This window comes from Hymenobacter qilianensis (assembly GCF_014489555.1).
Classification (GTDB): Bacteria; Bacteroidota; Bacteroidia; order Cytophagales; family Hymenobacteraceae; genus Hymenobacter; species Hymenobacter qilianensis.
In genome coordinates, this window is record NZ_CP060784.1 from 2,524,214 (window position 1) to 2,639,556 (window position 115,343).

At 53.2% G+C, this 115,343-nt stretch carries 95 protein-coding genes and 8 pseudogenes (1 of these 103 cut by a window edge); 47 read left to right on the forward strand and 56 right to left on the reverse strand.

All coding sequences use genetic code 11. From position 1 onward, the window contains the following. Positions 1–59: 59 nt before the first annotated feature. Positions 60–980 carry a bifunctional metallophosphatase/5'-nucleotidase gene (locus tag H9L05_RS11765; protein ID WP_187731167.1) on the forward strand — a complete coding sequence of 307 codons (921 nt, stop codon included), beginning with the start codon at positions 60–62 and terminating at the stop codon, positions 978–980. Between the two features lie 140 nt (positions 981–1,120). Beyond that, complete coding sequence (dnaA, locus tag H9L05_RS11770; protein ID WP_187731168.1) at positions 1,121–2,614, forward strand: chromosomal replication initiator protein DnaA; 1,494 nt, start codon at positions 1,121–1,123, stop codon at positions 2,612–2,614. Between the two features lie 75 nt (positions 2,615–2,689). Here the strand turns inward: dnaA and H9L05_RS11775 are convergent, their stop codons facing one another. Together H9L05_RS11775 and H9L05_RS11780 are read right to left on the reverse strand one after the other, a co-directional pair. Next, positions 2,690–3,178: a hypothetical protein gene (locus H9L05_RS11775; RefSeq protein WP_187731169.1), complete on the reverse strand. Its 489-nt coding sequence runs from the start codon at positions 3,176–3,178 to the stop codon at positions 2,690–2,692. Between the two features lie 131 nt (positions 3,179–3,309). After that, a complete protein-coding gene (locus tag H9L05_RS11780) occupies positions 3,310–3,735 on the reverse strand; it encodes an OsmC family peroxiredoxin (protein WP_166073114.1) in 426 nt (141 codons plus the stop codon). A gap of 279 nt (positions 3,736–4,014) precedes the next feature. Here H9L05_RS11780 and H9L05_RS11785 point away from each other — a divergent pair. From H9L05_RS11785 to H9L05_RS11815, 11 genes and pseudogenes are all read left to right on the forward strand, one after another. Further along, positions 4,015–5,504 (forward strand): annotated as a pseudogene (locus tag H9L05_RS11785) (GH3 family domain-containing protein). Positions 5,505–5,535: 31 nt separating this feature from the next. Beyond that, positions 5,536–5,964, forward strand: coding sequence for a hypothetical protein (locus tag H9L05_RS11790; RefSeq protein WP_187731170.1), 429 nt, complete (start codon positions 5,536–5,538; stop codon positions 5,962–5,964). 68 nt (positions 5,965–6,032) lie between these two features. Next, the gene (locus H9L05_RS11795; protein ID WP_308421972.1) at positions 6,033–6,407 is read left to right on the forward strand and encodes a 3-oxoacyl-ACP synthase; all 375 of its coding nucleotides are present in this window, start codon (positions 6,033–6,035) and stop codon (positions 6,405–6,407) included. A gap of 82 nt (positions 6,408–6,489) precedes the next feature. After that, positions 6,490–7,652: pseudogene (locus H9L05_RS11800) on the forward strand (1-deoxy-D-xylulose-5-phosphate reductoisomerase). A 181-nt stretch (positions 7,653–7,833) separates the two neighbouring features. Next, a complete protein-coding gene (locus H9L05_RS24995) occupies positions 7,834–8,052 on the forward strand; it encodes a site-2 protease family protein (RefSeq protein WP_262892506.1) in 219 nt (72 codons plus the stop codon). A 106-nt stretch (positions 8,053–8,158) separates the two neighbouring features. Then, positions 8,159–8,362, forward strand: coding sequence for a site-2 protease family protein (locus H9L05_RS25000; protein WP_262892507.1), 204 nt, complete (start codon positions 8,159–8,161; stop codon positions 8,360–8,362). Continuing rightward, the gene (locus H9L05_RS25005) at positions 8,341–9,147 is read left to right on the forward strand and encodes a M50 family metallopeptidase (RefSeq protein ID WP_262892508.1); all 807 of its coding nucleotides are present in this window, start codon (positions 8,341–8,343) and stop codon (positions 9,145–9,147) included. The genes H9L05_RS25000 and H9L05_RS25005 overlap by 22 nt, the downstream gene beginning before the upstream one ends. Before the next feature lie 75 nt (positions 9,148–9,222). Beyond that, entirely contained in the window at positions 9,223–9,636 is a 414-nt protein-coding gene (locus H9L05_RS11810) for a DUF6702 family protein (protein WP_187731172.1), read from the forward strand. Beyond that, positions 9,606–9,719 (forward strand): DUF6702 family protein, encoded by a 114-nt coding sequence (locus H9L05_RS26855; protein ID WP_394368492.1) that lies wholly within the window; start codon positions 9,606–9,608, stop codon positions 9,717–9,719. Before H9L05_RS11810 ends, H9L05_RS26855 begins: the two co-directional genes overlap by 31 nt. Positions 9,720–9,813: 94 nt before the next feature. Beyond that, positions 9,814–10,305 carry a glycoside hydrolase gene (locus H9L05_RS26860; protein WP_394368421.1) on the forward strand — a complete coding sequence of 164 codons (492 nt, stop codon included), beginning with the start codon at positions 9,814–9,816 and terminating at the stop codon, positions 10,303–10,305. 5 nt (positions 10,306–10,310) lie between these two features. After that, positions 10,311–11,243: a glycoside hydrolase family 30 protein gene (locus tag H9L05_RS11815; RefSeq protein WP_394368422.1), complete on the forward strand. Its 933-nt coding sequence runs from the start codon at positions 10,311–10,313 to the stop codon at positions 11,241–11,243. Positions 11,244–11,264: 21 nt separating this feature from the next. Here the strand turns inward: H9L05_RS11815 and H9L05_RS23590 are convergent, their stop codons facing one another. The 3 genes from H9L05_RS23590 to H9L05_RS23600 are packed head-to-tail and all read right to left on the reverse strand — an operon-like array spanning position 11,265 to position 13,257. Further along, complete coding sequence (locus H9L05_RS23590) at positions 11,265–12,122, reverse strand: OmpA family protein (protein ID WP_223284380.1); 858 nt, start codon at positions 12,120–12,122, stop codon at positions 11,265–11,267. Beyond that, the gene (locus H9L05_RS23595) at positions 12,119–12,364 is read right to left on the reverse strand and encodes a TolB-like translocation protein (RefSeq protein ID WP_223284381.1); all 246 of its coding nucleotides are present in this window, start codon (positions 12,362–12,364) and stop codon (positions 12,119–12,121) included. Before H9L05_RS23595 ends, H9L05_RS23590 begins: the two co-directional genes overlap by 4 nt. Continuing rightward, a complete protein-coding gene (locus tag H9L05_RS23600; RefSeq protein WP_223284382.1) occupies positions 12,361–13,257 on the reverse strand; it encodes a hypothetical protein in 897 nt (298 codons plus the stop codon). Before H9L05_RS23600 ends, H9L05_RS23595 begins: the two co-directional genes overlap by 4 nt. 319 nt (positions 13,258–13,576) lie before the next feature. Between H9L05_RS23600 and lon the strand changes: the two are divergent. From lon to H9L05_RS11840, 5 genes and pseudogenes are all read left to right on the forward strand, one after another. Next, positions 13,577–16,035, forward strand: a pseudogene (lon, locus tag H9L05_RS11825) (endopeptidase La). Between the two features lie 179 nt (positions 16,036–16,214). Continuing rightward, on the forward strand, positions 16,215–17,126 hold the full coding sequence (locus H9L05_RS11830) for a PorV/PorQ family protein (protein ID WP_223284383.1): 912 nt from the start codon (positions 16,215–16,217) through the stop codon (positions 17,124–17,126). A gap of 11 nt (positions 17,127–17,137) precedes the next feature. After that, positions 17,138–17,263 carry a hypothetical protein gene (locus H9L05_RS25010; RefSeq protein WP_262892509.1) on the forward strand — a complete coding sequence of 42 codons (126 nt, stop codon included), beginning with the start codon at positions 17,138–17,140 and terminating at the stop codon, positions 17,261–17,263. Between the two features lie 226 nt (positions 17,264–17,489). Further along, on the forward strand, positions 17,490–18,905 hold the full coding sequence (hslU, locus tag H9L05_RS11835; RefSeq protein WP_187731173.1) for an ATP-dependent protease ATPase subunit HslU: 1,416 nt from the start codon (positions 17,490–17,492) through the stop codon (positions 18,903–18,905). Positions 18,906–19,055: 150 nt separating this feature from the next. Further along, positions 19,056–19,742: an SDR family NAD(P)-dependent oxidoreductase gene (locus H9L05_RS11840; RefSeq protein ID WP_187731174.1), complete on the forward strand. Its 687-nt coding sequence runs from the start codon at positions 19,056–19,058 to the stop codon at positions 19,740–19,742. A gap of 62 nt (positions 19,743–19,804) precedes the next feature. Here the strand turns inward: H9L05_RS11840 and H9L05_RS11845 are convergent, their stop codons facing one another. From H9L05_RS11845 to H9L05_RS11895, 12 genes are all read right to left on the reverse strand, one after another. Continuing rightward, positions 19,805–20,404, reverse strand: coding sequence for a hypothetical protein (locus H9L05_RS11845; RefSeq protein WP_187731175.1), 600 nt, complete (start codon positions 20,402–20,404; stop codon positions 19,805–19,807). Between the two features lie 31 nt (positions 20,405–20,435). Beyond that, positions 20,436–21,950: a SusD/RagB family nutrient-binding outer membrane lipoprotein gene (locus H9L05_RS11850; protein ID WP_187731176.1), complete on the reverse strand. Its 1,515-nt coding sequence runs from the start codon at positions 21,948–21,950 to the stop codon at positions 20,436–20,438. A 9-nt stretch (positions 21,951–21,959) separates the two neighbouring features. Next, positions 21,960–23,810 (reverse strand): TonB-dependent receptor domain-containing protein, encoded by a 1,851-nt coding sequence (locus H9L05_RS26100; protein ID WP_317174934.1) that lies wholly within the window; start codon positions 23,808–23,810, stop codon positions 21,960–21,962. A 341-nt stretch (positions 23,811–24,151) separates the two neighbouring features. After that, on the reverse strand, positions 24,152–25,135 hold the full coding sequence (locus H9L05_RS26105; protein WP_317174935.1) for a TonB-dependent receptor plug domain-containing protein: 984 nt from the start codon (positions 25,133–25,135) through the stop codon (positions 24,152–24,154). A 308-nt stretch (positions 25,136–25,443) separates the two neighbouring features. Further along, positions 25,444–26,805, reverse strand: coding sequence for a RagB/SusD family nutrient uptake outer membrane protein (locus H9L05_RS11860; protein WP_187731177.1), 1,362 nt, complete (start codon positions 26,803–26,805; stop codon positions 25,444–25,446). A gap of 22 nt (positions 26,806–26,827) precedes the next feature. Next, the gene (locus H9L05_RS11865; protein WP_187731178.1) at positions 26,828–29,908 is read right to left on the reverse strand and encodes a SusC/RagA family TonB-linked outer membrane protein; all 3,081 of its coding nucleotides are present in this window, start codon (positions 29,906–29,908) and stop codon (positions 26,828–26,830) included. Between the two features lie 321 nt (positions 29,909–30,229). Continuing rightward, on the reverse strand, positions 30,230–31,861 hold the full coding sequence (locus tag H9L05_RS11870) for a RagB/SusD family nutrient uptake outer membrane protein (RefSeq protein WP_223284384.1): 1,632 nt from the start codon (positions 31,859–31,861) through the stop codon (positions 30,230–30,232). A 13-nt stretch (positions 31,862–31,874) separates the two neighbouring features. Further along, positions 31,875–35,012, reverse strand: a complete 3,138-nt coding sequence (locus H9L05_RS11875) for a SusC/RagA family TonB-linked outer membrane protein (protein WP_223284385.1) — start codon at positions 35,010–35,012, stop codon at positions 31,875–31,877. 288 nt (positions 35,013–35,300) lie between these two features. Continuing rightward, positions 35,301–36,059, reverse strand: coding sequence for a hypothetical protein (locus H9L05_RS11880; protein WP_187731179.1), 759 nt, complete (start codon positions 36,057–36,059; stop codon positions 35,301–35,303). A gap of 56 nt (positions 36,060–36,115) precedes the next feature. Beyond that, positions 36,116–36,361 (reverse strand): hypothetical protein, encoded by a 246-nt coding sequence (locus H9L05_RS11885; RefSeq protein ID WP_187731180.1) that lies wholly within the window; start codon positions 36,359–36,361, stop codon positions 36,116–36,118. A gap of 368 nt (positions 36,362–36,729) precedes the next feature. Then, positions 36,730–38,184 carry a SusD/RagB family nutrient-binding outer membrane lipoprotein gene (locus H9L05_RS11890; protein ID WP_187731181.1) on the reverse strand — a complete coding sequence of 485 codons (1,455 nt, stop codon included), beginning with the start codon at positions 38,182–38,184 and terminating at the stop codon, positions 36,730–36,732. 78 nt (positions 38,185–38,262) lie between these two features. Beyond that, a complete protein-coding gene (locus H9L05_RS11895; protein ID WP_187731182.1) occupies positions 38,263–41,388 on the reverse strand; it encodes a SusC/RagA family TonB-linked outer membrane protein in 3,126 nt (1,041 codons plus the stop codon). Between the two features lie 385 nt (positions 41,389–41,773). On the opposite strand from H9L05_RS11895, the gene H9L05_RS11900 reads away from it, so the two are divergent. Continuing rightward, positions 41,774–44,773, forward strand: a complete 3,000-nt coding sequence (locus H9L05_RS11900) for a SusC/RagA family TonB-linked outer membrane protein (RefSeq protein WP_187731183.1) — start codon at positions 41,774–41,776, stop codon at positions 44,771–44,773. A gap of 23 nt (positions 44,774–44,796) precedes the next feature. Then, positions 44,797–46,218, forward strand: a complete 1,422-nt coding sequence (locus tag H9L05_RS11905) for a RagB/SusD family nutrient uptake outer membrane protein (RefSeq protein WP_187731184.1) — start codon at positions 44,797–44,799, stop codon at positions 46,216–46,218. A 70-nt stretch (positions 46,219–46,288) separates the two neighbouring features. Here H9L05_RS11905 and prfB read toward each other — a convergent pair. From prfB to H9L05_RS11945, 8 genes and pseudogenes are all read right to left on the reverse strand, one after another. After that, a pseudogene (gene prfB, locus H9L05_RS11910) lies at positions 46,289–47,365 on the reverse strand (peptide chain release factor 2). A gap of 153 nt (positions 47,366–47,518) precedes the next feature. Further along, positions 47,519–48,547 carry a branched-chain amino acid aminotransferase gene (locus H9L05_RS11915; protein ID WP_223284386.1) on the reverse strand — a complete coding sequence of 343 codons (1,029 nt, stop codon included), beginning with the start codon at positions 48,545–48,547 and terminating at the stop codon, positions 47,519–47,521. A 185-nt stretch (positions 48,548–48,732) separates the two neighbouring features. Continuing rightward, positions 48,733–49,281, reverse strand: coding sequence for a cob(I)yrinic acid a,c-diamide adenosyltransferase (locus H9L05_RS11920; RefSeq protein ID WP_187731185.1), 549 nt, complete (start codon positions 49,279–49,281; stop codon positions 48,733–48,735). Between the two features lie 91 nt (positions 49,282–49,372). Further along, a complete protein-coding gene (locus tag H9L05_RS11925; protein ID WP_187731186.1) occupies positions 49,373–50,092 on the reverse strand; it encodes an ABC transporter ATP-binding protein in 720 nt (239 codons plus the stop codon). A gap of 15 nt (positions 50,093–50,107) precedes the next feature. After that, positions 50,108–52,078, reverse strand: coding sequence for a hypothetical protein (locus H9L05_RS11930; RefSeq protein ID WP_187731187.1), 1,971 nt, complete (start codon positions 52,076–52,078; stop codon positions 50,108–50,110). A gap of 1,091 nt (positions 52,079–53,169) precedes the next feature. Beyond that, positions 53,170–53,457, reverse strand: coding sequence for an Asp-tRNA(Asn)/Glu-tRNA(Gln) amidotransferase subunit GatC (gene gatC / locus H9L05_RS11935; RefSeq protein WP_084446469.1), 288 nt, complete (start codon positions 53,455–53,457; stop codon positions 53,170–53,172). A 26-nt stretch (positions 53,458–53,483) separates the two neighbouring features. Then, positions 53,484–54,323 carry a lysophospholipid acyltransferase family protein gene (locus H9L05_RS11940; RefSeq protein WP_187731188.1) on the reverse strand — a complete coding sequence of 280 codons (840 nt, stop codon included), beginning with the start codon at positions 54,321–54,323 and terminating at the stop codon, positions 53,484–53,486. A gap of 226 nt (positions 54,324–54,549) precedes the next feature. Further along, the gene (locus tag H9L05_RS11945; RefSeq protein ID WP_187731189.1) at positions 54,550–55,143 is read right to left on the reverse strand and encodes an NUDIX domain-containing protein; all 594 of its coding nucleotides are present in this window, start codon (positions 55,141–55,143) and stop codon (positions 54,550–54,552) included. A 417-nt stretch (positions 55,144–55,560) separates the two neighbouring features. On the opposite strand from H9L05_RS11945, the gene H9L05_RS11950 reads away from it, so the two are divergent. Further along, positions 55,561–55,806, forward strand: a complete 246-nt coding sequence (locus H9L05_RS11950; RefSeq protein WP_187310123.1) for a hypothetical protein — start codon at positions 55,561–55,563, stop codon at positions 55,804–55,806. Positions 55,807–55,942: 136 nt separating this feature from the next. Beyond that, on the forward strand, positions 55,943–56,518 hold the full coding sequence (locus H9L05_RS11955) for a ribonuclease HII (protein WP_187731190.1): 576 nt from the start codon (positions 55,943–55,945) through the stop codon (positions 56,516–56,518). 83 nt (positions 56,519–56,601) lie between these two features. Here the strand turns inward: H9L05_RS11955 and H9L05_RS11960 are convergent, their stop codons facing one another. The 3 genes from H9L05_RS11960 to H9L05_RS11970 form a co-directional block, all read right to left on the reverse strand. Continuing rightward, the gene (locus H9L05_RS11960; RefSeq protein ID WP_187731191.1) at positions 56,602–57,048 is read right to left on the reverse strand and encodes a response regulator; all 447 of its coding nucleotides are present in this window, start codon (positions 57,046–57,048) and stop codon (positions 56,602–56,604) included. 64 nt (positions 57,049–57,112) lie between these two features. Then, entirely contained in the window at positions 57,113–58,645 is a 1,533-nt protein-coding gene (locus H9L05_RS11965) for a sensor histidine kinase (RefSeq protein WP_187731192.1), read from the reverse strand. Between the two features lie 21 nt (positions 58,646–58,666). Beyond that, positions 58,667–59,062: a CZB domain-containing protein gene (locus H9L05_RS11970; protein WP_187731193.1), complete on the reverse strand. Its 396-nt coding sequence runs from the start codon at positions 59,060–59,062 to the stop codon at positions 58,667–58,669. A gap of 203 nt (positions 59,063–59,265) precedes the next feature. On the opposite strand from H9L05_RS11970, the gene gcvT reads away from it, so the two are divergent. Further along, complete coding sequence (gene gcvT / locus H9L05_RS11975) at positions 59,266–60,369, forward strand: glycine cleavage system aminomethyltransferase GcvT (protein WP_187731194.1); 1,104 nt, start codon at positions 59,266–59,268, stop codon at positions 60,367–60,369. Between the two features lie 134 nt (positions 60,370–60,503). Then, positions 60,504–61,217, forward strand: coding sequence for a 2-phosphosulfolactate phosphatase (locus tag H9L05_RS11980; RefSeq protein ID WP_187731195.1), 714 nt, complete (start codon positions 60,504–60,506; stop codon positions 61,215–61,217). A gap of 158 nt (positions 61,218–61,375) precedes the next feature. Here H9L05_RS11980 and H9L05_RS11985 read toward each other — a convergent pair whose 3' ends face one another. Then, the gene (locus H9L05_RS11985) at positions 61,376–61,702 is read right to left on the reverse strand and encodes a nucleotide pyrophosphohydrolase (protein ID WP_187731196.1); all 327 of its coding nucleotides are present in this window, start codon (positions 61,700–61,702) and stop codon (positions 61,376–61,378) included. Positions 61,703–61,762: 60 nt separating this feature from the next. Continuing rightward, positions 61,763–62,211 (reverse strand): annotated as a pseudogene (gene dtd / locus H9L05_RS11990) (D-aminoacyl-tRNA deacylase). 136 nt (positions 62,212–62,347) lie between these two features. On the opposite strand from dtd, the gene H9L05_RS11995 reads away from it, so the two are divergent. Beyond that, positions 62,348–63,457 carry a hypothetical protein gene (locus H9L05_RS11995; protein WP_187731197.1) on the forward strand — a complete coding sequence of 370 codons (1,110 nt, stop codon included), beginning with the start codon at positions 62,348–62,350 and terminating at the stop codon, positions 63,455–63,457. A gap of 29 nt (positions 63,458–63,486) precedes the next feature. After that, the gene (locus H9L05_RS12000; protein WP_187731198.1) at positions 63,487–63,819 is read left to right on the forward strand and encodes a hypothetical protein; all 333 of its coding nucleotides are present in this window, start codon (positions 63,487–63,489) and stop codon (positions 63,817–63,819) included. 165 nt (positions 63,820–63,984) lie between these two features. Here H9L05_RS12000 and mltG read toward each other — a convergent pair whose 3' ends face one another. The 3 genes from mltG to H9L05_RS12015 all read right to left on the reverse strand — a co-directional run bounded on the left by mltG (position 63,985) and on the right by H9L05_RS12015 (position 67,403). After that, entirely contained in the window at positions 63,985–64,998 is a 1,014-nt protein-coding gene (gene mltG, locus H9L05_RS12005; RefSeq protein WP_187731199.1) for an endolytic transglycosylase MltG, read from the reverse strand. A gap of 98 nt (positions 64,999–65,096) precedes the next feature. After that, the gene (locus tag H9L05_RS12010) at positions 65,097–65,906 is read right to left on the reverse strand and encodes a class I SAM-dependent methyltransferase (protein WP_187731200.1); all 810 of its coding nucleotides are present in this window, start codon (positions 65,904–65,906) and stop codon (positions 65,097–65,099) included. A 9-nt stretch (positions 65,907–65,915) separates the two neighbouring features. Continuing rightward, positions 65,916–67,403, reverse strand: a complete 1,488-nt coding sequence (locus tag H9L05_RS12015) for a helix-turn-helix domain-containing protein (RefSeq protein ID WP_187731201.1) — start codon at positions 67,401–67,403, stop codon at positions 65,916–65,918. 224 nt (positions 67,404–67,627) lie between these two features. On the opposite strand from H9L05_RS12015, the gene H9L05_RS26865 reads away from it, so the two are divergent. The 4 genes from H9L05_RS26865 to aceA all read left to right on the forward strand — a co-directional run bounded on the left by H9L05_RS26865 (position 67,628) and on the right by aceA (position 70,610). Next, complete coding sequence (locus tag H9L05_RS26865) at positions 67,628–68,077, forward strand: hypothetical protein (RefSeq protein WP_394368424.1); 450 nt, start codon at positions 67,628–67,630, stop codon at positions 68,075–68,077. Next, entirely contained in the window at positions 67,987–68,937 is a 951-nt protein-coding gene (locus H9L05_RS26870) for a malate synthase (RefSeq protein WP_394368425.1), read from the forward strand. The genes H9L05_RS26865 and H9L05_RS26870 overlap by 91 nt, the downstream gene beginning before the upstream one ends. Beyond that, complete coding sequence (locus H9L05_RS26875) at positions 68,937–69,209, forward strand: hypothetical protein (RefSeq protein WP_394368426.1); 273 nt, start codon at positions 68,937–68,939, stop codon at positions 69,207–69,209. The genes H9L05_RS26870 and H9L05_RS26875 overlap by 1 nt, the downstream gene beginning before the upstream one ends. A 114-nt stretch (positions 69,210–69,323) precedes the next feature. After that, entirely contained in the window at positions 69,324–70,610 is a 1,287-nt protein-coding gene (gene aceA / locus H9L05_RS12025) for an isocitrate lyase (protein ID WP_187731202.1), read from the forward strand. A 153-nt stretch (positions 70,611–70,763) separates the two neighbouring features. On the opposite strand, the gene H9L05_RS12030 is transcribed toward aceA, so the two are convergent. From H9L05_RS12030 to argB, 5 genes are all read right to left on the reverse strand, one after another. Beyond that, the gene (locus H9L05_RS12030; RefSeq protein ID WP_187731203.1) at positions 70,764–71,957 is read right to left on the reverse strand and encodes a ribonuclease D; all 1,194 of its coding nucleotides are present in this window, start codon (positions 71,955–71,957) and stop codon (positions 70,764–70,766) included. A 106-nt stretch (positions 71,958–72,063) separates the two neighbouring features. Then, positions 72,064–72,546 carry a hypothetical protein gene (locus tag H9L05_RS23605; protein ID WP_223284387.1) on the reverse strand — a complete coding sequence of 161 codons (483 nt, stop codon included), beginning with the start codon at positions 72,544–72,546 and terminating at the stop codon, positions 72,064–72,066. Between the two features lie 67 nt (positions 72,547–72,613). Continuing rightward, entirely contained in the window at positions 72,614–73,381 is a 768-nt protein-coding gene (locus H9L05_RS23610; protein WP_223284388.1) for a lyase family protein, read from the reverse strand. Between the two features lie 122 nt (positions 73,382–73,503). Beyond that, positions 73,504–74,571: a M20 family metallo-hydrolase gene (locus H9L05_RS12040; RefSeq protein WP_187731204.1), complete on the reverse strand. Its 1,068-nt coding sequence runs from the start codon at positions 74,569–74,571 to the stop codon at positions 73,504–73,506. Then, complete coding sequence (gene argB, locus H9L05_RS12045; RefSeq protein ID WP_187731205.1) at positions 74,559–75,341, reverse strand: acetylglutamate kinase; 783 nt, start codon at positions 75,339–75,341, stop codon at positions 74,559–74,561. The genes H9L05_RS12040 and argB overlap by 13 nt, the downstream gene beginning before the upstream one ends. Positions 75,342–75,925: 584 nt before the next feature. Between argB and H9L05_RS12050 the strand changes: the two genes are divergently transcribed. The 12 genes and pseudogenes from H9L05_RS12050 to H9L05_RS12100 all read left to right on the forward strand — a co-directional run bounded on the left by H9L05_RS12050 (position 75,926) and on the right by H9L05_RS12100 (position 91,830). Further along, the gene (locus H9L05_RS12050) at positions 75,926–76,495 is read left to right on the forward strand and encodes a GNAT family N-acetyltransferase (RefSeq protein WP_187731206.1); all 570 of its coding nucleotides are present in this window, start codon (positions 75,926–75,928) and stop codon (positions 76,493–76,495) included. Between the two features lie 126 nt (positions 76,496–76,621). Next, positions 76,622–77,809, forward strand: coding sequence for an argininosuccinate synthase (gene argG / locus H9L05_RS12055; RefSeq protein ID WP_187731207.1), 1,188 nt, complete (start codon positions 76,622–76,624; stop codon positions 77,807–77,809). Beyond that, the gene (gene argC / locus H9L05_RS12060) at positions 77,796–78,779 is read left to right on the forward strand and encodes an N-acetyl-gamma-glutamyl-phosphate reductase (RefSeq protein ID WP_187731208.1); all 984 of its coding nucleotides are present in this window, start codon (positions 77,796–77,798) and stop codon (positions 78,777–78,779) included. The genes argG and argC overlap by 14 nt, the downstream gene beginning before the upstream one ends. Further along, positions 78,779–79,941: pseudogene (locus H9L05_RS12065) on the forward strand (aspartate aminotransferase family protein). Before argC ends, H9L05_RS12065 begins: the two are co-directional and overlap by 1 nt. 122 nt (positions 79,942–80,063) lie before the next feature. Further along, complete coding sequence (gene carA, locus H9L05_RS12070; RefSeq protein ID WP_223284389.1) at positions 80,064–81,110, forward strand: glutamine-hydrolyzing carbamoyl-phosphate synthase small subunit; 1,047 nt, start codon at positions 80,064–80,066, stop codon at positions 81,108–81,110. A gap of 494 nt (positions 81,111–81,604) precedes the next feature. Further along, positions 81,605–81,973: a hypothetical protein gene (locus H9L05_RS12075; protein WP_187731209.1), complete on the forward strand. Its 369-nt coding sequence runs from the start codon at positions 81,605–81,607 to the stop codon at positions 81,971–81,973. A gap of 92 nt (positions 81,974–82,065) precedes the next feature. After that, positions 82,066–82,344 carry a carbamoyl phosphate synthase preATP-grasp domain-containing protein gene (locus H9L05_RS23615; protein ID WP_223284390.1) on the forward strand — a complete coding sequence of 93 codons (279 nt, stop codon included), beginning with the start codon at positions 82,066–82,068 and terminating at the stop codon, positions 82,342–82,344. Between the two features lie 8 nt (positions 82,345–82,352). Beyond that, on the forward strand, positions 82,353–85,295 hold the full coding sequence (carB, locus tag H9L05_RS12080; RefSeq protein ID WP_262892510.1) for a carbamoyl-phosphate synthase (glutamine-hydrolyzing) large subunit: 2,943 nt from the start codon (positions 82,353–82,355) through the stop codon (positions 85,293–85,295). A gap of 40 nt (positions 85,296–85,335) precedes the next feature. Then, positions 85,336–85,794 (forward strand): Imm50 family immunity protein, encoded by a 459-nt coding sequence (locus H9L05_RS12085; RefSeq protein WP_187731210.1) that lies wholly within the window; start codon positions 85,336–85,338, stop codon positions 85,792–85,794. Positions 85,795–85,883: 89 nt separating this feature from the next. Continuing rightward, a complete protein-coding gene (locus H9L05_RS12090; RefSeq protein ID WP_187731211.1) occupies positions 85,884–86,828 on the forward strand; it encodes an N-acetylornithine carbamoyltransferase in 945 nt (314 codons plus the stop codon). Between the two features lie 633 nt (positions 86,829–87,461). Then, entirely contained in the window at positions 87,462–90,395 is a 2,934-nt protein-coding gene (locus tag H9L05_RS12095; protein WP_223284392.1) for a SusC/RagA family TonB-linked outer membrane protein, read from the forward strand. Between the two features lie 19 nt (positions 90,396–90,414). Beyond that, positions 90,415–91,830 carry a RagB/SusD family nutrient uptake outer membrane protein gene (locus H9L05_RS12100; protein WP_187731213.1) on the forward strand — a complete coding sequence of 472 codons (1,416 nt, stop codon included), beginning with the start codon at positions 90,415–90,417 and terminating at the stop codon, positions 91,828–91,830. Positions 91,831–91,907: 77 nt separating this feature from the next. Here H9L05_RS12100 and H9L05_RS12105 read toward each other — a convergent pair whose 3' ends face one another. Further along, positions 91,908–92,804: a prohibitin family protein gene (locus tag H9L05_RS12105; RefSeq protein ID WP_187731214.1), complete on the reverse strand. Its 897-nt coding sequence runs from the start codon at positions 92,802–92,804 to the stop codon at positions 91,908–91,910. A gap of 113 nt (positions 92,805–92,917) precedes the next feature. Beyond that, a complete protein-coding gene (locus tag H9L05_RS12110) occupies positions 92,918–93,421 on the reverse strand; it encodes a hypothetical protein (RefSeq protein WP_187731215.1) in 504 nt (167 codons plus the stop codon). Between the two features lie 226 nt (positions 93,422–93,647). Between H9L05_RS12110 and H9L05_RS12115 the strand changes: the two genes are divergently transcribed. After that, a complete protein-coding gene (locus tag H9L05_RS12115; RefSeq protein WP_187731216.1) occupies positions 93,648–93,911 on the forward strand; it encodes a hypothetical protein in 264 nt (87 codons plus the stop codon). 127 nt (positions 93,912–94,038) lie between these two features. Here the strand turns inward: H9L05_RS12115 and H9L05_RS12120 are convergent, their stop codons facing one another. The 4 genes from H9L05_RS12120 to H9L05_RS25025 are packed head-to-tail and all read right to left on the reverse strand — an operon-like array spanning position 94,039 to position 96,427. Further along, positions 94,039–94,488: a DUF2721 domain-containing protein gene (locus H9L05_RS12120; RefSeq protein WP_187731217.1), complete on the reverse strand. Its 450-nt coding sequence runs from the start codon at positions 94,486–94,488 to the stop codon at positions 94,039–94,041. Positions 94,489–94,530: 42 nt separating this feature from the next. After that, the gene (locus tag H9L05_RS25015) at positions 94,531–95,073 is read right to left on the reverse strand and encodes a CocE/NonD family hydrolase (RefSeq protein WP_262892511.1); all 543 of its coding nucleotides are present in this window, start codon (positions 95,071–95,073) and stop codon (positions 94,531–94,533) included. Next, entirely contained in the window at positions 95,070–95,702 is a 633-nt protein-coding gene (locus tag H9L05_RS25020; RefSeq protein WP_262892698.1) for a CocE/NonD family hydrolase, read from the reverse strand. Before H9L05_RS25020 ends, H9L05_RS25015 begins: the two co-directional genes overlap by 4 nt. Continuing rightward, a complete protein-coding gene (locus H9L05_RS25025) occupies positions 95,630–96,427 on the reverse strand; it encodes a CocE/NonD family hydrolase (RefSeq protein WP_262892512.1) in 798 nt (265 codons plus the stop codon). The genes H9L05_RS25020 and H9L05_RS25025 overlap by 73 nt, the downstream gene beginning before the upstream one ends. 172 nt (positions 96,428–96,599) lie before the next feature. Here H9L05_RS25025 and H9L05_RS12130 point away from each other — a divergent pair, with 172 nt between their 5' ends. After that, positions 96,600–99,212: a M14 family metallopeptidase gene (locus tag H9L05_RS12130; protein WP_187731218.1), complete on the forward strand. Its 2,613-nt coding sequence runs from the start codon at positions 96,600–96,602 to the stop codon at positions 99,210–99,212. A gap of 80 nt (positions 99,213–99,292) precedes the next feature. Here the strand turns inward: H9L05_RS12130 and H9L05_RS12135 are convergent, their stop codons facing one another. The 4 genes and pseudogenes from H9L05_RS12135 to H9L05_RS12150 form a co-directional block, all read right to left on the reverse strand. After that, positions 99,293–99,622 (reverse strand): hypothetical protein, encoded by a 330-nt coding sequence (locus H9L05_RS12135; protein ID WP_187731219.1) that lies wholly within the window; start codon positions 99,620–99,622, stop codon positions 99,293–99,295. A 103-nt stretch (positions 99,623–99,725) separates the two neighbouring features. Further along, a pseudogene (locus H9L05_RS12140) lies at positions 99,726–100,975 on the reverse strand (S-adenosylmethionine:tRNA ribosyltransferase-isomerase). A gap of 185 nt (positions 100,976–101,160) precedes the next feature. Continuing rightward, positions 101,161–101,748 (reverse strand): class I SAM-dependent methyltransferase, encoded by a 588-nt coding sequence (locus tag H9L05_RS12145; RefSeq protein ID WP_187731220.1) that lies wholly within the window; start codon positions 101,746–101,748, stop codon positions 101,161–101,163. After that, entirely contained in the window at positions 101,724–101,942 is a 219-nt protein-coding gene (locus tag H9L05_RS12150; RefSeq protein WP_187731221.1) for a hypothetical protein, read from the reverse strand. The genes H9L05_RS12145 and H9L05_RS12150 overlap by 25 nt, the downstream gene beginning before the upstream one ends. A 316-nt stretch (positions 101,943–102,258) precedes the next feature. Between H9L05_RS12150 and H9L05_RS12155 the strand changes: the two genes are divergently transcribed. Then, on the forward strand, positions 102,259–102,783 hold the full coding sequence (locus H9L05_RS12155; protein ID WP_187731222.1) for a hypothetical protein: 525 nt from the start codon (positions 102,259–102,261) through the stop codon (positions 102,781–102,783). 71 nt (positions 102,784–102,854) lie between these two features. Here H9L05_RS12155 and priA read toward each other — a convergent pair whose 3' ends face one another. The 8 genes from priA to rpsF form a co-directional block, all read right to left on the reverse strand. Beyond that, positions 102,855–105,392 carry a replication restart helicase PriA gene (priA, locus tag H9L05_RS12160; protein WP_187731223.1) on the reverse strand — a complete coding sequence of 846 codons (2,538 nt, stop codon included), beginning with the start codon at positions 105,390–105,392 and terminating at the stop codon, positions 102,855–102,857. A gap of 159 nt (positions 105,393–105,551) precedes the next feature. Beyond that, a complete protein-coding gene (locus H9L05_RS26115; protein WP_317174938.1) occupies positions 105,552–106,382 on the reverse strand; it encodes a thioredoxin domain-containing protein in 831 nt (276 codons plus the stop codon). Then, positions 106,331–107,590: a thioredoxin domain-containing protein gene (locus H9L05_RS26120; protein ID WP_317174939.1), complete on the reverse strand. Its 1,260-nt coding sequence runs from the start codon at positions 107,588–107,590 to the stop codon at positions 106,331–106,333. The genes H9L05_RS26115 and H9L05_RS26120 overlap by 52 nt, the downstream gene beginning before the upstream one ends. Positions 107,591–107,659: 69 nt before the next feature. Then, the gene (locus H9L05_RS12170; protein ID WP_187731224.1) at positions 107,660–108,328 is read right to left on the reverse strand and encodes a hypothetical protein; all 669 of its coding nucleotides are present in this window, start codon (positions 108,326–108,328) and stop codon (positions 107,660–107,662) included. A 62-nt stretch (positions 108,329–108,390) separates the two neighbouring features. Beyond that, positions 108,391–109,401, reverse strand: coding sequence for a GSCFA domain-containing protein (locus H9L05_RS12175; protein WP_223284393.1), 1,011 nt, complete (start codon positions 109,399–109,401; stop codon positions 108,391–108,393). Positions 109,402–109,681: 280 nt separating this feature from the next. Further along, positions 109,682–110,125: a 50S ribosomal protein L9 gene (gene rplI, locus H9L05_RS12180; protein ID WP_187731225.1), complete on the reverse strand. Its 444-nt coding sequence runs from the start codon at positions 110,123–110,125 to the stop codon at positions 109,682–109,684. 99 nt (positions 110,126–110,224) lie between these two features. Further along, positions 110,225–110,476 carry a 30S ribosomal protein S18 gene (rpsR, locus tag H9L05_RS12185; protein WP_086593116.1) on the reverse strand — a complete coding sequence of 84 codons (252 nt, stop codon included), beginning with the start codon at positions 110,474–110,476 and terminating at the stop codon, positions 110,225–110,227. Between the two features lie 7 nt (positions 110,477–110,483). Further along, the gene (gene rpsF / locus H9L05_RS12190) at positions 110,484–110,861 is read right to left on the reverse strand and encodes a 30S ribosomal protein S6 (RefSeq protein ID WP_187731226.1); all 378 of its coding nucleotides are present in this window, start codon (positions 110,859–110,861) and stop codon (positions 110,484–110,486) included. 450 nt (positions 110,862–111,311) lie between these two features. Here rpsF and H9L05_RS12195 point away from each other — a divergent pair, with 450 nt between their 5' ends. Both H9L05_RS12195 and H9L05_RS12200 read left to right on the forward strand, forming a co-directional pair. Beyond that, positions 111,312–112,658 (forward strand): c-type cytochrome, encoded by a 1,347-nt coding sequence (locus tag H9L05_RS12195; protein WP_187731227.1) that lies wholly within the window; start codon positions 111,312–111,314, stop codon positions 112,656–112,658. A 137-nt stretch (positions 112,659–112,795) separates the two neighbouring features. Beyond that, positions 112,796–115,343, forward strand: a pseudogene (locus H9L05_RS12200) (TAT-variant-translocated molybdopterin oxidoreductase) (it continues 492 nt past the right edge of the window).

Sequence of the window (115,343 nt, forward strand, 5' to 3'; positions counted from 1 at the left end):
CTTTGCACCATCCCGATCCAGTATTCGTTAGCCCAGCAACTTATTAGCACATCAGAAGCATGAATCGTCGCGACTTTCTTAAAAACTCGACCCTTGGCGCCGCTAGCTTGAGCCTGTTGGGAGTGCCAGCCTTGGCCGCCGATACCAAAGGCTCGCGCCTCACTATTCTGCACACCAACGATATGCACTCGCGAATTGAGCCGTTTCCGGAGGGCAGCGGGCAGTTCGCGGGCATGGGGGGCATGGCGCGGCGGGCTACTCTGATTCAGCAAATTCGGGCGCAGGAGCCTAACGTGCTGCTGCTCGACTCGGGCGACGTATTTCAGGGTACGCCCTATTTCAACTTCTTCGAAGGAGAGCTAGAGTTCAAGCTCATGTCGCAGATGGGCTATGATGCCGGCACGCTCGGCAACCACGATTTTGACAATGGGTTAGAGGGTCTGGCCAAGCAGCTGCCGAACGCCAACTTCCCTTTCCTGATTGCCAACTACGATTTCTCCCAAACGCTGCTGGCTGGTCGTTTTCAACCTTATAAGGTGTTCACAAAGGCTGGGCACCGCATCGGCGTGTTCGGTTTAGGCATTGAAATGGCTGGTTTGGTCGCCGATAAAAACTTTGGCAAAACCGTTTATCTCGACCCCATTGCTACGGCTCGTACCACCGTGGCCCGATTGCGCGACACGGAGCGGTGCGATTTGGTTGTCTGCCTGTCGCACTTGGGATATCAGTATAAAAACGAAAAAGTTGATGACCATAAATTAGCTGCGCAGGTAGCTGGCATCGACCTGATTTTGGGCGGTCACACCCATACCTTCCTCGATGCGCCCGTGCCAATCGACGGTCCTAACGGCCATCGGACGTTAATTAATCAGGTCGGTTGGTCCGGAATCAACCTCGGCCGTATAGACTATGAGTTCGAGCGTAAGTCGCGGCGACCTTCAGTGGCGTCCGCTTCGGTAGTACCCGTGCGAACTGCCTGACAAAAGCAAGGAGTCAAGCGTTTTTTTGTGTCCTGACTTTTCCACATTTTTGTCTCCCCCTAAAAAATCGGGGCCCGGCTGCCCCGTGCTCTGACCCCTATTTTCTACCCTGCACCCGTTGCTTTTGCCTTATATTGTTGATGCTGAAGGATTGCCAAACCGTATGGGCTAACTGTCTTCGCGTCATCAAGGCAAACATTGGTGAGCAGAGCTTCCGCACCTGGTTCGAACCCATCGTGCCGGTGCAGCTCCATCATAATGTCCTGATTATTCAGGTGCCCAGCCAGTTCTTTTATGAATGGTTGGAGGAGCATTATGTGGATGTGCTTAAGAAAAGTATCTACCAGGAGCTTGGCCACGAAGGGCGCCTGGAGTACAGCATTGTCGTTGATCAGGGCAATGGCCAGTCGAAGCCACGCACGGTAAATATTCCGACGGCGCGCAAGGCAGCTTATCCTACGCCCGGCAATAACAGCGTGGCCCAGGTAGCCGCCAGTGCGCAAACGGCATCGGCCCGCAATGTAGCTGCCGCGGCCAGCGCGCCTGCCAATCCGGACACGCTACGAAACCCATTTGAGGCCGCAAAGGGCATCGACCGTAACTACCTGAAGTCGCAGCTCAACCATACGTATTCCTTCGAGAACTACATTGAGGGCGATTGTAACCGCCTGGCCCGCTCAGCAGGTTTGGCCGTAGCCAATAAGCCGGGTACAACCAGCTTCAATCCGCTGATGATTTATGGCGGCGTGGGTTTGGGTAAAACGCACTTGGTGCAAGCCATCGGCAACCACATCAAGGCCACTACGCCCGATAAGTTCGTGCTCTACGTGTCGGCGGAAAAGTTTACAAATCAGTTTATCGAGAGCCTGCGCAACAATGGCGTGCAGGACTTTGCCAACTTCTATCTGTTGGTCGATACCCTGATTCTGGACGATGTGCAGTTTTTGTCGGGTAAGGATAAAACCCAGGAGATGTTCTTCCACATCTTCAACCACCTGCACCAAGCCGGCCGTCAGATTGTAATGACGTCCGACCGGCCTCCGCGCGACCTTAACGGTTTGGAAGATCGGCTTTTGTCTCGCTTTAAGTGGGGGCTTACGGCCGACTTGCAGAGCCCGGACTTTGAAACACGCATGGCCATTATTCAGAACAAAATGCAGCAGGATGGTATCGACATCCCGCCGCAGGTTGTGGAATATCTGGCGCACTCCGTGAATACCAACGTGCGCGAGCTAGAAGGCGTGCTCATTTCGCTGGTGGCCCAAAGTAGCCTCAATCGCCGGGAGATTGACCTGGAAATGGCCAAGCAGGCATTGCGGCACATTATTGAAGAAGTAGAAGCTGAGGTTAACCTCGATTTCATCCAGAAAACGGTAGCTGAATACTTCAGCATTCCAGTTGATTTGCTGAAAGCCAAAACCCGCAAAAAAGAAGTCGTAACAGCGCGACAGGTAGCTATGTATTTTGCCAAGGAGCACACTAGCCACTCCCTCAAAAGCATCGGCCACAACTTCGGTGGCCGCGACCATAGCACCGTTATTCACTCTGTGCAAACAGTATCGGACTTGATTGATAGCGACAAGAGCTTCCGCAGCACCATTGCGGAGCTGCGCAAGAAATTCGCTGGCAAGTAAACCTGAGCTTTAATTCCAGTCACAAAAAAGCCCCCAGATAGCGTCTGGGGGGCATTTTTGATTTATTACAAATGGCTAGGCATTTGGCTGCGTCTCGCGCAGCGGTACCTGGTGCTGCTGGGCAAAGGTGCGGACCTGGTCGCGGAGGGTGCGTCTGCGGCGCACACCTCTTACTTCGCGCATGCTCAGATTGTACTGGTCGCCGGCTTTGAGCTTGATGCGGAGTTGCTGAGCCACAAAATCCAGACTAGCAATATCTTCCGCGGCAAAAGCCTGCTTAGCCCGAAACAAACCACCCTTGTGCACAATGTAGCCGGGCGTAAATTCCAAGTAGCTCTGCGTACCGAATATGGGTGCGTTATGCACCAGCACGTAGCCCAGATACACGAAGCTAAACACCAGAAATACCCAGTGCAGGAAGTGATAATCGTTTACGCCATCATCCGACGACATAGAAAACAAGGTGTAGGCAATCCAGAAGCAGGCAATGAGCACCTGGCCCCAAAACGGAACGCGCGAGGTATTGGCTGGTTGCAGACGAATACGGGTAGAAGTAGCGGGCATATAAAGAACAGATAATTCGGCAAAAAGCAAAGTAAGCTAAAAACCGGTAAGGCTGGGGGCTTTACCGGTTTTTAGTTGCTTCATAATCGGCATCGGCTGCATTAGCCAACGGGCACTGTCGCCGCCCGATATTACTTGAGGCTGGCGCTCAACGTCATTTCGGGCACAGCTTGTAAGAGCTGCGAAATGGGGCAATTTAGCTTGGCGTCTTCGGCGTGCTTCTGAAAGTCTTCGGGCGAGATGCCGGTTACCTGCCCTTCCGTTGTGACGTGAATCTTGGTGACTTTGGGCTTACCATCCACTGTGTCCATGGTCACTTTCGATTCAGTGTTGAGCTGCTGCACCTGCGCGCCGGCCTTGCTGAGCTGAATGGCTAAGAACATGGTGTAGCAACCCGCGTGCGCCGCGCCCACCAGCTCTTCCGGATTGGTGCCCTGCTTGCCTTCGAAGCGGCTACCCACCGAATAGGGTGCGTTTAGAGCACCACTTTGGGTGGTGAGAGTGCCGCTGCCTTTTTGGTCGCCGTTCCATACGGCTTTGCCTGCATGATCTGCCATAATAAGATGAGTAAGGGATGAAAAATAGGTTGTACTATCTACCAACCCATAAAATACGTGTTGGGTTGTGGTTGCGCCGGATTTTGAATAACCGGGGGGCAATTTGCAACAACATCAACGGATACTGCCGCGTTAGGCACTGGTGTGGGTGTTTTGGGTAAATTAATCCGGTAATTTGCCCTTGCATTACTACATACGCTATAAAAACTCGTACGTATTTGTCGGTACGACGTGCTGACTTCGCTTGCGCAGTTATTTCATACTTTTTTTCATTTGTTTATGGCCCTCAAGGCCGCTTTCAGCCGTCCACTCGCTGCTCTTCTGCACCATCGCTATCAGCAGTGGCTGCGCCGTCCGGTAGCTACGCAGAAAAGCGTGTTAGCAAGCTTAATTAGCCAAGCGCACGCTACTGCATTCGGCCGCGACCACGACCTTGCCAGTATCAGCGGCCCCACTGACCTGGTTCGCCAGATACCCGTGCGCGACTACGAAGCGCTCACTCCCTACTTTAAGCGAGTGCAGGAAGGCGAGGCCAACGTGCTGTGGCCCGGCCGGCCGCTGTATCTGGCCAAAACCAGCGGCACTACTTCGGGCACCAAGTATATTCCGATTACCAGCGCCAGCATTCCCAATCATATAAACGGTGCCCGCGATGCGCTGCTTACGTATGTGCACCACACCGGCAAAGCGCAGTTTCTGGACGGAAAGCTGATGTTTCTATCCGGCAGTCCGGAGCTGAGTATTGTCAACGGAATCCGGACGGGGCGCTTATCAGGCATCGTCAATCACCATGTGCCCGCTTACCTGCGCCGCAGCCAGCTGCCCAGCTACACCACCAACTGCATTGAAGATTGGGAGCAAAAGCTCGACCGTATTGTAGACGAGACGGTCGATCAGCCGATGAGCCTGATTTCGGGGATTCCGCCGTGGGTGCAGATGTATTTTGACCGCCTTGTGCAGCGCACGGGCCGACCTGTTAAGGATATTTTCCCGGATTTCAACCTCTTTGTGTACGGTGGCGTCAACTTCGAGCCCTACCGCGCCAAGCTGTTTGAAACCATCGGCCGCCCCGTGGATAGCATCGAGCTTTTTCCGGCTTCCGAAGGGTTTTTAGCTTTTCAGGACGAGCCCGGCAACCCCGGCCTGCTGCTGCTGCTCGATGCGGGTATCTTCTTCGAGTTCATCCCCGCCGAGCGCTTCTTCGAGCCCAACCCACCTCGCCTTACCATCGCCGATGTGGAGCTGGACAAGCAGTACGCGTTGGTGCTCAACTCCAATGCCGGCCTGTGGGGCTACAGCATCGGCGATACGGTGCGCTTTGTGAGCCTTTCGCCCCACCGTGTAGTAGTGACCGGGCGCATCAAGCATTTTCTGTCGGCCTTCGGCGAACACGTCATTGGCGAAGAGGTAGAGCAAACTCTGCGCGAAGTCATGGCGCAGTTTCCGGAGGTGGAAGTGGTCGAGTTCACCGTCGCGCCTCGCGTAAGCACCACACCCACTGAGCCTTCCCAGCACGAGTGGCTGATGGAGTTTGCCCGCCCGCCCCAAGATACTGCTGCTTTCGCGGCTGCTTTAGATTCTGGCCTGCGCCGCCGCAATACATATTATGATGACCTGCTGGGGGGCAATATTCTAGCCCCGCTCCGGCTTACAAGCTTACCGCAAGGAGCATTTCAACGGTATATGAAGAGCTTAGGGAAGCTTGGGGGCAAAATAAGGTACCGCGACTGAGCAATGACCGGACGGTAGCGGATGGGTTGTTACAGTAGGTAAAATCTTTGCTATAGATGCTCATATTTAATGGGTGATGATTCAATAGTAATCTCTGCAAGTAATCATTGCGACGATTACTGCACATTTGATCTGACCGTTTCTACAAGCTGGGTTCGTCAGTCGATAAGCTTTTTGGGGTACACAGATACCTTTGAAGATTTTGGTAAGTCATTGATGAACTTCCCGAATAATACTGCGCATGAAGTATGGTTTCAAGAGGGGAAGGATGAAGGCTATGGCCCGTGGTATTTATCAGTTAAGGCTTACTGTTACAATGACCAAGGACACACCGCTCTGCATATAATTATTGATAATCAAGAACCTTTGCCCAAAAAATGCAGAGTTGAATTTTCTATTCTAGCAGAAGCGGCTTCGATAAATAATTTAGGGTGTAGCCTATTTAATTGGGAAATAAAGCAGCAACAAACCATTGAATGGAAAGCGCAAACCAGCTAATTAAACCTCGTCTCCATGCCGCCTGCCTCGTTTACGTTCAAGAGCGCATAGCTGCCGCCACTCAAGCCATGCAAGCCGCTCAGGAATCGGCTAACTCCGAAACCAAGAGCAGCGCCGGCGACAAGTACGAAACCGGCCGCGCCATGGCCCAGGAGGAGCGCAACCGTAACGCCGTGCAGCTCCGTGAAGCCCAGAACCTGCAAGCCGAACTAGCGCGTATCAACCCTGAGCAAGTCTGCGACACGGTGCGGCCCGGCGCGCTGGTCGAAACGAGTATGGGGGGCTTTTTTATCAGTATCAGTGCCGGTAAGCTTACCGTGGATTGCAAAGATTACTTTGCTGTATCGGCGGCGGCGCCAGTGGCAATGGCGCTGAGTGGGAAGCGGGCAGGGGAGGAAGCAGTGTTCAATGGCAAAGCGGTACGAATTATTAAGGTGCAGTAAGAAGCTGCCTCATGCGCTCGAAAATCTAGCGCATGAGGTTGCAGGCTTATCTTACCTTTGTTGACGCACGTCACTGCCTAGCATGTCCCACCCACCCAAACGTCTCACCTTACTCGGCTCTACTGGCTCCATCGGCACCCAAGCTTTGGACGTAGTGCGCTCCCAGCCGGGCCGGTTTACAATCTCAGCGCTTTCGGCCCATTCCAATGCCGGTTTATTGATTCAGCAGGCGCTGGAGTTTCGGCCGGCCGCCGTGGTTATTGGCGACGAGAAGCATTACGAAACCGTTAAAAGCGCGCTGGCCGGGCAGCCTACGGAAGTGCTGGCCGGAACTGCCGCCCTGGCCGACATAGCCGGCCGGCCCGATACCGACATTGTACTTACAGCGATGGTGGGCTACGCTGGATTGCTACCCACCGTGCGCGCCATTCAGGCCGGCAAAACTATTGCCTTGGCCAACAAAGAGACCCTGGTAGTAGCTGGGCAGCTCATCACGCGCTTGGTTAAGGAGCACGGTGTGGGCCTCTACCCCGTGGATTCCGAGCACTCGGCCATTTTTCAGTGCCTGGTAGGAGAGGAGCAAAACCCGATTGAGAAGATTATTCTCACGGCTTCTGGGGGGCCTTTTCGGGGCGTAGTATGCAGGAGCTGGCTACGGTAACCAAGGCCCAGGCGCTCAAGCACCCCAACTGGGACATGGGGGCCAAAATCACCATCGACTCCGCTTCGCTGATGAATAAAGGCCTTGAGGTGATTGAGGCGAAATGGCTGTTTGGCCTGCGCGACGATCAGATTGAGGTAGTTGTGCACCCACAAAGCATCATCCATTCCTTGGTGCAGTTTGAAGACGGCTCCCTAAAAGCCCAGCTTGGCCTGCCCGATATGAAATTGCCCATCCAATACGCCTTGGGCTACCCTGAGCGTTTACCGAGCAAATACCCGCGCTTTTCCTTTATCGATTATCCCCAACTTACCTTCGAGCAACCCGACCAGAGCACTTTCCGCAACCTGCCGCTGGCCTTCGAAGCCATGCGCCGGGGCGGAAATGCCCCCTGTATTCTCAACGCCGCCAACGAAGTAGCCGTAGCTGCTTTCCTGCGCGACGGCATCGGTTTTCTGCAAATGCCCGACCTCGTGGAAAGCTGCCTGTCGAAGGTTTCGTACCTTGCCGAGCCGGCGCTGGACGACTACGTGCAAACCGACCAGGAAACGCGCCGCATGGCGCAGGAATTTTTAAAACATTAACCCAAAACCTGTGTCCTTCTAAGTACAGCCGCGCGGAACGAAGCACCGCTACCGCTTCGTTGCAGTGCCACCGGATTACCGCTCGCGTTGCGATGCTGACTTGCGCTTATCTACAGTCTGTAAACCAGACGATAAGCAGCGCAGACCACCGATTTTCTTAACTCTGTAAAAACAAAAAGCTTTGGATATTCTGATAATGGCCGGGCAGCTCATCTTGGGGCTGACTATTCTGGTGGGTGTGCACGAAATGGGGCATATGCTAACGGCCAAATGGTTTGGAATGCGGGTAGAGAAATTCGCTATTGGCTTTCCACCGAAATTATTCGGCAAAAAATTTGGCGAAACTGAGTACATGATTGGCGCCGTGCCGCTGGGGGCTTTGTCAAAATCACCGGTATGATCGACGAGTCGCTCGACACAGAAGCGATGAGCCAGGAGCCACAACCGTATGAGTTTCGGGCCAAGCCAGCCTGGCAGCGCCTTATTGTGATGCTGGGGGCATTATCGTGAACGTGCTCACTGGTATTCTCATCTTCACCATTCTGACGGCCAAGTACGGGCAGAGCTATCTGCCGGCCTCGGAAGTGCGCTTCGGTGTGGTACCCAGCAAGTTGGGCGAAGAAATAGGGTTCCGCAAAGGCGACAAGATTGTAAAAATCAACGGCCGCCCTTCGAGCAGTTCGACGATGTGTATGACCCGGAGGTGGTGATGGGCAACCAGAGCTACTACACCGTGGAGCGCAACGGCCAATTACTCGACATCAAGCTGCCCGGCGACTTCATGGACCGCTTGGCTGATAACCAAAACGATCCGGCCCGCTTCGTGGAGCCCCTCAATCCGTTTGAGGTAGGTGAAGTGGTAGCAGGCCGCGCCGCCGCCAAAGCAGGCCTACAGGCCGGAGACCGTATCCTGCGCGTTGGAGACCGGGAAATCAACTTTTTCCCTGAGCTACAGCAAGCCCTAAAAGACAACGCTGGTAAGGCTACCGCCTTGCTCGTGCAGCGCAATAGCCAGCCAATCACCCTTACCGCTAACGTGGAGGAAGAAGGAACTCTCGGCTTCCTACCTAAGTCTTTGCTCCAATACTCGACCAAGGATTACAATTTCATTGAAGCCATTCCGGCCGGTGCTTCGCAGGCTTTCGGCATTGTGAGCAACCAAGTGCAGGCATTCGGTAAAATCTTCCGAGGTGAGGCATCGGCTAGTAAGTCGCTAGGTGGCCCGATGGCTATTGCCCAAACCTACGGCGGCACCTTCAACTGGATCAAGTTCTGGACCCTGACCGGCATGCTGTCCATGGTGCTGGCCTTCATGAACCTGCTCCCCATTCCGGCCCTCGACGGCGGCCACGTCATGTTCCTGACCTACGAGATGGTGTCGGGCCGCAAGCCTTCCGACAAGTTTCTGGAGAACTCGCAGAAGGTAGGTATGGCATTGCTGCTGAGCTTGATGGTGTTCGTTATCTTCAACGACCTGTTCAAAACGCTGTTTTAGAACTTATTTGTCTTGTTTTTACCTAGATAGAACGAAGGCCGCCTTCGTTCTATTTTTGTTTGCAACTTCCTGATTATGCGTCATCTGCTTGTTTTCTGCGCTTTGTGTCTGCTTAGCTTCGCTGCCATGGCGCATGCCTACCATGCCAGCATCATGGACGTGCAGTACAACCCCAAAAAGCAGCAGCTGGAAGTAGCGCTGAAAGTGTTTACCGATGATTTTGAGAAAGCCTTGAGCGCCGGCCAGCCCAACTCGGTCACGTTCGATAAGCTTACCACGGCTCAGGTTTCCAGCCTGACCACAGCGTTGCTGCAGCGTTCGGTGGCTTTCGGTACCAAGCCCGGCGAAGCCCTACCGCTCCGATTCGTTGGTATTGAAAAGGATAAGGACGCGCACTGGGTGTATTTCTCCGTAAAAATGCCCCCAGGCCTGCCACTACCATCTATCTGCGCCACCGCCTGCTACTGGATACCTTTCAGGATCAGATGAATATCGTGAACCTGGAAGGCGGTGGCAAAAAGCAAAGTGCTCTGTTTCGCGCTGGCAACGACGAGCAGCAGCTGAGTTTTTAGTCTGGGTTACTCGCTTGGAGTAGGGACAGTAGCGAACAAACGTAGTTTTTGGCTAGTAGATAGTCCAGCTAGTTATTTACTACTTTCACCGCCTATGCGTTCTTCCTTAACTCTGATTCTATTCAGTGCCAGCCTTCTGCTGACACTAGCTGTTGGCTGCGGTGCCTTGACAGGCGCGAAAGGCGGCCGCGCCACTACCAGCTCCATGCAGGTATGGCTGACCAATCCGGCCCAGCTGGAGCGATTTGCCCCCCAGCCTACTTTGCAAGCCGGAACCCCGCCCGCTCCCGACGTTCCCATCATTACTATCGATGAGCAGCAGCGCTTCCAAACCATGGACGGCTTTGGTTATACGCTCACGGGCGGGAGCGCCATGCTGTTACACAAAATGTCACCTGATGCCCGAGCTAAGCTTTTGCGCGAGTTGTTCGGCACGGAGGGCAACGCAATCGGTATAAGCTACCTGCGCCTGAGCATTGGCGCTTCCGACCTCGACGACCGGGTGTTTTCCTACAATGATTTGCCCCCCAGCGAGACGGATCCGACGCTGGCGCGCTTCAGTTTAGCCCCGATCAAGAGCACCTGATTCCGGTGCTGAAAGAGATTCTGGCTATCAGTCCTCGTATGAAGCTGCTTGGCTCGCCTTGGTCGCCGCCAACCTGGATGAAAACCAACGGCGACTCCAAGGGTGGCAGCCTCAAGCCGGAGTGGTATGATGCCTACGCGCGCTACTTTGTGAAATACGTGCAGGGCTACGCGGCGGAAGACATTCGCATTGAGGCCATTACGGTGCAGAACGAGCCGCTTCACCCTGGCAATAACCCCAGTTTGCTGATGCTGCCCGAGCAACAAGCCAGCTTCATCAAGAACCATCTGGGCCCGGCCTTTAAAGCGGCGAAGCTGGATACCAAAATCATCATCTACGACCACAACGCCGACAAGCCGGAGTACCCGATTACCGTTCTCAGCGACCCGGAAGCCCGTGCTTACATCGATGGCTCGGCATTTCACCTGTATGGGGGGCAAATTGAGGCGCTCAGCAAAGTGCACGAGGCTTTTCCCGACAAGCACGTGTATTTCACGGAGCAGTGGGTGGGCTCCAAAACCAAGTTTGCCGATAACTTCGGCTGGCACATCAAAAACCTCGTCATCGGGGCACCGCGCAACTGGGCGCGTACCGTTCTTGAGTGGAACGTAGCCGCCGACTCCCAGCAAAATCCGCACACGCCCGGTGGCTGCACGGAGTGCCGGGGGGCAATTACCATCGATGGTGATTCGGTGCGGCGCGAAGATGCGTATTACATCATTGCCCACGCCAGCAAATTCGTGCTGCCCGGTTCAGTGCGCGTCGCCTCCACTGAAGCGGCGGGCTTGCCGAATGTGGCTTTTCGCACGCCTGCTGGCCGTCTCGTCGTTATTGTATTGAACGAGAGTAGTGAGCCCAAAACCTTTGGTATCCGCCGTGGGCAGCAAACCGTGAGTCATACGCTGCCGGCCGGGGCAGCTGCCACGTATGTGTGGTAGCTCTGCTTATGAGGCAATCAGCTACCAGCCCGCTCCGGCGTCTTTATCCTCCTCAGGCTTAATCAGCCGGAATTCCACTCGGCGATTGAACCGACTGTCCTCTTCGGTTTTTTCCTCGCGCAAGGGCTGCGTGCTGCCATAACCTGTATTGTCGATGCGGTTAGGTTTCAGCTTGCCCTTCTGCTCAATATAATTCCGAATGGCCTGGGCGCGGTCCTGCGAGAGGGCCACATTCACATCAGGGTCGCCGCTGGAGTCGGTGTGGCCCGAGATGCTCAGCCGGAACGTGGGATGATCAACCATGTACAATGCAATCTGGTCCAGCGTCTTATGCATGGAGGGGAGGATAGCAGATTTGCCCTGGTCGAACTCAATATTGCGGAAAATCAGGGGCAGGCGGTAGTCAATCGAATTGGTGAGCAGGCGCATCAAGGTGTCACCTTTCAACTCAAATTGCTTTTCCACGCTGAAGAAGTCCGGGCTTTGAATTAGCATTACATAGCGCGAGCCTTCAATCAAATCGAAGTCAAACGAGCCATCGGGGCGCAGGTATTTACTGGCTACCTCAATGCCGTTATCCGTATCAATAATGCTGACAATGCCTCCCAGCGGCTTTTTAGTTACCGAATCAGCCAGCACGCCTTCTACGTGGGTGGTGGCCAGCGGCTGGGCCTCCATCGGAAGCGGGAAGGAGTAGAGGTCGAGGTTCTTGAGGTCTTTTATCTCCGAGCGGGCATAGTACAGGTTCTTGGAGTCGCCATCGATGGTGAAGTAATACTCCGAGCCTTTTCCGTTTACCAATGGGCCCACGTTGCGCGGCTCCTGCCAGCGGCCCTGCACGCGGTAGCTCTTGTAGATATCGAAGTCGCCGTAGTTCAATAATTGCCCCTGGAGCTGAAATACAGCACGTTATACATAGGATGGTAAAACGGGCTGACCTCACTTTCACGCGTGTTTACTACTGGCCCCAGGTTCTGGGCTTTGCCCCACTGCCCATTCTTTTGCCTGGCTGTAAACCAGATATCCGATAAGCCAAAGCCCCCCAGCCGGTCAGAAGCGAAGTAAAGCGTGTCCTCTCCTCTCGACAACGTAGGCTGCGAATCCCAGGCCGTTGAGTTCACATTGGCCCCAGGCTCTTGGGCACCGACCATTGCCCATCCTGAAAGGTCGACTGGAATAAGTCGCAGTTGCCGTGGCAATTCGGGCACTCGCAACGGGCAAAGTAAATGGTGCGGCCATCCTTGGTTATGCAAGCCGAGCCCTCGTTGTAAGGCGAATTGATAGGCTTTGGCAGCGGCTCGGCGTCGGTCCAATAGTCGCCTTCCTTCCGCGACGTGTATAAGTCCTCATCAACCACGGGAGTGGTAATGCCGCGGGTTTTGCGCTTGGAGGAGAAAATAAACAAGCCCGCTTCCGAGTTCAGCGTTGGGCCATAGTCTTCTACCTCCGAGTTGATCCCATCGCCCATGCTCGTGTATACACCTTTGGGCGGATGAAACGTGACGATGTTTTTACGGTATTCAACTATGTCGTAATAGGTTTTGAGGGGCACGTACAAATCCTGGGTTTTCTGTTCCAGTGAGTCGTAGTAGAGTTGAATTTTGGTGATATCCTGCCGATGATGCTTGAGAGCCAGACGGTAGTATGCTTTGGCACGCGCCTCATCGCCGGTGCGCTCGCAAAGTTGGGCCAAGCGCCAAAGCATCGGGGTGTCCTTGGTAAAGTTCTGGATGCCAAACTGATGAACGTAGGCTTCCAGCAGCTTGCGGGCCTGCGTCCAGTTCTTGCGTTTCTCCGCGCGCTGAATTTCTTTGAGCGCTTTCTTGTCCTGATAGTAGGCTACCCGATTTATGTTAGGAAAGCTGGGTGTAGCATCGGGCCGTAAGCGCAACTGGGGGGCTTTTTTGCCCGTAAGCGGCCGCACCTGCAAAGGCTTGTCCGTGGGCTGCTGCGCGTACGTAGCCGGAGCGGCTAAAAACCAAAGCAGTAAAACCAGACCCGATAAGCGATGCATACGACGTTTTTTGAACTTAAATAGCCGCTACAATTGCCGCGCCAGAGACCAAAAATAGAAGTTTTTCAATGCAAGTGCTAAGCTTATTATCTGCCTGATTGGCTCGCTGCTTACCGGTATTTATGCCGATTTGTCGGCGCGGCATTCGTGGGCTTTAGTGGCATAGCACTTGTCAAAGCCGTACCTTCGGACTACCGTTGTCCCTGGGGAGCTACGGAGCGCTGCAATTATGTCATTCTGGCGCCGCCAGCCTTTCCCCGATTGTATTATTATGAGTGAAAACCGCAATTCGCGCCGTCCCAAATCATCCGTTTTACTAATGGCTGAAGATCCCGCCGAGATGGTGTCCATCATTGCCACTGACCCCGATCAGACACTTTCGGGGCAGGACGCGCCCGAGGTGTTGCCCTTGTTGCCCGTGCGCAATACAGTGCTGTTCCCGGGCGTAGTTTTGCCCGTCACCGTGACGCGCAAAAAGAGCATACGCCTGGTGCGCAAGGCGTATCGTGGAAATAAAATTGTGGGTGTACTGGCCCAGAAGAATACCCAAAGCGACGATCCAACGCTCGCTGATCTGTATGAAGTGGGCACCATGGCCCGTATTCTAAAGCTCTTGGTGCTGCCCGATGGCAACACCACCATCATCATCCAAGGCCAAAGCCGCTTTAAAGTCGAGGAAGAGCAGCAAGACAGCCCGTATCTGACAGCGCGCGTCAGCTATTTTCCCGAAACGTTTCCCAGCAAGACTACCAAAGAGGTGAAAGGCTTGGTGGCGTCATTGAAAGATGCGGCTGCCAAAATGCTCAAACTCAACCCCGAGATTCCGCAGGAAGCTCAGGTTGCGCTGGATAACATCGAGTCCCCGGCTTTTCTGACCCATTTTCTGTCCTCGAATATCAACGTAGAGGTAGGGTTGAAGCAGAAGCTGCTGGAAATCAACGATGGGGTGGAGCGAGGCACCCGCCTGCTGGAAATGATGCTGAAAGAGATTCAGCTGCTGGAAATCAAGCACGAAATTCAGAGCAAGGTTCACACTGATATTGACCAGCAGCAGCGCGACTATTTCCTGCGTCAGCAAATCAAAGTGCTTCAGGACGAGCTTGGCTTCGATGGCCCTGACCAGGAGCTGGACAAGCTGCGTGCCCGCGCCAAGGATAAAAAATGGCCCCAGCCGTGGCCAAGCACTTCACCAAGGAAGTGGACAAGCTGAGCCGCGTGAATCCGGCGGCGGCCGAGTACCCGATGAGCGTAAACTACGTGGAGTTTCTGCTTGATTTACCCTGGTCGGAGTACACGAAGGATAACTTCAACCTGACGCGCACCCGCAAAATTCTGGACCAGGACCATTATGGCCTGGAAAAGGTAAAAGACCGCATCATCGAGTATCTGGCGGTGCTGAAGCTCAAGCAGGATATGAAGGCGCCGATTCTGTGCCTGTATGGTCCTCCCGGTGTGGGCAAAACCTCTTTGGGCCGCTCAGTAGCCAAGGCGCTCGGCCGCAAATATGTGCGAATGAGCTTGGGTGGCGTGCGCGACGAGGCCGAGATTCGCGGGCACCGCAAAACCTATGTGGGCGCCATGCCGGGCCGCCTTATCTCCCAAATCAAAAAGGCTGGCGCCTCGAATCCGGTTATTATACTGGATGAGATTGACAAGGTCGGCGCTGACTTCCGTGGCGACCCGCAGTCGGCACTGCTGGAGGTGCTCGATCCGGAGCAGAACTCAACCTTCACCGACAACTATCTGGAGGTGGAGTACGACCTGTCGAAGGTGCTGTTCATTGCTACGGCTAACGCTCTAGACACCATTCATCCGGCCCTGCGCGACCGGATGGAAATCATTGACCTGACCGGCTACACGCTGGAGGAAAAAACCCAGATTGCCAAAAAGCATCTCTGGCCGAAAGTACTCCACGAAAATGGCCTTACCCCGAAAGACGTGAGCATCACGCAACCCGCGTTGCAGCGCGTAATCGACGATTATACCCGCGAGTCGGGGGTGCGTGGCCTGGAGCGCAAGCTTGGATCGGTAGCTCGTAACATTGCCAAAAGCAAAGCCTTAAAAGAGCCGCATGTGGCGGTGCTGGAGCCGAAAGACATCAGCCGCATTCTCGGCGCCGCTACATTCGACCGGGACTTGTATCAGGATAACGAAACGGCCGGCGTCGTGACGGGCTTGGCCTGGACGTCGGTGGGGGGCGATATTCTCTTTATCGAAAGCCTGCTGAGTCGGGGGCGGGGCAAAGTGACGCTTTCCGGCCAATTGGGCGATGTGATGAAGGAATCGGCCGTTACTGCTTTGTCGTATTTGCGCAGCCGCGCCGACTCGCTGGGAATCGACCATCGGTTGTTTGATCAATATGATCTGCACATTCACTTTCCGGAAGGTGCCGTGCCGAAAGATGGCCCCAGCGCGGGTATTGCCATTTTCACCAGCATCGCCTCCGTGTTTACGCAGCGCAAAATCCGTTCGCACTTGGCCATGACGGGCGAGATTACCCTGCGCGGCAAAGTGCTGCCGGTGGGCGGAATCAAGGAAAAGATTCTGGCTGCCAAGCGCGCCGGCATCCGCGATGTAATCCTCTGCGATAAGAACCGTAAAGACATTCAGGAGATTTCGGCCGAGTATCTCAAGGACCTGACGATTCATTATGCCGCCCGCGTGGATGATGTGCTGAAAGTGGCGTTGCTGGATGAGCTGGTGGCTAATCCAATTAAACTCACCGTGCGCGACGAGCCTACGCCAGCGCTATATGGCCCGAGCGTAGAAGTATCGTAAGGAAGCAGGAAGATCAGCGCCCGCCGGGTGTAGCGTTGCAGCAGGAGGAAAAAGCCCCCCAACAGCTGTAATGATGCACACTGCGGGCGCTGCTATTTCTCCTTATACCCTATTTGAGTAGAGTAGGAGTAGCCGAAACGCTGTATCTTGGAACGATGATTTGCTCGGTACCCTCTCGTTTGTTGCCTGCCTTCGCTGGTGTAGTGCTGGGTGCCATTCTGGTAAGCCAGCCAGCGGCAGCGCAGATTGGCGGACAGCAGGCATTTACCTTCCTGAATTTGCCCCCCAGCGCTAAACTGGCCGGTTTGGGCGGCGTCAACGTCAGCTCCCGCGATGCCGATGCGACCATGATGTACGGCAACCCCGCCCTGCTCAACGCCGACATGGATAATCGGCTGGCGCTCGGCTACGTCGATTACCTCTCTGATATCAAGCAGAGTACGGCAGCCTACGTTTTCAATACCAAGTCACTGGGTCGGCTGGGCGTGGGGCTTACGTATCTGAACTACGGCCGGTTTGAGCAGTTTGATGCGGCCGGCACAAGTCTGGGCGAATTCTCGGTAAATGAATATGCGCTGGGCGTGTCGGATGCCTACACCAGCGGCAATTTTACGCTGGCCGGTACGCTCAAGCTGGCCGTGTCTGGTATTGCCGGCAATCATTCGCTGGCCGCTCTGGTCGATGTGGGGGGCATTTTTAAACACCCAACCCAGGACTTTACGGTTGGCCTTACGGTGCGCAATGTGGGCTACCAGTTCCAGCCTTACGCCGGCGCCGACCGCGAGCCGATGCCGCTCGATGTGCAGCTGGGGCTTCCTTTAAGCCTGAGCATATGCCTGTGCGCCTTTCCCTCACGGCGCACCATCTTCAGCAGTTGGATATTGTGTACCTCGACCCTAACCAGCGCGGGCAGCTCGACGAAAATGGGGTGGAAATCAAGCCAAAAAAGACATTGGGCGATAAAATTGCCCGGCACTTTGTGGTGGGGGGCGAATTGTTGTTTAGCAAGAACTTTCATCTGCGGGCGGGCTACAATCACTTGCAGCGCCGCGAGCTGCGCCTCGAAAATACCTCGGCGGGCGCTGGGCTGAGCTTCGGGGCGATGCTGCGTATCAGCGAGTTTCAGCTCGACTATACCCGCGCGTATTACCATGCGTCGGGGGCGGCCAACTACTTTACCGTGGCCCGTACTTTAGGCTCGATTTTCAACAAGTCTAGCAGCAATTGATGTCATTATCAAACACTTAAATTGCAGCCAACGCTCTTCGGAATGCCGCCTTTAGTGGGCTGACATTATCGGCTGGCGGCTCACTTTTCCCATCGTAATTTGTTTGGTAAGTGGATTCGCTTCGATAGCCTAACCGGTGAGCACGACGTATAAGAGTCCCGCTCACAAGCAGCAGCTTACTTCACCACCTGTGGGTTTCACACCGGCCCCACCTTTTGTATATCCCATGATTGAATCAGCTTCTTTCCTTACCCCGGCCCAGATAGTGGCCGAACTCGATAAGTACATCATTGGCCAGCATGATGCCAAGCGCCATGTGGCTATTGCGCTACGCAACCGCTGGCGCCGTCTGCATGCCCCCGCCGATATGCAGCGCGAAATAGTGCCTAACAATATCCTCATGATTGGCTCAACGGGCGTGGGAAAAACAGAAATTGCCCGTCGCCTGGCCAGCATCGCCGATGCGCCATTCACCAAAGTAGAAGCCTCCAAGTTTACGGAAGTCGGCTACGTGGGCCGCGACGTAGAAAGCATGGTGCGCGACCTCGTAGAGCAGTCGGTGAACATGGTGCGCATGCGCCGCAAGGAGGAAGTAAAAGTGCAGGCCGCTCAGGTGGTAGAAGATATTATTCTGGACGCGCTTATTCCGCCCATTTCCAGCGGCTCAACTACGGTAGCGAAGCCTTCCGCCGGCTTTGGCAGCGAGGGAAGCGCGATGCCCGAAAGCGACCATGAGCTAAACGAGCGTACTCGCGAGAAATTCCGCCAGAAAATTCGGGCTGGTGAGCTGGACGACCGCAAAATCGACATCAAGGTTCAGCAGAGCAACGCGCCCGGTATTGGGGTAGTAGGCGGACCCGGCGGCATGGATGAAGCCTCCATGGCCGGCCTTCAGGATATGCTCAGCAGCATGATCCCTAAGAAAACCCGCAAGCGTAAAGTCACTATTGCGGAAGCCCGCAAAATTCTGCTCGATGAGGAAGCGGCTAAGCTCATCGATATGGATGAGGTGAAAGACGAAGCCATCCGCAACGCCGAAAACGCTGGTATCATCTTCATTGATGAGATTGACAAGGTAGCCAGCCGCAACGGCAAAAGTGGGGGAGGCGGGCCCGACGTCAGTCGTGAGGGCGTGCAGCGCGATTTGCTGCCCATCGTGGAAGGCTCAGCCGTCAGCACTAAGTATGGTGTCATCAACACCGATCATATTCTGTTTATTGCCGCTGGCGCATTCCACGTAGCCAAGCCCAGCGACCTGATTCCCGAGCTACAAGGCCGCTTTCCGATTCGCGTTGAGCTGCAAAGCCTCACCAAAGCCGATTTCTACCGGATTCTCAAAGAGCCTAAGAACGCCCTTACTAAGCAGTATGAAGCGCTTCTAATGGCAGAAGAAGTAGAGCTATCCTTTGATGACGCCGCTTTGGAGCGCGTGGCCGAAATCGCCTTTGAGGTGAATGAGGAAGTCGAAAACATTGGAGCCCGCCGTCTGCACACTGTTATGAGCCGCTTGCTTAACGACATTCTGTTCGACGTACCCGACCGTATTGGCGCCAATGCGCACATCCTGATTACCCGCGAGCTGGTGGAAGAGCGCCTCCGCGACATGGTTCGCAACCGCGACTTGTCGCAGTATATTCTCTGATCAGCTGAATAGGTAAGCTATCCATCTGTTTGACTACTACTGTAAAAAAGGCGGCTTCGAGAAGTCGCTTTTTTTATTGGGTTTCCTCTACAACTGGTTTGCCCGTATAAGAACTTCCTTCGATGGTCTCACCTTCACTTTCTATACGCAATGCGTTATTACATTATTACGGGCGCCAGCCGGGGCTTGGGCAAAGCACTGGCTGAAGAAATACTGCGCCAACCCGATACGACGGTGATAGGAGTATCACGCCATGCTACCATCGAGCACCCTCGTTACCATCACCGGCCCCTCGACTTATCTGATATTCTGGCTGTTGAAGCCAACCTCTATACAGTATTTGCCCCTCACCCTGATGCATCTAGCATTACGCTGATAAATAATGCGGCGGTGTTGGGCCAGATCGGGTACGTGGGGGAGCTGCCCAATGAGCATTTCACGTTTGCCTTCGACGTGAACTTGGTAGCTCCGGCCATGCTCATGAATACTTTCCTGCGTAATTACGCCGCCATGACGTGCCCACGCACTATCCTCAACATCAGCAGCGGGGCAGCGCAGCGCGCCGTAGATGGGTGGGCTGCCTATTCAGCCTCCAAAGCTGCCCTCGATGCATTGTCGCGCGCTATTCAGAAGGAGCAGGATTTGCGCGGTACAGGGGTGCGGGTTCAAACCATCTCGCCGGGCGTACTCGATACCGGTATGCAGGAGCAGATTCGGAACACGGACAACCGGCAGTTCAGTGAGGTTGATAAGTTTGTGGCGTTTCATTCGGAGGATAAGCTCGCGGACCCGGTAGAAGTCGCCCGCAAGATTTTAGCCTCGCTACAGGCAAACTAGGTTAAAAAGCCCCCCAGATATCATCTGGGGGCTTTTTTATGACTAAGGAAATGTGCTTGTGCTTAAGGCAAGATGCGCACGCGTATTTCTGTGGTTATGATTTCTTGCCCGCTCTCCAACGTAACGAGAAACCAATAGCGAAGTGTATTAGGATCGCGCTCATTTACTGCTGGGTTTGCCCCGGTGGTCATAGTTACCGTTGGGGCGTTGCCTGCCGTATTGAGACCAGCATTATACCCCGGCACTGTAGTCAATCGGGTACGGTAAGCTGAATAGGCACTTAAGCTGGTTGAGAAAGTGATTTCATTGCTGCCATTGCCTGCAATAGGGCTCGGCGTTTGGGTTGCAGTATTATAGTTGAGCAGAAAAGCGCCCCCGGTATTCAGGTTAGCCAGCGTATTGCCGGTAGCCACCCGGCTAATTTCTCTTATTGTGCCCCTGCCAGCCGGAATCTGCAAAACAATATCAAATTGCCCCCCAGCGGCTACCGAGGTGGTAATGACGGGTACCCGCTCATGGTACTGAGCGTTTTTGACCGTCACCGGAATTTCAGCAATAGCATCATCGAGGGGCCCAAGCTTATCACCATAGTCTTTTTCGCAAGAGAAAGTGACTACCGACAGGATAAGGAGCGCTACAAAGCGGATTATGTTTTTTTTCATGACTATCTCGTTTTAGATGAAGTATCCAGCCTTAATTACTGGCCCACCAGACCGGAACCGTGATATTGGGCCGATCCGCTGGAACCTGGTTGGCATTGGCGGATATTTCTCCATTGGTGTAGAAGAAGCGCTGCGGAATAGTCGGGCTATCCGAGCTGGGATTTTCTACGGGAGCTAAGCGCGGAAAACCAGTACGCCGATAGTCATTCCAGGCTTCGTAGCCGTTCCCAAACAAGGCAATCCATTTCTGGGTAATAATCTGGTTTTGCCTTCTGGTATTCGAGCCCGATAGCGTAACCCAGCGCGCATTTGCTGGGTTGGCGAGATAAGCATCAATAGCCGCGGCGTCAACACCCGCTTTTGTCATGGAAGCCCTGATGCCTTGGGTAAACAAGGCTTGGGCATCGCCGCCGGTGCCAAGCAACAGGGCTGCCTCCGCCAGAATAAACTTAGTCTGGAAGTTTGTCAGCATCCGCACGGGCGCGTCACCACTGTTACCCAAAAGGTAGGGACCCAGCCGGGACCGGTTGGCAATGCCTGGTACGGCGTTATTGCTACCGTTCTGAAAGCCCGTAAAAGTGCCAAAGGCCGTGGTAGTAGCAGCTGCGTTGGCCGGCGACGTAGAGTAAAAGCGCGGCAAGCGCGGATCATTCCGCAGGTTCATGGTATCGATGAAGCGCTGGCTGGCTATCTGATCACCGGGGCGGTTCGTGACGTTGTAGGAGAAGAAGGGATTCTGGTTGCCTACTGTAGTGCCAAAAGCAAGCTGAAAGTCGTCGGCATTGTCTGATATGTAACTCGCCGGGCCTTTTGCCAATACTTCTCTTATGACGGAGGTCGCCAAGGCTGGCTCCTTCTTGCTTATCTGAAGCGCGAACTTGAGCAACAGCGTATTGCCAAATTTCCGCCACCTGGCAATGTTGCCTCCATAAATCAGATCATTGGCGGCAGTTGGCACAATAAGACCTGGCGGCTGATCCAAGTCATTAAGGCCCTCGCGCACCAAATCAAATAAGCTTTGAATTTCTAACTGCGCGTTGCCCTTGTAAATGTCCTCCTGCTTATCAAACCGAGGCTGAAGTTGGGCGGACCCTTTTAGCGCTTGCGAGTAAGGTACATCGCCCCATATATCCGTCGCTACGGCGAAGTTATATGCTTTCATAAGCTTCGCGATGCCCGTAAAGGCAGGCCCACTCCGGTCACCGGTGTCTATGATGTTTTGAGCATCTGCCAAAGCACCAGCATATACGTCGAATTCCCACTCGTTATTAAAGTCCCCCCGAATAGCATAGCGGTCGTAGGCAGGAGTCTGTATGCCTTCCGCACCTGCCATATGCTGCACGAATAGCTCACCCACTCGGCCAATTGTATTGCTATTGATGAAAGCCGTACTGGCCTGGAGTGAGCTAAGTACTACCCCAGCAGGCACCTCACTTGGACTATTGGGGTCCACATTATCGCCAAAAAACTCGTCTTTATCGCAGCTCGCAGCACCTAGAAACAATGCTCCTGCTACAGCATAACGGGCAAAAAAGGAATATTTCATTTTCATGGTTTACAAAGTGAAGCGAAGGTTTACACCATATGTGCGGGAGTTCGGTGGTCCCTGCAGGTCGAGGCCCCGGATGTTGCCAGCTCCCTGCGTATTCAGCTCAGGGTCAAAATTGGCATTAGGAGCGTAGTAGAAGAGGTTGCGGCCTGAAAATGAAACATTCACTTCTCCGAATGGGAGGCGCTCCAACACTGGCTTGGGCAGGCTATAGCCCAGCGTTACTTCCCGTAGGCGGTATACCGTGGCATCGTACACACCGAGGTCACTCTGTAAGCCGAACGATCTCCAATAGTCCTGGGCGCTTATCTGAATGTTATTCGGCCGGTATGACTTGCTTCCGTCGGCGTTTGTCTCCTCAATAACCCCCGGAATAACCCGGGGAAGCTCCCGGTCTCTTCCGGTTTCTTCTAAAGCGCCCCCCGATTTATAGAAGTTGTTGGTGAAGGATACGACGTCGCCTCCTTGGTTGGTATCAACCAAAAATGAAAAGGTGAGGCCCTTGTAAGAAAAGGAGTTGTTTAAGCCTGCTTGCCAATCATAATTTGGGTCAGCGATGATTTCGCCGGCTACTTCAGGGGCAAACAGGCCGGTGGTCGGATTAATCAGGTATTTGCCATCAGGAGAAGTTGCTTTCTTGTTGCCTACGATAACTCCGTAGGGCTCTCCAACCACGAAAGAAGGTGTTGTGCCAATGAAAGCATTACCCGCAATAGCCGATCGTGTTACTCCTTCAATCAGGGAGACAACCTCATTGCGGATACGCGTGTAGTTTAGAGTAGCGTTCCAGGTGAAATTGTCGCTGCTGATAGGGCTGAAAGAAACCAAGCCTTCTATCCCCTTATTATCCAGCCGGCCAGCATTGGCAATGCGGGTTCTATAGCCCGTTGAGGCTGGCGTTGCCAATGGGATGATTTGATCACGGCTGGTCTGATAGAAATACGTTGCCTCAATACTCAGACGGTTCTTGAAAAACCCGAGGTTGACTCCGCCCTCGTAAGAACGAGTGAATTCAGGCTTCAGGTCGGGGTTGCCTTGCTGATTGCCTAAAGCAAACCCGCCTGCTCCATTGAAGGGGAAGTTTAGGTTGGCAACGTTATTACCAAAAGAAGCTACCCCATATACAGTTCCCAGATTGTAGGGATCTGTATCACGGCCCACTTCAGCCGCAGCCGCCCTGATTTTACCGTAGGAGAAAATATCCGATGAGACATTAAAAGCATCGGTAAATACGAACGCAACGCTAGCTGAAGGATAAAAGAACGTATTGTTCTTCTTCGGTAATGTTGATGATTCGTCTATCCGGCCGGTTAAGGTCAGATACAAATAGTTATTGTAGGCCAGATCCAGCGAGCCATAGTAGCCTAATAGGCGACGAAGACTGGTAGTTTCGCCGGTTCCATTGGAATAGACGGAGGCAACAGAAGAGTTCTCGAAGCCACTTACGAGTAAGTTGTCAGCTTGCGATGTAATCGATTGGAAGCGACGGGAGTTGATTTGCTGACCAAGCAAAAGAGTAGCATCTAAGCCTTCCATCAGGATCCCTTGCTTCTTTAAGGTCGCAATAAAGTCACCGGTGAATTCGCTCCGGTAGAAGACTTGGTCAACTATCTGGCCCGTAGGCACGCGCGATCCACTCGGAGTAGAGACGTTTTTACGACGGTCGGTATAGGTATCTAAGCCTCCTCGGTACAATACATTCAGCCAAGGCGTAATGTCATAGCTTAAATTAGCCACGTTAATAAATCGAGTCAGCTTCGAGGTAGTTTGTATATTCTCACGATTCCAGCGAGGGTTATCGGTGCCCGCGAAAAAAACGTTTGCACCTGTAACCGGATTTCTGTAGGGCAGGCCCATTAAATCATAGCTACGTGGTATGCTTACGAGCGAGCCGAATGCACTGGCTCCGTTGCCTACTGCCGAGCCGAGCTGATCAGTACTAACGAAGTTGACAGAGGCTCCAGCTCTAAGTTTGTTAAGTAGCAAGGTGTTACCACCCACATTCACATTCAGGCGACTCAGGTCGTTAAATTCCGATATGCCTTTTTGATCGGTATTATTGATTCCGAGTACGAAGTTCTGGTCGGCAGTACCGCCACGGATATTGACACCAGTGGTGAGCAGACGCCCTGTGCGGAAAAAGTCTTTTATGTTGTCTTCGTATGCTCGGTAAGGTAGTTCACTGCCATCACCCAGAATTAGGCCGTTAGGTACTGTTTTCGGCCCATCGAAACGTGGCCCCAGGATTGAGTACTACCCGTATTAACGTCTCCGAAAGCCGGGTTAGCAGCGGAAGGAAGCGCTGTTAAATTAGTGCCATTAAGGCCTTGCCCATACTCATTTTGGAAGTCCTGAATACCATACACTTGCTGAAATGCGAGACCAGAAGTTGCAGTTATCTCTAATTTCTTGTTGGCGTTGCGGCCTGACTTGGTGGTAATGATAACTGCTCCTGCTGCTGCCCGTGAGCCGTAAAGAGCGGCGGCAGCCGGGCCTTTCAGAATGTTGATGCTCTCAATGGTCTCCGGATCAATATCCAGCGCCCGGTTTGCGGTTTGTGCACCACCCAGCGAGCCCAGCGTACCACCACCACTTGTCCGGTCCAGATTATTACTGACTGGAATGCCGTCAACAACAAACAGCGGCTGGTTACTACCCTGTAGCGATGTAATGCCCCGGATATTGATGTTTGTGGATGCTCCTGGCAATCCGCTGGAGTTGGTAATGCTAACACCCGACACTTTACCTTGCAGTGCATTCAGGACGTTGGGCTCTGACTTCTGCGAAATCTGCTCCGCCTTAATTTCCTGCGTGGCAATGCCTAGTGAGCGTGTTTCGCGTTCGATGCCAAGTGCCGTAACAACTACTTCGCTGAGTTGCTTTGTGTCGCTGGCCAGAGCCACATTTACCTCATTGCCTTGCCCGATCACCACTTCTTGCTGCGTGTAGCCGATGGAGCTGAACACCAAGCTGCCCCCAGCAGCTGGTACGCCTAATGTGAAGGTGCCATCTGCATTCGTCGAGATGCCATTGGTAGTACCCTTAAGAAGTACTGTTACTCCAGGCAGGCCTTCTCCCGTCTGTCGATCCGTGACCCGCCCTGATATGCTCCGGTCCTGAGCGCTCACCTGCCGAAACAGAGTGAGGATGAGTACCATACTCATCAATAAAATTTTTTTCATTCAGTTGATTGTTGTTAAGTGAGTGATATAGACTAAGATAACGAATGCTGAAATTATTTAACAAGCTTATAGTAAGGGTGTTATATGATTTTACGCAGCAATTATAACTATTTTTTTAACCTGTTAAATAGAGAAATGGTACACCTCGACTATGAAAATTATAAGTTATCAGGTCATTTCATTTAGTAAGTACAAATGGGTGCATTCACAATTTGTGTTTTACATGGTAGCGCTTCTGCTTACAAACTATAAATAAAAAAGCCCCCCAGCTACGTAGCTGGGGGCTTTTTTAAAGAAAACACTAAACTCTAGTAACCAGGGTTTTGAGTGATGTTCGGGTTATTAACCGTTTCGCGGAAGGGAATGGGGAAAAGTAAACGATTAGGATCCACGATACTCAATAGGGTTTGGGCCCGGCCTATACGAACCAAGTCAAACCAGCGGTGGCCTTCCATTGCTAGCTCTACTCGGCGCTCCTGCGCAATAGCATCTAATAGCGCTGCTTTAGTTAGAGTAGCTTTTGGTGCCAAACCAGCCCGTTGCCGCACTTGATTCAAGAGTAGTAGGGACGCTGGGAGATTACCCAATTGAGCTTTCGCTTCTGCACTAATCAACAGGATTTCAGCATAACGGAAAACACGGAAGTTGTCCGTTCCCGTGCCTGGATCAGTGTATTTGACACCTACGCCCGCTACTACTGCACGATTAGCTAATTGGAAAGTTCCGTTAGAGATAGAAGCATCCTTGCGTTTATCACCAGTTTCATACGCAGTTGGTAGCGTACTGCCAGATCCTGTAGGCCGAACTTCATTACGCCCACCATTCGCCCCAGGTAGGAAGAAAAAGGCAAACGAGCTCTGAGTATTCGCATCAAACTGAATCTCCCAAATAGACTCTGCGGAATTCTCGGTTGTGAAAATGCTTCTGTAGTCTGACAGAAGTTGGAAACGATTACTGGCAATAATCTGATCAGCGGCGGCAGCAGCAGCTTGCCAATTTTCGCGGTATAGCTCTACTCGAGCCCTCAGGGCCCTAGCTGTAGATTTAGTGGCACGTCCTACATTTACCTCTGGTAATGATGTCTCAGCGGCAGCTAAATCGGCAATTACTTGCTCATACACCGCAGCGCGGGGTGAGCGTGATACATTCAAAGTAGCATCAGCCTCGGAAGTGGGAGTAAGAACGATGGCCACATCACCCCAATAACGAGTAGCATCGAAATGTGCGTTAGCTCTTAGGAATAGGGCTTCAGCTACGAATACATTACGCTGCTCTTCACTAATACTTGTTATGCCCGGAACCTGTGCAATAACGTTATTAGCGCGGTTGATGGTACGGTAAATCGCGTAGTAAATGTCTTGGTTATTGACATTATCCGTAAGGATATTTTGATTGTCTACTTGGGCGTAAGTTGGAAAAGTACCTGTATGCGCTAAGTTATCTGCTGCTAAATCAGAAAAAACGGGATAAAGAAGCCCATAATAGTTGGCACTGGTTAAAGCACCGTAGATGCCAATTACTGCACCTCGCGCACCCTCTAAGTCCGTGAATACATCATTACGGTCAACCGAAGTTTGTGGGGTTGGTTCAAGGAAATCAGAGCAACTAGTTGCACTCAGGCCAAGTAGCCCAAGCATTGCTAGTGTTACAAATTTGGAACGGATAGTCATATGGTCAGAAAACAAAGACAAGTTAGAAACCCAAGTTGAGGCCTACCTGGATGGTACGGGCCTGCGGAAAAGTTAGAAAGTCAGTACCCAATGAAATATTGCTACCGCTAAAGGTGTTTATTTCGGGGTCGAGACCAGAGTAATCCGTGAATGTCAGCAGGTTCTGCCCCGAAACGTAGATACGAGCCGTCTGCAAGCGTGCCACTTTCGTGAGTGCTTCTGGGATGTTATAGCCCAGGGTCATAGTCTTCAAGCGCACATATGAGCCATCTTCCAAAAAGCGAGTTGAGGTACGACGGTTATTGTTGGGATCACCAAATGCAGCGCGGGGGAAAGTAGTGCTTGGATTATCAGCGGTCCAACGATCAAGAGTTGAAGCAAGCTGACCAAACTGGCCATTCATACCTTCAGCAAAGGAGCGAGTGTTGTTGAAAATTTCGTTGCCAGCCTGAAACTGGAAGAAGAAACCCAAGTCAAATCCTTTGAAGCTCAACTGGTTGTTAATGCCACCAAAGAAATCAGGCTGTGCTGAACCAATGATAGATTGGTCATCTTGGGTGATCAAGCCATCTTCGTTTCTGTCTTGGAAGCGAATGTCACCAGGACGGGTTCCTTGTGCTTGATAGAAGACAGTTGTACGGCCAGCCAGTTCACGGGCACGGGCGTTATCAGCATCAATCTCAGCTTGGGTTTGATATACGCGATCTACCGTATAGCCGTAGAAGCTGCCGAGAGGTGAACCAACCTGTACGCGGTTGGCGAAACCAGCTGCGAATGGAGCATTATTTACAAGACTAGTTACTTCGTTCCGGATAAAGGAAACATTGAAGTTGGTGGTCCAAGTAAATGCATCGTTCTTGACGTTTTGCGAAGTCAACTCCAATTCCAAGCCCTTATTCTGAAGGCCACCAATGTTCTGAGTTACCGAAAGGAAACCTGACGTTAAAGGGAGTTGACGGTTGAGCAGCAACGCGTCTGCCTGCTTGCGGAATACGTTAGCTGAGAATAGCAGCCGGCTATCGAAAAAGCCTAAATCCACGCCAACGTTGACTTCACTAGATTTCTCCCAAGTTAAATCCGATACGCCAATTTGAGTCGGCACAAGTCCAGCTAGCTGATTGTAGTTAGCTAAGTTATCAGATCCTACTCCGTATAGATTACGGGACGCAAAGTTGCCAATTTCGAAGTTGCCTGTTTCACCATAGCCACCGCGTAGCTTCAATTCGCTCAGGAATATTTCAGGGAAGAATGCCTCTTCCGAAATACGCCAGCTACCCGAGATAGCTGGGAAAATACCGTACTTGTTTTGCTCACCGAAGCGGGATGAGCCGTCACGGCGTAAGGAGCCGCTCAAAATATAGCGTCCCTTATAATCATAGTTGGCACGCCCAAAAAAGGAAAGCAGTGTCCAGAGAGTACCATCTGATGAAGCTTCTGTTCTGACTGACCCAGCAGCTAGGCGCGTGATCTTGTTAGTTGCAAAGCCCGACACAGTAGTAGTGATGCCTTCTTGAGTAGATTTGATAGCACTCTGACCAGCTAATAAAGTGAGATTGTGGTCACCAAAAGTCTGATTGAAGGTTAAGGTGTTTTCTGTTTGCCAAAGCAAATCATAGCGGCTGTTAGAGTTGCCTAAACCATTGCTGCCTGTAGCCTGCAATAATGTGCTTGGCAGGAAGCGGTCTTCTTTCAAGTTTAAGTAGTCAGCTCCTAGAGTAGTGCGGAAACGGAGGCTCTTTAAGATATCCGCTTCTGCGTAAATGCTGCCAATTAAGCGGTTATTACGTGCTTCTAAAATGGGCAGGGTAGCTGCTGCAATCGGGTTTTCAACTGAAGAATAAGGATCACGCCCAAAGCTGCCATCAGCATTGTAGATTGGGGTCTGACCACCCAATAATATAGCAGCGCTTAGAACACCATAGATGTTGTTGTCGTTGGCAATCCGGTTGCTTAGTGAGCGGCTGCCAGTTACGTTTACGCCTATTCGTACCCGATCGGATACCTTATTATCAAGGTTCAGACGCATACTACCACGATTGTATCCTGAACCAATGATGATTCCCTCTTGATCAAAGTAACTACCTGACACTAAGAAGCGAGTCTGCTCATTACCTCCAGATGCCGTGAGAGTGTAGTTGGCTATGCGAGCTGAGCGGAAAATCTCATCTTGCCAGTTAGTACTGGCACCCGTAAATAATGACTGCTGCGCAGTAGGGTTAGCCTCTACATAGCGTGGCGCTAATCCAACATTGGTACGGGACTCATTGATTAAATCCTGCGACTGTTGACCATCAAGCACATCTAAGCGCTTGATTGTCTGCTGAACGCCTTGATATGTATCAAACGTAATCTTGGTACGTCCTGCCTGTCCACGCTTAGTAGTAATCAGAACAACACCATTGGCAGCGCGTGAGCCGTAAATAGCGGCTGCGGCAGCATCCTTCAGGATCTCTATCGAGGCAATATCATTAGGGTTGATGTCTGCTAACGCATTCAGTTGCTGGTTACCAACACCAATGTTAGAATAACTGCCTGTGTTAATTGGAACCCCATCTACTACATACAGAGGGTCACTACTAGCTGAGATAGAGTTGTTTCCCCGAATTCGTACGGCTACACCTCCACCGGGGGTACCTGAGCTAGCATTTACTTGTACTCCCGACGCCCGGCCTTGCAGGGCTTGATCTACGCCAGCAATAGGCTGCCCCTGAAATTCCTTCGCATCTACGGATGTGATTGCACCGGTCACAAGTGCCTTAGACTGGCTGCCATAACCAACAACTACTACTTCGCTTAATGCTTTAGTATCACTGGCAAGCGCGATATTAACTTGGTTACTTGTTCCAATAGTTTGCTCTTGGGAAATGAAACCAATAGAGCTAAATGTCAGAACACCGCCAGAAGCTGGAGCTGATAACGTAAAGGTGCCATCAGAGTTAGTTGAGACACCGTTACTAGTACCTTTAAGTAAGACCGTTACTCCAGGTAGGCCTTCACCGCTTTGCCGGTCCGTGACCCGGCCAGAAATGCTTCGATCTTGGGCTGTCACCTGCTGCAACAGAGTGACAATGAGCAGAAAGCTCATTAGTAAGATTTTTTTCATGCAATAGATTGATTAATGAGAAAAGGTGAGTGTTTAGCTAAAGTAATTATAAATCAAGTGAGATAATATTATGATAACATCATTTGACACTATTTTTTATTACTAACAATCACAATATTATTATAATTATAAATTAATTGCATTTTTTTACGATGACTTAACATTTAGTTGAGAAACTATATATAGTTTAGGGATAGTTAAGTCTGCTATTAGTTGATTCTCATTTCTGGAGATACTTGCTTTAAAGGTTGTTGATCAGAACAACTAAAGCAAAAAAGCCCCCAGAATTTTCTGGGGGGCTTTTTACAGAATGCCAATCAATTAGTACCCGGGATTCTGGGCAATATTAGGATTGTTAGCAATCTCAACGGATGGAATTGGCCACAAGAAGCGTGGGTCTGTGTAAGGAATTGGAGCTACACTTCCCGTCACTGTTACTGGTGTTCCACACTTATAGTTTGCCATTACGGTTTGTGCAGCCGAGAACTTACGGGGAATACCTCCCGATTTGAAAGTAGGATCGACTATCAAGCGGTGAATGTCATCCCAACGGAAGCCTTCTGCCACAAACTCAACACGACGTTCATTGAGAATCGCCTGAATCAAACTGGTCTGATTAGCAAAAGATGCAGCCGTATACTGATCAGCAACAGTCGTCACGGCACGATTGCGGACTGCATTTAGCAAGGCAAGTGCTTCAGCTTGTTTGCCTAATCTAGCTTGCGCCTCAGCCTGATTTAGCAATACTTCAGCATAGCGAATGATAGGTGCGAAGTCACTTCCAGTAGCAACGTCCCTATACTTAAAGCTGAAATAACGGGTGGGCGCCATCTGCAATAGCTGAGTACGACGTAGGTCAGTGCAAGTCCAGAAACTAGAGTTATACAAAACCGGACTAACAGCTATAAGGCCCCGTCCCCCAATACCAACGGGAGCAGGCGAGTTTGAGCCAAAGAAGGAAGGTAAAGCGCCATTGACTCCTGGGTTATCATCTGAACTGTTTTCAATTGAGAAGATATTCTCAACGGTAGCCCCAGCAATACCAGGAAATGCTGCCAGGGGAGTAGCCGTGAGAGCGTAGCTACCAATCGGGCTAGTGAAAGCTGTCGTACCAGCAATCAGTTTTGCTCCCTCTGTTACCACACCAGCGTAGTTTCCTTGGTGAAGAAGGAGACGCTGGCGAAGTGCGATTGCCGCACCTTTCGTGGCTCGCGTTACCTTGTTGGCAATTCCGCCCGTCCGAGTGGCAGGAAGATTCTCTTCAGCAAATTTCAGGTCTTCCAGCATCAGGGTGTAACCTTCTGCTACTGTGTTACGGCCCTGTACTCGTGCCCGCTCCAACGTACTGGTGGAATTAATGGCAAAGTCACGCACTGGTACGCCCTCCGCACTACCTTGACCGTCGGCATATGGCTTGGCAAAATGCAGCAGCAATTCGTGATAAGCCAACGCCCGCAGGAAGCGTGCTTCACCTTCGAATGCCAGTGCTTCAGGTGCGGGAATCAGATTCTTGGTGCCAGCGGCGCGAACACCCTCAATAACTACATTGGATTGATTGATCAATGCATAAAGCGTTGACCACATATTTACCACGTTGGGGCTTGATGGAGTAATCGTGTTGGCGTATACGATACCAAAGAAGCCTGCTAGATCTACTACATCTTCCCCACGGATATCATCCAATTCCGTGGCAGCCGCGCCGAAAGGATAGCCTCGAACGGCGAGAGCAGTACCGTTCAGCGGGTCGTAGAAACCGGACTGAGCTGCATTATACAAACCGGCTACTGAAAGATTTACCTTCGCAGCGTCCTCAAAAGCAGTCCCTTCGGCCACGCTATCCTGAGGCTCCAGATCTGTTACTTCACAAGCACCCAAGCCCAGCGCCAGAAAAGAGGTCAACGCCAACATGCGGGCCTGACGGGGGGCAAAAAATCTTAATATTTGATTATTCATGAGTAATTAAAATTTAGAAGGATGCATTCAGACCTACCGTGAATACACGCTGCTGCGGGTTGCCATTAAAGTCAATGCCAGCCTGCGAATTGGTGTCACCATTGGCGTTTACTTCCGGATCAAGTCCTTTGTAGCCCGAAATTGTGAAGGCATTTTGTATTTGGCCATAGACGCGCAAACGGCTTAGAGCAGCAACGCCTGCCAAGTTCTGAGGAAGGGTATAGCCAATGGTAGCATTCTGTAGACGCAAGAAGTCTCCATTCTCTACAAAGCGGCTCGACGAAGCATTGTTCAGGTTGATAAAGTCCGAGTTAGCAAACTCCAAACGGGGAACATTTGTCTGCTGGCCAGGTGTAGTCCAACGGTCCAGAATCTCGGTGCCATTATTCAAAAACTCCATGCGCAGCAACTGCTGACGCGTTACGTTCATAATCTTGTTGCCGCCAGAGAAGCGGAAGAATACTGACAGGTCAAGGCCTTTGTAAGTGAACGAGTTGTTCACACCACCGAACCAAGTAGGGTTGGAGTTGCCTAAAATAAAGCGGTCCTCATCGGCACGTAGAGTCGAACGAGTAGAGGTAGTTGTTACTTCTGGGCTGCTTGGGTCATACACGTAATACGTGTTATTGGCAATATTGCCCTGCACCAATGAACCATCGCGCTTGCGGTAGATAGGGTTACCGTTAGCTGCGTTTACGCCTTGGAAATCATAGCCATAAATGGAGCCGATTGACTCTCCTACGCGGGTAACATTGTAAGTGAAGAGAAGGTCAGCATTGTTGTCCGCCTGATTCAGCTCCAATACCTCGTTTTTGTTCGTAGAGAAGTTGATGTTAGTCGTCCAGTTGAAGTCTTCATTGGCAATGTTCTGCGTGTTAAGTGCAAATTCAAAGCCTTCGTTACGCATACGACCGATGTTAGCATTGTAGCCGCTATTAGGGATACCTAACGATAGAGGCGCACGAACGAACAGGATGAGGTCGTCAATGTTGTTTTGATAGTAGTCAGCAGTCAAAGTGAAACGGTCGTCCAAGAAGCCTAAATCAACACCGAAGTCTTTTTTCTTGGATGTCTCCCACTTCAGGTTCTCGTTACCAAACTGACCATTGATATTATAACCAATACCATTTTGCGAACCGTATTTGGCAGGACCGAACAAGCTAGCATATGGGTAGTTGCCAATGTCTACGTTACCTACTTCCGCGTAGCTAGCACGTAACTTCAAATCGGATAATATGCTGCTTATGCCTGAGCTTTTGAAGAAAGGCTCCTGCGAAACGCGCCAGCCAAGAGAGGCACCGGGGAAAGTACCACGGCGGTTAGCTTCTGGCAGCGATGAAATGGCGTCATTACGAACCGTTGCGCTCAATAGGTAACGATCTTTGAAGGCATAGTTGATGCGACCAAAGTAAGAGTCGAAACCATTTTCGCCGAAGCCACCACCAACAGTAGGAGTAGCCAAAGTGCCGCTGATGATGTTGTTAGAGCCAAAGTAGCGATCTGAAATACCGGTACCCTGAGCGAAGAAGGACTGAGCACGCGTTTTCTGGTATTCAACACCTGCTATTACACCAATCTTGTGAGCATCACCAAATTGCTTGTCGTAAGCAATTGTGTTCTGCCAGTTCCAACGGAACGTAGGAGCAAACTGCTGAAATACGACACCGCGTGAGCCCAGACCATCACCATGACGGGGATCCAGAAATTGAAAGTCGTCGTTCAGGAAAAAGTCCGTGCCGTATTGGGTACGCAAACGCAAGCCTTCTAATGGCTGTACTTCAGCGAACACATTACCCAGAATACGGTAGTTAGTAGCACCGAATACGTTATTCTCTAACGCGAATAATACGTTAGGATAGTTGAAGGAAATACCCTGCGTATTGTTGCCTTGACCAATTACAGCCGGAGCAGTGGGGAGGATATAAGGAGTACCATCTTCATTGCGGGCCGGTACGTTCGGGAATACCGACAGCGCATTGAGTACGTTGCCTGACAGGCTATTACGGCCCGTATTCAAACCTTCGTTTTCAGTACGGGTCAAACCTACGTTCATACCAAGATTTAGCCACTTCGTTACTTCCTGATTCAGGTTACCCCGGAAGGTAGCGCGCTTCAAGGAGTTGGCTTTGATAACGGCATTCTGATCAGTGTAACCTGCTGAGAAATAGTAATTTGTTTTCTCAGTAGCACCACCAACAGATATTACGTGGTTTTGCTGGAAGCCAGTGCGGAAAATCAGATCCTGCCAGTCAGTGCTTACATTTTGGCCATTACGCTCAAAAGGAAAGGCTTGTGGTTTTTCGCCAACTGCAGCGTACTTCTCGTTGCTGATTTCAATGAATTGGTCTGCATTCAGTACGTCGTAGCGCTTGGTAGTTTTTGCCCAACCAAACCAGTTATCATAGCTGATAGTGGCTTTGCCCAACTTTCCTTTCTTGGTTGTGATCAGGATAACGCCGTTAGCAGCCCGTGAGCCGTAGATAGCGGTAGCCGAACCGTCCTTCAGAACTTCGTAAGAATCGATGTCAGCAGGGTTGATGTCACCCAGTGGGTTGTTAGGAGTTACACCGCTTTGGTTACCAGTAATTACCGGAACACCATCTACTACAATCAGGGGAGAAGCCCCCGAAGAGATTGAGTTCGTACCGCGAATACGGATACGGGGTGCCTGACCTAGGATACCTGAGGGGGTAGTAACTTGTACACCTGCTGCCCGGCCAGCCAATTGTTGGTCAAAGCTAGGAGTAGCTAGGTTAGCAATTTCTTCACCTTTCACGGAAGAGATAGAGCCTGTTACGTCTCTGCGCTCTTGCGTACCATAACCAGTTACGACAACTTCGCTCAACTGCTTGGTGTCGCCGGCCAAAGCCACGTTTATTTGATCATTCGTACCAATTTCACGCTCTAACTGAATATAACCGATAGAACTAAATACGAGGATACCTCCCGTAGCAGGTACTGTCAAGGTGAAGGTACCATCAGAGTTTGTCGAAATGCCATTGTTGGTGCCTTTTAACAATACTGTGACACCTGGCAATCCTTCCCCTGATTGACGGTCTGTGACCCGTCCCGATACATTTCGGTCTTGAGCCGTGACTTGCTGTAGCAAGGTGAACATGAGCAATATGCTCATGAGTAAGATTCTTTTCATGCAAAAAAGGTTTGGGTAAGAAGAATTGTGAAACTTAACTTTTGCTCCGCTAAAAATAGCGATGAATTGTTTAAAACAACATTTATAATATTTTTTCGTAGCGGTCGAATAGTTGAGGTATTGTATTTAAATGATGAAAAAAATTACATTTCTCATAAGATATCATATTGAAAATTGGCAAAGTCATACAGATGAGCCTCAGACTCTGTCAGATTCGTTTTTCTTGATCCCCTTTTTCATAAGGAAGAAAAAGCATTATCAGATTCAGCATTTCGCTTCGGCTTTCCATTAAATCCTGTGATATAATGGTTTTGGGGGTGAAAAGGGATTATTGGGGTTATTAGCCGTATTGTCATAAGTGCCCTCCACTTGAATTACTGACCCTTTAGGAATTAACGTCAAATGGCGAAATTGATAAGATTCTTGCCAGCGGAAGTCCCATTCTGGAATACTGACCAATGGAATCTGCTTTCCTTCAGGAGTTGTTGCCCACGCTTTGAATCTTTTGCCAATCAGGTGCATATGCGGCCAGACGTAGAGCAGTGATAAATCGGTGCTTGTCTTTAGCTGAACCTGAAACTTTTTGACGCTGTCAGCTGGAATGACTAGCGGTGGATCAATGGTGCCCAAGCCGCCTGAACCAATGCTGGTGGCTTGGATCTCACGTGTAATAGGCGTCTTGGTAAAGTAGAGCTTGATTTGAGACCAGTCGGTGGTATCCACGCCAGAAGGCCCGTAGTGAGCAGTCAGGAGAATAACTCCACGCTTGGGCATTGTGAAGCCTATGCCGGCCGGGAACTCCTGCTTGCTTGCTCCAGGTATCCAACCACCATAATAGGCCACATGCTGCATAAGCGGTTGGAACTCCTGCAGATTAGTCAGGAATTGATCTGATAGTACATAGTCTTGACCGGTATTGATGTCGATTTCGGGCCCTACTGACTGCACGGCGTAATTAGCATGATGCATGAGAGAGCGGTTACCCGGTACAAATTCCACCGCTTGCACATTCTGATTGGCAGGTATCTCAAATGGAATCTTGAACATGACAAAGTTCTCCGCGCCATTTCCGCGAATAGTAAAAGCCTTTTTAGGACGTAAAATCAGGTCGGGCTTACGCTGGGGGCTTTTTCTGGGGTTGGCACAGAAGCCGTACGCGCTACTTCAGGTCCACGCTTGGCCCCCGACTCGGTCCAGCGGCGAATGAGCGCTATCTGTTGGTCGGTCAGCCGCCGCTCGTTGGCAAAGGAAACGTAATGCGGATCAGCCTTCCAGGGCGGCATATACCGGCTTTGCGTCACCGACTGAATCGTGCGCGCACGGCGTGCAACATCCTGAAAGGTAAGCAACGAAAAAGGCGCAGCACCGCCGGGTTTATGGCAGGAAGTACAATTACTCTGAATAATGGGAGCAATGTGCTCCGTATACGTTACTGCCTTCTGCCCCAGGACATCTGCAATGCTTAATAAATTGAGTAGGATAAGAAGTCCTATATAGCTAGCGCATGTCCGACGCTGAGCCGCACGACTAAGAAAGGGAAGATACATAATGGTGGGTGGGGGCAATTCTATCTACAGCAACAGCACAAGGGGAAATTTACGGACAAATATTTAGGCTTCTGACTTCCGGTAATTCAAATACTGTTGAGTCTGGGTTCGAATAGCACAAAAAAAGCCCCCCAGATAGCTGGGGGACTTTTTTCAAAGAAGAGGTAAGATTAAAACTTATCCCACCAAAGTTTAGTCGTCAAGTTGTCAGCGCCTTGGTTAGCAACTGCCGCTTGATAGTTTGCCAAGTTCACCGATTGCTCGTTGCCGGGATAGCGAAGACGAGTTGGGAGCTTAGTCAAAGCAGCCTCTGGGCCGGGCTTCAAGTCATTTGGGTAATCCAAACGACGATACTCCGACCATGCCTCCAAACCTTGTTGGAACAAAGCAATCCACTTCTGATTGCCAATGCTCTGCTTATAGTTAGCTGCATTATAAGCAACAGCGGGTTGAGCTAAATAAGTCGTGATTGCAGCAGGCTCAATTCCGAACTGCTCCATCGAGGCACGGATAGCAGCGTTGTAAGTAGCAGCAGCATCACCTGTAGCGAGTCCACGGTTACGAGCAATTGCTTCAGCCTTGAAGAATAATACTTCAGCGTAGGTCATCAGTACACCAGGTGCCTCACCACGAGTGAAGTAGCGACCAAGTCTGGATGTTTTGCTCAAGCCGAGGCCGTTAGCTGTTTCTGCGTCAATACCATTTGGTACACCTACATAATCACCACCAGCCTCAGGCTTTTCTGCATAGATGGCCAGGCGAGGATCCTTCAAAGCAGTGAGCTTCGTTACCAGCGTCTTGCTTACCCGGTGATCATCACGTGTTTTGCGATTTTCATTTATCGGGTTATTGTTCGGTGCTGCGCTGCGATAAACAAGTTGAGCATTGTCAGCATTGCTCTGGAAAAGAGTAGCAGGGCTAGCTAATACCTCTTTGATGATAGGCTCAGCTGTTGCTGGGTCAGCATCAATGATGCGCATAGCTAAGCGCAGACGCAGCGAGTTGGCAAACTTCAACCAATGCGTCATATCGCCATCAAAAAGGATATCGCCAGAGATATCACTTCCTGATGGATCAATCAGCGTAGTAGCTTGCTTCAATTCACCCAAAATGCCCTTATAGACATCCTGTTGCTTATCATATTTAGGCTGCAGAACCCCCTCTTTAGCACGCAAAGCGTCAGAGTAAGGAATGTCACCGTAAATATCTGTTAGCAGTGAGAAGGTGTACGCCCGCATGATCAGACCCACAGCCTGATAGTTTGGATTCTTCTGCTCTACACCCAGTTTTGTGATGAGGTTGAAGTCCTCTAGGCCTTGCGCATAGAAACCATTCCAGATATTCTGGTAGGTAGTAGTGCGGAAGAAATAAGCATCCTCATCCGGATACTGAATCTTCGCCATGTGCTGAACGATGATATCGCCACCATCCATGCTTGCCTCTACACCAAACTGACGGTCTATCGTCGACTCAAGTGCATTGGTCAAGATAAAAGACGGGGTAGGCACCTCCGCTACGTTGGGGTTTGTATTGAGTTCTTCGAAGTCTTTTTCGCAAGCACCCAATCCCAGCATAAGTGTAAAAGGGACTATCAGAGTTAGCTTCCGATACTTAGAAATGTTCATATAATATTTGATTTTAGAAGTGATAACTGATTGTTGTGACGGATTAGTCGCATACAACAACCAGTCATGTATGATTCCTTACAGCGTGAGGTTTACGTTGAAGCCAATGCTGCGCGTTGAAGGAATCTGACCGAACTCCAAACCTTGGGCGTTGCCGCTGCTGAAAGAAGTCTCTGGGTCGATGTTGGGCGCATTAGACTGAAGGATAGCCAGGTTACGACCAACTACAGATAGTCCAATCGTGCTGAAAGGGGTCTTGCTGATCAGGCCTTTTGGCAACTGGTATCCCACTTTAATCTCACGCAGCTTAACGAATGAAGCGTCATAAATGCTAGACTCAGCTACGCTGTTGCTGTAGTAACGCTTCGTGTAGCTTTCAGCAGCTCTAGTAACGTCATTAGGACGGTACGTGCCATCAGCATTTGCAATTACACCTTCTCCAATGATACCGTTTTCACGGCCGCGGAGTGAGTTTGCAAACGTACCAGCATAGTTACCCCAAGTGTTACTTACTGAGTATACATCACCACCCTGACGGGTATCGATCAATACGCCGAGGTTGATGCCTTTAAAGCTGAACGAATTGCTGATACCACCAGTCCAGTCTGGGTTTACATTGCCCAACACCTTACGGGTCGGATCAATGATAGGACGGCCAGTAGCATCGTTGATGATTTGACCTTTGTATGGGCCTTCCTGTACGCGCTGGAAGCCGTTACCGAACAATACACCATAAGGCTCACCTACGCGAGCTTCTACGTTTGCATTCCACTGTCCACCAAGTACCAAGGTTTTCAAGTCGCCATTCAACTCTTTCACCTCATTGCGGTTCAAGGCGAAGTTGGCTGTCACATTCCACTGGAATGGGTTCTCTGGGTTCAAAGGAGCGAAGTTCAAAATAGCTTCGATGCCTTTGTTCTGGATGACACCAGCATTTACGAGTGCCGTTGCAAAGCCCGTCGAAGAAGATACCAGCTGATTAAAGATCTGGTCAATTGAGTTGGTTTTATAACCAGTCAATTCCAAGCCAATACGATTCTCGAGGAAACGCAATTCGATACCAGCTTCTAACGACTCCGTACGCTCAGGCCGCAGATCGGGATTGAGCAGGTCATTGCTGGTTGTAATAGCTGGGTTGCTGCCGAACGGAGTATTGAAAGGATAGATGTTAACCAACTGGTATGGCTCCTGACCACCGTTACCCACCTCTGCATAGCTAGCACGCAGTTTAGCAAACGACAGGAACGAGTTTTCAATACCAAGCGCCTCAGTCACAATTAAGCTACCATCAATAGAAGGATAGAACAGGCTGTTGTTCGCGTCGGCAAGCGTCGAATACCAGTCATTACGACCTGTTACTCCAAGGAATGCAAAGTTCTTAAAGCCCAGTTTAGCCGAACCGTAGACGCTATTTACACGCAGTCTGTTGTTTACGCTAGAAGGCTGAGTGGCAATAGCAGAGTTAGACAGAGTATAAACACCTGGTACAGCCAATTCAGGAGCTAGGCCGCTGATCCGCTCTACTTTGTTATCGCGACGGTTAGCACCTAAAGCGAAGTCGATGTTGAAATTTTCATTCAAGTCTTTGTTAGCAGTAGCCAGAATCTCCGAGTTACGCTCGTTCACATAGTACTCATCTTCTGCGTAGCTGCCTCTCAAATTCTCGATATCACCTACAGCAATACGACGCTGACGCTTTTCAGTGTAAAGGTCATTGCCAGTACGTGCCGTAAGATTCAGCCAGTTAGTCAGCATGTAAGTTGCTGAAAGCTGGCCATTAATACGGTCACGCCGATCATCGTTGGTGTTCTCGTTGAGCGTGAAGTATGGGTTGTTATGGTAGTTGTAATTCCAGTTATACTTCTCACCATCACGCTCGTAGTCCTTAAGCTCCGAAATGTCTACCTGACGGCCGAACCAACTGAACTGCTGCATAACGTTCTGACCACTATAGCCTAGGCCGGGACGACGACCACGGTTCTGGGTGTAAGTGATGTCAGTAGATACTTTGAATTTCTTGGTGATGTCTGTGCCACCACTTACCGAAACGGTGTTCCGCTTCAGGAAGGTGTTTTCCAGGATGCCCGTCTGATCTAGGTTGGTATAGGAAAGGCGGAAATTAGCCTTTTCAGAAGAGCCAGATAAAGAAACGTTGTTGTTCAGAGTGCGGCCGGTGCGGAAGAAGTCACGCACGTTGTCGGGGTTAGCTACCCAGGGAGTAGGAATGCGGTTGCCAGCTGCATCTACTGGTGAGTTGAATTGTGGGATCAAACGGCCGTCGAGGCGCGGGCCCCAGCTTTCGTCCGAACCGTCATTCACGCCACCACCAGCACCATCCACGAATTCGAATTCACCGCCATTACCCTGACCGTATTCGTTCTGGAAATCAGGTAGTTTGAGAACAGAGTCAAAGGTAGTCGTGCTGTTTACGCTAACCCCTAATCCCTGTTGCTTACGACCAGATTTGGTCGTGATCAATACCACGCCATTAGAAGCACGCGAGCCATAAAGAGCAGCTGCGTTAGCACCTTTCAATACAGTAATCGACTCAATGTCATCAGGGTTAATATCTGAAGCGGCATTACCGTAGTCAACACCACCGCTACCGTTGGCAGGAGAGAAGTTGGAGTTGTCGATTGGTAGACCATTTACTACGAAGAGTGGCTGGTTGTTGCCCGTTATCGAACGGTTACCACGAATAACAATACGCGAAGAGCTACCAGGTGAGCCGCCATTACTGTTGTTAATAGAAACACCAGCTACACGGCCAGCCAGTGAGTTAACCACGTTCGACTCACGAGCCTGGGTTAGAACTTCACCTTGAACATCCTGTACGGAATAGCCCAGAGACCTTTTTTCCTCTGTACGACCCAAAGCTGTTACCACTACCTCGCCTAGCTGCTTGGTGTCGGTGCCTAAGCTAACATCGATAACTGACTCAGTACCAATAGCACGCTCCACGTTTACATAGCCGATAGAGGAGAAAGTTAAGGTAGTAGCTGAGGCAGGTACACTAATAGAGAAAGCACCTTCTGAGTTGGTAGAGCTACCTACAGAAGTACCCTTCACGAGTACCGTAACGCCTGGCAAGCCTTCGCCAGTGCTGCGGTCCGTAACCCGACCAGTAACGGTTCTATCCTGCGCGATAGCCTGCTGCAACAAGCTAGTCATCAACAGAATGACCATAAATAAGAGTTTTTTCATTGGGTTAATAATTTGGTGAGAGAAAGGAAAATTGAATTAGTGAGTGAATAACTATAGCAAGTATAGGTTAAAATGATAACTCAACAAAGGTTGAAAATTAAGTATGGTGTTAACAGGACCACTTTTTAGATTAAAAACATGCAATGACATGCAGAGTATATCCATTTATTAATATTGAATATTTTGAATAATAAGCTGTGGGTTTATATAACTTTAGCGTGTTGGCATATTGGTCATTAGATCGCTTATCAATAGTCTATATAAGGGAAGTAGAATTCTTAAGAACTTTTGCTTAGCTTGTCGGGGAAAACCATACTTTTCACTAATTTATTTCCATTCCTTCCACCAAACTGCTTTTTTAAGAAACCAAACAATCTTAACTCACATGAAAAAAAATCTATTCATCATCTTCTTGATGGTCACTGCACTGTTGCAGCAGGTGGTGGCCCAGGATAGAAGTATTTCCGGAAGGGTAACCGACGCGTCAAGCGGTCAGGGCCTACCGGGGGTAACCGTTCTCGTGAAGGGCACAACAGTAGGTGTCTCAACTGATACAGATGGAAGTTTTAGCTTGAATGCGCCTGCTTCAGCCACCACGCTGACCTTCTCTTCCATTGGTTATCTGACCATTGAGCGAACTATTGGAAATGCCAGCACAATCAATGTGCAGCTGGCAACTGATACCCGCCAATTGGAAGAGGTAGTCGTTACTGGTCTGGCCACTTCTATCAAGCGCTCAAACCTAGCTAATGCCGTGACGACTATTTCGGCCAAGGAACTGGTAGGCAGCACACGGCCTGTAACAGTAGATGCTGCCCTAAACGGTAAAGTAGTGGGGGCTAATATTTCTCAGACGTCAGGCGCGCCAGGTGGCGGTGTAGCTATTCAGTTGCGTGGTATCTCCTCGCTTACTGGCGGTACCCAGCCACTCTATATTATAGATGGTGTGTATGCCGTAAATGCCGAAGTGGGCAATGGAGCTGGAGCAGCCGCTTTTTCAGCTGCTGCTTCTACCACTGCTGGCCGTAGTACACAGGATAACCCCGTAAACCGCCTTGCCGACCTAAACCCCAATGACATTGAGAGCATCGAGGTACTAAAGGGTTCCAGCGCGGCCGCTATCTATGGTACCCGCGCAAATGCTGGGGTAATCATCATCAAGACAAAGCGCGGTGTGGCTGGTCAAACCCGTGTTAGCTTCAACCAAGATTTAGGATTTGCTAAGGCATGGAATTTATTGGGTAAGGAAGACTGGACCAACGAGAAGATTGACCTTAAATACACTGGAGCCCGCGCTACCCTTGAAAAGCAACGTCTGGCAGACGCTCAAGCAAGTGGACAGGTATACGATTACGAGAAGCAGATTTTCGGTAATACTGCTTTTTTGCGTAATACTTCACTAAGCGTCTCAGGTGGTTCGGAGAAAACGAAATTCTATGTAGCTGGTACCAGCACTGACGAAGGTGGTATCGTTAACCGTACGGGTTTTAAGCGTAATTCTGTTCGCGCCAACCTTGACCAGAAAATTGGAGAGCGGATCGACATTGGCATCACATCCAGTTTCATTCGTTCGCAAAACCGCCGCGGATTCACGGGCAATGATAACCGTGGTGTAAGCCTAGGCTATACTTTGGGCTATCTGCCAAGCTATGCTCAGCTACAGCCTAATGAGGCAGGTATATTCCCAGACAATCCATATGGCGGTGATAATCCATTAGCTATCGTAGAGCGGGCGGTAAACGAGGAAAATACCAATCGCACGGTTCAAGCCGTTAACGGTACGCTTCGCATACTGGAGAATGAGTCATCATCACTTCGTCTAGCTGTGCAGGGTGGTATCGACTATTCAAATAGTGATGCGATTCTGGCATTGCCGGCTGATTTACAATCTCAGCGCAACCTGCCCAACCCAGGTGCAGTGCGTGTGCTAAAAAATCAGTTCTTTAACTATAACCTCCAAGGGTTCTTGGTATATGACTGGCGCTTGGGCGAAACCATCAACCTCACCTCGCAGGTTGGAACGGTACGCTTAGGTTTGGATCGTAACTTGAGCTTCAGCCAAGGACAAAATTTGGCTCCTGGCGAACCACTGACTCCAAACCGTAGCTCACTGGTAACCCAAGAAGTGGAGCTTGGCTCAGAGCGTGACATTGGCCACGTAGCGCAGCAGGAGGTAAACTTCAATGATCAGATCATCGCTACCGCCGGTGTGCGCTTCGACAAATCGAGCCGCAACGGTGACCCTAACAAGTACTATGCTTTCCCGAAGGCCTCTTTGGCAGTTAACATAGCTAAGTTTGGATTCTTTGATCTGCCATCGGTAAACCTGGTGAAACTCCGGGCAGCTTACGGTGAAACTGGGGCTCCTGGCTTCTTCGGTTCTACTTTCTCACCCTTGGTTAACACAAGTACTGGTGGCCGCGTAGGCTTTTTGCCTTCAACGCTGGTAGGAAACCCGGACATTGGGCCAGAGCGCGCCACAGAGTTTGAAACCGGCGTAGACCTTGCCTTTCTTGAGAGCCGCATCACTCTTGAGGCAACTTATTATAATAAGGTAGCCAAAGACCTTGTCAACTCGTTTGTATTGGCCCCTAGCACCGGTGTGACATCTATTCGGGCTTTTCCAGTAGGTGACCTGCAAAACCGAGGTCTAGAATTGTCACTGGGTATTACTCCTATACGCAGCGAAAACTTCAACTGGGTGTCAACTACCCAGTATTGGTTTAACCGCACAGAGGTAACCCGCATCGTGGTACCAGCCTTCAATACTGGTTTAGGCTTTGGTAGCGGTTTTGGCCGCAACGTATTCACATTAGGTGAGTCGCCTTCACGTTGGTACGGTACACCCACGAGTGCCGTTGACAACCCCAACAATCCTAGCTTCCTGACTCGTTATGAAGAGGCACAGCCTAGATTCCAGATGTCCTTTCTAAACAACTTTACCTTGTTTAAGAATGTGGAAGTATCATTTCTGCTCCACTGGCGCAAGGATTCCTATACAAGTAATTTGAGCCGTTTGCTGCAAGATGAAGGCGGCACGACAAAGGACTGGAGCCAGGATGATGATAATAATGGGGTAGTAAATGGTTTGCAGCGGCAAACCTTACCCGCTCGTGAGTATATTCAAAATAGCGGCTACGTACGGCTGCGCGAGGCTAGTATCTACTATTCAGTACCAGCTAGCATTCGCACTGCCATATTTAAAGACTTTGTGCGTAACATCCGGATAGGAGCATCAGGAAACAATTTGCTCACCTGGACTGATTATGTGGGCTATGATCCTGAGGTTTCCAACTTTGGCGCTACCTCTAATGGTGCTCAAGTAGATGTGAGCAGCTTCCCCAATACTCGGCGTGTGTTCTTTCACCTGAGCCTTGATTTTTAATTTTTACTTGCTTCAACCTACCCATGAATAATATATTAAAATTTCAAGCTCGGCCCTTATTGATGGCAGGTGCTCTGGCTACTTTACTTAGTGCGAGCAGTTGCAGCTTTTTTGAAATTGATGAGGTAAATGACCCTAACAATGCAAGCATTGAGAGTGTAGTTGCCAATGCCAGCCAAGCTCAGCTTAATGCGCTGGCCGTTGGGGTAGAAGCTTCACTCCGTCTGGGACACGCGAACAATAGCTCGTATAACCAAATAGTAGGTACGCTGGGCCGGGAGGTAGTCGTACTAAACCAAACCGAAAGCCGTTGGTATTTGGAACTGCAAGGTCGCCGGGGAGCTACTGGAAACGTTAGTGTGGATGTGCTTGATGATGCTGCTTTCTACAATGGTCAGTATACTGATTTTGCACGCGTAGGCCGTGCGGCCCGGATTTTCCGCGCTTCCGCTGAGGCAAGTAATGTCATTAATGTTGAGCAGAAGAGTGGTATTGCTGGTTTTACCCGTACTTATGAGGCATTAAGCAAACTGCATCTACTCAACCTGCAAGGGGAGAATGGTATCAGGGTTGATTTGGACGATATTCGGCGCCCTGGCAAATTTGTTACCCAAGCCGAAGCTCTAACTAACATCCGTCAACAGCTCGATCAGGCTGACCAAGATCTGGCTGCAGCTGGCGCTTCCTTTGCATTCCAGCTGTCAAGTGGTTATACTGGTTTCAATACGCCCGCTACCTTCCGGCGTTTCAATCGAGCACTGGCTGCTCGGGTGGCATTGTACCAAGCTGACTATGCTGGGGCCCTCACGGCTTTAAATGCTTCATTTTATGATCGGGCTGGTAGTCTTACGTTGGGCCCAAAAATTACATTTAGCCCAACTACTGCCAGCGACGTGGGTAACCCGTATTTTCAGGTGGCAAATGGTGAGCCCAATAACTTAGTAGCAGTACCTAGCAACTTTGTAACAGAGGCTGAAGCGGGCGACTTGCGCTTAGCAAAGGTTGCCCTGCGTACTACGCCCCGCACCTTGGGTGGTATAACCGGAGCCTATGAGGCTCGTGTATTTACTTCGCAAAATGCTTCCCTCGACATTATTCGCAACGAAGAGCTTATCCTAATAGCAGCTGAGGCGCGGGCTAATACAGGTGATCTGACTGGGGCTCTGGCTGACATTAATGCTATTCGGACTCGGGCTGGAGGCTTACCTGCTCTCACGGCTGGTTCGCTTACGGGGCTACCTCAGTACATTAATGAGATCTTGAAACAACGTCGGTATTCCTTGTTCTATGAAGGCCACCGCTGGATTGACCTGCGTCGTCTGAATCGGTTGAATCCGAACCCAGCGCCGGGTCAGACGCTGGCTTTAACAGAAGCTCCCTTCCGTTTGTTTAACCGCTTGGAGCGGCCTGCAGCCGAGAAGCAGTGGGATATTGCTAATCCATAACTTAATTAAGCATTCCTAAAAAAGCCCCCAGCAATTCGTTGGGGGGCTTTTTTGTGAGCAAAACTAAATTCTAACTCTGCATCAGGAAGCCCTTGATGTACTCGTCGAGGTCCCCATCCAATACGTTTTGCACATCTGTGCGCTCAATGCCGGTGCGTAGGTCTTTGATGAGCTTATAGGGGTGCAGCACGTAGTTGCGAATTTGAGAGCCAAAATCGATACGTTTCTTACCTGCTTCTACTTTATCACGCTCAGCATTACGCTTATCGATTTCAATCTGATAAAGCCGCGACTTCAACATGCGTAGAGCATGCTCCTTGTTCATGAGCTGGCTGCGCTCAATCTGGCATTCGATGATGATGCCGGACGGAGCGTGCTTTAAACGAACCGCCGTCTCCACTTTGTTTACATTTTGCCCCCAGCGCCGCCAGCCCGGTAAGTATCCCAGGTAATATCGGCCGGATTGATCTGAATGTTGATGGTATCATCTACCACAGGGTAGGCGAATACCGAAGCGAATGAAGTATGACGTCGACCGCTCGAATCGAAAGGGGAGATGCGCACCAAACGGTGTACCCCAATCTCGCTCTTGAGGTAGCCATAGGCAAAGTCGCCACTGATTTCTAGCGAAGCCGACTTGATGCCGCCGCCTTCGCCGGGCTGGTAGCTGACCTGCCGGACCTCAAACTTGTGCTTTTCGCCCCACATGATGTACATGCGCATGAGCATCTCAGCCCAGTCCTGACTTTCGGTGCCTCCGGCGCCGGGATTGATGTCGATGATGGCGGAAAGCTGGTCTTCCTCGTCGGAAAGCATGCGCTTAAACTCGAGCTCTTCCACGGCTTTCTGGGCCTTGTCGAACTCGCGCTGCATTTCCTGCTCGGTGGCTTCGCCCTCGCGGTAAAAATCGAACAGAACTTCGGTGTCGGCTACGGAGTTGGCTACGGCTTCGTAGTCATCGGTCCAGACCTTAATCGACTTGATGTCTTTCAGAATGGTCTCGGCCTTTTTAGAGTCATCCCAAAAGTCGGGAGCGGTAGTTTGCTCTTCGGCGGCTTCTATCTGGGCTTTGCGGTTATCGTAGTCAAAGATACCTCCTCAGGGCCTCAGCGCGGCCCTTCAATTCCTTAACCTGATCTTGGGTCATGTGGGAACAGAAAAATGGATACTAATTAGGAAAGCGGCAAAGGTCCGCAAAATAAAGCGGTCAGCCTTGTAGTAGGCTGACCGCTTCACGAATAAGCAGTAATTAGCTGACCAGCGCGTTATACGCTCACCATCCAGCCGTGCGTATCGGGGGCTACGCCATTACGAATGGCATCCAGGGCTTTGGAAACCCGCTTTGAAACGGACTCAGGGCCGCTGGGGGCAAATCGTAGTCGTGGTCGCGGTAGCCGATAGTAGCAATCGGGGCGATAGTTGCGGCAGTGCCTACGCCAAATGCTTCCTGCAACGTGCCTTCGGCCTGGGCTTTCAGAATCTCATCAATAGAAATCTTACGCTCCTCTACTGGCAAGCCCCAATCGCGGGCTATTTGCAACACGCTTTTGCGCGTAATGCCATCCAGAATAGAAGTGCTGAGAGCGGGCGTGATAATGCAGCCATCGATGACGAACATCACGTTCATGGTGCCCGATTCCTCTACGTAGCGATGCTCCGAGGCATCGGTCCACAGCAATTGCTGGTAGCCTTCTTGGTTGGCCTTTTTGGTGGGCAGCATAGCCGCTCCGTAGTTACCGGCCGCTTTTGCATAGCCCGCACCGCCTTCAGCCGAGCGAACAAACTTCTCTTCGAACCGAACCCGCAGTGGCTTATTATAATACAAGCCTACGGGGCAAGTAAAAATCATAAAGCGGTAGGAGTTGGAAGGACGAACCCCCACGAAACCATCGGTGGCAAACATAAAGGGACGGATGTACAGCGCACTGCCCGGTCCGTCAGGAATCCAAGCGGAATCGAGGCGAACAAGCTGGGTAAGGCCCTGCATGAATAGCTCCTCAGGAAGCGTGGGCATGCACATTCGTTCGGCTGAGGCATTGAGGCGGTGAAAGTTGTCGAGGGGGCGAAACAGCGCTACTTCGCCATCGGCGTTTTTGTATGCCTTCATGCCCTCGAATATAGCCTGACCATAGTGCAGAGCTGAGTTGGCAGGGCTGACCGCCATATCACCGTAAGGAACAATCTGAGGCTCCTGCCACTCGCCATCGTGGTAATCTGCCGCAAACATATGGTCGGAGAAAATCTTGCCGAACTCGAGCGTGCTAGCATCGAGGTTCGACAGGCGAGAGGCTGTGGTACGCTGTGTCCGAATGGTCAAGGTATCAAGCATAGGGTGAGTAATAAAAGGGTGGGTGGGTAAGGTATCAAACGGCGGACTGGGGTGGGCAGTTGTCGCCGCTTGGAGTACAAAGGTAAGCTACTGAAAGCTGGCGCTGGCGGAAGGGCTGCTTTGGGGTAGGAGTGGGCCTTTTAGAATCAATATAATAAAAATGCCCCCCAGATAAGTTCACGGCGTTACAGCCGTGCCTTCCAGGTTACTTCTTCAGCGCCAAGGTCTTGCGCCATCTGCCGGCTTAGCACAAACAGATAGTCGGAAAGCCGGTTCAGGTAGATAACAACCAGCTCGGCCACGAAAGATTCTTCGCTCAGATGAATAGCCAGCCGCTCGGCGCGGCGGCATACGCAGCGCGCTATATGAGCATACGACACCGCCACGTGGCCGCCCGGCAGGATAAAGGCGCGCAGCTCGGGGAGCTGCTCGTTCATTCGGTCCATCTCGCTTTCCAGCAAGAGCACATCTTCCGCGTGCAAATCCGGAATCTTCATTTTCGACTTCTCCGGGTCGGAGGCCAAAGAGGCGCCGATGGTAAAAAGACGGTCCTGAATTTCCTTGAGCAAGTCGCGGCGGGGGGCATTTATTTCCTGGTCACGGACCAAACCGATGTAGGAATTGAGCTCATCTACGGTGCCGTAGCTTTCAATGCGCAGACTAGCTTTTGAGACGCGGGTGCCGCCAATAAGGGAGGTAAGTCCTTTATCGCCGGTTTTAGTATAAATCTTCATGGGAAATTAAATGGCTGAACTGTTAAACGGTTAAATGGCTAATTGTTCTGGCAGCTGCTTGAACGACCAGCCTATTTAACCATTCAGCCATCTAGCCATTCACCAGGTGATGCGTGGCAATGTCGGTATTGACCATATCCGACTCTACCAGTCCGTCGCGCAGACGCACGATGCGGTGAGCGTAGCGGGCGATGTCCTCTTCGTGCGTCACCATGATAATGGTGTGTCCTTTGGCATAAAGCGCCTCAAACAGATCCATGATTTCATGGCTCGTTTTAGTGTCGAGGTTACCTGTAGGTTCGTCGGCCAGCAGAATGCTGGGGTCGTTGACCAAAGCCCGCGCAATAGCTACCCGCTGGCGCTGACCACCGGATAGCTCGTTGGGCCGGTGCTTGGCGCGAGTGTCGAGGCCGACGCTTCGCAACGATTCCATGGCTTTGGCTTCGCGGTCGCGCTTGTTGTAGCCGGCGTAGATAAGCGGCAGAGCCACATTATCCAGGGAGCTGGCGCGGGGCAGCAAGTTAAAAGTCTGGAAGACGAAGCCAATTTCCTTGTTGCGAACCTCCGCCAGCTGGTTGTCCGACATTCGGCTTACATCCTGTCCGTTAAGAATATAGGTGCCATCCGTAGGCGTGTCCAGGCAGCCCACAATGTTCATCAGCGTGGATTTGCCGGAGCCCGACGGGCCCATAAAAGCTACGTACTCGCCGCGCTGAATACTGATCGTGACAGACCGTAGCGCGTGAATGCGCTCGGCGCCCATCTGATAGATTTTGGAGATGCCAGTGGTTTCAATGACAGGAGGTTGCATGAGCAGCGAGCCAGGTTAGTTCCAGGGAGCAAGCTCAGCGGCCTGGGCGGCGCGCTGAGCTTCGTATTTACTACGAAAGGTAGCATATTCCGCCGGGGCGAGCAATGTGCGCAATTTCTCAAGCGGCGCCTCCGTATAAGCCACCAAGCCGGCGGGCACAGCCGCTAATACATAAGCCTTTAGCAGTGGCGTCGATTCAGGATTATAATCTAATCCTTTAAGCAGAACATCGTACGCCGTTGCATAATCGCGCTGACGGGTGTGGAAATTGGCGGCGGCCAGAATGCCATCTGTTACGAAAGGCGCTTCCCTCACAAGCTTCGCATAACGACGCGCAGCATCGGCGGGTTTATCGGCAAGGGTGGCCTGATAATAAAGACGGTACGGCTGATGCTGGGGGGCAAAATAAGCCGTGCTAACTAGCTGGCGCAGTTTATCGGGCTGCTTTGCTTGCACGTAAAGCTTGCCTCGCAGCAGATTCCAATCAGAGGCCGTGACATTTTTAGTAGTTGGTGAAGGTGCGTGTCGCTGCAAAGCGGCGCGCACTGACTCCGCATCACCAGCAGCTAAAACGCGCGGTAGTTGAGCCCGCAACGCTACCTGCCGTGCTGCGGGCGTCGCAATCGTCTCGGCTGCTGTCAGTAGGGCCGTAGGGTTGGCTGCCGTAGCCCCTCTGACTACGATATACTGGGCTTTTATGGAGTCGGGAGCCGATGGGTACTGGGTGGCGAAATCCAGCGCGAGAATGCTTCGTAGCCGCTGGCCCTGCCGAGCTAACGCAGGGTTTGGGTCGCGGGCAGCTACGGCAGCTTGCGCTTCAGCCGAATCAAGCTGTCCCGCTAATGCAAATGCGTAAGCGCGTGGCAGGGCGGCTTCCGTAAAGCCATTGCGGGCAGCTTCCGCGAAGTAGGCGGCTGCCGTGGCATAAAGCCCTTGGTCCAGCAGCCACATGGCCCGCACTTGCTGGTAGTACGCCGCGCTGGGCGAGTTGCCAATAACCAGTGGCAGCAGCGTTGCCTGCGCCGTTACAGGTCGGCCTCCGGAGTATTGCGTTAAAGCGCGCAAAAACGTGAGCTGCTCAGAGTAAGCACTGTTGCTGGGGCGATTGCCTGCCTGCGTGAGAGCCGGAAGCAGCGTCGTATCACGGGCGGCAAGTCGGCGAAGGCCAGCGTGGTAAAGACGGCCAAACTCGGCGGCACTCAGATCCTTGGTAGTATCAGCAAGTATTGGGTTTTCGGTAGCTTTTGTGTCGCCGGTAAGCTGGGCTAAAAGCAGGGCGTTGCTTTGCAAAGCCACATCCTGAGTCTGGGGGGCATTTTCTCGCAAAAATTCCTGTGCCGCCCTCCACTCCTGATTCTGCACCAAAAAAGCCAGCTGATTTGCCTGTACAACGGTATTATTGGGGGACAGCGTGGCGGCTCGTTGCTGATAATACAGGACGGAGTCGGTGAGGGCGGAGCGGGAGTAGAGCTGTGCCAGGTCGTTAGCCAGCTGCGCACTCTGGGGGGCATTTCTGATGCCTTCCTGCAAGGTTTTCTGGCGGTCGAAAAAGTCGGAAGGCTCATTAAACAAAGCCGCCAACCGCAGGGATATTTTCTCAGAAGGGGCGCGACTCAAGGCCCGGCGCAGGGCGTTAATTTCATTCTGCCGCTGGCTGCGAAACCGATACAGCGCCGCCCGGCCCATGCTGGCGCGGTGGTTAAACCGGTCGTACACGTCGCTCTCGGCATAGTATCGCTCCGATAAAAGCGCCAAGCCATCGTTGGTAGGATCTGCTTCGCTTTGCAGGCGGCTTAAGTCGCCGAGGTTGTTGTAGAAACCCGCCCGGACCTGGTCGAGCACAAAGAAGTTGTTGCGCATAGACACAATGCCCAAAGCTCCAATCCCGATGATATAAACGGTGTAAAATGGCAGCCGACGCGGCTCATACACCACGCGGTAAACACGCAGCCGCTGCCGGATAAGAGGGGCAAAATTGAGCAGCACGTATAGCAAAAAAGCCCCCCGCAGGTCAGCAAAGCCAAAGCCGTAAAATCGCGGCCGGCGGTAATAAGCGGATCATTGGCCGTAGCCAGTGCATAGCCTAGGCTGCCGGCTGCCAGCGCCACCAGTATCAGATAAATATGCGCCGCGCCCGGCCAGTAGCCAACCCAAGTGCCGTAAGTAGCCGCCCGCCGCCGCAGCCCTAGCCAACCCACCAGTACCGCCGGCACCAGCAGCAAGTAGGGCTCTAAGCGGACGTTGGGCAGAATCAGAACTTCGCCGTCGTTCAGATAATACAGCAGCAACGTGCCCAGGTAAAGCACGCTAGCCAGCACAAAGGGCAGCAAACCAAACCGACTGCCCGGATTTTCCGCCTGCGTATTCAGCCACAATAGCCCGTGGATGTTCTCGAAGGCTACCCACAGTACCAGCAGGACAAAAACTACTGCCCCGCTTACGGTAGCGTAGCTGGTCAGATGCAGAGCCGTGAAAGCAGGTGAGAAGTTGCTTTGTAGCAGCAGAATGGCGCTCAACGCACCCACCAATACCGCAAATGTGAGCAGCCGCTGCCCGAGCGTTGCGGCGGGCCAGAAGGCGTGAAAAGCAAAAGCCGGAAGTCCCAGCAGCGCCAGGGCCAGCACCAGAAAATACTGCTGTAACGAGTCAAATACACCGAGCAAGTCGGCATTGAGCGACATGAGCAGGAAGATAACCAGCGCCATCCCCACCACAAAAGCCGGACGGGCCAGGGTGCTTACTACCGCTAGAAAATACACCAGACAAACCGCCAGCAGCCCCAGCCAGGCTATGGCCGCCTCAGGCTGCACGTAGGGGCCAGCTACGTCATACGTTTGCGTAACGAGGTAGCCGTTGAGCCGCAGAGCCAACTCGTCGAAGCCAACTTTGAGTGGCGTGAGCGAGGTTGGGACGGGCGTGAGCTGAGGCACCGCAACTACGGGCAGAGTCCGCTCGGAGCCGGTGAAGTAATGAAACAACGCCAGCCCAACAGCTAGCAATGCCACTAAACCTAGAATAAGCAGGGTAACACGCCGGCGCGGAGCGGGCGGCAATGCAAGGGGAGTAGGCACCAACGGTTATTCCAGCACTTTTGGAACGCGGAAGTAGTCCGAATCTTTGCGCGGCGCGTTGCGCAAGCCATCCTGATGATTGATGGTGTTCTGGGCTTCGTCGGGGCGCAATACGTTGATTTCCTGCGATAAATGCACTAAAGGTTCTACGTCGGTGGTGTCGAGCTCGCGCAGCTCAGCTACCCAATCCAGAATTTTGTTCAGGTCGCCGAGCATTTCCTGCTCCTTGGTGGCGTCGAACTCGAGGCGGGCCAGATGGGCAAGTTGGCGTAGGGTGGCAAGGTCAGTACTCACTATAGTAAGAAAATTAAAAGGGATACTTAAGAATTGGGAAGGCTAAGCTCGGCGTTGCCGTTGGTTAGCGTCTGAGGGGTATTTGGTGCGGAGCCAGAAAGCTGCTGGGGGGCTTTTTTGCTGTCTTCCGTTTTGCTGGAGCGCCAAAATGGTCGGGGAGAGGGCTCTGGTAGGCCAGCCGCATCGGGGCGAAACTCGCTGGCAATAATAGCGAATGCGCGCTGCTTGAGGGCTTCCACATCATCCAGCGTCATGTTATGCGTCGGAATCGGGTCGTGGAGGACGATGCGCAGGGGCGAATAGCGCACCCGCAACTCTCCATCCAGATCAGGCAAAAAACGATGGTTGAGCGGCATCGAGACGGGCACGATAGGCACGCCGGCGCTAATAGCGAGCTGAAAAGCTCCGTCTTTAAAGGGCATCATTTCCTCGCCGGGCTTTTTGGAAATAGTGCCCTCCGGAAAAATAACCACCGAGCGGCCCTGCGCCAGCCCGTTGCGGGCGTGCACAATGGCTCTGCCCCGACTCAACGCACTTTCCCGGTTTACCGTGATGTACACGCGCCCAAATAATGGCCCCCAGAACGGCACTTTAGCCAAAGAGCTTTTACCCACGATATTCAAGAAGCCCGGAATGGCTTTGAATAGCATCGGAATGTCGATGTAAGAGCTGTGGTTGGCCACGTACACGCAAGGTTGGCTGGGGGCAATTGGTTTTTGCGCACCACCTCCACGGGCATTCCCCACATCCGAATCGAAATAATCGACCAGCTCCGATTGAACGTGTGCAGGTGGCGATACCACATTGGCCGCCGCCCCAGCACCCACTGCGCCGGATACGTGACCACGAAGGGCATCACAAACCAAAACGTACTCCAGGTGGTGTAAAGCCGATGTCCGAGAAAACGCAGCAAGTCACGCATAGCGCAAATTTAGAAGATAGGAGTTAGAAGCACGGAGATAAGCCTCTTTTTAGAAGAATAGGGACGAGCTTACTCGGTTTTGCTCACGCGAATTATTAAACGAATGAAGGGAATGAATTCCAGCCGAGGGTTGACAAGCAAAATAGCGTATCCAGCGCGTAGCCGCAAGCTCATGCTTCGGCGGCTTGCCCTCTACTTGCCAGTACTTTCTCTGCTTTGAGTAGGCCGGCTACACTGATGGCATCCGTAATGCGGTCATCCATTACCATCCGAATAGCTTCGGCTAACGGCAGCTTCCACAGGCGCAGATCTTCGGTTTCCTCGGGCTCTACATCGCCCTGTTCTAAGTCTTCGGCCAGAAAAATGAAGCCTTCCTCATCTGTAACCGAGTTGGAGGTATGAATGCGCGAAATAGTAGTCCAGCGCTGAGCCAGCAAGCCCGTTTCCTCGCGCAGCTCCCGCTGCGCCGATTCCAGCACGTCTAGCTCAATTGGTCCGCCGCCCATCGGGATTTCCCATGAGTACTCATTCAGCGTGTAGCGGTACTGGCCCACCAGCCAAGTATTGCCATCCGCATCCAGCGGTACAATGCCGATGGCCTTGTTTTTCATGCTTACCACTCCATAAATGCCCCGACCGCCGCCGGGGTTTATTACCTGGTCTTCGCGCACCGTAATCCACGGATTCTGGTATTGCAGCGCGGTGCTGATTACTTGCCAGGGGTTATGATTCGGGTCGAAATCGGAGGGTGCTGAGTGCGGCATGAGAATGTATAGCGACGAAGAATAAGAAGCGTAAAGGTAAGGCGCTGACCGAAGAGAGACCAAGCAAGGCGTCCGTCGGGAGAAAGTGCAGGTTGGGCGGGTAATAGCCGGAGTTGGTCCAAAACCTTTCGCTTAAATGGCTGACAGATAATACTTTTGTATCAATATTATAAGTACCTGCGGGGAGAGGTTGTGGAAAGGAAGAATCTTCCCGTGGGGCGCCGATCGGACCTAGGAGTAGGGTGAATAACAACAGACCGTCGACGCACAAAAAAGCCCATTGCACTATGCAGTGGGCTTTTTTGTGTTTGGGGCTAGCCAGCCGGATGGCCGTAATCGTGCACCAACCTCGGGCGGATAATGCTCGTACCAAGCTATAACCGCCCGCAAACATCCCGGGTGGTCTCTACTATTTCTATGGCTAACCAACCCAAAAAGCAAGCAGCTCAGCCCCAGCCCGGCGACCCGCTCTTCAACCTCAAGCACGCGCAGGCAGAAGCCGAGCTGGCTCAGAAAACCGGCGGCCTCGGCCCACTCACCAATGAGTACATCACCACTGAAGAAGATGAAGCCTTAGACGAAGGCCCACGCGATAGCCAAGGCTTCCGGCGTGGCGAAAATGATGCTCCCGTAATCGGTAGCAACGCCGGCGACCACAAATAACCTGCTCTGCCCTTCAGCAGATCTATAGTTCGTTACCTAAAAAGGCTTTCCCCGCGGCGCTACTGGCCGTAGGGAAAGCCTTTTCTGTTGGCACAAGTGCCGCAAGCAAAGCTGACTGCTTACTTTCGCGGCTACTATGCTCCTTATTTCTCACACGCACGAACCGCTCGAAGCAGGCCTCGACGAAGCCGGTCGGGGCTGCCTAGCCGGACCAGTGTTTGCGGCGGCGGTAATTTTGCCCCCCAGCTTCACTTCCGCCTTCCTCAACGACTCCAAGCAGATGACGGCCCGTCGGCGTGAGCTGGTGAAGGCTGAAATATGCGCAGGCGCGGTGGCATGGGCCGTAGCTGAGGCTTCACCCACCGAAATTGCCAGTATTAATATCGCGCAGGCCAGCTACTTAGCCATGCATCGGGCGGTAGCTGCGCTTCCTGTAGCGCCCACGCACCTGATTGTGGATGGCAACCGGTTTCGGGCTTATCCGGAAATTGAGCATACATGCTTCGTAGCCGGTGATGGGCGCTATGCCAGCATAGCTGCGGCGTCCGTGCTGGCCAAAACGTTTCGCGACGAGCGTATGCGGGCTTTAGCGGCGGAATTTCCGGAGTATGGCTGGGAGCAGAACGCGGGCTACCCCACCAAAACGCACCGCGACGCCATTCGAAAGCACGGCCCCACGGAGCATCACCGCATGGGCTTCCGGCTGCTGTAAAAAGGTGAAATTGTGAAATGGTGAGTTTGATATTTGGTTTGCGCCTTCAGAACAGCAAATTCAGCACTTCACAAATTCACCTTTTACCCTTTCATCTGCAGCAAATCCAGAAAAAGGCTGAAGCCGTCAACTGTCGTGGCGCCCTCCCCGAATTTGTCAAAGCTCAGGGGCTTCACGATGTAGCCGCTAACGGCCAGCTCGCTGGCTTTAAGTCGGTCGGCTTCAAGGTCGGAAGTGGTCATGATGAAGACGTTCAGACCCACGAATTCGGGGTCGGAGCGGAGGGCTTCGAGTAGTTCCAGGCCATTCATGCGCGGCATGTTAATGTCGAGCATCACCACATTGGGCTTGGCTATTTTCTCCTGGCCATTTTCGCCGCGCAGCAAATTAAGCGCCTCACGGCCGTTGCGGGCCAGATGAAGCGGCACGTCGATGTCGTGCTTACGCAGTTCGCGCTGCACGTTCATGACATCCATCTGGTCATCTTCAACGAGCAGGATACTAGGGGTAGTAGTGGTTTCGAGCGACATAGAACACAGAAACTGAAGCGGTAAAAGAACTCGTTTCTGGCTCCCTATACGACTGGGGGGCAAATTAGGCTGTCCGAACTCCCGCTTCTGTAGCACGACCGGCTTCCGCCACAGCCAGTTTGGGCCAGGTAAAGGTGAAAATTGCCCCCTGACCTTCAGCCGATTCTATCCTGATGGTGCCTCCCTGGCGCTCCACTATCTTCTTGACAATAGCCAGCCCTACGCCGGTGCTTTCCAGTGTATCACGGTCAGTAAGCGTCTGAAAAATCACGAATATCCGCTCGTGATACTCCGGATCGATGCCCGGCCCGTTATCGGCAATGGAAAAGGTGTACTGTTGGCGGTCTTCGCGGCAGCTGATCCGCACAGTGCCCGTTTCGGGGTGGTCGTGATATTTGAAAGCGTTGCTGATCAGGTTGGTAAATACCTGCTGTAGCTGTACGCGGTTAGTAATAAGAGTGGGCAGATAACTCGGCAGTTCAACTTTAAACCCATCCGGCGGAGCCAGCGAGTCGATGATTTCGGTGAGCAGCTCCCGCACGTTTACGCGCTCCTGAGCCTGGGCCGTACGACCCACCCGCGCCAGCTCCAGAATGCCGCTAATCAGGTTTTCCATGCGGTGCACACGAGTACGCATAAGCTGCAAAAATTCGCGAATGTGGTCGGGTACCTCCTGGCCCATATCTTCCTCAATCCAGCGGGAGGCGCTTTCAATGCCGCGCAGAGGCGCTTTCAAATCATGGGAAACAACGTAGGCAAATTGGTCCAGCTCATTGTTGCGCCGCTCCAGCTGCGTAATGGTCGAGCCGATGGTGCGGGCCATCGTATTCAAGGACGTCACCAGCTCGCTCAGTTCATCCTGATCGGTATCCTTCAACTGGGTTTGGTAATCGCCCCCCGCCACGCGCCGCGACAAGTCCAGCATCATAGCGATACGCTGGGCCAGCAGGCGGGTGATATACGTAGCCCACACAAGGCCCATAGCTACGGCAATGATGGTGAGGGAGATAGACAGCATACGGGTTTGCTGAATACTATCGGTGAGCTTGTCGCGCCGCTCAAGACGGGCCGCCAGCTCATCGGCCTCAAACCCATTAAACAATGCCCGAATCTGGTCCATGAGCAGTTTGCCTGTCAGACCTTCCGCCAGCAATCTATGCTCCAGGCCTTCGAGGGCCACCTGATCGGGGTTGCGGCGCAGCGCTTCGCGCTTTTCACTGATCATTAAGTGAGAGTAAGACGCCCACTGCTGAAACAAGCGCTGGGCCCGCTCCAGGCGGCCGCGTTGGGGACTATCGAGGGGCATTTGCTGGCGGAGATTCACGAAGCGGCCCAATAGGTTGCGCTCGCCTACGTGGTAAGGCTCTAGCATGGCCTCGTTGCCCACGAGCATATAGCCACGAAAGCCTGTTTCCATGTCGATGATATTGCGGAGCAGCGTGGTGGCTTCTTCCGTCCGCAGCTGCGATTCTTCCACCCGCAATGAGTTGCGCAGCACCTTGCGCGACAGCTGGTAATTGATAATTACCACTGCCGCAAACAGGACCGAGATAGCCAGAAAGCCGGCGAAGAGTTTGGTAGAAAGCTTGAGCTTCATGCGGGGCGGTAATAAACGAGACTACCGGCCCAAACCTGGACTTTCGGCGCGCAGCTTTTGCTCCATGGTGCGTAGCAGGCGCGCAATCTCGTCTACGTAGCCTTGTACGGAGCTTAGGCCGGCAATGGCTTGCTCCACCTGGCCAGTCTGGCGTAAATCAAGTAAGCGGCTGGCTTCCTTATGAATCTGCTGATGCGCTTTATCCAGCTCGCGACTTTCGGGCAGATGCGCATACGCCACCAATGCCCGCTCCCGAATCCAGACGCCGAGGGCGCATACTTGCGCATCCCGTATGGGCGCCTCAGCGGTGCCGCTGCCATAAAGGGCGGAGCGGAGCTTCGATTTGAACAACAGGTGCCTAACCTGAGCCATTTCAAACTCCTGTTTTAAATCTTCGTGCATAGAAACGTCGCCCATGAAGTGCCAAAGTCCCACTGAGCTGATGCAGACTTTCTGTACGGATTCGCCCCGAGCAACGAGAAAAACAGGCTCTTTGTTCGCGCGTTCTGGCCCTTGCGTGCGATAACTCAAAGGTCGTAAGCGCGGTTAAGTAGCCCAGCCGCTAGAAATGGCTAGTTTTGCCCCCCAGAACCCACCCACGTACCTCATTTATCTTACCGATGGCCGAAGACCTCAAAACCGTTACCCTCAACGACGTACACCAGCAGCTGGGGGCCAAAATGGTGCCCTTTGCGGGCTACAACATGCCTGTGCGCTACTCTTCCGACCTTGATGAGCACCACACCGTGCGTCGGGCCGTCGGTATTTTCGACGTGTCGCACATGGGCGAATTCCGGGTGCGCGGCCCCAAAGCCCTCGACCTGATTCAGCGCGTGACCAGCAACGACGCCAGCAAGCTCGTAGACGGCAAAGCCCAGTACGCCTGCCTGCCGAATAACGAAGGCGGCATCGTGGACGATCTGCTCGTGTATCGCTTGGCCGAAAATGATTATCTGCTGGTCGTGAATGCTTCCAATATTGAGAAAGACTGGAACTGGATCAGCCAGCATAACACGGAAGGCGTGGAGATGGAAAACATCTCGGATCAGATCAGTCTGTTTGCCGTGCAAGGCCCCAAAGCTGCCGCCGCGCTGCAAAGTCTGACGGATGTAGATCTGAGCAGTATTCCGTACTACTCTTTTGTGCAAGGCACGTTTGCTGGCGCTCCCAATGTCATTATTTCGGCCACGGGCTACACCGGCGCGGGCGGCTTTGAGCTGTATGTGCCCAATGAAAGTGCCCGCGACGTGTGGGAGAAAATTATGGCCGCCGGTGCAGCGTTTGGCATAAAGCCCATCGGACTGGGTGCCCGCGATACGCTACGCCTGGAAATGGGCTACTGCCTCTACGGCAACGACATCGACGATGCTACGTCACCCTTGGAGGCAGGCTTAGGTTGGGTAACCAAGTTTACCAAAGACTTCACCAACGCTGAAAACCTCAAAAAGCAGAAAGAGCAAGGCATAAGCCGCAAGCTGGTCGGTTTCCTGATGGACAGCGGCGGCATTCCGCGCAGCCATTACGAGCTGGTAGACGAGGCCGGAACCAAGATTGGCGAAGTAACCTCCGGCACCCAGTCGCCCTCGTTGGGCAAAGGAGTTGGATTAGGCTACGTAAAAACGGAGTTCAGCACGCCCGGCAGCAAGGTTTTCGTGCAAGTGCGCGGCAAAAACCTGCCCGCCACGGTCGTGAAGCTGCCTTTCGTGAAAGGTACCGAAGAGTAAGAAATACTATTAAAGAACGTCATGCAGAGCAAAGTGAAGCATCTCGCGTGCTGATGCGGGAGTAGTAATCCCACTACCGCGAGCGAGATGCTTCGCTTTGCTCTGCATGACGTTCTGTTTTTTGTTCATTAAAAATGCCCACTCTCGACGTTTGCTTTTCGCCTGAGCTGCTGCCGCTGTATAATCTGCGGGGGAAGGTGGCGGTGGTGGTTGATATTCTGCGCGCTACTTCTTCTATGGTTACGGCGCTGGCGGCGGGTGTTACGCATATCGTGCCGGTGGCGGAGTTGGCCGAGTGCCGCGAATTTGCCCCCCAGGGCTACCTCACCGCCGCTGAGCGCGACGGCCTGCAAGCCGAAGGCGTTGATCTGGGTAATTCGCCCTTTGGCTACCTCGATGGCAAAGTGGCCGTGCAGGAGCGCGCGGTTGCTATTACCACTACCAACGGTACGCGTGCCATTCACCTTTCCTTGAGTGCCGATGCAGTGGTGCTGGGGGCCTTTTTAAACCTGGAGGCAGTAGCCCAGTTCCTGCGCCAGCAGCAGAAAGACGTGGTAGTCGTGTGCGCCGGGTGGAAAGGCATGTTTAATCTGGAAGACACGCTCTACGGTGGCGCTTTGGCTGAACGCCTGGCTGACGGCTTCGATATCAGCAGCAGCGACGCGACGCTGGCCGCGCTGCATCTGTGGCAGCTCGCCAATCCTGACCTGGCGGGCTACTTGCTCCAATCATCCCACGTGCGCCGTCTCAACAGTCTGGAAGTAAATCAGGATATGGATTTTTGTATTCGCTTGGACGAGTATAACATTGTTCCTATCTGGCAAGATGGACGAATCGTAGCCCTGTGACAGAGCTGATGAAGTAAATTAAACGGTGGTCATGCAGAGCAAAGCGAAGCATCTCGCTCGCGCATTTATATTAGTAATCTCTCCTCAGCACGCGAGATGCTTTGCTTTGCTCTGCATGACAACCGTTTTTGCGATGCGAGCGCTACTGGAATCTCAGCTTAGCGCAACTTCTCGTTGTCGTGGTGGCGCGTGGCGTCGCGCTTGGTTTTTTTCTCCAGGTTCTTCGCCAGCGCTTCCGTCAGATTCACACCGGTTTGGTTGGCCAAACAAATCACTACGAACAGTACATCGGCCAGCTCGTCGGCCAATACCTTGCCTTTGTCAGATTCTTTAAACGACTGCTCGCCGTATTGACGCGCGATGATGCGGGCCACTTCGCCCACTTCTTCCGTGAGCATGGCCATGTTGGTCAGCTCGTTGAAATACCGCACGCCCGTAGTCTGAATCCAGGTATCGACGGTTTGTTGGGCTTCTTCAATGGTCATAGTGAAGTTGTGAAAGGTGAGATAGTGAAAGGTGAGTTCACAACTTCACCTTTCACAAGTTCATTTTTCCGGCGAATCGAGCACGAGCGTAACCGGGCCATCGTTGAGCAGGCTTACCTGCATATCGGCCCCAAACTCGCCGGTGGGCACAGGCTGGCCGAGCAATTCTTCCACTTGCCGCACGAATTGCTGGTAGAGCGCATCGGCCAATGGCGGCGCGGCGGCACCTATGTAGCTGGGGCGGTTGCCTTTGCGTGCATCGGCGAGCAGCGTAAACTGGCTGACTACCAATATTTGCCCCCCAATGTCCTGCACGCTACGATTCATCTTGCCTTCCTCGTCGGAGAAGATGCGCAGCTGCACAAGCTTGCGCGCCATCCAGTCAAGTGACTTGGCATCATCGTGGGGGCAAATCCGGCCAGCACCAGCACTCCTGGGCCTATTTCTCCTACCGCTCGGCCCTCCACTACCACGCGGGCCTCACGCACCCGCTGAACTACTACGCGCATGTTGGTAAATAAGTAAGTTGAACAGTGGTGCTACGACGAAAAAAGTCGTGGCACCACCGCAAGTAAACCCTTAATCTTGCCTTCTCAAATGAAGAGGCCTGATTTGGGCCGCTCACCATTAACGGTTTGATGCCCCTTGAATCAGCGTTCGTTGCTACTGTTTCTGGCTTTACTGGTAGTAGCGGCCGTGCGCCTGTACGGATTGGCGGGCGCCGCTTTGCCCGATTATGACTCAGTTCGTAACTGGCAAATAGTGCAGGAAGTAGCCGCCGGCAACCTCACGCATTTGTTTCATCAGGGCGCCCCGCTGTTTTATTTGATATTCGCGCCTTTTGTCTGGCTGGGGGGCAATTTTCATGTTCTCCAACACGTCAATTCCTTGGTGAGCGTGGCTGCTGTCGGCAGCCTGGCAACGTTTGTCGGGCGCGAAGCTCGGCTTTCCGCTTGGGAAACGGCAGGCTTAGCGCTGTTCATCGGCACCGCCGTATTTCTGACTTTCTCGGGCCGCGACTTTACTATGAATTCCGGCAACGTGCTGGTATTTGCGGGCCTGCTGCGGGCTTATTATCATCGTTTGCAGGCGCCCAGCCGCCAAACCTTGCTGCGCGCAGCCGTCTGGCTTATGCTGGGCATCAGCTTCAACTACCGCTTCCTGTTTACAATACCAATTCTGGTTGCTTTCGAGCTGCTAACCGCCGATGGCCTGCTTCTTCGGCGTGGTAATGCTTGGCGGGTATTCGCAATTCTGGTTGCGCCGTTCGTGGTGCTGGGCTTAGTAAGTTGGGCGGCCGGGTTGCCTTTGCAGCGCCATTGGCCCGCTGTGTATTACGGCCTCATCATGCGCGGGGAGCCTAATCTGGCCGGCAACGTCGGCATCTTCCGCTTCGATGTACTCTACTACGCCTACTTCATGCGCGACTTCGAGTCGCCGCTGGTGCTCTTGACGCTGCTGGCGGCGCCGGTGATGTGGCGGCGGGAGTTGTTTCAGCAGCTGCGGCAGCCCAATCTGGTGTGCTACCTAGCCGTATGGGGCTACTGCTTCTTGGCCGGTATGTCGCTGCTTATAAAAGCCCCCGCGGGCTTCTGCTGGCTTACGGCGTGTTCTATGCCCTGGCTTTCCTCAGCCTGCGCCAACTGGTTTCCGGTAAAATATTGGGCGTGCTGGTGGTGCTGGCTATTGGATTCAATGTGTACCGGATCGAGCGCGAAGTATATGCATATGCGCCTACCAATTACCCGCAAGTAGCGACGTGGCTTCAGGATCAACAAGTTGATATGCTGCTCAGTACGATAGGGCAGGGGGCGGCTCCGTTCGTTGAGCCGATGCCAGTCGCTGTCGTTACCGATGAAAAACAATTGCCTGCCTTGCGCCAGCAAGGCCACCGCTACGTGCTGCTCGATTCCTACTGGCGCGTGGCGGGCGTTCATCGGTTTGAAGCCCTGCGTCGTGAGCCGGTGGTGGCTGCCTGGCCTGAGTTGCAGCTTACAGCTCCTTTGCTTTTCCTCGAACACTCAGAATACACTGGCCTGACGTATCACCAAACGCTAGCCCGCCAGCAAGCCGCCGCCCGCGACTCCTTTCAACTGCGGATAATTGGCCTTGATTAAGTGTATATCAAGCAACTGATTATTTATAAGACCGTCATGCAGAGCGCAGCGAAGCATCTCGCGCGCTTCGTTGCAATGCTAACCCTGACGACTGCGCGCGAGATGCTTCGCTACCGCTCTGCATGACGGTTAAGGGAAGGATTATAATAATTAGGTCCCCAATCCTTACCGCCTAATCTTCAAACTATCCAGCGTGCGTTGGTAGCGGCGGGCGTTGCGGCGGTGTTCGGCGTAGGTGGCGGCGAAATCGGAGTAGCCGCTGAAGTCGGGGCGGGCGCAGAAGAAAAGATAGTCGTGCGTGGCAGGCTTGAGCACCGCGTTCAGACTTTGACGATTGGCGGAAGTGATGGGTCCGGGGGGCAAACCTTTGCGCTTGTAGGTGTTGTAGGGCGAATCCACCAGCTTGTCTTTATTGAGCACGCGCCGCACCCCGAAGTTGCCAATGGCCCACAGCAGCGTTGGGTCGGCTTGCAGGCGCATGCCCTGGCGCAGTCGGTTGAGATACACGCCCGCAATGATGGGCTTATCCTCCGGCTTAGCCGTTTCACGCTGCACGATGCTGGCCAGCACATGCACCTGCACGGGCGAAAGCTGCAAAGAATCGGCACGCCGCCGGCGCTCCGGCGTCCAGAACCGCCGATGCACGGCCGCGGCCGAATCGAGAAACTGCTCGGCCGACGTATTCCACAGAAAGCGGTAGGGACCGGGCAAAAACATGGTCAATACCGTCGTCGTGTCAAGCTGGTAGCGGCGGCGCAAAAAGCTGTTATCCTGGAGTAAAGCACGCAGCTTGGCCGAGTCGGCTTCTATCTGGGGGGCAATTTGACCTACCAGCTGCGGCTTGTACTTGAATGCGTTCAGCTCAAAAGCTACCGTATCCTGCTGACCATTCATCAGCTTATCGAGCAGAGCATCATTGCCCAAGCCGCCTTCCAGCCGATACCGGCCCGGCCGCACCTGCCTTGGGTACTCCCGATGCTCAGCCAGCCAAGCGAAAGCCTCCGTGTCAATGAGCAGATCCTGCCGCCGGATAGAATCGAGCACCGCCTGAAACGAAGACCCCGTCCGGATGTACAGGTACGCGGGCCCAAAAGGCGAAACAGCCACGTTGGGTTTCCACCACACGCGCCAGGCCGCATAAAGTCCCATGCCTCCCGCTACTAAAACGAAGGCCAGCAAAATGCCCCCAGCCAGCGCCAGCGCCGCGTTGAGGAGTGAGAAGAAGCTACTTTATTCAAACCGGATTCGTATCAACAAATGCATGTTAGCGTGGAAAACTAGCCAAGCTTTTCTGCCTTCGCAACGAGCCGCTGCCACACAAAAGTATAATCATCGGGCGGCGCTACCCGAATTTGAAATGCTTCTACGGCTGCGGGCGGTGCTGTGGCAAAGGCCTGGCGTACGGCTGCGGCCGGCGCATTCGTACAACCGGCTTTCTCCAGCCAATCGTTCAGCGACATAGGCGTAGTGCCGCCCGCTAAATTCATTGCCTGCACCGTAAGGCCCGCTTCGGCCATCGCCTTCCTCCACTCACTCGGGGCCAGATTGCGAGCGTGTGAAGGGTCGCGGAGGGCTTCCACGCGGTTTTGCCACTCGCCGGTTGTCGGGTCATCGTCAGGGATAGTCGTGTCGGCCAGCAAAAAACGCCCCCCAGGTGTCAGCACCCGATATACTTCAGCCAAAAAAGCCGGCACCGACTGAAAATGATGGGGCGCAATCCGACACGTAACGACAGAAAAGCTGGCCTCTGGAAAAGGCAGCGCCTCCGCCGCACCTTCCCACCAGCTCACATTCGTAATCCCACGCGCCGCCTGATTCTGCTCTGCCTGCGACAGCATCCCCGGCGATACGTCCAGTCCCACCACCGACTGCACGTGGGGGGCAAATGCTAGCGCCGTGAAGCCCGTGCCGGTAGCCACGTCCAGCGCGATATCAGTGGGCTGGCACGTGGCCTGCGCCAGCAGCCAGTCCAGTGAGGAAGCAGTCCAGGAGTTCCACTGCGCATTGTAGTGCGTGGCCTGGCGGTCAAATTGTTCTTTGGCAGAGCTGGGGGCATTTTGCTTAGGATTGAAAGTTGGAAGAGCCACTAACGCCTTTTACGCGCCGTGCACCAGCGCGGCCACTGCCTCGGCGAGTTGCTGCTGCCGCTGCTGCCGCTCAATCTCCACGGGTGGCGCCGAGCGCACTTCGCAGTCCGGAATCGGGCACCGCTCACAGGTTTCATTCACGATGCGCAGCGGAATGGCCGGATCGTCGATAAAACGAACTTTCCGCTTCAGATTTTCATCGCAGAGTAAGCCAACGGTCACGCTCACCGCTGGTTCGGTGGCCGTGGAGGCGCGCGCCAGCGTCAGGCAGATATACTCATTATCGGTGCCGTAGTAGCGCGAGCGCTGGGCACCAATGGCCACCGTAGGCGCACCCGGCTTGGCTTGCAGACGCAGCTCGGCCAATAGCCTAAGCGAAATCCAGCGTCGGCAGTAGTGCTCGTGCAGCTCGTTGCCGTGCGGATTGTGCAGGCGCGAAAGGTGCAGTTCCTTGGTCAACTCGTAGGGCGCCGTAGCATCCGTTTGATCAAAGCGCAGGAAAAACAGGCTTTGGAGGCCAAAATGCCGGGGCAGCAGGTTAGTGAGGCGCTGCATAAACATCTCCGGCGACACATTATACCTGGTCAGCAGACCCAGCCATTGGCCAGCATCCCATTTGGTGGCGTCAAACAGCTTTTGCAGGTCCCGCACCAGGGCTTCTTCCTCCATCAGGAGGGCCCCGGCGAAGTAGGAAGCCTTAAAATTATTCAGCACCTCATCGAATGAGCGCACCGGAAAGCTGGCATTCACATAAGGCCGCTCCCGCAGGTTGAGGTAGTGAAATGCCACTTCCCGGCCCAGTACAAAAGCCTCCTGCGCACTGCTCAGACCCGGCCGCAGCAGCAAGCGGCGGGTTTTGGGCTGAAATACCGACCGCAGCCGCCCCAGCGAAGCGTACTCACCAAGCAGCGTCCGGTCCAGGGAGTAGCCATATTTTTCGGTTAGTACGCGCTCCAGCTGGCTTGTATCGAAGGGCGCGGCGGCATTTAGCTTTTGCTCCACGGTGAAAGTGCGCACATCCTGCTCCAGCTCCTCGAAGTAGTTATCGTGCATTTCCTGGTAGGAGCGGAGCGCCGCCAGAAAAAAGTGCTCCTGCCGCATCTCGTAGTTGCGACCAATCTCGAACAGCGTGCTGATAAACGCATTCATCTTGGCCGGCGCATCTGCAATCAGCTCCACAATGCGCATCGGGTCCAGCCCGAACATCTCCAGCGGAAACTCCTTGAGCAGGTCCGACTGCAATAGCTCCGAAATGGGCTCCAGCTTGCGGCTCAGCGTGAGCGAGGTCAACTGGTCGTAGCTCACCCCGAGCACCTTACTTAAGCTCAGAATCTTATCCGCCTTTGGGTACTTCTTGCCTTTCTCAATCTCATTGAGGTACGAAACCGAAACGTCGCAGGCACGGGCCATCTCGGCAGGCGTGAGCCCGCGCTCCTGCCGTAGCTCCCGCAGCTTCAACCCAAAAATCAATCGTACTATCTGGCCGTGACTCAGCATATTAATATAAATGTGGCGGTCAAAATCAATGTTGCCGCCTTACTTCTTAGCGTGGCGAGGTTGACAAATCTACGCTTCTTGAGCGATTCTTAAATATTAGCGAATATTCGCTTGTTTTATAAAATTCGCTTACGTATGTTTGGTGAGTACTCTATCAAGTTCACCAAATCGCTTCAGCTATGACTTTCTCCGAGCCACACACATTAGTTTCTCCCCCGAAGTATTTGGCCCCCGAGCGTGTGAAAGTGCTGGGCGCTTATACCCCGGAGTTTGCTGAGATTCTGACGCCCTCCGCTTTGGCTTTCGTAGCCGAGCTGCATCGCCGCTTCGATCGCACGCGGCGCGATTTGCTGGCTCGCCGGGCAGCGCGTCAGCGGGCATTTGCGGCTGGCATTCTCCCCGATTTTCTGCCCGAAACCCGCCTGATCCGCGAAAAGCCCTGGACTGTAGCACCTCTGCCCGCCGATCTGCTTGATCGGCGCGTGGAAATCACGGGGCCCGTGGAGCGGAAGATGATTATCAACGCCTTGAACTCGGGAGCGAAGGTTTTCATGGCCGATCTGGAAGACTCGAACGCGCCAACGTGGGTCAACGTCATTGGGGGCAAATTAATCTGCGCGATGCCGTGCGCCGGACGATTTCGCTCAGCACGCCCACGAAAGAATACCGCCTGAATGAGGAAGTCGCCACGCTCATCGTGCGCCCTCGGGGCTGGCATCTGCTCGAAAAGCATGTGTTAGTGGATGGGGAGCCAATAAGTGCCGCGCTGTTTGATTTCGGTCTGTACTTTTTTCATAATGCCCACGAGCTGCTGGCGCGGGGCAGCGGGCCTTATTTCTACCTGCCCAAAATCGAAAGTCACCTAGAGGCCCGGCTGTGGAATGACGTGTTTGGCATTGCCCAATGGTCGCTCAAGATCCCGAAAGGCAGCATCAAAGCAACAGTTTTAATTGAGACGCTGCCCGCCAGCTTTGAACTGAACGAGATACTGTATGAGTTGCGCGAGCACTCCGCCGGCCTGAACTGCGGGCGCTGGGACTACATTTTCTCCTACATCAAACGCCTGGGTTTGAACCCCAGCTTCCGCCTTCCCGACCGCGCCCAGGTAACCATGTCGGTGCCATTTATGGCGGCTTACTCACAACTAGTAATCCAAACCTGCCACCGTCGCGGTGTGCATGCTATTGGCGGTATGGCTGCCCAAATTCCCATCAAGAACGACCCGGAAGCCAACGAAGCTGCCCTGGAAAAAGTGCGCCAGGATAAAGTGCGCGAAGCCAAAAACGGGCATGATGGTACATGGGTGGCGCATCCTGGCTTGGTGCCCGTCGCGCTGGCCGTGTTTGATGAGTTGATGCCCAATGCCAACCAGATAGAGCGCAAGCGCGAAGATGTGCACGTAACCGCCGCCGACCTAGTACAAGCGCCGGAAGGCACCATCACCGAAGCTGGTCTGCGGCTGAACATCGACGTGGCTATCCGCTACCTCGAAGCCTGGCTGGGGGCAATGGCTGCGTGCCGATTTACAATCTGATGGAAGATGCGGCCACGGCCGAAATATCGCGGGCGCAGGTGTGGCAGTGGCTGCACACGCCCGGCACCACGCTTCAGGATGGGCGCCCCGTCACGCTGGAGCTGTACCGTTCGCTTCTCACCGATCAGATTGCGCTCATGCGCAAAGCAGTAGGGGAGGAGCAATTTGCACAGGGGCATTACGAGCAGGCCGCTCGCCTCTTCGACCGCCTCGTGGTAAGCAAGGAGTTCACCGAGTTTCTGACCATGCCCGCCTACGAACAGCTGGCGTAAGCCGGCCGGCGGTATCTACCCAACCCTCTTCTAAACTACAAAAAAGCCGCTCTACTAAGTAGCCTGGGCGTGCCATGCCCAATCATATCGTCACCTCCTAAACCTTACACTGCCATGAACAAGCTCGAACGCATCGTCGCTATCAACCACGACTGGACCACCAATCCTCGCTGGAAAGGCATCACCCGTCCTTACACTGCCGAAGAGGTAGTGAAGCTGCAAAACTCCATCAAGATCGAATATTCGTTGGCCCGGCAGGGAGCCGAGCGTTTGTGGCAGTTGTTGCATTCGGAGGAGTATGTGGCCGGACTAGGTGCGCTCACCGGCAACCAAGCTGTGCAGGAAGTACAGGCCGGCCTGAACGCTATCTACCTCAGTGGCTGGCAGGTAGCCGCCGATGCCAACGGCGCCGGCCAGATGTATCCCGACCAAAGCCTATACCCCGCCGACAGCGTGCCTAACGTGGTAAAGCGCATCAACAACGCCCTGCTGCGCGCCGACCAGATTCAGAACCTGACGGGCGATGGCAACGTGCATTGGCTGGTTCCGATTGTGGCCGATGCGGAAGCTGGTTTCGGTGGCAATCTCAATGCATTTGAGCTGATGAAGATGATGATTGAAGCCGGGGCTGCCGGCGTGCATTTCGAGGATCAGTTGTCATCAGCGAAGAAATGCGGGCATCTGGGGGGCAAAGTTCTGGTGCCAACCCAGGAAGCCATCAACAAACTGGTGGCAGCCCGCCTCGCGGCCGATGTGCTGGGTGTGCCCACGCTGGTTGTAGCCCGCACCGACGCCGATGCCGCCGACCTGATTACCAGCGATGTAGATGAGCGCGACCAGCCCTTTGTGATTGCAAAGGATGGCCGCACCAATGAAGGATTTTACCGCGTACGCCCCGGTGTAGAGTCGTGTATTGCCCGCGGCCTTGCCTACGCCCCCTACGCCGACCTGCTGTGGATGGAAACCTCACACCCGGATCTTGGTCAGGCGCGGCAGTTTGCGGAGGCTATTCACGCTCAGTATCCGGGGAAGCTGCTCGCGTATAATTGCTCGCCTTCCTTCAATTGGGCCAGCAAGCTCAGCGTGGAACAAATGGAAAGCTTCCGCGAAGAGCTAGCGGCGCTGGGCTATAAGTTTCAGTTTATTACGCTGGCTGGCTTTCATGCCCTGAATACCAGCATGTTTGAGCTTGCCCAAGCGTACCGTGAGCGGGGAATGGCCGGCTACTCTGAGTTGCAGGAACGGGAGTTTGCTCTGCAAAAATCTGGTTTTAAGGCGGTTAAGCACCAGGCATTTGTAGGAACCGGCTACTTCGACGCAGTTCAAAATGTAGTGTCGGGGGGCAAAACCAGCACGGCCGCCTTGGTTGGCTCGACGGAGGAAGCTCAGTTTCACGGATAGCACCAACCCCTCTTCACAAAGCCCCCGCCCGTCATGCAGAGCGGCAGCGAAGCATCTCGCTCACGCATTTAGATTAGTATTCTTACTAAACACGCGAGATGCTTCGCTGCCGCTCTGCATGACGGGCGGGGGCTTTTTCCTAAAAGTTGCTGCCTACGCTTGGCTGGCCTGATCGAAAGGCTGGGCAATCAGGCTATAATCCAGCGAGTGGCGTTGAGCAGTTTCGCGCAGAATGGTCTGTTGCCAAGGACGTAGCACCTGTTCAGCACCCATCTCGATAATGTCCGCTACGAGCCGGTTAGAGAGTACGAGGTTGGCCACGTAGCTATTCATGTCAGCGGTAATGTGGTTTTTTAGCTGTAGCAAAAGCTGCTCGCGGGCGTCGGCGCGGGCGGTTTTTTCGCCGTTGAGGCGGCGCCGGAAAGGGAAGCGCCGCTGCTCGCCCGTGGCAGCAGGCTCGGGCACGGGCACAAATGTATCAGAAGAAAGCGCAGCCAGCTGGTCGAGGTATGGTGCGCGCTTCAGCTCGGGGTGAAGGCCGCGGGCCGCTTTCCAGTCGCTGAGGTCGCGGGGCGTGTCGCGCACCAGCTCCGACAGGCGGTCGTTGGCAAACACCATATATGGCGGTCGATCCAGCTGCTTCGCCACTTGGTCGCGTAGCATATACAGGTCGCGGAACAAGGGCAGCTCGCCCGGCAGAATCCGATATTTGCCGGCTATCCGCAGGTAGGGGCGCTCGTCGCGGGTGTAGCGTACTGCTTCCAGCGCGGCATTTTCTTCGTCGGCCCAATGTGCCCGGCCCAGCGTTTCCAGCTTGGCGGTGAGGCGGTCGGCCAGCTCAAACAGATAGATAACGTCGTTGGCGGCATACACCTTTTGTGCTTCCGTCAGCGGGCGCTTCAGCCAGTTCGACTTCTGCTCACCCTTATCTACTTCCAAGCCTAACTCACTTTGAATCAAGCGGCCCAGAGAGATATTATTGTCGGCTTCGGCTAGTAGCGTGTACTGCACGCTGGTATCGGTAATGTGGCGTACATGCACGCCATACAGCTCATCCAGCAGCAGAATATCCGACTTGCAGCTGTGGAAAACCTTCTCAATGACCGGGTCGCGCAGCAGCTCCCAAATTGGCTCCAACTCTTCAGCCGGATTGGTGAGCGGCAGCGGGTCGATCAGGTACGCGGTTGAGCCGTCAAATATTTGAATCAGAGCAAGATTGCGACCATAGCGGTGGCGCATATCATCAAACTCCAGATCCACAGCCAAGCGTGATGCTTTGCGCATGGCAGCGGCCGCGTCCTGTACGGCGCCGTGGGTTGTTAGGTATTGTATATCAGGTTGTAACATGGAAAAGCAAAACGAAAAACGAGCCGCAAGAGTCAAGCAGAAGGCCTGGGGCATTTTACCAAAGGTAGGCAGGACTGGGGGCAAAAGCAACGTTGGCAACCTGCCGCTAGGTGCCGCTTTGGAGGCGCTGCAACACGGCGCTACGCTGCTGCACTTGCTCGGCTTTCGCTCGAATTTCGGCAAGCCCCAGATTGTGCACGCTGCCCAGATGCGTGGTCGTAAACTCGCGGTGTGGCACGTAGCTGCCGTCGTTTACTGCCCGGCCCACCTGCTGATACGCCTCCCGAAAAGGCACCCCGGCCTGGATAAGCTGATTGATATTTTCTACGGAGAAAACACCGTCGTATTTGGCCTGGTTCAGCAAGTCGGGCTTGATTTTGAGCTGTGGCAAGGCAAACAGCAGCATGTCCAGAATGTCCATGAACTGCATCATTGGCTCGAATAAAAGCTCCTTTAGCAGCTGAAAGTCGCGATGGTAGCCACTGGGTAGGTTGTTGATGCTGAGCGCAATAGTATTGGGCAACGCCTGTAAGGCATTACAACGGGCCCGCACCAGCTCAAATACATCTGGGTTCTTTTTGTGCGGCATGATGCTGGAGCCCGTCGTGAAAGCGGGGGCAATTCTACAAACGCCAGATCCTGACTGTTATACAGAACTAGGTCGTAGGCCAGCTTGGAGAGCGTAGCGCCCACGCCGGCCAGCGCGAAAGCCAGCGTTTTCTCTGTTTTGCCGCGCAGCATTTGTGCCCCACAGCGCTAACGGCCAAGTGGCCGAAACCCATCTGCTGAGTCGTCAGCTTACGGTCGATGGGGAAGCTGCTGCCAAAACCGGCGCCCGAACCCAATGGGTTCTGGTCAGCAACGGTGTGGGCGGCTTCAAACAGCGCGATATCCAGCAGCAAATGCTCCGCGTAGGCCGAAAACCACAAGCCAAAGCTGCTGGGCATGGCGGCCTGGAAGTGGGTGTAGCCGGGCATCAAATCGGCTTGGTGGGTTTCGGCTTTTTGAAGTAGCACCGTCACCAAATCCATGATTTTGGCGGCAGCCTGCTCGGTATAGTCTTTTAAGAAAAGCTGAATGGCGGTCAGTACTTGGTCGTTGCGGGAGCGGGCGGTGTGGATTTTCTTGCCGGCATCGCCAAACTTTTCAGTTAGATAGAACTCAATCTTGGAGTGCACATCCTCGAAGCTATCTTCAATTACGAAGCGGCCGGCCGCTATTTCGACTTCCAACTCCCCAAGGCCCTGCACTAAGTGGTCTTTTTCCTCGGCTGAAATCAGCCCCACCTGCGCCAGCATCACGGCCTGCGCTTTGGAGGCCAGCACGTCGAAGTGAGCCAGATAAAGGTCTAGCTCCCGGTCTTTTCCGATGGTGAAGCGCTCTATTTTCTCGTCAACGGCGATGCCCTTTTCCCAGATTTTCATGTCTAAATGATTGTTTGCGAATGGTGTAGAGACACATACTTGTGTCTCCTCGCGTTGTTCAGCTGAACAACTCCTCATTAACTGTTCAGCGACAAGACACAAGTATGTGTCTCTACAGCACTTTAAAATCGAAAGCCTTCCAGCAGCTCGATGTAGCCCTTGATGCCGGCTTTTACCTCGCTAAGGTAAATGTATTCGTTCGGGGTGTGGGAGCGGGCCGAGTCGCCGGGACCTACTTTCACTGTGGCAAAGGGCATCACCGCCTGATCCGAAAGCGTGGCGGACCCAAACAGCTTGCGGCCCAAATTCGCCCCGCGCACCACCAGCGGATGCGCCGGGTCGATGCGCGAAGAGTTCAAATGCACAGAGCGCGGCGTCACGTCGGCCTGCACATGCTCGCGCACAATGCGCACAACTTCCTCATTGGAATACAACTCGTTGGTGCGCACATCCACCACAAACCGACAGATATCGGGTACTACATTATGCTGCGTGCCCGCCTGCACCTGCGTCACCGTCATTTTTACGGGTCCCAGCAGGTCCGATTCGTTTGGGAAACGGTAGCTCCGAAGCCACAGCATATCATCCAGAGCTTTGTAGAGGGCGTTTTCGCCTTCGTTGCGGGCGGCGTGACCGGTGCGACCGTGGGTTACACAGTCTAGGACCACCAAGCCCTTTTCGGCAATGGCCAAGTCCATTTGGGTTGGCTCACCTACGATCCCCAAATCAATGTTGCCGAGCTTAGGCAAAATGAGGCGAATGCCATTGGCACCCGATACTTCTTCCTCGGCCGTGATTGCACAAATGAGGTTGAAATCGGTTTTCTTCTCTTGGAAATACAGAAACGTAGCCAGCAGACTCACAGCCGACGCGCCCGCGTCGTTGCTGCCCAGTCCAATCAGCTTGTCGCCTTCCAATACAGCCCCGAATGGTTCAGCAGTCCAGCTTGCGCCGGGCTTCACGGTGTCGTGGTGGGAGTTGAGTAGGATAGTCGGCTTGTGGGGGGCAAATTCTTTCGAAACAGCCCATATATTATGCTGAACCCGCCGGGGGTGCGCGCCGTGCGCCGTCAGAAATGCAAAAATCAAATCAGCCGTCTTGTCTTCTTCCCGCGAAAAAGAAGGCGTTTGAATAAGCTGAATCAACAGCGCTATGGCGTCCTCGGAAAGCCGCTCGATTAGTCCCGGCATAGTATCGTTTTTACCGGCTTGTTGATTTTCAGCGCGTTTTCGATGATAACCTTTGCGACCCCGGCTTCCAGCGCGGCAAACGCATTTTCTAGCTTGGGCAGCATACCGGCCGCAATGGCGCCGCTGGCTTTCAAATCCGTATAAAGCGAAGGTGTGATTTGCGGAATCACGGAGCTTTCGTCGTTTACATCGGCCAATACTCCATCTTTTTCAAAACAGAAATGCAGCTCCACTTGGTAAAAATGGGCCAGCGCCCGAGCCAGCGTGCTGGCAATAGTGTCGGCGTTCGTGTTGAGCAGCTGCCCGTGGCCGTCGTGGGTGATAGCGCAGAAAACGGGCGTCAAATTGCCCTCCAGCAGCAGCTGAATCAGCTCCGTGTTGATACTTTGCTCGGGCAAGTCACCCACAAAGCCGTAATCAATCTCACCAACGGGGCGCTTGATGGCTCGAATAACGTTGCCGTCGGCGCCGGACAGGCCCAGCGCATTTACGCCCACTTGCTGGAGCAGGGCCACGATCTGCTTGTTGGTTTTGCCGGCGTAAAACATCGTTACCACGTCTAGGGTGGCGGCGTCGGTGATGCGGCGGCCGTTCACCATATTGGGCAGCATGCCCAGCGTCGTCAGCAGCTCATTGGCGCCTTTGCCACCGCCGTGTACCACGATTTTTTTGCCCCCCACTCGCGCCAGTTCGCTTAGAAAGAAGCTGAGCTGGGCGGTATCATCAATGATTCCACCGCCAATTTTAAATATTTTCAGGACTTCGCTCATTCGTGTGATAAAGGTAAAAGGCGGCACTCAGGCCTGTGAAGGCCAAGTTTGGAACTAGCTGAGCAGTCAGCTAGCCCGAAGCATAGATAAGCTTAACACTTTTTTAAAGCCGGGCCGGTAAAGTTTCCAAAAAAAAACGTCTAGTTTTGCAACGATTTAGCGGCCTATTCGATTTAAACCGCATAAACCTACTCTGTACTACGGTACTTGTCATGATTCTTCTCTCTTCTATTGCGCTTCTGCCGCGGCCCACAATGGCCGTGCGAACAATGCCAGCTTAAGAGCTGGCTGCAATAATTCGCCTGCGTTTTTAGAACGATAAAAACCGGCGCGGGGCCTCACCCAGAACCCCAGTAAAGAGAACGTTCACGAATCATCCTTTGACACGAGTGTAAGCCCTAGTGCGCCTTTTCTTGCCTAGTCGACAGTTTTTTCTGCCCTAGCGAGATCCACGCAACCACCACTTTCTTCCGGGTTTATTTTCTCGATACCGGTTTCGGTTGCCGCGTAGCCTTGTCCGTAAGCTTCGCCTTTCTTCCTCTCACATCGTATTACCTGCCATCAGGCACCCCAGTTATACTCCCATGATGATACGCGTAGCCAATGCCGACGACGCTCGGTACGTGGAAACACTTTGTCACTGGTACGAGGAATCGGCCAAACAGCGGGGCGTTGGCATTGCCAAGCGCAATCCCGATTACGTCGCCAAAAAAATGATCAAAGGCGACGCCATCATCGCCTTCATCGACGACGAGCTAGCTGGTTTCTGCTACATCGAAACCTACGAGAACAACAACTTTGTGGTCAACTCGGGCCTGATCGTGAACACCGCTTTGCGCAAGGAAGGCCTGGGCCGCGCCATTAAGCACGAGGTGTTCAAGCTCTCGCGTACCAAATACCCGGCGGCCAAGATTTTCGGAATCACCACCAGCCTGGCGGTAATGAAAATCAATACGGAGTTGGGCTATAAGCCCGTGACCTTCACGGAGCTAACGCGCAGCGACGACTTCTGGAAGGGCTGCTCCAGCTGCAAAAACTATCCTATCCTGATGGAGAACGACCGCAAAATGTGCCTCTGCACCGGCATGGTCTACGACACCCTGAACGACCAGTTCAGCCAGCAGACAATCGAGATTTTAAGTCAAGAGCAATAAAATTGGTTGTCATGCAGAGCGGAGCCGAAGCATCTCGCGTGCTGACAAGAGGTTACTAATCCCGCTAAACATGCGAGATGCTTCGGCTCCGCCTCTGCATGACGTTCTCGTACAGTTAATTGACAAATGAAAAAAGTAGTTTTAGCGTACAGTGGCGGCCTGGATACCTCGTACTGCGTGGTGTATCTGACCAAAGAGTTAGGCCTGGAAGTACACACCGTCATCGTCAACTCGGGGGGCTTTTCTGCCGAGGAATTGCAGAGCATTGAGAAGCGCGCCTACGAACTGGGCTCCTCCAAGCACGAAGTAATCGACGTGACGGAGCGCTTTTATCAGGATTGCCTGCGCTTTTTGCTGTTCGGCAACATCCTCAAAAACGACACCTATCCGCTGTCCGTTAGCGCCGAGCGCATGTTCCAGTCCTTGGCGCTGGCCGAATATGCCCGCGAGCACAAAGCCGACTACATCGCCCACGGCAGCACCGGCGCCGGCAACGACCAAGTACGTTTCGACGTGGCGTTCTCCGTAATTGCCCCCCAGACCGAAATCATCACGCCCATCCGCGACCAGAAGCTCTCCCGCCAGGCCGAGATTGAGTATCTACAAAGTCACGGCGTAGAAATGAGCTGGGAAAAGGCGAAGTATTCAATTAACAAAGGCATCTGGGGCACCAGCGTAGGCGGCGTCGAAACGCTGACTTCCCACCAGGCGCTGCCCGAAACGGCTTACCCCACCCAGCTTCAGCAAACCGAGCCAGCCTCCATCGAAGTTACCTTCGAGAAAGGCGAGCCGGTAGCGCTGAACGGCCAAAAAATGCCCCCCGTGCAGCTTATTCAGGAGTTGAACGAGCTAGCCGGCCAATACGCCATCGGCCGTGACATTCACGTAGGCGACACGATTCTGGGCATCAAGGGCCGCGTAGGCTTTGAGGCTCCGGCTCCGCTGATTCTGATTAAAGCCCACCACTTGCTGGAAAAGCACACATCGTCGCGCTGGCAGCTGCTGCACAAAGACTACATCGCCAACTGGTACGGCACGCTCCTGCACGAGGCTCAGTACCTCGACCCCGTGATGCGCGACATGGAAGCTTTCCTGGAGTCGTCGCAGGCCCGCGTGTCAGGTACGGTGTTTATCAAGCTGAAGCCGTATCAGTTTGAGTTGCAAGGCATTGAATCCAAGTATGATATGATGCGCTCTAAAGTGGCTACCTACGGTGAGGAAAACGACGCCTGGGACGCCCGCGACGCGCAAGGCTTTATCAAAATATTCAGCAATCAGCTCAAAATTCACAGCAGCTTCAATGGCGAAGGTTAAGGTAGGCATCGTGGGCGGGGCCGGCTACACGGCCGGCGAGCTGATCCGCATTCTGCTATATCATCCGCAAGTAGCTATCAGCGCCATCGTCAGTTCCTCCAATGCGGGCAACCCGGTGTACCACGTACACGACGACCTAGTAGGCGAAACCGATCTGCGCTTTCAAAGCGACCTAAACGGCGACGAAGAAGTGGTTTTCCTGTGCCTGGGTCATGGCAACTCCCGCAGTTTTCTAGAGAAGAACAGCGTACCTTCGGGGGCCAAAATCATTGACTTAAGCAATGATTTCCGCTTGAACATGGACAAAGATGTTGCTGGCCGCAGCTTCGTGTATGGCCTGCCAGAGCTGAACAAAGCCGCTATTCAGTTGGCCCAGAACATTGCCAATCCTGGCTGTTTCGCCACGGCAATTCAGCTAGCTTTGCTACCATTGGCGCAAGCTGGACAGCTCACCGATGATGTGCACGTATCGGCCATTACCGGGTCTACGGGTGCCGGACAAAGTTTGTCGGAGACGGTGCACTTCTCGTGGCGCACCAGCAATGTGTCTATCTACAAGCCCTTTACCCACCAGCATTTGGGTGAAATAGGGGAGAGCCTCACGCAGCTTCAGCCCCAGTTAGAGGGCGCTATTCACTTTATTCCTTACCGCGGCAATTTCTCGCGCGGCATCTTTGCCAGCGTCTACACGCCTTCTGAGCTAAGTCAGGACGAAGCGCGAAAGCTGTTCAAAGATTTCTACGCCGACGCGCCATTCACCACGGTTTCGGACAAGGAAATCCATCTGAAGCAGGTAGTGAACACCAATAAGTGTGTGCTGCACGTGCAGAAATTCGGTAAGCAGCTGCTCATCACTTCCGCGCTGGATAATCTGGTGAAAGGCGCTTCCGGGCAAGCCGTGCAGAACATGAATCTGCTCTTTGGGTATCCAGAAAATCAAGGACTTCAGCTTAAATCAGTTGCTTTCTAATGGATTTATTCAACGTTTACCCGCTCGTCAATATCACGCCGGTAAAGGCTTTGGGGGCAACGCTTTGGGACGAAAACGGGCAGGATTACCTGGATTTTTACGGTGGTCACGCTGTTATCTCCATCGGTCATAGCCACCCGCATTACGTGCGTCGCATCAGCGAGCAGCTGAACCAGATCGGGTTCTACTCTAACTCGGTCCAAATTCCGATTCAAACTGAGCTAGCGCAGAAGCTAGGAGACGTATCGGGCTACCCGGACTACAGCCTGTTCCTATGTAATTCTGGTGCCGAAGCCAACGAGAATGCCCTGAAGCTAGCCTCATTTCACACCGGCAAAAAGCACGTCATAGCGTTCAAAGGCGCATTTCACGGTCGCACATCGGGCGCCGTAGCTGCTACTGATAACGCCAAGATTGTAGCGCCATTCAACGCAGGCCACGGCATCTCTTTCGTCGGCTACGACCTAGCCGAAGTGGAGCGTGTTATGCAAAGCGAAGAGGTTTGTGCTGTCATTATTGAGCCAATCCAAGGCGTGGGGGGCATTATTATGCCTTCCGATGAGTTTCTGCAGGGCCTCGCGACGCTTTGCAAAACGCACGGCGTAGTGCTCATTGCCGATGAAGTGCAAAGCGGCTACGGCCGCAGCGGCCGTTTCTTTGCCCACCAGCACGCCGGCATTCAGCCCGATATTATTTCGGTGGCTAAGGGCATGGGCAACGGCTTTCCCATCGGCGGTATCCTGATTGCGCCGGAGCTAAAGGCGTCGTATGGTTTGCTAGGAACCACGTTTGGCGGTAACCACCTAGCCTGCGCCGCCGCGTTGGCCGTGTTGGAAGTCATCGAGCAGGAAAGCCTGATAGCCCACGCTGATGAGCTGGGGGCTTTTTACGGACCGAGCTAGAAGCCAACGCTGGTGCTCAGGAAATTCGCGGTCGTGGCTTAATGATCGGTATCAAGTACGATTTCCCCATCAAGGAGCTGCGGGACAAGCTGCTTCAGGAGCACCACATTTTCGTCGGCAACGCCTCCGACCCAACGGTGCTACGTCTGCTGCCGCCGCTCAATATCACGAAGGCGGAAGTAAACCGATTCCTGCAGTCGCTGTACGAATTGACAGAAAAGTCGGCCGCTGTCATTCAGCAGGCCTCCGCGCTGGATTAGAACAACGAAAAGACGCGACACTTCGCGTCTTTTCGTTGAACGGCTCGCGCCAAGATGATGCGGCACCAATATCAGTAACGATTGAGATGCAAAGTATTGCGTCTCTACAATCACAACGACAGATGTCCCAAACAGTAAAACTAGTCCTCGAAGACGGAACCGAAATCCAGGGCGAATCCTTCGGCGCATTTACGTCCGCTGCCGGTGAGGTGGTATTCAGCACGGCCATGACCGGCTACCCCGAAAACCTTACCGACCCGTCCTTCGCCGGCCAGATTCTGGTGCTGACTTACCCCATGGTGGGCAACTACGGCGTGCCCGGCGAGGAGCTGTATGAGTCGATTTCCAAGATTTTCGAGTCGGATAAGATTCACATTGCCGGCCTGGTAGTGAACTACTACTCTGAGGAGCACAGCCACTGGAATGCCGCCAAAAGCCTCGGCGACTGGCTTAAGGAGTACAACATCCCCGGCATCTTCGGTGTGGATACGCGCATGCTCACCAAAATTCTGCGTGAGAAAGGCGCCATGCTAGGTAAGGTTGTGGCTGAAGAGGACGTAGAGCTGCACGACCCTAACCAGGAAAACCTGGTAGCCCAGGTAAGCCCCACCGAGGTGAAGCATTACGGCCACGGCCAGCACAAAATCGTGCTCGTCGACTGCGGTACCAAAACCAACATCATCCGCTGCTTCTTGGAGCGCGACGTGGAACTGATCCGCGTGCCCTGGGACTACGACTTCACACAGCTCGACTACGACGGCCTGTTCCTCAGCAACGGCCCCGGCGACCCGAAGATGTGCACCGCTACCATCGGCCACCTGCAAACCGCGCTAGGTCAGGACAAGCCCATTTTCGGCATCTGCCTGGGCTCCCAGCTCATGGGCCTAGCCGCGGGCGGCGACACCTTCAAGCTGAAGTATGGCCACCGCAGCCACAACCAGCCCGTGAAGCTTACCGGCACCCAGCGCAGCTACATCACCAGCCAAAACCATGGCTTCGCGGTAGATACTGACACGCTACCCGCTGAGTGGGAAATGCTATTCGAGAACCTCAACGACGGCACCTGCGAAGGCATCAAGCACAAAACCAAGCCGTTCTTCTCCACCCAGTTCCACCCGAAGCCGCCGGCGGCCCTGAGGATACGGAGTATCTGTTCGATGACTTCCTGAAAGCAGTAGCCGAGCACAAGGCAGCGAAGTAACCGTGAGTCTTAAGATGTTTCGCTTACTATCACTCACATTGCTCCTCGCCCTTTGGAGTGTAGTTAATGGCTGTAGTGAGCAGGAAACGAAATTTGACAGGCATCAGTGGTCCACTACAGGTGATATAGGAAGTTTCCCGTACCGTGAGCAAATGATTGGTGACTTAGTCAAGCATCATCAATTAAAGGGCCTTACTTACCTGCAACTAATTGATTCGCTCGGTGAGCCATCGAACTATGGTGAACCCGACGGTACAATTCGGTACTTAATCGTTGAGGATTTCGAATCAGATATTGATCCAGTACACGGCAAAACACTCGACCTGACATTAGGGCCAGACTCAGTTGTAACCTCTTACGAAGTATCCGAATGGTAATGGACTGTGATAAATTGCATACAGAGCCCTGATTCAGCATGACGTTTTTTGCTTCACCTTCACGACTTCCCAACGCACCACTCTTATGCCAGCAAAACATAGAGGTTTTCCGAACTGGGGATATCTACTGTTGGGCGCTTTGGCTTTTGCAGGGTTCTATTTTGTCAAGAACATGGGCCAGCAAACGATTATGAAAGCAGTGCTTGGCGAACCGGGTGGGTTGATTACAAAAGCCATGAGTACGGCCCGAGTTTCCCCTCGGATAACCAATAGAACAGGACCAATAACTGCCAAAAACTTCAAGGTGGAGAAACTCGGCGCTACAAAAGATTCACTCTCCTTCCGCTTTTTCTTGGATGGTGAGCGTGCCGATGCCACTGTTAGGCTTTGGATGGCCAGGCGCCCGTCGGGTGAATGGCAAATAGTGAAAAGTGACACCGTCTTTACCGAATAGAAACCACTCACCTACACCATCGGCTGTAGCCGACTTAGCACGACTGCCTTTGAACATGACCGCACCAGCGGCCTGTTACCCTAACCCCTAGAATGGAAAAACCACAGAAAGTTCTCATCCTCGGTTCCGGCGCGCTGAAAATTGGCGAGGCCGGTGAGTTCGATTACTCCGGCTCCCAAGCCCTCAAGGCGCTGAAAGAGGAAGGCATCCGCACCATCCTCATCAACCCCAACATCGCCACCGTGCAGACGTCGGACAACATTGCCGACGACGTGTACTTCCTGCCTGTGACGCCCTACTTCGTGGAGGAAGTCATTAAGAAGGAGCAGCCCGATGGCATTCTGGTGGCCTTTGGGGGCAAACTGCCTTGAACTGCGCCGTGGCTTTGTTCCGCGCTGGGGTGTTTGACAAGTACAACGTGAAGGTGCTGGGCACGCCCGTGCAAAGCATCATCGATACTGAGGACCGGGATATTTTCAAGGAGAAGCTCGACCAGATTGGGGTACTTTCGGCTCGCAGCGTGGCCGTAACGAACATGGAGGACGCGCTGGCCGCAGCCGAGAAAATCGGTTTTCCGATTATTGTGCGGGCGGCGTTTGCGCTGGGTGGCCTGGGCAGCGGTTTCGCCAATAACATGGACGAGCTGCGCACCCTGGCTCAGAAGTCTTTCACCACTTCCGATCAGATTTTGGTGGAAGAATCCTTGAAGGGCTGGAAAGAAGTGGAGTACGAAGTGGTACGCGACCAGTACGATAACTGCATCACGGTCTGCAACATGGAGAACTTCGACCCCATCGGGATTCACACCGGGGAGAGCATCGTGGTGGCTCCGTCGCAGACCTTGAGCAATCGCGAGTACCACAAGCTGCGCAGCATCGGCATCAAAACCATTCGCCACCTCGGTATCGTGGGCGAGTGCAACATTCAGTACGCCCTCGACCCCGTGTCGGAGGACTACCGCGTGATTGAGGTGAATGCACGCTTGTCGCGCTCCTCGGCGCTGGCTTCCAAGGCTACGGGCTATCCGCTGGCCTTTGTAGCGGCCAAGCTGAGTTTGGGCTACTCGCTCTCGGAGCTGAAAAACAGCGTGACCCAAACGACTTCGGCCTTTTTCGAGCCGGCCCTGGACTACGTGGTGGTGAAGCTGCCGCGCTGGGACTTGGCTAAATTTGAGGGTGTGAACCGGCAGATTGGCTCGGCCATGAAGAGTGTGGGTGAGGTAATGGCCATCGGCAAATCGTTCGAGGAAGCTATTCAAAAGGGCCTGCGCATGCTGGATACCGGCAAGCGCGGCTTCGTGGCCAATAAGCCCGAGCAGGTGGACAACGCGACCATCGACAAGCTGCTGAGCGAGCCGAACGAGGAGCGCATCTTCGCCATCAACTTGGCGTTTGAGGCCGGCTACACCCTAGGCCAGGTGCACGACCTAACCAAGATTGACCACTGGTTTCTGCAGCGCCTCTACACCATTTTCGAGCTGAGCAACAAGCTGGCGGCATGTCGTGAAAACGGGTTGAATGGGCTGGAAACAGTTCTACTGCGCAAGGCCAAGAAAGCCGGTTTCTCAGACCAGCAAATTGCCGTGAAGCTGCTCGGCGAAGGCGACGTGAAAGCCGACGAGCTACTAGTGCGCGCCCGCCGCAAGGCCCTGGGCGTGCTGCCCGTCATCAAGCAGATTGACACGCTGGCTGCTGAATTTCCGGCCAAAACCAACTACCTCTACAGCACTTACCACGGCACCGAAAACGACCTGGAGCCGGAAACCGACAAGTCGGTGGTGGTGCTGGGCTCGGGCGTGTACCGCATTGGCTCTTCCGTGGAGTTCGACTGGTGCGGTGTGCAGGCCGTGCAAACGGCTGCCGAGGAAGGCTACAAAACCATCATCATCAACTATAACCCCGAAACCGTCAGCACCGACTACGACGTTTCGGACCGGCTGTATTTCGAGGAGCTGAGCTTTGAGCGGGTGATGGATATTCTGGAGTTTGAGCAGCCCCAAGGCGTAATCCTGAGCACTGGGGGGCAAATTCCGAACAACCTGGCTACCCGCCTGGCCGCCGCCAACGCGCCTATCCTGGGTACTTCTCCGGCCCGTATTGACGAGGCTGAGAACCGCCACAAGTTTAGCAGCATCATGGACGAGCTAGGCATTGCGCAGCCCCGCTGGAAGGAGCTGACTTCGCTGGAAGCCATGTTTGAGTTTGTGGGCGAGGTAGGCTACCCCGTGCTGATTCGGCCGAGCTACGTGCTGTCGGGCGCGTCCATGAACGTGGTTTCCAACGCTTTCGAGATGGAAGCCTTCCTGAAAGCCGCCGTGGAAGTAAGCGCCGAATACCCGGTGGTGGTGTCGGAGTTTATGCAGGAAGCCAAGGAAATTGAGCTGGACGCGGTAGCCGATAAAGGCGAAATCGTGAGCTACGCCATTTCGGAGCACGTGGAGTTTGCGGGCGTGCACTCCGGCGACGCTACCATGTACTACCCGCCCCAGCGCGTGTATGTGGGCACGGTGCGCAAACTCAAAGTCATCGCCGAGAAGATTGCCAAGCGCTACGAAATCAGCGGGCCGTTCAACATCCAGTTTCTAGAGAAAAACCGCGAAATCCGGGTGATTGAGTGCAACATCCGCGCTTCCCGGTCCTTCCCGTTCGTGTCCAAGGTCTCGGGCCACAACCTCATCCGCAAGGCCACGCAGGTGCTGCTGGGCAAGAAAGTGGAGCGCGACGCCAGCGAGCTGGTTTACGACCTGCCCTTCGTGGGCGTAAAAGCCCCCCAGTTCTCCTTCACCCGCCTGCCCGGCGCCGACCCCGTACTGCGCGTGGACATGGTGAGCACCGGCGAGGTGGGCTGCCTAGGTGATACGGCCGAGGAAGCCCTGCTGAAATCGATGCTGAGCGTGGGCTACAAGATTCCGCAGAAGTCGGTGCTGATTTCCAGCGGCCCGATTCTGTCCAAGATAGCGTTGCTGGAATCGGCGCGGCTGCTGGTGCAAAGCGGCTATACCATCTACGCCACGCAGGGCACGCATCGTTTCTTTGCCGAAAACAACGTGCCCAGCTCCCTGGTCTTTTGGCCCGACGACCACCAAGAGCCCAACGTGCTGACTTACCTCAAGGAGAAGAAAATCGACTTAGTCATCAATATTCCCAAGAACCTCTCGAAGGGCGAGCTGGACAACGACTACAAAATCCGCCGCACCGCCGTGGACTTCGGGGTTGGCTTGCTCACCAACGCCCGCCTGGCCAAGGCCTTCATCCAAGCCTTCTGCACCTTGGAAATGAAGGATTTGAAGATCAAGAGCTGGAACGAGTATAAGGCGATGTAGAGACGCATACTCGCGTCTCAATCGTTGAACGAAAAGCATCATGGAAGAAGCCCCTTATCCAGCTATAAACCGAGTTATCAACTCGGAAATCATTCATCAGTACTTTGGGTATTGGCCAAACTTCCATGATGCTGAAGTCATCAAGGTGACATTTGAAACGCATATTACCGGTCGTTATTCGGTAACGTTTGTCATAGAGGCGTTTGAAATGCTGGCTGAAGTAGACGCACAAGGATTTTACAAGCAAGCCAAGCAGTGCCTAATTGAAATCCAGTTTTCCGGGGTAGAGGAAATCGATTTCAAATATTTCAACTTCCAAAATGTGCTTTTTGAATTCTGGTTTGAAGAGCAAGGCAGCTTAATTAAAGGGATTTTCAATTCTTCAACTGGTATGGAGGCAACTGTGGTAGCTGAAGAAGCCTTGGTACTAAGTCTGGCTCCAATCAAGAGTGTTACCAAACGCGGTTCACGTGGTGGCGCACAACCCCTGGGATACTAGCGGTAAAAATTGAGCGGACCGTTGACACAAGCACCGCCTAATAAGAGGCCCTACTGATAACTCAGAGAAGCTGTTCACTGATGAGTAACATGAAAAACTTCACTTCCTTCGCTGATGCGGGCGACTATAAAGCCCTATTGCAGCAAGCCCTGGAAATCAAGGCGAATCCTTACGGCTACCAGCACATCGGCAAGAACAAAACTGTCGGTCTGATTTTCTTCAACCCCAGCCTGCGCACCCGTCTCAGCTCTATCAAAGCGGCTTACAACCTCGGCGCGCAAGCCTGGGTGCTCAATGCTGGCGCCGACTCCTGGACGCTGGAAATGGCCGATGGCGCGGTGATGAACGGCGGCACGCAGGAGCACATAAAGGAGGCCATTGCCGTGATGAGCCAGTACTGCGACGTGCTGGGCGTGCGCACCTTCCCCACGCTCAAGGACCGCGAGGCCGATTACAGCGAGGAAGTGTTCAACAAGATACTGAAGTACGCCACCGTGCCTGTTATCAGCCTGGAAAGCGCCACGCTGCACCCCTTGCAGTCGTTTGCCGACCTGATTACGGTGGCGGAGCACAAGCAGAAAGAGCGCGTGAAAGTGGTGCTGACCTGGGCCCCGCACGTGCGCGCCCTGCCTCAGTGCGTGCCCAACTCGTTCTGCGACTGGTTTTCGGAAGTAGACTGGGTAGACTTCGTCATTACCCACCCCGAAGGCTACGAATTAGCCCCCCAATTCACCAAAGGTGCCCGCATTGAGTACGACCAGAAACGCGCCCTGGAAGGCGCCGACTTCGTGCAGGCCAAGAACTGGAGCAGCTACCTCGACTATGGTCAGGTTATTAGCAATGACCCTAGCTGGATGCTCACGCCCGAGCACATGGCCGGCACCCACGACGCCAAGTTCCTGCACTGCCTGCCCGTGCGCCGCAACGTGGAAGTATCGGACGCCATTCTAGATTCGCCGAACTCCTTGGTGATTCAGGAGGCCGGCAACCGGGTGTTTTCTATGCAAACGGTGTTGCACGAGATGCTGAAGTAATTATTCGCGGTTACACAGGCTCAAAAAAGCCCCCAGCATTGATCTGGGGGCTTTTTTGAGCCTGTGTCGTAGCTAAAACATTAATTGTGCTAATGTGCGCGAATAGTAATTTAATAAGCCGACCAAGCAGCAAGTATGCATATTGCTTACGCTTTTTATAACTTGTTAAAATAATACTAGAAATGAGTAACTTTATCTAAAGTCACTCTAGCAGTTGGATAAGGCATACACGAACAAATGGGGGGCTTTTTAGGAGACTACGGACCGGAAAACCGCGCTTGTGCTTGGTGCCGTATGTGCAGGAAAGGATGAAATAGCGAAGAGGAGGTGAGGTCAGCAGTAGAGGAAGAAAGCATTCACGAGCCCAAAAAACACGAGTTGGGCCTTTCTAAGATGGCTGTCATAGCATCCAACACTAAATAAAATGCATTTATTCCTTAATTTAAGCGCCACAAGTGCTAATGCAGGCTTGCTTTAGCAAAAACGGTCATAACATTTCTTTCACTTTTTTCACACTTTCACACTTATGCTGCCGGTTTGGCAAATCGGTATTTGTTCACTCTAACTGGGCCACAAGCCAATTCCTAAATGAAACAAAAATTTTTACTCTCTCTTGTCTGGTGCTTGCTGCTGGTGACAACCGCATGGGCTCAAACCCGGACGGTGACTGGCCGCGTAACCGATGCTGACGGGTCGGGCCTGCCCGGCGTAACAGTACTGGAGCGCGGCACTACCAACGGCGTCAGCACCAGCGCCGATGGCGCCTTTTCGCTTACCGTACAGCCGAACGCTACCTTGGTAATTAGCTCAATTGGCTATAATACCCAGACTATTCCGGTAGGCGACCAATCAGTAATCAATGCTCGTTTGGGAACAAACGAGACAGTGCTTAACGAAGCTGTGGTAGTAGGTTATGGTAGCCAGGCCAAATCAGAAGTGACCGGCTCCGTAACGCAGCTCAGCAGCAAGGACGTAGAAAACGTGCCGGTAGTAAGCTTCGAGCAAGCTATTCAGGGCCGTACGCCTGGTGTTACTATCAACCAGACCTCCGGCAAGCTCGGAGCAGGTGTTCAAATCCGGGTGCGGGGTGCTTCATCGGTAACGGCATCCAACCAGCCTTTGTACGTGATTGACGGTATTCCCGTAACGTCGCAGGACGTAGGCACCGATGTAGAGCCCTTGAACCCACTGGCTGACCTGAACCCCAATGACATCGAGTCCATTACCATTCTGAAGGATGCTGCTTCGGCGGCCATCTATGGCTCGCGGGCTTCGAATGGCGTGGTGTTGGTAACCACCAAAAGCGGCCGCCAGGGACAAACCAAGGTAAATGTTGGCTACTACGTAGGTACCAGCGAAACCACCAGAAGGCAGAAATTTCTGAACGCTGCCCAGTACAATGAGCTGTTCAGAGAGTCGGCGGCCAATGCTGGCATCACCGACCCAGATGAGGTCGATGCATTATTCCTGGATTTTGGAATCGATCTTAACTCTGGCGTTGATCAGAACTGGAGCGAAGAGGCTTTCCGTACCGGTAAAGTGTCGCAGTATGATGCCAACGTTAGCGGCGGCGATGCCAAAACCCGCTTCTACTTAAGCACTACCTACAACGACCAGACCGGTATCATCATCGGCAACCGTTTCCGTCGGGGTAGTGCTCGCATCAACCTCGACCACTCGATTACAGAAAAGGTGAAAGTGGGCTTGAACTTGTCGTTGACCCGCTCAGTGAACGACCGTATTCCGAACGACAACGCCTTCACTAACCCCGTGCAGCTGAATGCTTTGCCACCGCTTCAACCAAAAATTGACCCCGAGACCGGCGAGCTGAATCAGCTGACGCTGTATACCAACAACCTGGTTGACATAGAGCGGGTAACAAACAGAGCAGGTACGTACCGCTCATTTAGCAATGCCTACCTGTCGTTCAATCCAATTAAGAACCTGACTATCCGCACCGAAGCCGGTGCTGACTTCCTGAATCTGAACGAAGATATCTATGCTCCGGCAGGTACATCGAGTGGTGGTAATACGGGGGAAGGCTTCAGCAACCAGACGCAGGTAATGAACTACACCACCAACAATACGGCGAACTACTTGCTGACGCTGAACGAAGCAAATACCATCGAAGCCCTTGCTGGTTTCTCCTTCCAGCGCTCTGATCTCAAGCAAACCTCCGCTGAAGGGCGAGGCTTCCCGAACGCTGAGTTTACCCGAATTGCTAGCGCCGCTATCAAGACGGGCGGCTCAAGCTCCTCGCGGGACGAATTCTCGTTTGTTTCGTTCTTCGGCCGCGTCAACTACGCGTACCAGGGCAAGTACTTGCTGTCCGGTAGCGTTCGTCGCGATGGTTCGTCGCGCTTCGGTGCCAACAATAAGTATGGAACATTCGGCGCTGGCTCGGTGGGCTGGGTGATTTCGGAAGAAGGCTTCCTGCAAGACAACTCTATCGTTAATTTCCTGAAGCTGCGGGCCAGCTACGGTTTGACCGGTAATGCGGAGATTGGCAACTTCCTCTCTCGTGGGTTGTTTACTGCTCTTCCCTACGCCGACCAGGCTGGTATTCGTCCTAGCACCGTTGTTGGTAACCCTGATTTATCGTGGGAGAGCACGGCTCAAACCGACATCGGCTTAGAGTTCGGTTTCCTCGATAACCGTATTTCCGGTGAAATCGACGTTTATCAGAAAAATACGGACGATTTGCTGTTAGGCCGCCAACTCCTTTATGTAAATGGCTATAACACCGTAACCGAAAACGTAGGCAAACTGGAAAACCGTGGTCTGGAGATTTCCTTAAACACACGCAACTTCGACAAGGACTTTAAGTGGAGCACTAACTTCAACATCTCCTTCAACCGTAACGAAATCACAGAGCTGACCTCGCCTATTCAAAGCGGTCAGCTGGCTAGCGTACGTGAAGGTCAGCCAATTGGTGTTTTCTGGGGACGTAAGTACGCTGGCGTAGATCCTGCTAATGGCAATGCCTTGTACTACGCCGAGGATGGCTCAACTACTGATGAAATTACCGACTCGCCTTTACAGGTTGTTGGTAATCCGAACCCCGATTACACGGGCGGTATCACGAACACCTTCTCGTATAAAGGTTTTGACCTGAGCGTTCTCGGTCAGTTTGTATACGGCAACGACATCTACAACTCGGCTGGTGTTTATCAAGCCGTCAACGGTGACTTCTTTGATAACCAGACTATCGAGCAATTAGACCGTTGGCAGAAGCCGGGCGACAGAACTAATGTTCCCCGTGCCGAGCTTTTCTCAGGCAACGGAGCGCAGGCTTCTTCGCGTTGGGTGACAAAAGGTTCTTTCCTGCGGGTGAAGAATGTAACCTTCGGCTATACGCTGCCTGCTTCGGTAGCCAAGCTAGGGTTCCTGCAAACCGCTCGCTTATATGTACAGGCCCAGAACTTAGCCACCATTACCAACTATGATGGCTATGATCCGGAAGTAAATACTGCCGCGTTTGGCCAAGGCAACTACGTGCTGGGTGTTGATTTCTACACTCCGCCGTTGGCTAAAACCTTCTTGGTTGGTATCAATTTAGGCTTTTAATCTTCTGACGTAACTTCTGATGAAAACGATATTTTCTCGGTCGGTCGCTTTGCTGGCCTTGGGCTTAAGCCTGGGTCTGAGCTCATGCGATGACAAACTCGATATTAATCCTTCCCAATCAATAGATGCCACTACGGCGCTTGGTAACCAAGCTAATGTAGGGAGCGCCGTAGTTGGTATGTACGCCCAGCTGGGTGGTCCAACGCTCTATGGTACCGATTTGATTCTGGTGCCAGAGCTAATGGCTGCCGACAACTACATTCAGTTTCAGGGCAGTTTTACCCAATACCGCGCATTAGTTAATAGAACCACAAACGCATCAACGTCGACTGCTGAAACTACTTGGCGTGATGCGTACGAGGCTATTAACACAGCTAACCTTGTTATTGATGCGCTGCCAGTAGTAACTACACCTGCCTTGAAGAGCCAGTATGAAGGGGAAGCACGGTTTGTCCGGGCTATGCTGTACTTTGAACTAGTACGCCTTTATGGCAAGCAGTATGAGCCAGGCGGAGCCAACGCACAGCTTGGGGTGCCTATCACCCTGGTGCCAGTGAAATCGTTGGAGCAGGCTACGGTTCCGCAGCAGCGGGCTACGGTAGCGCAGGTGTATACGCAGGTTATTAACGACCTGACCTCAGCCATTGCCCTGTTGCCTGAAGAAAACCCTGCCCGCGCTACCACCTTCACCGCCAAGGCACTGCTGGCCCGCGTGTATTTGCAGCAAAGCAATTTTGCGCAGGCACGCATTCTGGCCGATGATGTTATTCGCAACAGCGGTAAGGCACTTTCGCCTACGCTTTCTTCGGTTTTCACGGGTCGTAACACCTCTGAAACGTTGCTGGAAATTCAGCAAAACGACCAGAATAACGCCGGAACATCTAACAATGGCTTAGCTACATTTTTCTCCAGTATCGGTCAGCAAGGCCGGGGCGATGTGCGCGTATTGCCTGCTTTTGCTAACCTTTACGGGGCAAACGATGCCCGTGGTACTGCTTCGCTTTTGTATGAAGGCACGGGTACCAACCGGGCTGCCGGTCAGCTACGGACGGGCAAATGGATAGCTTTCGGTCAGAACATTCCACTTATTCGCCTTGCCGAAATGTACCTGATCCGGGCAGAGGCCGACTTCAGAGCCGGGAATATTCCTTCAGCTTTGGTTGACATAAACCGTGTTCGGACCCGCTCTACGGCTACCCCGCTTACGGCTCCTCAACTGTCGCTGGCTACTATTCTGCGTGAGCGGCAACTGGAACTGGCATTCGAGGGCTTCCGTCTGCACGATCTGAAGCGCACCAGAACCAACATCTTTGTGCCAGCATCTGGTAATAACCCCGCCAGAGAGGTTGACATCAACAGCGACATTCTTGTGCTTCCCATTCCGCTGCGCGAGATTAACGTAGAGCCCGGTCTGATCCAGAACCCTGGCTACTAGTTGGATAGAGTATTGCGAAAAAGCCCCCAGAACTTTCTGGGGGCTTTTTTACGTACTATTTATCCGCTATTTATCCGTCAGCAATACCTGGGGGCATTTTGGCTGTTGCCCATGATGATGACTTTGCTGTTGGCGGAAGTAGCAATGGCTTGGTTGGCCTTGATGGTTTCGTACCGCAATAGCCGGTCGCTGAGCTCGGCGCTGATGATTTTCTGGTAGTCGGCGATGCCCTGAGCTTCGAGGCGCTTGCGCTCTGCTTCCTGACGTTCTTTTTGGAGCACAAACTGCATCTTCTGGGCTTCCTGCTCGGCGGATATCTTGCTCTCGATGCTGCGCTTGACGGGCGCAGGGAGTTGAATGTTGCGAATCAGAAGCTGCTCTAGTTGCAGGCCGCGCTGTTGGAAGTCACGGTTGATGGTATTGTAGATGCGATTTTGGAATTCGTCGCGGCGGGTGGAGTAAAGCGCCACGGCATCATAGTACACAGCATTGTCGCGGATACGGGTGCGCGTAACGGGCCGCACAATGGCATCCTGATAATTGGGGCCGATGGTAGAGAGAATATGCGGCGTGCGGGCGGGCACCACGCGGTACAGCACCGTCAGGTCGATGACAACTTCCAGCCCGTCGGCCGTGAGCACCTGGATGGCATCGTCGCCGGCGCGCTGGCCTTCCTCGCGCTGCACCGACATGGTATAGTTCTGGGTGCGCGTGTCAAATTTGGTCACATTCACCAAAGGGTTCACTACGTTCAGGCCGCTGATAAGAATGCGCGGCTGCACCTTGCCAAACAATGTCTGAACGCCCACCTGTCCGGCATCAATCTGCACTACGGTGCTCAGCGCCAGCCCCAATACTACCAGCGTTGCGCCCGCAAACAGCAGCAAGCTGCGAAACCGATGCGCGGAATACGATATCTTACTCGCATTATACCCCACAATAAGTAGCACGAGGCCAACGAAAACTAGGGTCATAGCCGAGGGATTTGGGTGGAACAGGACGCGGCCAAGTCAGCGCAAATTGCCCCTCAGCCGCTACGAAAAGATAAGCTTTTGCCGGCTGTTTTGGAAGCCCGGCTTCTACTTGGCTATTTCCCCACCTCCTGCTCGTCCTCGTCGTCCTCATCGTCTTCATTCAGCGCATCGAAGTCGATTTCTTGGGCCAATTCCAAGGCTTCTTCGATAACAGCATCCATCATGGGCTTGGTATCCGCGTCGAGGGTGCGCTCGAAAAGCTGCAGAATCTGCTCGCCCTCGTCGTTCACGTACAGATTGGTGTAGAGGCGCTCAAACAGCTTGGCGTCGCGGGTAATGACGTTGTCGATGTCGGCGACGGAGCGAGCGCCCAGCGCGCGGTGCAGCACATCCAGCACACGGCGGCTTTCTTCGTGGTCGCCCAGGTCGGTGAGCAGCTTAAGCAAGGACATAGCTACGCCCAGGCGCACGCGCTCAAACCGGAAGGGAACATCGGCGCGGGTGGCGTGCTCGAAAGTGGCATACGCGGCCGTGTCGGGCTCAGTGAGGTAGTAGGCCGCATCGGCGTCGGTGCGGAAGGCAGCGCGCAGCAGTTGTTCGTAGCGAAGAGCACTCATGGTGGCAGGGAAATATGGAGAAGGAAGAAAAGGCTGAGCTTGGCCTGGGTTGGCTCCGAAAAAGCCCCCCAGCTACTAATGACGTAACCTAAAGAGCGAAAGGTACGATTGAAGAAAAGACGCGCGCGCTTTTTAGCCGTCACTTCATTGCAGCCGCTCGCTCAGCTGCCCTGAGGCGGCGACAAAATTCCTTCATTTATATCCTATCATTCCAACCTTCCTACAGATGACACATAAGAAAAAATGGCTGCTATTTGCCCCATCCGGGCTCATGATTATTGGTTTTGGCACCTGCCTGATTCAGTGGGCTACCGCTTTGCAGCGCAAACAAGTGCCTACCGGCGAGTGGGTAGCCGCCGGTACATTGGCGCTGGGCGTGTTCAATGCCGGACTATGTGTATTTGGGCGGGGCGTGGCTGAAGGCGTGCTGCACGAAATCCGGGAGAAAGGCCCGTCGGCGGTTGTAGCAGCTGAGATTCCGCAGGAGTAATCATTAAATCGCGCCGGATAAATTCGGGGTGCGATGTTGCTTCTCAACTATCAGAGAGGATGTAGAATAAAAAGCCCCCGTAGCGCGCTTCGGGGGCTTTTTTGTGGCTTTTTGAAAGCATGAATTATTATGTTCCGTCGGGGTTTTGCAGCCCAGACAGGCCCGCTGCTTCGCGGCGGCGCTCTTCATCATTCTGCATATCATTGAGCTCAATATTAAGCGCGTCGCCGGAAATCTGAATTTCGCGCAGCGACATCGCCAATGATACCAGCAGCGCCAGCAAACTCGCGCCGAAGATAAACTGACCCGCCTGCACGAAGCCCGCAAACAGCAGAAACATGCACAGCACGCAGCCAAACATGCTGGCTATCCCCACCGCCTGCATATTACGCACAATCACGAGGCGCTGGCGCAGGTTCTGAATCTGGAGCATCAGGTGCGAGCTATGCGTGGTCTGATACTGCGATTTGAGCGTGCGCACGCGGTTGGCCAAGGCCATGAAGCGGTTGGTATAAGCCAGCAGCAGCAGCGACAATGCCGGAAAGAGTAGCGCCGGGGTAGTAAGCGTAATTTCCATAGAAAGAGAGTAATACGCGGCCTGAGCAGCAGAGGTATTCTTCTACAGCACCTTCACCACCAACTGCGAAGCGTGCTCCGGCGAGTGGTAGAGGCGGTGCGTGGCTTTCTGGAAATCCTCGTCTTTGGCTTCGTAAATATTAGGCACAAAGGTCTGCGGATTGCGGTCGACGAGCGGAAACCAGGAGCTTTGCACCTGCACCATCAGGCGGTGGCCTTTCTTGAAGGTGTGACACAAGTCCTGCAAGGCAAAGGGTACGGCCGTTACTTCATTGGGTGTAAAGGCTTTGGGTTGCGAAAAGCTTTCCCGGAAACGGCCGCGCATTACTTCAGAGCGCACGAGCTGCTGGTAGCCGCCCAGCTTTACATTGGGCAGGTTGCGTGGGTTGTCGGGCGTATCGTTTGGGTACACATCAATGATTTTGACAACCCAATCCGCATCGGTTCCGGTGGTGGCTACTTGCAGCAGCGCCTGAATAGGGCCAGCAAGGGTAAGGTCTTCGGTGAGCACGTCAGTCTGGTAGGTGAGCACATCGGGGCGGCGGCTGGCGAAGCGCTGGTCGTCGGTCATGTACTCGCGCGTCATGCCGGTGGCGGTGGCTTCAGTGAAGGGAACCGGCTTGGCGGGGTCACTGATATATTCGTCAAAAAGCCCCCAGCGGCAGTAGCGGTGGGTTTACTGAACGAAATTTGCCCCCCAGGCTGGAAAAACAACGTCCGATCTTTCACTTGCTTGGGCGGCCAAGCATCAAAGGTGCGCCAGCGGTTCGTGCCACTCTCGAAGATGTAGGCTTCGGGCAGTTTTGGGTCGGTTGGCTTCTCGGCTTTCAAGTGCGCCCGGAAAAACGGCGCTTCAATGCTGTCCTGGTAGAAAAGCGACGGCGACGCGCCGTAGGCCACGTTGCCCACCATTTCGCCGGTGCCCCGCGCCCAGCCGCCGTGTACCCACGGCCCCATCACGATGCGATTGGAAAGCTTAGGGTTCTGATTTTCGATGGTTTTGTAGGTTTGCAGCGCTCCGAATAGGTTTTCGGCGTCGTTGAAGCCGCCTACGGTGAGCACGGCCGTCTTCGTGTTCAGATCTTTCAGGTGCGGACGCAGGTTGCGCGCCTGCCAGAACTCATCGTAGTTGGGGTGAGCCATCAGGTCGTTCCAGAAGGCAACATTATCCTTGAAATAACGCTCATTGGCATTTTTGAGTGGCCCAAGGCGCAGAAAGAAGTCGTAGCCATCGGGCGTGCCGTGCTGAAACGACGGGTTGCGGTTGGGAGTGGGCTGGGGCGGGGCTGCCCGAAGCTGGCCAGGAAGTTGAAAGCATGGGGCAGAAAGAAGGCTCCATTGTGGTGAAAGTCGTCCCAAAACCAGTCGGCAATTGGGGCCTGCGGTGAGGAAGCCCTGAGCGCCGGATGCCGGCTAGTCAGGCCCACCGACGTGTAGAAGCCCGGATACGAAATGCCCCACTGACCCACGCGGCCATTGTTGCGGGGGCCTTTTTTGACCAGCCACTCAATGGTATCAAACGTGTCGGTGCCTTCGTCAATGTCCTGTTTGCCACGAGGCTTATCCTTGGCCGGGCGCATGTTCACAAACTCGCCCTCCGACATATAAGCCCCCCGAACATCCTGATACACAAAAATGTAGCCCTCGCGCATTATGGTAGGTGATGGACCGAGCGCTGTTTTATACGTGTCGGGGCCATAAGGGCCGGCCGAGTACGGCGTGCGGTTCATGAGCACCGGGTAGCGCTTGGTGGCTGCGTCGGTGGGAGCGTAGATGATGGTGTGCAGCTTGCGGCCGTCGCGCATAGGCACCAGCTGCTCCGTTTTGGTGTAATGCTGGCGCACATACACCGAGTCGGCATTGATTTTCTGCCCATACGCGGTTGTGCTGGTCAGCAGCACGGCGGTGGCTAGCAGGCGAAAGAATAACGGTAGCTTCATCGGCGGAGGAAAAAGTGGATGGTCGGCAGAAAGAATACGACGAAAGTAACAGAGATTCGCGCACTGCTACCAGCGGAATAGTACCTTGCTTTAAAAGTTGCGCTGAGCTGCTCTGTCCGCTGAGTTATTTGTCCTTTTTGTTGTTCCAGCACTAGCTGGTCATTTTTAATCCATGAAGAAACCCACTACCTGGCAGACTTACCTCTCCGCCAGCTCTTTCCAAACCCTGTTTTTCCTTTTACTGCTACCGCTTTGGAGCCTGACCGCGGCCCAGGCCCAAACGACCGCGCCAGCTTCCAACGCTGGCACTCTGCTTACGCCTTCCCAATTCCTGGGCTATCCGCTGGGGGGCAATTTTACGCCCCATTCAGAGCTGCTACGCTACGTAGACCATGTAGTGCAGAACTCCGGTGGCCGGATGCGCCTGCAGCCCTACGGCCGCACCTACGAAAATCGGCCGCTGGAAGTGGTGCAAATCGCGTCGCCCGAGAACCTGAGTCGGCTAGAAGAAATCCGCCGCAACAACCTGCGTCGGGCCGGCCTGGAAAGCGGTGCGGCTAAAGCCGCTGAACCAGCCATCGTGTGGTTGAGCTACAACATTCACGGCAACGAAGCGGTATCGTCGGAGGCCATGATGCAGGTGCTTTACGACTTGGCCAACCCTCAGAATCAACAGACCCAGCAGTGGCTTCAGAATACGGTGGTGCTGCTGGACCCGTGCGTAAACCCTGATGGCCGCGAGCGGTATGCGCAGTGGTACAACCGCGTGCGCAACCGCACACCCAACGCTTCACCTTACGCCTGGGAACACCACGAACCTTGGCCTGGGGGGCGTTTTAACCATTATTACTTCGATTTGAACCGCGACTGGGCCTGGCAAACGCAGCAGGAAAGCCAGCAGCGCGTGGCACTGTATAGCCAGTGGTTGCCCCAGGTACACGCCGACTTTCATGAGATGGGCGTAGATAACCCGTATTATTTCTCGCCCGCGGCCAAGCCTTTTCACGCGGATATAACGCCTTTTCAGCGGGAATTCCAGAACACGATTGGCGAGTACAACCGTAAGGTGTTCGACCAGAACAACTGGTTGTACTTCACCCGCGAAACCTACGACCTGTTCTATCCCAGCTACGGCGACACGTATCCTTCGTTCAACGGCGCCATCGGGATGACCTATGAGCAAGGTGGATCGGGCCGGGCCGGGGTTCAGATTCTGAAATCTGATGGCGACACGCTCACGCTCAGCCAGCGGATTGCCCACCACCACGCCGCGAGCATGGCCACTATTCAAGCCACGGCCGAGCGCCACGACCCGCTGGTACGGGAGTTTGAGAAGTATTATACCACCGCTCGCACCAAGCCCGGCGGTGACTACAAAACGTACGTGCTGGCCGCCTCCAACGACCCTGGCCAACTGGAAAGCCTTCGCAAATACCTCGATCGGCAGCAGATCAGCTATGGCTATGCGCCGCGTAAAATGCGCACGAAGGGCTTCAACTACACCACTGGCAAAAATGAATCGGTGGAAATACAGCCCCGCGACCTTGTGGTGAGCATGTATCAGCCTAAGTCGACGCTGGTGAAGGTGCTGTTTGAGCCGCGCCCCGCGCTGGAAGATTCACTGACCTACGACATTACCGCCTGGGCTTTGCCGTATGCCTATGGCTTGAAGGCATATGCGCTGAAAGAACAGTTGAAAGGTAGCGATGCAGCAACTGCCAGAGCACCTTCAGCACCAATTCGTAACGCGCCCGCTACTGGTACTCCGTATGCCTATGTGGCCCGCTGGACCAATATTCAGGACTTGCGCTTTCTGAGTCAACTCTTGCAGAAAAAGGTGAAAGTGCGGGTAGCGGAGCTGCCATTTGAAGCGGAAGGACAAAAGTATCAGGCCGGTACGCTGGTTATTACCCGCACCGGCAACGAAAACATGGGCCCTCGCTTCGACCAGATTGTACGCGCCCAGGCCGACTCGATGGGGGTGATGGTGCAGGCCGTGCGCTCGGGCTTCTCCACTACGGGCGCCGATTTTGGGTCTAGCTCGGTTCGTTATGTGAAACAGCCTACGGTGGGCCTGGTGGCCGGTGAAGGCATTTCGCCGACCGCGTTTGGCGAGATATGGCACTTCTTTGAGCAGCAAATCGGCTACCCTGTTACCGTAATAGGCACGGACTACCTGAATAGCATTCCGCTGCAAAAATTCGACGTGCTCATTCTGCCCGATGGCAACTATGCCGATATCTACCCCGAAAAAAGCCTGGAAAATCTGAAGACCTGGGTGCGGGCCGGTGGTAAGCTGATTGCGATGGAAGGTGCCGCCGCTTACCTCGCCAATCGCAAGGATTTCCTGCTGAAAACGAAGCCAGCCGATACCGCTGCCGCCAAAAAAGCCAGTCCTTACGCGCCGCTGCGCCGTTACGCCGATTCCGAGCGGCGTCAGATTGAGGAGCGTGTGCAGGGCAGCGTTTACCGGGTGCAGCTCGACAATACGCACCCCCTGGCCTTCGGCTACGGCTCTACTTACTACGCTTTGGTGCGCGATACGCTCAATTACCGCTTTCTGGGCGACGGTGGCTGGAACGTGGGTATTCTCAAAAAGGAAGGCTCTGCCGCAGGCTTCACCGGCCGTCGGGCCCGCCAGAAGCTCACCGATACGTTTGTGCTCGGTACACAAGGCATGGGCCGTGGCCAGGTAGTGTATCTGGCTGATAATCCGCTGTTTCGCGGGTTCTGGCAGGGGGGCAAGCTGCTGTTTGGCAATGCGCTGTTCTTTGTCGGACAGTAGGCTCCGTGCTCCTAATAAGTGCATTAAAAAAGCCCCCAGAAGTTCTGGGGGCTTTTTTAATGCACAAAAACTAAAAAATACTAATCGACAACGTCTTCAACTTTGTTGCCGACTTTGTTAGCACCTTTCTTCACGGCTTTACCGGTTTTCTTGGCGCCTTTTTCTACGGCTTTGCCAGTTTTCTTACCAGCACGCTTTACGTCTTGGGTAGTGTTGTAACGCTTCTGGCCAACTTCAGTGCGGCCGGTGCGGGTGGTAGTTTCTGACTTTACAGTACCATTGTCACGCACGTCAACTTCCGTTTTGGTGGTGTTGCCGGTAGCTTCGTTGCCAGTAGTAGTGGTAGTAGTCTGCGCGAAGGCAGCGGAAGAAAAAGCTGTTGCGAAGAACAGCAAAAGAGCCTTTTTCATAACGAGTTTGATAAGTAAGGGAGAAGACAAATGTGTCTTACGGGGCCTTATACGGCAGGCCCGCAAATAAGTACGTCTTATTTCCTTCTTTCTTACAGTTGAGCTACAACTTGGGCTCAGTTGGCAGCAGCAACGAGCTGTCGCCGTAGCTCAAAAACCGATAATCGTGCGCTAAAGCATGGTCGTAAACGCACCGCCAATCGGGGCCGATAAGTGCCGCTACAAGCAGCAAAAGAGTGCTTTCCGGTTGGTGGAAGTTGGTTACCAAGCCATTTGCTACCCGAAACTGGTAGCCGGGCGCAATAAGCAACTGGGTGGTAGCGCGCAGAAAGGAGCTGCCCGTGCTTTCCAGGTGCTGAAGCAGCGCTTGTAAGGCCTGCGTGAAAGAAACAGCGGTTGCTTCCTCGTAAGGCTGCCACTGTCCAACGTGCAGCTCGGTAGCTGGCACGTCGGTCGGTTGGTTGGCTAGCTTGGCGCCCAGCCAGTACATACTTTCCAGGGTGCGCAGACTGGTGGTACCCACTGCAATGATGGGTAAGGGCGCATGCGCCAGCAATTGCCGGAGCACGGCCGCGTCCACCACAAAATGCTCGCCGTGCATGGCGTGACCGGCCATCATTTCGGCCTTCACCGGTTGAAAAGTGCCTGCACCCACGTGCAGCGTCACGCGAGCCGTTTGGAAGCCGTGGGCGGTTAAGTCGGTCAGGACGGCGTCGGAGAAGTGCAGGCCGGCCGTGGGAGCCGCTACGGCGCCCTCATTTGCCGCGTACACGGTTTGATAGCGCACCGCATCCACGTCGGTATCCTCACGGTTGAGGTAGGGCGGCAGCGGCAGATGCCCGGCGTAGCGCAATACTTCCGCAAAAGGCAGCGCGGCCGGTTCCCAGCTGAACTGAATAAGCGAATAGCCTTCGGCAGCCTCTACGCGTTCCGCTGTAAGCATTGCTGGTTTTTCATCAACGCTAAAAACCAGCTGAACGGACCCTGTTTTCCAGCGCTTGCCATTGCCTACCAAGCATTTCCAAATGCAGCTGCCGGTTTGCTGCATGGCTGGCTCCACGGCCCGGTGAGGCGCTACGGGTTCCAGACAAAACAGCTCCACTACGCCACCCGTGGGCTTCTGGCAAAACAGCCGCGCCCGCACCACCTTCGTGTCGTTGAAGACCAGCAGAGCGCCGGGGGCAATTCGGAAGGTAGATTGTGGAAGCGTTGATCGGAGATTTGCCCCCCACGGTACACCAGCAGGCGCGACTGGTCGCGGTTGGGCAAGGGCTCCGGCGCAATGCGGCTGGGGGGCAATTCGTAGGTGAAATCCTGAATGGAAAGCTGACGAGGATCGGAGAAGGCGGACATGGCTGCAAAGGTAAGCAGGCCGTCGGCGGCTGGCGCGCAAAAGTCAGCCGCCCATTACGGTAAGAACGTCATGCAGAGCGGTAGCGAAGCATCTCGCGTGTTTAGCGAGAGTACTAATCAAGCATCAGCACGCGAGATGCTTCGCTGCGCTCTGTATGATAGATGATTCTTGCAAATCAATGTGCTTAATCCGCCCGTTGGAAAAACATCAAATGCTGTTGCGGCAGGCTTTCCACGCTTTCAATAAACTCGAGCCCCACGGCAGCCATTTCCTTGCGGGCCTGCTCTATGCTCATCTTGTGGATACGCTTAATGGGCACATTTACGTCCTCGGCACGGTACTCCACCAACGCCAGCCGCCCCGTAGGCGTGAGGCTTTTGCGGATAGCGGTCATCATTTCGCGTGGGTAGTCAAACTCGTGGTAGGCATCCACGATGAGTACCAGATCGACACTGTTGGGGGGCAAATTGGGGTTTTGCTTGGTGCTTAGAATGGGCTCAACGTTGGATACTTTGTTGCGAGCCTTGTTCTCTTTCAAATAAGCAATCATCTCCGGCTGAATATCAACCGCAAGTACTTTGCCTTGCGGCACCAGCTGGCTCATCTGAAAGGCGAAGTACCCGGTGCCCGCGCCAATATCGGCCACCACGTCAGTGGGCTTCAGCTTGAGCTCGCGCAGCAGAATATCGGTGCCTTCCTCCTGCTGCCGATCATCGCGCTCCAGCCAGCCCGCGCCCTCATGACCCATTACGTGGGCAATCTGGCGGCCCATATAGTACTTGCCGATGCCATTGGGGTCGATGGGGGCTTAATTTGGTAACCGCTGGTATCGCGCGAGGCACTCAGGCGCTGCTCCGTTTCGAGCGGGAAACGGCTTTCGGTGGGGGGCTGCGTGCAGGAAGTGGTCTGGATAAGCAGCGCGGCTGGCAATACAATCCACGAAAAAATCAGCGAAACGATATGCATAGAAACAAACAGGGATGCTACAGATGAGCTAAACAGCCGAGAGGCCCGAAGCGTTCGGAAAATAAATCTGACCGCACTTTGGCACTCCGCCACAAGCGGAAGCGCTTTATATAACGTCGGCTAATTCAGAAAAAATATATTCAAAACGACGATTTTATCCACCCCTTTCTACCTTTGGCCCGTACAAAACATCGTTTTTGTTTCTTTTAACCACATTTTACGCCCCATGAAACACCTGTCCGGACTCTGGCACAAGCTGACACTCGTTGTAGCCGTAACTGCCGCTTTGAGTAGCTGTAATCGCGCCGAATACGCTATGCTGCCCAAAACAACATCGTATCATGGCACTGCACAGCGCGCCGTAACGGTAGCTCCGGCCACCAAGGAAACTGCCGTAACCGAAGTTGCTCCCGTTGCCGAGGCTCCTGTAGCAGTTTCAGAAGAAGTAGCTATTGCTCGGCCGGTTGAGGCTCCCACGGCCTCTGTAGCCGTAACTGAAGCTCCTGCTCAAGCTGCTACCGCAGTAGTTGCTACGCCAGCAAAGTCTGCCGTGACGGCTCCTAAGCTGAACTTGATGCAGAAGGCGTTAGTGCAAAAAATCGCTAAGAAAGCCGATAAGCTGTCAAGCAAAATGCAGATAAAACAGCGCACTGAAACAGCAGAAGCTGAAAGACTTGGAGGCAAACTGCGTCAAGGTATCATCCTAGTCATTGTTGGTCTCTTGGTAGGCTTATTAGGTTTCGTTGGTGGGCCAATCGGAACGATATTCGGTATAATATCTACCATTCTCGTTCTTGTAGGTATAGTTCTTATTGTTCTCTATTTGCTGGATGAGTTATAAGAATAATATTCCACAAAAAAGCCCCCCAGTATTACACTGGGGGGCTTTTTTGTGCTTGAATTGAATCAGAATTACATCGGGTCTACATCAGCAACGATACGGGCCTGCTTGAACTCCTTCTGGTCCTTCACCACGTTTATAGCCGCCAGCACTTCGGCCTTGGCCTGCTTGAGCACCGTATGCTCCCGGTCAATCTTAACCGTAATTTCCTGAAGGTAGAAGTTGCGGATGCGGAAGATATACGGCGCTTCCGGCCCCAAAACAGCTTCGCGCCCCAGCCTTTCCACCAGCTCCTGCGTAAGCAAAATAGCGGCCTGCTCAGCCAGCAGCTGATCTACGTGCTTCACCGTAAGCCGGATTACGCGCATGAAGGGCGGAAAACCGTACTCGCGGCGCTGCCCTATTTCGTACTCATAGAATTCGAGGTAGTCATTGCGGATCACCTTATCGAAGATAACCTGAGTCGGGTCGGCGGTCTGGATGATGACTTTGCCTTTTTTGCCTTTACGCCCGGCGCGGCCGCTTACCTGCACAAACATCTGGAAGGCCCGCTCGTGCGCCCGAAAATCGGGGTAGTGAATGATGCTGTCGGCATTGATAATGCCCACGAGGCTCACATTGGCGAAATCTAGGCCCTTGGTCACCATTTGCGTACCCACCAACACGTTCGTCACCTGATTCTCGAAGTCAGCAATGATTTGCTGGTATGAGTTTTTGGCGCGGGTCGTGTCTAGGTCCATGCGCTGCACGTTGGCGGCGGGCAGCATGATTTTGAGGTCGTCCTCAATCTTCTCGGTGCCAAAACCGACTGTTTTCAGAGCGCGAGAACCGCAGGCGGGACATTCCACGGGCATACGGTCGTTGTAGCCGCAGTAGTGGCAGCGTAGCTCGTGGCTGTGCTTGTGGTAGCTTAGGCTCACGGCGCAGTTCTTACACTTCGGAATCCAGCCGCAGTCGAGGCAATTGATAAAAGGGGAGTAGCCGCGGCGGTTTTGAAACAGAATTACCTGCTCCTTCAAGCCCAGCTTGCGCTCAATCTCACTCAGCAGCTCGGGCGTGAAGTGATTGTGCATCTTCTTCGCCTCGCGCTGCTTGCGCGTATCCACCAGCTCGATTTCAGGCAGGCCAGCTTCGCCAAAGCGCTTGGTAAGCTGTACTAAGCCCCAACGTCCAGCCCTAGTCTGGTAATAGGTTTCGACAGCCGGTGTAGCCGAGCCGAGCAGCGTTTTTGCTCCCTGGAAGTTGGCCATCATCAGCGCCACCTCGCGGGCGTTGTAGCGCGGTGCTGGCTCGTACTGCTTGTAGCTCGACTCGTGCTCCTCATCCACGATAATCAGCGCGAGGTTATCAAACGGCAGAAACACCGCCGAGCGCACACCCACCACCACCTGAAACCGGCCTGAGAGCACCCCGTTCCACACTTCCACCCGCTCGTTATCCGAGAATTTGGAGTGATATACGCCCAAACGCGTTCCAAATACCCGCATCAGCCGAGTCACGATCTGGGCGGTAAGGGCAATTTCGGGCAGCAGGTACAGCACCTGTCCACCACCATCCAAGGCATTACGGATAAGGTCGATGTAGATTTCGGTCTTGCCCGCGCCCGTCACGCCGTGCAAAAGCACAATGTCGCGCTGACTGAACTGGGTTAATACTTCGTCGCGGGCAGTGGTTTGGGCTTCGCTCAGCGTAAAGTGCAGCTTGGCTTCGGGCTCATCATCAAGCGGGAAGCGCGACACGATCACGTCGAACTGCTCCAGCACGCCGTTTTTGATGAGCGTATTCACCGCCGACGGCGAGAGGTGCGGGCTACTGGTCAGGGCGCTTTTCTCTAAGCCCCGATGATTGGCGTGGATATTCTGATACACCGGCACACGCTGCAAATAGCGCATCAGCACATCAAGCTGCTTGGGCCGGCCAGCTAGTTGGCCAAACAGCGTTTCCAGCGCACTTTCCTCAATAAAATGATGGGCCAGCCGCACTTTCTTCACCACTTTGGGCGAATACTTATCGGCCAGATGCTCAAACAGAAAGATGATATCCTTCTGCATCAAGGACTTAATTACCTTATGAAAGTTGCTGTTGCCAAGCAGCTCCCCAACTTCGGTAAACGTCATCGACTTACCATCCTCAGTGCTCAGCGCCGTCAGAATCTGCTGCTCCTGCTCCGAGATAGGGTAGGGGCTACCCTCGGCTATAAAAGCGGGGTGCAGCTGAATGCGCGACTCGGAGCTAAGCTTCAGCGCCGAGGGCAAGGCCGCGTTGATAACCTCGCCCAGCGTACACATATAATAGTCAGCCATCCAGCGAAATAGCTTCAACTGTGGCTGCGTCACGACGGGCGCGTCGTCGATGAATTCGAGAATGTACTTGGCCTGATACTGGGCTGGTGGAGTTTCGTGTACAGCCGCTACGATGCAGCTAAGCGTTTTTTTGGCTCCAAACTGCACAATTACCCGTCCCCCGATCACGACCTCGTCGTTCATCTCGTAGGGCACGCGGTAGGTGTACAGCTTGGGCAGGGGCAAGGGCAGGATTACGTCGGCAAACAGCGTGACGCGGTCGGTAGCCGCCGGCTCCGGCGAAACAAAATCAAAAGTGAGGCTCAACGGAAAGAATAGGCAAGGTCGGAAGGTAAAGATAACAGGAGATGCGGCGCGGACCTGCGCTTGCTCTCTGCTATTCTTAGGAATGCGGCAGTATACACACCCTATTTACTAAACCGTTATAAGGGTTAAATGCCCCAAAAAATCCCCTGCCAATTACTGCTACAGCTGCGCTAATGCCTCAGCCACAGTATGAACCGGCTGTTGGCAAGCCCGATTGAAACACACGTAAAGCGTGGTTTGACCACCAAGCGCCGGGCGCTGCTGCAATAAGGGAAGCTCGTCGGTAGGAGTGAGGCTACCTGCTAACACCACATTGGGCAAAAAGTGCTGACTCAGTTCTTTTCGGGCCTCTTCTGCCTCAGGTCCCACAATCGCAATTTCGGCCGTCGGCCGCAGGAAGGCCGCATACAAGCTAGCCCAATTGGTGAGGTGCTGCGGTTCTTTTATCATCAACTCCTGCACTTGCGCCAACATGATAGCGGCCAGTTCGCTCTGGGGTGCTTTTTCTAAGTGCAGGCCCAGCCGGTGCAGGTTGTGCGCCATGAGCGAGTTGGAGGCAGGAATGACATTGTCAAATAGCTCCTTTTTGCGGGCAATTAAGGCCTCGCCATTGGCATCAGTATAGAAGAAAAGATTCTCTGCTGGATCGAAGAAGTTTTCCTGTACATAATCAGTAAGTGCCGCGGCCTCACGCAGCCATTGGCTGTCAAAAGTGGCTTCGTACAGATTCATATATGCCTGAATGACCAAGGCATAATCTTCCAGGAATCCGGCAATTGTGGCCCGGCCCGCTTTGTAATTGCGCCACAAACCCGAACCATTGCGCAGGTTTGTTTGAATAAATTGTGCGTTGCGCAGGGCTAATTCCAGAAACGATTTATCACCGAAAGCGCGGTATGCGTTGATGAGGCCGTTGAGCATGAGAGCATTCCAGCCCGTCAGAATCTTGTCGTCGGTAGCGGGCCGCACGCGCTTGGCACGAGCCGCCATGATCTTTTTCTTCCAGCCCTCCACCAGCTCCGCAAGCACCTGGGGGCAATTTCGTGGGCCAGTGCGAAGTCCTCGTTCGACTGGCGGCGGTGCAGGATGTTCTGCCCGTGCTCCCAGTTGCCGGCAGCCGTGCAGTTGTAGTAGGCTGAGAACATCAGCTCTTCATCACCCAGAATATCGCGTAATTCATTCTTGGTGAAGACGTAAAACTTTCCTTCTACACCTTCACTATCGGCATCCAGCGAGGAATAGAACCCGCCTTCCGGACTTGTCAGCTCCCGGCGTACGAACTCAACTGTATCATACACCACTTTCTTGTACAACTCGTCCTTCGTCGCTTGATACGCTTCAACATACAGACTGACGAGTTGCCCGTTATCATAGAGCATCTTCTCAAAGTGAGGCGCAAGCCACTCCTCATCAACCGAGTAGCGGGCAAAACCACCGCCTGCCTGATCATAAATGCCCCCCCAGGCCATTTCACGGAGGGTTCGGTTAATCTGGTCGAAGAGGTCCTGGTTGCCTGTCAGATGGTGGGCACGCAGCAGAAAGCGCCAGACGCTGGGCATTGGAAACTTGGGCGCCCGGTTCAGGCCACCCCGTTCCCGGTCAAATTTGCCCCCCAGATTATCCAGTAGCAACTCAAATTGTTTGTCCGACACCGTAGCGGCGGCTGGCCCTAAACTGTATTTAGCCAAGTCGCTGGTTTGCAGAATATTGGCAAACTGCTCTGCCGATTCATCCAGTTCAGCCCGGTGCTCCCCCTGATATGCTTGGCCGATGCTGGTGAGCAGCTGGGTCCAGTTGCGCGGTGGGAAGTAGGTGCCGCCATAGAAAGGCTTCGCATCGGGGTTTAAAAATACATTGAGCGGCCAGCCGCCTTGTACGCCCATCGCGTGTACGGCATCCATATACACCTGATCCACGTCGGGGCGCTCTTCCCGGTCTACTTTGATGCACACGAAATACTCGTTCATTATCTGCGCAATGGGCTCATTTTCAAACGACTCACGCTCCATCACGTGGCACCAGTGACAGGCGGCGTATCCAATGCTTACCAGTATCGGCTTTTGCTCGGCTCTGGCCTTTTGCAGCGCCTCCTCACCCCACGGGTACCAGTTTACCGGATTGTGCGCGTGCTGGAGTAGGTAGGGGCTGGTTTCGCGGCTAAGAAAGTTGGTATAAGCGGGCATTTGAGGGCTAGACATAGGATAAAATAGATATGATGCTTGTTAACGAAGAAACCCGGCTAAAAAGACCGGGTTTCATTTTACGTTTCAGAAGTAGGTTGGTCGGCCGAGGGTGCCGGCTTTTTGCGCGGAGGCCTTGCCCGGCGCTTGGGGTCGTTTTAGCAGGCTTTGTTTCCGCCGTGGGGGCATTTCCTGTGCAGGCGCTATGGGAGCGTCCAAGGCTGGCGAGCTAGGCGCGACCAACGTAAGGGAAAGTTGCTCAGGAGTTGGTGTCGGCGGCTCGCTGGCTGGCTTACGTCGGGCCGGACGAGCAGCGCGTGGCTTGCTTTCAGACTTCGCCGCAGCTGCTTTAGTAGGTTTGCGGGAAGTTTTGGCTGCTTTTATCTGCGCCGCTGTACGTCGCTTAGGCCGCGCCGATGCAGGTGTGGAAGTGACCGGCGCTGTTCCGGATTCTGCTACCTCAGAAGTAGCCTGTTCTTCCACTACAGCGGACTGAGCAGAAGCCTCAACAGTTGAGTCTGTGTAGTCAGCCGTCTCGACTGGTAAGCTGGGGGGCATCTCTACCGCCGCTTCTACTATTTCTGGTTGCTGGGAAGAATCATCAGCAGTCGGAAGTTCGTCATCTGTTGAATTGGCTAACGACGCGGCCAACTGTGCGGCCTTCTTGCGGCCACTGCGCTTAGCTCCACCCCGCGACCGACGTTTCTTCTTGAATGGGGCGGCTTCTGTCACCTCAGGTGTTTCTTCGTCACTCACTGCTTCATCCAAGGCAGGAGGAATGTAGGGCGCAGGTAAAGAAGCAACCGCAGCAGGAGTTATTATACGCTGGGGGCATTTTCAGCCTCTCCTATATCAATACGCTCTTCTTCATCAACTTCAGGTACCGCAATTGGGTGGGGCTTAATGGGTGCTGGCAGCGAGTGAAGCTGTTTCTGCACCTCTCGAATTTCTGGCCGCACATCCACTTGGTTGCCAAGCCGTTGCAGACGAGTAAGCGTAGCTTCCAGAAACTGTCGGTGCTCGGGAGAAGCTGGGTACAGCGGACGGTGAGCCATTGCCTGGCGCACAGCATCCCACTCTTTTAGAAAGCGTCCAAAATTGCTGTCGAAATATTCGCGCGAGAAACGCTCCCAGACGTATTCTTCCGCCACTGCCGTCGGATGAATCATATCAGCGGCATAGAACCGATAATCCCGCAAATCATCCATTAGCAGCTCATACGCCGGGAAATACGTCACATCAGGCAACAGCTCGCTGAGGTAATGACAAGCCACCCGCAGTATCGATTTGCTGACCGCGTTCAGTGGCAGCGTATCCTTGATATGACGTACAGGACTCACCGTCAGCACAAAGCGCAGCTTCGGATTGCGCCGCCGCAGCAAAGCATGAGTCTCAGCTATGGCATTAATAATTTCGTCGGGAGTGAGAAGCTCTTTCTCAAACTGGTCAGCAGGCACCTTATGACAATTGCTTACTATTTCCTGCGTTTCACGCAATCGATACGCGTAAGCCGTTCCCAGAGTCAAAACAACTACATCAGCCGTTTCGAGAAACTGGCCAGTACGCTGCATAAGCTCCTGAATGTGCTGTAGTAGCTCCACGGGCGAGTCGGACCCTACCGTAGCATGCAAATCATAGCTCTGCCAGCGTCCCCGAGCCGGCACTAAGTGCTGTTGCCAATCCGTCTCCTCTCCGGCTGCTGCCCGTAGCAGTTTGCAGGCCGACAAGGGATTAAAAACGGTCCCAAACGGATTAGCAAGAGATCGTACTTTATAGTTGCTCAGGCGATTACCCAGTACATCTGAAAAGCAGGAGCCTATGGTCAGCACGCGGGCCGCGAGCGATAAGGGGTAGGGTGAGGCGTTAGCGGTATTTCAGTACGAAACATCAGAATAATAAATGACCAGAAATGGGTCAATGGGTAAGCAACCTACTCAACTCTCCTCTTTTAGCCAAAACAGCGGTTTTCACCTCCTGTAATGCTAGCCTTCCATTCAGCCAATAGACATGGCATTTTCAAAGTTACTGTCCTTGATCAAATGAGTAAGGATGATTAATAAAAAAGCCCCCAGCATCGCGCTGGGGGCTTTTTTATTTAAGCGAAGCAGCTTACTCAGCTACAACATTGAAACGAACCTGATGCTTTACTTCTTTGTGCAGGTTGATAGTAGCAGTGTACTCGCCAACAGAAGTTGGCTCCTGATCAAAAGAAATACGCTTGCGGTCTACGTCGATGCCCTTGGCTTTCAACGCCTCAGCAAGCTGAAGCGTAGTCACCCGGCCGAAGATCTTACCGCTCTCGCCTACTTTGGCGCGAATGTCAAAAGCAACGTCACCAATCTGGTTGGCGATGCCCTGAGCTTCAGTCTTAATCTTTTCAGCCTTGTGCGCCGCTTGGCGTACGTTTTCAGCTACAATCTTCTTGTTAGTCTTGTCGGCTAGAATAGCCAAACCCTGCGGGAGCAGGAAGTTGCGACCATATCCAGGCTTTACCGTCACGATGTCGTTCTTGTAGCCCAGATTCTTTACGTCGTCTTTCAGAATTACTTCCATGATTTCTAAATGGCTGATTGCTAAATAGTTGATTGCTGATTGTTACTGATTGTGAAGAATAACCATTTGACAACCAACAATTTAACTTTCAACAACTGTCTATTTCAAAGAGTCGGTTACGTAGGGCATAAGAGCCAGGTGACGGGCTTTAGCCACGGCCTGAGCCACTTTGCGCTGGAATTTCAGGCTAGTGCCCGTAATGCGCCGGGGCAGCACGCGGCCCTGCTCATTTACAAACTTCAGAAGGAAGTTCGGGTCTTTGTAGTCTACGTACTTAATACCGTTCTTCTTGAAGCGGCAGTACTTTTTGCGGGTATCCTGCTTGTGGATCTTTTCGTTGGCGAGGCTCATCTTCTTGTTATTGGGCAACTGCTTCCGATTGTTTCTGGGCTTTCTGCTGATTCATTTCTCCGTTGCGGCGGCGCTCGTTATAAGCTACTGCATGCTTGTCCAGCACCGTAGTCAAAAAACGAATCACACGCTCATCGCGGCGAAATGCTAGCTCCAGCTGGTCCACTATGTTACCCGCGCCAGAGAACTCTACCAAGTGATAATACCCGGTTGATTTCTTCTGAATTGGGTAAGCAAGCTTTTTGAGGCCCCAGTTTTCAGTGTTGATAATGTCGGCGCCATTTTCCTTAAGCACCTGCGAGAACTTCTCGATCGTCTCTTGCACCTGACCTTCGTTCAGAACGGGCGTCAGGAGAAAGACCGTCTCGTAATTTCTTACTTCCATTAGACGGGATGAAAAAATTAAGTGAAAAACTAAATTAGGGGGCAAAGGTAGCTAAATCGCAGGATATCTGCATTAAACACGCTACTTATTTTTCCTCAAAACCAGAAAATCAACTTCCTGCCAAACAACTATATAGAGGTGCCAAATGAGAATTTTTATTGGAACGCTACTTACTCTAAACTAAGTAAAACCTTTCACTGGAAACAGCAGTTGGATAACTAACAGCTCACGATAATTGCCAAGCGTGCTAGTATCTTGGACTTATATCTGGCGAGTTGAGCTACAACACCTTATTTAGTGCCAAGGTGCTACGAAGTGGGTTTTTGATGGGTTTTGCTGTGTTTTCCTTTCCCAAAAATTAGAAGTATCGCTTTTGTTTCCTGCGATTCCCGACCTACATTTGTGGCCTTAAGGCACCCCTGCGTTTCTTTTCCCCAGTGAATTTGTGCTATGGATAGCATCCGACTTCGTACCCTCCCCCATTTCTTTCTTGCTCTGTTTCTGACGTTTGCCTCCGTCGGCCGTGCTTCGGCACAGGACGTTGGCTCCGCTCCGGATGTGAGTAAAGAAGGAGTGGTCCCAGGGGCTGCAGCCCAAGCTGCGCCCGCTGCCGCCGCAGGCACTACTACCGGCGACGCCGCCGCAATTGCCGCTGGCGACGCTTTATACAAAGGTAATTGTGCCCAGTGCCACGCCATCAACGAGGTTGTAGTAGGCCCCGCACTGAAGGATGTTCACAAACGCCGCCCTATTTCCTGGCTGATTCCCTGGATCAAGAATTCCAGCAAGATGGTCGCCAGCGGGGATGAGTATTCGGTTAAGATCTTTAACCAGTACCAGAAGCAGCAGATGCCCAGCTTCGCACTGACTGATGCTGAAATCACCTCTATTGTATCTTACATCGCCGCCGAGAGCGAGAAGCCGTCTCAAGTAACTGCCGGTGGTGCTACTGCCGGAAATGCTGGCCAAGTTGATGGTCAGGAAGCTGCAGGAGCAGGCGCTGCTGGTACAGGCGCGGGTCAATATGTTGATTTGCTCTTAATCGTATTAGTAGTAGTTCTGATCGTACTGGTAGTAACGCTGGTTATCATTGCCAATATTATGGGCGATGTGCTGAAAGGTCGCAAAGACCTTGATGGCCGCGACGTGGAGTTGCTTGATCAGAAGTTTGATTTCAGCAAGATCTATAAGTCTAATCTAGTACGCGGCTTGGCTGTGGGGCTTTTTGTTCTCGTAGTTCTATATGAGTCAGTACAAGGTGTAATGGCTATCGGTTTGGACCAGGGCTACCAGCCTACTCAACCCATTGCCTTTTCGCATAAACTGCATGCTGGCGAGAATCAGATCAACTGCGCCTACTGCCACACTAGCGTGTACAAAAGCAAGAGCGCTAACATCCCTTCGGCTAACATCTGTATGAACTGCCACTCGCAGATCAAAACGGAATCGCCCGAAATCAAGAAGATTTACCGTGCCATTGAGCGCAAGCAGCCTATTCAGTGGGTACGTGTACACAACCTGCCAGATCTGGCTTACTTCAACCACTCACAGCACACACAGGTAGGCGGTATTGAGTGCCAGACGTGCCACGGCCCTATTCAGAATATGGAAGTAGTGTACCAGTACTCGCCTCTAACTATGGGCTGGTGCATCAACTGCCACCGCGAGCAGCCGCTTAACACAAAGGGCAACGGTTACTATGACAACCTCGTGAAATTGCACGATGCTGCCAACCAAGGTGCCGCATTCACTGTGTCATCGAATGGTGGTACTGAGTGCTCTAAGTGCCACTATTAAGTTTGCATATAGCTTAAATGTTAGCCGATTTTCTGGTAATACATTAAGCCCAGTAACTCAAAATAATACGTCTTACTTAGAGATCCAACTGAGTTGCTCTCAGGGTTTTGAATCTCCAAGAATATAAGTCAAACAAAATGCAAGAGTCGCCCAAGTACTGGAAAGGAATCGAAGAGCTAGAGAACTCACCAGAGTTTGCAAAGAATGCTTTCAGCGAATTCGCCGATTTCCTGCCGGTGAGCGAAAAAAATAGCTCTACTGACGCCACTGTTTCTCCACGGCGTGATTTTTTGAAGCTAATGGGATTCAGCTTAGCTGCAGCCACTTTGGCTAGCTGTGAAGCACCCATTCATAAAGCAATTCCATACCTGAACAAACCCGAGGAAGTTGATCCAGGCATTGCTAACTTCTATGCTTCGACTTATTTCAACGGTGCAGATTACAACAGCGTATTAGTAAAGACTCGGGACGGTCGCCCAATTAAATTGGAGGGAAATCCGGAGTCACCAATTACGCGTGGCGGTTTGTCAGCCCGTGCTCAAGCATCCGTCTTGAGCTTATATGACAGCGCTCGTCTGCAGCATTTTGCCATCAAAGGTCAACAGGCTGACAAGGATCGCGTTGACCAAGAGATTCGCAGTAAGCTGGCAGCTACGGGGGCAAAATTGCTATCGTATCACCAACCATTATTAGTCCTTCGACTAAAAGAGCTATTGCTGAATTTGCCTCACGCTATCCTGCTACGGAACACGTGATGTACGATTCTCAGTCGCAGTCGGCATTGATACAGGCTAATGGAGGTGTACTGCCTTCTTTCGACTTTAGCAAAGCTAACGTGATTGTAAGCCTGGGAGCCGACTTCTTAGGTACTTGGGTATCGCCAGTTGAGCATGCTCATCAGTATATCACCAATCGGAAAGTATCAAGCGACAAAAAAACGATGTCGCGTCACTTTCAGTTTGAGCCCAACCTTTCTTTAACGGGCTCTAATGCCGATGTGCGCGTACCACTGAAGCCGTCAGAAATGGGCCAGGCTACGCTGGCACTGTATAATGAGGTAGTAGGTGGCGGTGCTGCATCAACGTATAATAATGCACAACTGAAAAAGGCCGCATCCGAGCTGAAAGCTAATAGAGGACGTAGCTTAGTTGTAGCTGGCTCAAATGATGTAGCTATTCAAACGCTTGTAGCTGCTATTAACCAGTCATTAGGCAACGTAGGCGCGGCAATAGATACTGCAAATCCTTCCTTGGTACGTCAGGGAGACGATGCACGCATGATCCGTCTTGTAAATGAGATGAATGCGGGCAGCGTTGGCGCTGTGATATTCTATCATGCTAATCCTGTTTATGATCACCCGCTAGCTGCTAAGGTTAAAACGGGGATTGCTAAAGTGCCTTTAAGTATTTCTCTTAATGACCGGTTGGATGAGACAGGTAGCCTTTGTTATTACGCTGCTCCTGACCATCATTACCTAGAGTCGTGGAACGACTATGAGCCCAAGCGTGGCTCATTGAGTTTAGCTCAGCCTACGATTTCGCCATTATTTGCTACTCGTCAGGCTCAGGATAGTTTGCTGACGTGGGCTGGTAACGCCCAGAGCTACTATAATTTCTTGCGTGCCAACTGGAGAAGTATTCTGGGGGCAATTTCCAGCAAGGTTGGGATAAGGCTGTTCATGATGGTGTTGCTGCTGGTACTCTTTCTCCTGCATCTGCGGCCCCAGTTGCTGCTGCAATTGATATTAACCAAGCAATCAGTTCAATAACCCGCGCCCCAAAAGGTGCAGGCGTTGAATTCACGCTTTATGAGAAAGTAGGCGTTGGCAACGGCTTTGAAGCCAATAACCCTTGGTTACAAGAACTACCTGATCCAATATCTAAAGCTACTTGGGGTAACTATGTAGCCGTACCACGGGATATGGCCGTAGCGAATGAGTGGGAGCAAGGTGATGTAGTTAAAATCACCGCTAACGGCACATCTATTGAACTTCCTGTTCTCATTCAGCCCGGTCAAGCAAAAGGATCGGTTAGTATTGCTGTCGGCTATGGCCGGGAGTTGGCTGGAAAAGTAGGGAGCAAAGTGGGAGCAAACGCTTACCCACTAGCCACCGTGCGCGGCAACTCATTGCAGTATAATGGCATTGCTACGCTGGAGAAGACCGATGCAAAGTCCCCTATAGCTCAGACGCAAACGCATCATACGGTCATGGATCGTAAGCCAGTAGTACAGGAAGCTACTTTGGCTGAGTATATTAAGAACCCGAAAGAGGTCACTGAATACGACAAAATCGCCACTCCTGATGGTTTAGAGAAGCCGAATAAAGTCTCTTTATGGCAGGATTACGAGTACAAAAACCATCACTGGGGTATGGTCATCGACCTGAACTCCTGTATCGGCTGTGGGGCGTGCGTGATCGGTTGCCAAGTAGAGAACAACATAGCAGTAGTAGGCAAGCAAGAAGTAATTAATCGTCGTGAGATGCATTGGTTGCGTATTGACCGCTACTATAGCTCAGATACAACCAAAGAGGATTTTGCGGAAAAAGGTAAGCTAGACACTTATGCAGCAATGGAGGATCCATCGGAAAACCCGAGTGTGATCTTCGAGCCAATGCTATGCCAGCACTGCAATCATGCTCCTTGCGAGACGGTTTGCCCAGTGCTAGCTACAACGCACAGCAGC

Excerpts from the sequence above, each read along its gene's own strand:
- H9L05_RS23610 (WP_223284388.1), bottom strand. The coding sequence starts at position 73,381 with ATGAAAATCTGGGAAAAGGGCATCGCCGTTGACGAGAAAATAGAGCGC.
- H9L05_RS12000 (WP_187731198.1), top strand. The coding sequence starts at position 63,487 with ATGCTGCTCAGTACGATAGGGCAGGGGGCGGCTCCGTTCGTTGAGCCG.
- H9L05_RS12040 (WP_187731204.1), bottom strand. The coding sequence starts at position 74,571 with ATGCCGGGACTAATCGAGCGGCTTTCCGAGGACGCCATAGCGCTGTTG.
- H9L05_RS25015 (WP_262892511.1), bottom strand. The coding sequence starts at position 95,073 with ATGACGCGCGAGTACATGACCGACGACCAGCGCTTCGCCAGCCGCCGC.
- H9L05_RS11890 (WP_187731181.1), bottom strand. The coding sequence starts at position 38,184 with ATGAACATTTCTAAGTATCGGAAGCTAACTCTGATAGTCCCTTTTACA.
- H9L05_RS11845 (WP_187731175.1), bottom strand. The coding sequence starts at position 20,404 with ATGAAAAAAAACATAATCCGCTTTGTAGCGCTCCTTATCCTGTCGGTA.
- H9L05_RS11795 (WP_308421972.1), top strand. The coding sequence starts at position 6,033 with ATGCAAGCCGCTCAGGAATCGGCTAACTCCGAAACCAAGAGCAGCGCC.
- argG (WP_187731207.1), top strand. The coding sequence starts at position 76,622 with ATGAAAAAAGTAGTTTTAGCGTACAGTGGCGGCCTGGATACCTCGTAC.
- H9L05_RS11865 (WP_187731178.1), bottom strand. The coding sequence starts at position 29,908 with ATGAAAAAAATCTTACTAATGAGCTTTCTGCTCATTGTCACTCTGTTG.
- H9L05_RS12085 (WP_187731210.1), top strand. The coding sequence starts at position 85,336 with ATGGAAGAAGCCCCTTATCCAGCTATAAACCGAGTTATCAACTCGGAA.
- H9L05_RS12050 (WP_187731206.1), top strand. The coding sequence starts at position 75,926 with ATGATGATACGCGTAGCCAATGCCGACGACGCTCGGTACGTGGAAACA.
- H9L05_RS12105 (WP_187731214.1), bottom strand. The coding sequence starts at position 92,804 with ATGACCCTAGTTTTCGTTGGCCTCGTGCTACTTATTGTGGGGTATAAT.
- H9L05_RS12155 (WP_187731222.1), top strand. The coding sequence starts at position 102,259 with ATGCTGCCCAAAACAACATCGTATCATGGCACTGCACAGCGCGCCGTA.
- H9L05_RS11860 (WP_187731177.1), bottom strand. The coding sequence starts at position 26,805 with ATGACTATCCGTTCCAAATTTGTAACACTAGCAATGCTTGGGCTACTT.
- H9L05_RS26105 (WP_317174935.1), bottom strand. The coding sequence starts at position 25,135 with ATGAAAAAAATTTTATTGATGAGTATGGTACTCATCCTCACTCTGTTT.
- H9L05_RS11965 (WP_187731192.1), bottom strand. The coding sequence starts at position 58,645 with ATGAAGCTCAAGCTTTCTACCAAACTCTTCGCCGGCTTTCTGGCTATC.
- rpsF (WP_187731226.1), bottom strand. The coding sequence starts at position 110,861 with ATGGAAGTAAGAAATTACGAGACGGTCTTTCTCCTGACGCCCGTTCTG.
- H9L05_RS11960 (WP_187731191.1), bottom strand. The coding sequence starts at position 57,048 with ATGTCGCTCGAAACCACTACTACCCCTAGTATCCTGCTCGTTGAAGAT.
- H9L05_RS26115 (WP_317174938.1), bottom strand. The coding sequence starts at position 106,382 with ATGGCGGCTCGTGCCAAGCGCGTGCGGCCCGCTACCGACGACAAGATT.
- H9L05_RS12015 (WP_187731201.1), bottom strand. The coding sequence starts at position 67,403 with ATGCTGAGTCACGGCCAGATAGTACGATTGATTTTTGGGTTGAAGCTG.
- H9L05_RS11870 (WP_223284384.1), bottom strand. The coding sequence starts at position 31,861 with ATGAATAATCAAATATTAAGATTTTTTGCCCCCCGTCAGGCCCGCATG.
- H9L05_RS11895 (WP_187731182.1), bottom strand. The coding sequence starts at position 41,388 with ATGAAAAAACTCTTATTTATGGTCATTCTGTTGATGACTAGCTTGTTG.
- H9L05_RS12150 (WP_187731221.1), bottom strand. The coding sequence starts at position 101,942 with ATGCATATCGTTTCGCTGATTTTTTCGTGGATTGTATTGCCAGCCGCG.
- H9L05_RS23615 (WP_223284390.1), top strand. The coding sequence starts at position 82,066 with ATGGAAAAACCACAGAAAGTTCTCATCCTCGGTTCCGGCGCGCTGAAA.
- dnaA (WP_187731168.1), top strand. The coding sequence starts at position 1,121 with ATGCTGAAGGATTGCCAAACCGTATGGGCTAACTGTCTTCGCGTCATC.
- H9L05_RS11925 (WP_187731186.1), bottom strand. The coding sequence starts at position 50,092 with ATGCAACCTCCTGTCATTGAAACCACTGGCATCTCCAAAATCTATCAG.
- argC (WP_187731208.1), top strand. The coding sequence starts at position 77,796 with ATGGCGAAGGTTAAGGTAGGCATCGTGGGCGGGGCCGGCTACACGGCC.
- H9L05_RS12115 (WP_187731216.1), top strand. The coding sequence starts at position 93,648 with ATGACACATAAGAAAAAATGGCTGCTATTTGCCCCATCCGGGCTCATG.
- H9L05_RS11915 (WP_223284386.1), bottom strand. The coding sequence starts at position 48,547 with ATGCTTGATACCTTGACCATTCGGACACAGCGTACCACAGCCTCTCGC.
- H9L05_RS12075 (WP_187731209.1), top strand. The coding sequence starts at position 81,605 with ATGCCAGCAAAACATAGAGGTTTTCCGAACTGGGGATATCTACTGTTG.
- aceA (WP_187731202.1), top strand. The coding sequence starts at position 69,324 with ATGAACAAGCTCGAACGCATCGTCGCTATCAACCACGACTGGACCACC.
- H9L05_RS23600 (WP_223284382.1), bottom strand. The coding sequence starts at position 13,257 with ATGCATCGCTTATCGGGTCTGGTTTTACTGCTTTGGTTTTTAGCCGCT.
- hslU (WP_187731173.1), top strand. The coding sequence starts at position 17,490 with ATGATTGAATCAGCTTCTTTCCTTACCCCGGCCCAGATAGTGGCCGAA.
- argB (WP_187731205.1), bottom strand. The coding sequence starts at position 75,341 with ATGAGCGAAGTCCTGAAAATATTTAAAATTGGCGGTGGAATCATTGAT.
- H9L05_RS12030 (WP_187731203.1), bottom strand. The coding sequence starts at position 71,957 with ATGTTACAACCTGATATACAATACCTAACAACCCACGGCGCCGTACAG.
- H9L05_RS12110 (WP_187731215.1), bottom strand. The coding sequence starts at position 93,421 with ATGAGTGCTCTTCGCTACGAACAACTGCTGCGCGCTGCCTTCCGCACC.
- H9L05_RS11980 (WP_187731195.1), top strand. The coding sequence starts at position 60,504 with ATGCCCACTCTCGACGTTTGCTTTTCGCCTGAGCTGCTGCCGCTGTAT.
- H9L05_RS25010 (WP_262892509.1), top strand. The coding sequence starts at position 17,138 with ATGCTGCGTATCAGCGAGTTTCAGCTCGACTATACCCGCGCGTATTAC.
- H9L05_RS11970 (WP_187731193.1), bottom strand. The coding sequence starts at position 59,062 with ATGGGCGACGTTTCTATGCACGAAGATTTAAAACAGGAGTTTGAAATG.
- H9L05_RS11905 (WP_187731184.1), top strand. The coding sequence starts at position 44,797 with ATGAATAATATATTAAAATTTCAAGCTCGGCCCTTATTGATGGCAGGT.
- H9L05_RS11955 (WP_187731190.1), top strand. The coding sequence starts at position 55,943 with ATGCTCCTTATTTCTCACACGCACGAACCGCTCGAAGCAGGCCTCGAC.
- H9L05_RS11875 (WP_223284385.1), bottom strand. The coding sequence starts at position 35,012 with ATGAAAAGAATCTTACTCATGAGCATATTGCTCATGTTCACCTTGCTA.
- gcvT (WP_187731194.1), top strand. The coding sequence starts at position 59,266 with ATGGCCGAAGACCTCAAAACCGTTACCCTCAACGACGTACACCAGCAG.
- H9L05_RS25025 (WP_262892512.1), bottom strand. The coding sequence starts at position 96,427 with ATGAAGCTACCGTTATTCTTTCGCCTGCTAGCCACCGCCGTGCTGCTG.
- H9L05_RS11810 (WP_187731172.1), top strand. The coding sequence starts at position 9,223 with ATGCGTCATCTGCTTGTTTTCTGCGCTTTGTGTCTGCTTAGCTTCGCT.
- H9L05_RS26860 (WP_394368421.1), top strand. The coding sequence starts at position 9,814 with ATGCGTTCTTCCTTAACTCTGATTCTATTCAGTGCCAGCCTTCTGCTG.
- H9L05_RS11850 (WP_187731176.1), bottom strand. The coding sequence starts at position 21,950 with ATGAAATATTCCTTTTTTGCCCGTTATGCTGTAGCAGGAGCATTGTTT.
- H9L05_RS23605 (WP_223284387.1), bottom strand. The coding sequence starts at position 72,546 with ATGCCGCACAAAAAGAACCCAGATGTATTTGAGCTGGTGCGGGCCCGT.
- H9L05_RS11780 (WP_166073114.1), bottom strand. The coding sequence starts at position 3,735 with ATGGCAGATCATGCAGGCAAAGCCGTATGGAACGGCGACCAAAAAGGC.
- H9L05_RS11880 (WP_187731179.1), bottom strand. The coding sequence starts at position 36,059 with ATGTTCAAGATTCCATTTGAGATACCTGCCAATCAGAATGTGCAAGCG.
- H9L05_RS26120 (WP_317174939.1), bottom strand. The coding sequence starts at position 107,590 with ATGTCTAGCCCTCAAATGCCCGCTTATACCAACTTTCTTAGCCGCGAA.
- H9L05_RS12120 (WP_187731217.1), bottom strand. The coding sequence starts at position 94,488 with ATGGAAATTACGCTTACTACCCCGGCGCTACTCTTTCCGGCATTGTCG.
- H9L05_RS12100 (WP_187731213.1), top strand. The coding sequence starts at position 90,415 with ATGAAAACGATATTTTCTCGGTCGGTCGCTTTGCTGGCCTTGGGCTTA.
- H9L05_RS12195 (WP_187731227.1), top strand. The coding sequence starts at position 111,312 with ATGGATAGCATCCGACTTCGTACCCTCCCCCATTTCTTTCTTGCTCTG.
- H9L05_RS12135 (WP_187731219.1), bottom strand. The coding sequence starts at position 99,622 with ATGAAAAAGGCTCTTTTGCTGTTCTTCGCAACAGCTTTTTCTTCCGCT.
- H9L05_RS11790 (WP_187731170.1), top strand. The coding sequence starts at position 5,536 with ATGGGTGATGATTCAATAGTAATCTCTGCAAGTAATCATTGCGACGAT.
- H9L05_RS26875 (WP_394368426.1), top strand. The coding sequence starts at position 68,937 with ATGGAAGATGCGGCCACGGCCGAAATATCGCGGGCGCAGGTGTGGCAG.
- H9L05_RS11920 (WP_187731185.1), bottom strand. The coding sequence starts at position 49,281 with ATGAAGATTTATACTAAAACCGGCGATAAAGGACTTACCTCCCTTATT.
- H9L05_RS11900 (WP_187731183.1), top strand. The coding sequence starts at position 41,774 with ATGAAAAAAAATCTATTCATCATCTTCTTGATGGTCACTGCACTGTTG.
- H9L05_RS26100 (WP_317174934.1), bottom strand. The coding sequence starts at position 23,810 with ATGGGCCTGCCCTACAGAAATCCGGTTACAGGTGCAAACGTTTTTTTC.
- H9L05_RS11765 (WP_187731167.1), top strand. The coding sequence starts at position 60 with ATGAATCGTCGCGACTTTCTTAAAAACTCGACCCTTGGCGCCGCTAGC.
- H9L05_RS11775 (WP_187731169.1), bottom strand. The coding sequence starts at position 3,178 with ATGCCCGCTACTTCTACCCGTATTCGTCTGCAACCAGCCAATACCTCG.
- H9L05_RS12090 (WP_187731211.1), top strand. The coding sequence starts at position 85,884 with ATGAAAAACTTCACTTCCTTCGCTGATGCGGGCGACTATAAAGCCCTA.
- rplI (WP_187731225.1), bottom strand. The coding sequence starts at position 110,125 with ATGGAAGTAATTCTGAAAGACGACGTAAAGAATCTGGGCTACAAGAAC.
- carA (WP_223284389.1), top strand. The coding sequence starts at position 80,064 with ATGTCCCAAACAGTAAAACTAGTCCTCGAAGACGGAACCGAAATCCAG.
- H9L05_RS12130 (WP_187731218.1), top strand. The coding sequence starts at position 96,600 with ATGAAGAAACCCACTACCTGGCAGACTTACCTCTCCGCCAGCTCTTTC.
- H9L05_RS12145 (WP_187731220.1), bottom strand. The coding sequence starts at position 101,748 with ATGGGCCGCCAGATTGCCCACGTAATGGGTCATGAGGGCGCGGGCTGG.
- rpsR (WP_086593116.1), bottom strand. The coding sequence starts at position 110,476 with ATGAGCCTCGCCAACGAAAAGATCCACAAGCAGGATACCCGCAAAAAG.
- H9L05_RS11985 (WP_187731196.1), bottom strand. The coding sequence starts at position 61,702 with ATGACCATTGAAGAAGCCCAACAAACCGTCGATACCTGGATTCAGACT.
- H9L05_RS11945 (WP_187731189.1), bottom strand. The coding sequence starts at position 55,143 with ATGCCGCACTCAGCACCCTCCGATTTCGACCCGAATCATAACCCCTGG.
- H9L05_RS11950 (WP_187310123.1), top strand. The coding sequence starts at position 55,561 with ATGGCTAACCAACCCAAAAAGCAAGCAGCTCAGCCCCAGCCCGGCGAC.
- H9L05_RS11840 (WP_187731174.1), top strand. The coding sequence starts at position 19,056 with ATGCGTTATTACATTATTACGGGCGCCAGCCGGGGCTTGGGCAAAGCA.